The organism is Caulobacter sp. CCNWLW153 (assembly GCF_036889365.1).
Lineage (GTDB): Bacteria > Pseudomonadota > Alphaproteobacteria > Caulobacterales > Caulobacteraceae > Caulobacter > Caulobacter radicis.
Map to the genome: position 1 here is coordinate 57,136 of NZ_JBAKFV010000003.1, position 115,343 is coordinate 172,478.

Annotated in this window: 85 protein-coding genes (2 of these 85 only partly in view); 38 read left to right on the forward strand and 47 right to left on the reverse strand. The window is 69.5% G+C overall.

Translation table 11 applies throughout. The features are described 5' to 3' along the window. Positions 1 to 348 carry the 5' end (the start) of a glycoside hydrolase family 3 N-terminal domain-containing protein gene (locus tag V6S85_RS05910; protein WP_334348354.1) on the reverse strand. It extends 1,947 nt beyond the left edge of the window, so only the first 348 of its 2,295 coding nucleotides appear in the window; it begins with the start codon at positions 346 to 348; the stop codon falls past the left edge of the window. Positions 349 to 525: 177 nt separating this feature from the next. Between V6S85_RS05910 and V6S85_RS05915 the strand changes: the two genes are divergently transcribed. Then, positions 526 to 1,245 carry a cytidylyltransferase domain-containing protein gene (locus V6S85_RS05915; protein ID WP_116563827.1) on the forward strand — a complete coding sequence of 240 codons (720 nt, stop codon included), beginning with the start codon at positions 526 to 528 and terminating at the stop codon, positions 1,243 to 1,245. Here the strand turns inward: V6S85_RS05915 and pseH are convergent. From pseH to V6S85_RS05930, 3 genes are read right to left on the reverse strand one after another with little or no spacing between them, the layout of a single operon-like run. Beyond that, entirely contained in the window at positions 1,242 to 1,823 is a 582-nt protein-coding gene (pseH, locus tag V6S85_RS05920) for a UDP-4-amino-4,6-dideoxy-N-acetyl-beta-L-altrosamine N-acetyltransferase (protein ID WP_334348355.1), read from the reverse strand. The two genes, V6S85_RS05915 and pseH, sit on opposite strands and share 4 nt — an antisense overlap. A 40-nt stretch (positions 1,824 to 1,863) precedes the next feature. Next, positions 1,864 to 2,922, reverse strand: a complete 1,059-nt coding sequence (gene pseG, locus V6S85_RS05925) for a UDP-2,4-diacetamido-2,4,6-trideoxy-beta-L-altropyranose hydrolase (protein WP_334348356.1) — start codon at positions 2,920 to 2,922, stop codon at positions 1,864 to 1,866. 43 nt (positions 2,923 to 2,965) lie between these two features. Continuing rightward, entirely contained in the window at positions 2,966 to 3,190 is a 225-nt protein-coding gene (locus tag V6S85_RS05930; protein WP_116490379.1) for a hypothetical protein, read from the reverse strand. 130 nt (positions 3,191 to 3,320) lie between these two features. Here V6S85_RS05930 and V6S85_RS05935 point away from each other — a divergent pair, with 130 nt between their 5' ends. Beyond that, positions 3,321 to 5,609, forward strand: a complete 2,289-nt coding sequence (locus V6S85_RS05935) for a glycoside hydrolase family 3 N-terminal domain-containing protein (protein ID WP_116563821.1) — start codon at positions 3,321 to 3,323, stop codon at positions 5,607 to 5,609. Positions 5,610 to 5,733: 124 nt separating this feature from the next. Here the strand turns inward: V6S85_RS05935 and V6S85_RS05940 are convergent, their stop codons facing one another. Next, a complete protein-coding gene (locus V6S85_RS05940; RefSeq protein WP_116563819.1) occupies positions 5,734 to 6,354 on the reverse strand; it encodes an aspartyl/asparaginyl beta-hydroxylase domain-containing protein in 621 nt (206 codons plus the stop codon). 50 nt (positions 6,355 to 6,404) lie between these two features. On the opposite strand from V6S85_RS05940, the gene V6S85_RS05945 reads away from it, so the two are divergent. After that, positions 6,405 to 7,556 carry an aspartyl beta-hydroxylase gene (locus tag V6S85_RS05945; RefSeq protein WP_334348357.1) on the forward strand — a complete coding sequence of 384 codons (1,152 nt, stop codon included), beginning with the start codon at positions 6,405 to 6,407 and terminating at the stop codon, positions 7,554 to 7,556. Between the two features lie 235 nt (positions 7,557 to 7,791). Here the strand turns inward: V6S85_RS05945 and V6S85_RS05950 are convergent, their stop codons facing one another. The 3 genes from V6S85_RS05950 to V6S85_RS05960 are packed head-to-tail and all read right to left on the reverse strand — an operon-like array spanning position 7,792 to position 13,576. After that, the gene (locus V6S85_RS05950; RefSeq protein WP_334348358.1) at positions 7,792 to 9,213 is read right to left on the reverse strand and encodes an efflux transporter outer membrane subunit; all 1,422 of its coding nucleotides are present in this window, start codon (positions 9,211 to 9,213) and stop codon (positions 7,792 to 7,794) included. A 1-nt stretch (position 9,214) separates the two neighbouring features. Further along, the gene (locus V6S85_RS05955) at positions 9,215 to 12,409 is read right to left on the reverse strand and encodes an efflux RND transporter permease subunit (protein WP_334348359.1); all 3,195 of its coding nucleotides are present in this window, start codon (positions 12,407 to 12,409) and stop codon (positions 9,215 to 9,217) included. A gap of 12 nt (positions 12,410 to 12,421) precedes the next feature. Then, complete coding sequence (locus V6S85_RS05960; protein ID WP_334348360.1) at positions 12,422 to 13,576, reverse strand: efflux RND transporter periplasmic adaptor subunit; 1,155 nt, start codon at positions 13,574 to 13,576, stop codon at positions 12,422 to 12,424. A 191-nt stretch (positions 13,577 to 13,767) separates the two neighbouring features. Between V6S85_RS05960 and V6S85_RS05965 the strand changes: the two genes are divergently transcribed. After that, entirely contained in the window at positions 13,768 to 14,364 is a 597-nt protein-coding gene (locus tag V6S85_RS05965; protein WP_116563809.1) for a TetR/AcrR family transcriptional regulator, read from the forward strand. A gap of 19 nt (positions 14,365 to 14,383) precedes the next feature. Here the strand turns inward: V6S85_RS05965 and V6S85_RS05970 are convergent, their stop codons facing one another. From V6S85_RS05970 to V6S85_RS05980, 3 genes are all read right to left on the reverse strand, one after another. After that, positions 14,384 to 15,259, reverse strand: coding sequence for a rhamnogalacturonan acetylesterase (locus V6S85_RS05970; protein WP_334348361.1), 876 nt, complete (start codon positions 15,257 to 15,259; stop codon positions 14,384 to 14,386). A gap of 166 nt (positions 15,260 to 15,425) precedes the next feature. Continuing rightward, complete coding sequence (locus V6S85_RS05975; RefSeq protein WP_334348362.1) at positions 15,426 to 17,045, reverse strand: family 43 glycosylhydrolase; 1,620 nt, start codon at positions 17,043 to 17,045, stop codon at positions 15,426 to 15,428. Between the two features lie 220 nt (positions 17,046 to 17,265). Beyond that, positions 17,266 to 18,702, reverse strand: a complete 1,437-nt coding sequence (locus V6S85_RS05980) for a sugar porter family MFS transporter (RefSeq protein WP_334348363.1) — start codon at positions 18,700 to 18,702, stop codon at positions 17,266 to 17,268. Positions 18,703 to 19,103: 401 nt separating this feature from the next. Here V6S85_RS05980 and V6S85_RS05985 point away from each other — a divergent pair, with 401 nt between their 5' ends. After that, the gene (locus V6S85_RS05985; protein ID WP_334348364.1) at positions 19,104 to 21,281 is read left to right on the forward strand and encodes an outer membrane beta-barrel family protein; all 2,178 of its coding nucleotides are present in this window, start codon (positions 19,104 to 19,106) and stop codon (positions 21,279 to 21,281) included. A gap of 145 nt (positions 21,282 to 21,426) precedes the next feature. Here the strand turns inward: V6S85_RS05985 and V6S85_RS05990 are convergent, their stop codons facing one another. The 7 genes from V6S85_RS05990 to V6S85_RS06020 form a co-directional block, all read right to left on the reverse strand. Continuing rightward, positions 21,427 to 22,395 (reverse strand): magnesium and cobalt transport protein CorA, encoded by a 969-nt coding sequence (locus tag V6S85_RS05990; RefSeq protein WP_116563799.1) that lies wholly within the window; start codon positions 22,393 to 22,395, stop codon positions 21,427 to 21,429. A 207-nt stretch (positions 22,396 to 22,602) separates the two neighbouring features. Next, entirely contained in the window at positions 22,603 to 24,171 is a 1,569-nt protein-coding gene (locus V6S85_RS05995) for a GH39 family glycosyl hydrolase (protein WP_334348365.1), read from the reverse strand. 146 nt (positions 24,172 to 24,317) lie between these two features. After that, the gene (xylD, locus tag V6S85_RS06000) at positions 24,318 to 26,111 is read right to left on the reverse strand and encodes a xylonate dehydratase XylD (RefSeq protein ID WP_116563797.1); all 1,794 of its coding nucleotides are present in this window, start codon (positions 26,109 to 26,111) and stop codon (positions 24,318 to 24,320) included. Further along, positions 26,095 to 26,970: a D-xylonolactone lactonase gene (xylC, locus tag V6S85_RS06005; protein ID WP_334348366.1), complete on the reverse strand. Its 876-nt coding sequence runs from the start codon at positions 26,968 to 26,970 to the stop codon at positions 26,095 to 26,097. Before xylC ends, xylD begins: the two co-directional genes overlap by 17 nt. A 131-nt stretch (positions 26,971 to 27,101) precedes the next feature. Beyond that, entirely contained in the window at positions 27,102 to 27,848 is a 747-nt protein-coding gene (gene xylB, locus V6S85_RS06010; protein ID WP_334348367.1) for a D-xylose 1-dehydrogenase, read from the reverse strand. A 30-nt stretch (positions 27,849 to 27,878) separates the two neighbouring features. Beyond that, complete coding sequence (locus V6S85_RS06015) at positions 27,879 to 29,033, reverse strand: fumarylacetoacetate hydrolase family protein (protein ID WP_334348368.1); 1,155 nt, start codon at positions 29,031 to 29,033, stop codon at positions 27,879 to 27,881. 315 nt (positions 29,034 to 29,348) lie between these two features. Then, positions 29,349 to 30,404, reverse strand: coding sequence for a LacI family DNA-binding transcriptional regulator (locus tag V6S85_RS06020; protein ID WP_334348369.1), 1,056 nt, complete (start codon positions 30,402 to 30,404; stop codon positions 29,349 to 29,351). 101 nt (positions 30,405 to 30,505) lie between these two features. On the opposite strand from V6S85_RS06020, the gene mobA reads away from it, so the two are divergent. Continuing rightward, complete coding sequence (gene mobA, locus V6S85_RS06025; RefSeq protein ID WP_334348370.1) at positions 30,506 to 31,042, forward strand: molybdenum cofactor guanylyltransferase; 537 nt, start codon at positions 30,506 to 30,508, stop codon at positions 31,040 to 31,042. Positions 31,043 to 31,046: 4 nt separating this feature from the next. Here the strand turns inward: mobA and V6S85_RS06030 are convergent, their stop codons facing one another. The 5 genes from V6S85_RS06030 to V6S85_RS06050 all read right to left on the reverse strand — a co-directional run bounded on the left by V6S85_RS06030 (position 31,047) and on the right by V6S85_RS06050 (position 35,846). Next, positions 31,047 to 32,597, reverse strand: a complete 1,551-nt coding sequence (locus tag V6S85_RS06030; RefSeq protein WP_334348371.1) for a sulfite reductase flavoprotein subunit alpha — start codon at positions 32,595 to 32,597, stop codon at positions 31,047 to 31,049. Then, entirely contained in the window at positions 32,594 to 33,598 is a 1,005-nt protein-coding gene (locus V6S85_RS06035) for an FAD:protein FMN transferase (protein WP_334348372.1), read from the reverse strand. The genes V6S85_RS06030 and V6S85_RS06035 overlap by 4 nt, the downstream gene beginning before the upstream one ends. A 164-nt stretch (positions 33,599 to 33,762) precedes the next feature. Next, the gene (locus V6S85_RS06040) at positions 33,763 to 34,671 is read right to left on the reverse strand and encodes a DUF4198 domain-containing protein (RefSeq protein WP_334348373.1); all 909 of its coding nucleotides are present in this window, start codon (positions 34,669 to 34,671) and stop codon (positions 33,763 to 33,765) included. A 16-nt stretch (positions 34,672 to 34,687) separates the two neighbouring features. Continuing rightward, positions 34,688 to 35,200: a DUF2271 domain-containing protein gene (locus tag V6S85_RS06045; RefSeq protein WP_116490400.1), complete on the reverse strand. Its 513-nt coding sequence runs from the start codon at positions 35,198 to 35,200 to the stop codon at positions 34,688 to 34,690. A 16-nt stretch (positions 35,201 to 35,216) separates the two neighbouring features. Beyond that, positions 35,217 to 35,846 (reverse strand): PepSY-associated TM helix domain-containing protein, encoded by a 630-nt coding sequence (locus tag V6S85_RS06050; protein WP_334348374.1) that lies wholly within the window; start codon positions 35,844 to 35,846, stop codon positions 35,217 to 35,219. Positions 35,847 to 36,143: 297 nt separating this feature from the next. On the opposite strand from V6S85_RS06050, the gene cytX reads away from it, so the two are divergent. From cytX to V6S85_RS06080, 6 genes are all read left to right on the forward strand, one after another. After that, positions 36,144 to 37,415 carry a putative hydroxymethylpyrimidine transporter CytX gene (gene cytX, locus V6S85_RS06055; protein ID WP_334348375.1) on the forward strand — a complete coding sequence of 424 codons (1,272 nt, stop codon included), beginning with the start codon at positions 36,144 to 36,146 and terminating at the stop codon, positions 37,413 to 37,415. A 121-nt stretch (positions 37,416 to 37,536) separates the two neighbouring features. Next, entirely contained in the window at positions 37,537 to 39,459 is a 1,923-nt protein-coding gene (locus tag V6S85_RS06060; RefSeq protein ID WP_334348376.1) for a M61 family metallopeptidase, read from the forward strand. An 86-nt stretch (positions 39,460 to 39,545) separates the two neighbouring features. Then, positions 39,546 to 41,345, forward strand: a complete 1,800-nt coding sequence (locus tag V6S85_RS06065) for a DUF885 domain-containing protein (RefSeq protein WP_334348377.1) — start codon at positions 39,546 to 39,548, stop codon at positions 41,343 to 41,345. A 253-nt stretch (positions 41,346 to 41,598) separates the two neighbouring features. Next, complete coding sequence (locus V6S85_RS06070; protein WP_334348378.1) at positions 41,599 to 44,010, forward strand: glycoside hydrolase family 3 N-terminal domain-containing protein; 2,412 nt, start codon at positions 41,599 to 41,601, stop codon at positions 44,008 to 44,010. 157 nt (positions 44,011 to 44,167) lie between these two features. Then, positions 44,168 to 46,087 (forward strand): sialate O-acetylesterase, encoded by a 1,920-nt coding sequence (locus V6S85_RS06075; RefSeq protein WP_334348379.1) that lies wholly within the window; start codon positions 44,168 to 44,170, stop codon positions 46,085 to 46,087. Beyond that, positions 46,084 to 48,948 carry a glycosyl hydrolase 115 family protein gene (locus tag V6S85_RS06080; protein ID WP_334348380.1) on the forward strand — a complete coding sequence of 955 codons (2,865 nt, stop codon included), beginning with the start codon at positions 46,084 to 46,086 and terminating at the stop codon, positions 48,946 to 48,948. The genes V6S85_RS06075 and V6S85_RS06080 overlap by 4 nt, the downstream gene beginning before the upstream one ends. A gap of 137 nt (positions 48,949 to 49,085) precedes the next feature. Here V6S85_RS06080 and V6S85_RS06085 read toward each other — a convergent pair whose 3' ends face one another. Both V6S85_RS06085 and V6S85_RS06090 read right to left on the reverse strand, forming a co-directional pair. Then, on the reverse strand, positions 49,086 to 49,844 hold the full coding sequence (locus tag V6S85_RS06085) for an energy transducer TonB (RefSeq protein ID WP_334348381.1): 759 nt from the start codon (positions 49,842 to 49,844) through the stop codon (positions 49,086 to 49,088). 2 nt (positions 49,845 to 49,846) lie between these two features. Next, a complete protein-coding gene (locus V6S85_RS06090; RefSeq protein WP_334348382.1) occupies positions 49,847 to 51,898 on the reverse strand; it encodes a TonB-dependent receptor domain-containing protein in 2,052 nt (683 codons plus the stop codon). A gap of 247 nt (positions 51,899 to 52,145) precedes the next feature. Between V6S85_RS06090 and V6S85_RS06095 the strand changes: the two genes are divergently transcribed. Then, positions 52,146 to 52,676: a dihydrofolate reductase family protein gene (locus V6S85_RS06095; protein ID WP_334348383.1), complete on the forward strand. Its 531-nt coding sequence runs from the start codon at positions 52,146 to 52,148 to the stop codon at positions 52,674 to 52,676. Positions 52,677 to 52,679: 3 nt separating this feature from the next. Here V6S85_RS06095 and V6S85_RS06100 read toward each other — a convergent pair whose 3' ends face one another. After that, the gene (locus V6S85_RS06100) at positions 52,680 to 54,476 is read right to left on the reverse strand and encodes a DUF885 domain-containing protein (RefSeq protein WP_334348384.1); all 1,797 of its coding nucleotides are present in this window, start codon (positions 54,474 to 54,476) and stop codon (positions 52,680 to 52,682) included. Positions 54,477 to 54,576: 100 nt separating this feature from the next. On the opposite strand from V6S85_RS06100, the gene V6S85_RS06105 reads away from it, so the two are divergent. The 5 genes from V6S85_RS06105 to V6S85_RS06125 all read left to right on the forward strand — a co-directional run bounded on the left by V6S85_RS06105 (position 54,577) and on the right by V6S85_RS06125 (position 59,531). Then, on the forward strand, positions 54,577 to 54,996 hold the full coding sequence (locus V6S85_RS06105) for a DUF2946 family protein (protein WP_334348385.1): 420 nt from the start codon (positions 54,577 to 54,579) through the stop codon (positions 54,994 to 54,996). Between the two features lie 128 nt (positions 54,997 to 55,124). Continuing rightward, positions 55,125 to 57,170, forward strand: a complete 2,046-nt coding sequence (locus tag V6S85_RS06110) for a TonB-dependent receptor family protein (protein ID WP_334348386.1) — start codon at positions 55,125 to 55,127, stop codon at positions 57,168 to 57,170. Positions 57,171 to 57,172: 2 nt separating this feature from the next. Next, positions 57,173 to 58,498: a PepSY-associated TM helix domain-containing protein gene (locus tag V6S85_RS06115; RefSeq protein WP_334348387.1), complete on the forward strand. Its 1,326-nt coding sequence runs from the start codon at positions 57,173 to 57,175 to the stop codon at positions 58,496 to 58,498. Between the two features lie 2 nt (positions 58,499 to 58,500). Beyond that, the gene (locus V6S85_RS06120; RefSeq protein WP_116568248.1) at positions 58,501 to 58,950 is read left to right on the forward strand and encodes a copper chaperone PCu(A)C; all 450 of its coding nucleotides are present in this window, start codon (positions 58,501 to 58,503) and stop codon (positions 58,948 to 58,950) included. A gap of 2 nt (positions 58,951 to 58,952) precedes the next feature. Beyond that, positions 58,953 to 59,531: an SCO family protein gene (locus V6S85_RS06125; protein ID WP_334348388.1), complete on the forward strand. Its 579-nt coding sequence runs from the start codon at positions 58,953 to 58,955 to the stop codon at positions 59,529 to 59,531. Positions 59,532 to 59,607: 76 nt separating this feature from the next. Here V6S85_RS06125 and V6S85_RS06130 read toward each other — a convergent pair whose 3' ends face one another. Further along, positions 59,608 to 60,585, reverse strand: coding sequence for a zinc-binding dehydrogenase (locus V6S85_RS06130; protein ID WP_334348389.1), 978 nt, complete (start codon positions 60,583 to 60,585; stop codon positions 59,608 to 59,610). A 32-nt stretch (positions 60,586 to 60,617) separates the two neighbouring features. Then, a complete protein-coding gene (locus V6S85_RS06135; RefSeq protein ID WP_334348390.1) occupies positions 60,618 to 61,211 on the reverse strand; it encodes a TetR/AcrR family transcriptional regulator in 594 nt (197 codons plus the stop codon). 155 nt (positions 61,212 to 61,366) lie between these two features. Here V6S85_RS06135 and V6S85_RS06140 point away from each other — a divergent pair, with 155 nt between their 5' ends. Then, complete coding sequence (locus V6S85_RS06140) at positions 61,367 to 62,149, forward strand: EndoS/ChiA family endoglycosidase (protein ID WP_334348391.1); 783 nt, start codon at positions 61,367 to 61,369, stop codon at positions 62,147 to 62,149. A gap of 41 nt (positions 62,150 to 62,190) precedes the next feature. Next, complete coding sequence (locus V6S85_RS06145) at positions 62,191 to 63,498, forward strand: hypothetical protein (RefSeq protein ID WP_334348392.1); 1,308 nt, start codon at positions 62,191 to 62,193, stop codon at positions 63,496 to 63,498. Between the two features lie 56 nt (positions 63,499 to 63,554). On the opposite strand, the gene V6S85_RS06150 is transcribed toward V6S85_RS06145, so the two are convergent. Together V6S85_RS06150 and manD are read right to left on the reverse strand one after the other, a co-directional pair. Next, positions 63,555 to 64,307 (reverse strand): FadR/GntR family transcriptional regulator, encoded by a 753-nt coding sequence (locus V6S85_RS06150; protein ID WP_116568238.1) that lies wholly within the window; start codon positions 64,305 to 64,307, stop codon positions 63,555 to 63,557. A 102-nt stretch (positions 64,308 to 64,409) separates the two neighbouring features. Continuing rightward, complete coding sequence (gene manD / locus V6S85_RS06155; protein WP_334348393.1) at positions 64,410 to 65,621, reverse strand: D-mannonate dehydratase ManD; 1,212 nt, start codon at positions 65,619 to 65,621, stop codon at positions 64,410 to 64,412. A 220-nt stretch (positions 65,622 to 65,841) separates the two neighbouring features. Here manD and V6S85_RS06160 point away from each other — a divergent pair, with 220 nt between their 5' ends. The 3 genes from V6S85_RS06160 (at position 65,842) to V6S85_RS06170 (ending at position 71,851) form a co-directional block, all read left to right on the forward strand. Further along, a complete protein-coding gene (locus V6S85_RS06160; protein ID WP_334348394.1) occupies positions 65,842 to 67,983 on the forward strand; it encodes an alpha-glucuronidase family glycosyl hydrolase in 2,142 nt (713 codons plus the stop codon). Positions 67,984 to 68,133: 150 nt separating this feature from the next. Beyond that, on the forward strand, positions 68,134 to 70,344 hold the full coding sequence (locus tag V6S85_RS06165) for a TonB-dependent receptor (protein WP_334348395.1): 2,211 nt from the start codon (positions 68,134 to 68,136) through the stop codon (positions 70,342 to 70,344). 190 nt (positions 70,345 to 70,534) lie between these two features. Continuing rightward, the gene (locus tag V6S85_RS06170) at positions 70,535 to 71,851 is read left to right on the forward strand and encodes an amidohydrolase (RefSeq protein ID WP_334348396.1); all 1,317 of its coding nucleotides are present in this window, start codon (positions 70,535 to 70,537) and stop codon (positions 71,849 to 71,851) included. 146 nt (positions 71,852 to 71,997) lie between these two features. Here the strand turns inward: V6S85_RS06170 and V6S85_RS06175 are convergent, their stop codons facing one another. The 11 genes from V6S85_RS06175 to V6S85_RS06225 form a co-directional block, all read right to left on the reverse strand. Then, complete coding sequence (locus tag V6S85_RS06175) at positions 71,998 to 72,660, reverse strand: TetR family transcriptional regulator (RefSeq protein ID WP_334348397.1); 663 nt, start codon at positions 72,658 to 72,660, stop codon at positions 71,998 to 72,000. 20 nt (positions 72,661 to 72,680) lie between these two features. Continuing rightward, a complete protein-coding gene (locus V6S85_RS06180) occupies positions 72,681 to 73,865 on the reverse strand; it encodes a urate hydroxylase PuuD (RefSeq protein WP_334348398.1) in 1,185 nt (394 codons plus the stop codon). Further along, positions 73,866 to 74,387 carry a 2-oxo-4-hydroxy-4-carboxy-5-ureidoimidazoline decarboxylase gene (gene uraD / locus V6S85_RS06185; RefSeq protein WP_334348399.1) on the reverse strand — a complete coding sequence of 174 codons (522 nt, stop codon included), beginning with the start codon at positions 74,385 to 74,387 and terminating at the stop codon, positions 73,866 to 73,868. Next, positions 74,384 to 75,295 (reverse strand): allantoinase PuuE, encoded by a 912-nt coding sequence (puuE, locus tag V6S85_RS06190; protein WP_334348400.1) that lies wholly within the window; start codon positions 75,293 to 75,295, stop codon positions 74,384 to 74,386. Before puuE ends, uraD begins: the two co-directional genes overlap by 4 nt. 139 nt (positions 75,296 to 75,434) lie before the next feature. Beyond that, positions 75,435 to 76,667: a pyridoxal-phosphate-dependent aminotransferase family protein gene (locus tag V6S85_RS06195; protein ID WP_334348401.1), complete on the reverse strand. Its 1,233-nt coding sequence runs from the start codon at positions 76,665 to 76,667 to the stop codon at positions 75,435 to 75,437. After that, positions 76,664 to 77,956, reverse strand: a complete 1,293-nt coding sequence (locus tag V6S85_RS06200; RefSeq protein WP_334348402.1) for an allantoate amidohydrolase — start codon at positions 77,954 to 77,956, stop codon at positions 76,664 to 76,666. The genes V6S85_RS06195 and V6S85_RS06200 overlap by 4 nt, the downstream gene beginning before the upstream one ends. 292 nt (positions 77,957 to 78,248) lie before the next feature. Beyond that, positions 78,249 to 79,343 carry a mechanosensitive ion channel family protein gene (locus V6S85_RS06205; protein WP_334348403.1) on the reverse strand — a complete coding sequence of 365 codons (1,095 nt, stop codon included), beginning with the start codon at positions 79,341 to 79,343 and terminating at the stop codon, positions 78,249 to 78,251. A gap of 48 nt (positions 79,344 to 79,391) precedes the next feature. Continuing rightward, positions 79,392 to 80,120, reverse strand: coding sequence for an anti-sigma factor (locus V6S85_RS06210; protein ID WP_334348404.1), 729 nt, complete (start codon positions 80,118 to 80,120; stop codon positions 79,392 to 79,394). Beyond that, complete coding sequence (locus V6S85_RS06215; protein WP_116568215.1) at positions 80,117 to 80,671, reverse strand: sigma-70 family RNA polymerase sigma factor; 555 nt, start codon at positions 80,669 to 80,671, stop codon at positions 80,117 to 80,119. Before V6S85_RS06215 ends, V6S85_RS06210 begins: the two co-directional genes overlap by 4 nt. A gap of 66 nt (positions 80,672 to 80,737) precedes the next feature. Next, entirely contained in the window at positions 80,738 to 81,148 is a 411-nt protein-coding gene (locus tag V6S85_RS06220; RefSeq protein ID WP_334348405.1) for a DUF2177 family protein, read from the reverse strand. A 14-nt stretch (positions 81,149 to 81,162) separates the two neighbouring features. After that, entirely contained in the window at positions 81,163 to 82,248 is a 1,086-nt protein-coding gene (locus V6S85_RS06225) for an SAM-dependent methyltransferase (RefSeq protein WP_334348406.1), read from the reverse strand. Between the two features lie 146 nt (positions 82,249 to 82,394). Here V6S85_RS06225 and V6S85_RS06230 point away from each other — a divergent pair, with 146 nt between their 5' ends. Both V6S85_RS06230 and V6S85_RS06235 read left to right on the forward strand, forming a co-directional pair. Further along, positions 82,395 to 83,732 carry an NAD(P)/FAD-dependent oxidoreductase gene (locus V6S85_RS06230; RefSeq protein ID WP_334348407.1) on the forward strand — a complete coding sequence of 446 codons (1,338 nt, stop codon included), beginning with the start codon at positions 82,395 to 82,397 and terminating at the stop codon, positions 83,730 to 83,732. Beyond that, entirely contained in the window at positions 83,729 to 84,496 is a 768-nt protein-coding gene (locus V6S85_RS06235; RefSeq protein ID WP_334348408.1) for a DUF1365 domain-containing protein, read from the forward strand. The genes V6S85_RS06230 and V6S85_RS06235 overlap by 4 nt, the downstream gene beginning before the upstream one ends. Positions 84,497 to 84,584: 88 nt before the next feature. Here V6S85_RS06235 and V6S85_RS06240 read toward each other — a convergent pair whose 3' ends face one another. Next, positions 84,585 to 87,995: a TonB-dependent receptor gene (locus V6S85_RS06240; RefSeq protein ID WP_334348409.1), complete on the reverse strand. Its 3,411-nt coding sequence runs from the start codon at positions 87,993 to 87,995 to the stop codon at positions 84,585 to 84,587. 263 nt (positions 87,996 to 88,258) lie between these two features. Further along, positions 88,259 to 91,222 (reverse strand): TonB-dependent receptor, encoded by a 2,964-nt coding sequence (locus tag V6S85_RS06245; protein WP_334348410.1) that lies wholly within the window; start codon positions 91,220 to 91,222, stop codon positions 88,259 to 88,261. 209 nt (positions 91,223 to 91,431) lie between these two features. Between V6S85_RS06245 and V6S85_RS06250 the strand changes: the two genes are divergently transcribed. The 4 genes from V6S85_RS06250 to V6S85_RS06265 all read left to right on the forward strand — a co-directional run bounded on the left by V6S85_RS06250 (position 91,432) and on the right by V6S85_RS06265 (position 94,547). Next, positions 91,432 to 91,971 carry an RNA polymerase sigma factor gene (locus V6S85_RS06250; RefSeq protein ID WP_165828868.1) on the forward strand — a complete coding sequence of 180 codons (540 nt, stop codon included), beginning with the start codon at positions 91,432 to 91,434 and terminating at the stop codon, positions 91,969 to 91,971. Beyond that, the gene (locus V6S85_RS06255) at positions 91,968 to 92,993 is read left to right on the forward strand and encodes a FecR family protein (RefSeq protein ID WP_334348411.1); all 1,026 of its coding nucleotides are present in this window, start codon (positions 91,968 to 91,970) and stop codon (positions 92,991 to 92,993) included. The genes V6S85_RS06250 and V6S85_RS06255 overlap by 4 nt, the downstream gene beginning before the upstream one ends. A 90-nt stretch (positions 92,994 to 93,083) precedes the next feature. Further along, on the forward strand, positions 93,084 to 93,644 hold the full coding sequence (locus V6S85_RS06260; protein ID WP_116568203.1) for a helix-turn-helix transcriptional regulator: 561 nt from the start codon (positions 93,084 to 93,086) through the stop codon (positions 93,642 to 93,644). 39 nt (positions 93,645 to 93,683) lie between these two features. Further along, on the forward strand, positions 93,684 to 94,547 hold the full coding sequence (locus tag V6S85_RS06265) for an alpha/beta fold hydrolase (protein WP_334348412.1): 864 nt from the start codon (positions 93,684 to 93,686) through the stop codon (positions 94,545 to 94,547). 3 nt (positions 94,548 to 94,550) lie between these two features. Here V6S85_RS06265 and V6S85_RS06270 read toward each other — a convergent pair whose 3' ends face one another. The 3 genes from V6S85_RS06270 to trmFO form a co-directional block, all read right to left on the reverse strand. Further along, positions 94,551 to 94,964, reverse strand: coding sequence for a helix-turn-helix domain-containing protein (locus tag V6S85_RS06270; RefSeq protein ID WP_334348413.1), 414 nt, complete (start codon positions 94,962 to 94,964; stop codon positions 94,551 to 94,553). Positions 94,965 to 94,971: 7 nt separating this feature from the next. Next, positions 94,972 to 95,676, reverse strand: a complete 705-nt coding sequence (locus V6S85_RS06275) for a hypothetical protein (protein WP_334348414.1) — start codon at positions 95,674 to 95,676, stop codon at positions 94,972 to 94,974. Between the two features lie 113 nt (positions 95,677 to 95,789). Continuing rightward, positions 95,790 to 97,199, reverse strand: coding sequence for a methylenetetrahydrofolate--tRNA-(uracil(54)-C(5))-methyltransferase (FADH(2)-oxidizing) TrmFO (trmFO, locus tag V6S85_RS06280; protein WP_334348415.1), 1,410 nt, complete (start codon positions 97,197 to 97,199; stop codon positions 95,790 to 95,792). A gap of 86 nt (positions 97,200 to 97,285) precedes the next feature. Between trmFO and V6S85_RS06285 the strand changes: the two genes are divergently transcribed. The 4 genes from V6S85_RS06285 (at position 97,286) to V6S85_RS06300 (ending at position 100,981) form a co-directional block, all read left to right on the forward strand. Beyond that, positions 97,286 to 98,236, forward strand: a complete 951-nt coding sequence (locus V6S85_RS06285) for a hypothetical protein (protein ID WP_334348416.1) — start codon at positions 97,286 to 97,288, stop codon at positions 98,234 to 98,236. A gap of 116 nt (positions 98,237 to 98,352) precedes the next feature. Next, positions 98,353 to 99,132 carry a hypothetical protein gene (locus V6S85_RS06290; RefSeq protein WP_116568193.1) on the forward strand — a complete coding sequence of 260 codons (780 nt, stop codon included), beginning with the start codon at positions 98,353 to 98,355 and terminating at the stop codon, positions 99,130 to 99,132. A 2-nt stretch (positions 99,133 to 99,134) separates the two neighbouring features. Continuing rightward, on the forward strand, positions 99,135 to 99,992 hold the full coding sequence (locus V6S85_RS06295) for a hypothetical protein (protein WP_244286865.1): 858 nt from the start codon (positions 99,135 to 99,137) through the stop codon (positions 99,990 to 99,992). A gap of 68 nt (positions 99,993 to 100,060) precedes the next feature. Beyond that, complete coding sequence (locus V6S85_RS06300) at positions 100,061 to 100,981, forward strand: hypothetical protein (protein ID WP_334348417.1); 921 nt, start codon at positions 100,061 to 100,063, stop codon at positions 100,979 to 100,981. A gap of 76 nt (positions 100,982 to 101,057) precedes the next feature. On the opposite strand, the gene uvrA is transcribed toward V6S85_RS06300, so the two are convergent. Continuing rightward, entirely contained in the window at positions 101,058 to 103,967 is a 2,910-nt protein-coding gene (gene uvrA, locus V6S85_RS06305) for an excinuclease ABC subunit UvrA (protein WP_334348418.1), read from the reverse strand. Positions 103,968 to 104,261: 294 nt separating this feature from the next. Here uvrA and V6S85_RS06310 point away from each other — a divergent pair, with 294 nt between their 5' ends. The 5 genes from V6S85_RS06310 to V6S85_RS06335 all read left to right on the forward strand — a co-directional run. Next, positions 104,262 to 104,876, forward strand: a complete 615-nt coding sequence (locus tag V6S85_RS06310; protein WP_334348419.1) for a hypothetical protein — start codon at positions 104,262 to 104,264, stop codon at positions 104,874 to 104,876. Between the two features lie 119 nt (positions 104,877 to 104,995). Then, complete coding sequence (locus tag V6S85_RS06320) at positions 104,996 to 106,588, forward strand: ABC-F family ATP-binding cassette domain-containing protein (RefSeq protein ID WP_334348420.1); 1,593 nt, start codon at positions 104,996 to 104,998, stop codon at positions 106,586 to 106,588. Between the two features lie 738 nt (positions 106,589 to 107,326). Next, positions 107,327 to 109,891 (forward strand): Ig-like domain-containing protein, encoded by a 2,565-nt coding sequence (locus tag V6S85_RS06325; RefSeq protein ID WP_334348421.1) that lies wholly within the window; start codon positions 107,327 to 107,329, stop codon positions 109,889 to 109,891. Beyond that, on the forward strand, positions 109,888 to 113,886 hold the full coding sequence (locus V6S85_RS06330; RefSeq protein ID WP_334348422.1) for a hypothetical protein: 3,999 nt from the start codon (positions 109,888 to 109,890) through the stop codon (positions 113,884 to 113,886). Before V6S85_RS06325 ends, V6S85_RS06330 begins: the two co-directional genes overlap by 4 nt. Then, on the forward strand, positions 113,886 to 115,343 hold the 5' portion of the coding sequence (locus V6S85_RS06335; protein ID WP_334348423.1) for an RHS repeat-associated core domain-containing protein. The gene runs 1,179 nt beyond the window's last position; 1,458 of the gene's 2,637 nt are visible here — the first part of the coding sequence; its start codon is at positions 113,886 to 113,888; its stop codon lies beyond the right edge, outside the window. The genes V6S85_RS06330 and V6S85_RS06335 overlap by 1 nt, the downstream gene beginning before the upstream one ends.

The following is a 115,343-nucleotide window of genomic DNA, read 5'->3' on the forward strand; positions in this document are numbered from 1 at the left end:
CACCACGTCGATGGCGAACAGCAGCGGGATCTTCAGCCGCGACTCCTCGACGGCCGTGCGTTGCAGTTCGCGCAGGAAGGCCGCGCCGGCCACGTGCAGGTACGAGCCGACCCCGCCCTTGCGCACCAGGTCGAGGGCGGTGGCGTCGATCTTGGAATTCAGCGCCTTCTGGCGACCGCCGGCCGGCTGGTGGGTCTGGCCGATCTTCTCGTCCAGGGTCATCTGCGCAAGGAGGGCGCGGATCCGGGCGTCCTGGTCGGCGGCGAGCGCGGGCAGGGCGGGCGCCAGGCCCAGGGCGGCCCCGGCGGCAAGCAGCGCGCGGCGGTCGATCAGCGGTCCCTGGCCCATGGTCTTCTCCCTTCGATCGTCGGTCGCGGTCGTTGGGCTGGAGAGCACTATGGTTTGACAACGCTGTCAACGCCTGGTTATCCAAACCGGCCTCGCGGGTGAAAGTCCTCCTTAACCGAGCGGGCCGAGGGTGCGGACCATGAACCCGAGACAAGCAGTGTTGCAGGAGGGCGCGGGGTGATCGTCGCCGTGTTGCAGGCCCGGATGAGCTCGACCCGGCTGCCGGGCAAGGTGCTGGCCGATGTCGTCGGGGCGCCGATGGTGCTGCGTCAGGTCGAGCGCCTGCGCCGCGTGGCCTCGATCGACCGGCTGGTCGCGGCGACCTCCGACCAGGCCAGCGATGATCCCCTGGCCCAGGCGCTGGACGCGGCGGGGGTGGAGGTGTTCCGCGGTTCGCTGGACGACGTGCTGGGCCGGTTCGCCGGGGCGGTGGCGGGCCTGGACGACAATGACCTGATGCTGCGGCTGACGGCCGACTGCCCGCTCGCCGACCCCGTGCTGATCGAGGCGCTGATCGCCAGCCACCTGGCTAGCGGCGCCGACTATTCGGCCACCACCCTGCCGCATCGGACCTATCCGATCGGGCTGGACGCCGAGATCCTCGGCGTCGGCCTGCTGCGGCTGACAGCGGCGGAGGCGAGCGACCCCTATGAGCGCGAGCACGTCACGCCCTTCATCTACCGCCGGCCCGAGCGCTTCGCGCTGGGCGGGCTGACCCAGGCGGTCGACGAGAGCCAGGTGCGCTGGACGGTCGACCTGCCGTCGGACCTCGATTTCGTGCGCGCGGTCTACGAGGCGCTCTATCCGCGAAAGCCCGCCTTCACGTCCGAAGACATCCGGGCGCTGGTGCGCGGCCGCCCTGATCTGGCCAGCCTGGGCGACCTGCCGCGTCTCTAGGCCGCGGCGGGAACGTCCGACAGGTCGAAGCCCTTGGCGATCAGCCGCTCGCGGGCGGCGTCGCGGGCGGCGCCCCGCCATTCGCTTTCCAGGAGGCCCAGGCCGATCACGTCCAGCGCCTGGCCGCGCTTGACCACGTGGTTGCGCAGCACCGCCTCGCGCGTGAAGCCGAAGCCCTCGTGCAGGCGCCAGACGGCCTTGTTGCTCTCGATGACCTCGCACCACAGCTTGGCCAGGCCCAGCTCGCCGAACACGTATTCGATCACCCAGTATTCGACGAAGCTGCCGACGCCGAGGCCGCGCACCAACGGGTCGGCCAGATAGTAGGCCCAGGCGCAGCGGCTGTTGTGCCGGTCGATGTCGGCGAGATTGGCCAGGCCCACCGGATGGCCGTCCAGCTCGATGATCCAGTAGCGCACGGCGGGGTTGGTCCCCAGGCGTGCGAACCAGGCCGCGTGCTCGCCCTCGGAGATCAGGTGGTCGCTGTACATGTAGGGGGCGACGGCGTCGGAGTTGCGCCATTCCAGCAGCCGCTCCTGGTCGTGCGCCGCGACGGCGCGCAGAGTGACTTTGGGCATGACGGGGGGCTCGACGCTTTAACTGACCGCGCGGTCAGTGTCAGTTGGTCGTAGCGTGAGTGTTTCTCAAACGAGGCGAAACCAAGGCAAGGAACCGCACGGCCGTGCGCCGGGCGCCAAGGCCGTCGCAGACCTTGTCGGCGGCTGCCGACATGGCGCGCCAGGCGTCATGGTCTTCGGCCAGGGCGGCGAAGGCGCGCCGCAGGTCCTCGCCGTCGAGAGGCTCGGCGTTCAGCGACCGGTGGGCGCCGAGATCCGACAGGGCCTGGGCCGCTTCGCGCTGATTGTCGGCCAGCACCAGCGACACGGTGGGCAGGCCCAGCACGCAGCGCTCCCAGCTGCTGGAGCCGGCCGCGCCGATGGCGAGGTCGGCCCGGGCGGTCAGGCGCGGCATGTCGCGGCTGTTGACGTGCAGGGTCAGGCGCGGATCGGCGGCGGCCAGGGCGCGCAGCGCCGGCAGGCTGGACGCCTGGCCGCCGGCCACCACGTCGAGGACGCGGTCGCCCAGCACCGGAAGCAGCGCCTCGACGGTGCGGGCCGTGATCCCGCCGACGTCGGTCAGGCCCAGCGAGACCAGCACGCGCTCGATCCGCGCCGTGGCGGCGCGGCGGGTCAGGGCCTCCTCGCGCAGGGCCGCGAAGGCCGGCGACAGGGCGGCGTTGTCGGGGCCGAGCAGCAGTTCGGCGTGCGGCGAGACCAAACCCTCGTAGTCGCGGGCTTGGCGGGCGATGCCGGCGTCGAGCAGCAGGTCGGCGGCCAGCGGGCGGTCGGCCAGGTCGTCGACCACCAGGCTCGGGCGGCCGGCGGCGATGCGGCGGTGGTCTTCGGCGTCCAGGTCGTAGTGGTCGAAGACGATGGCGTCGTAGTCGGCCGCGAGCGCGGCGGCGCCGGTCACCAATGCGTCGTCGGCGAAGGTTCCGGCGCACAGAGCGGGGGAGGCGAAGGTCTCGGAAAGGCCGGTCACGGCCGGCGGGCCGGCGAAGGCGCAAACCGCGCCCGCGGCCTCGAGCGCGCGGGCCAGGTTGAGGCCGCGCATGAAATGGCCGCCGCCGACGCTGGGGCCGGCGTTGACGACGAAGAGGATGCGTTCTCCAGCCATGCACCGGGCCTAGCACAGGCCCGGGCGGCGGGCGAGCGGGCGGTCAGGGCTGGGCCTGGTGCTCCACGTGGCCATCCTGGACCTCTGTGCGCGAGAACACCTCCTCCTGGCCGTCCAGCAGCAGTTCCTCGGCGGCGACATGGTCGCGTTCGGCCTCGGCCAGCACCTGCCGCAGGGCGTCGACCTCGGTGTCGGCCTCGACGAGCACGCTGCGCAGCGGGGCGTGGCCGTCGCCCAGCCGGATCTCGATGCGCCATTGAGCGGACATGGTCGGGTCTCCCTTCAGCCAGACTGATAACGCAAGCGGCGTGTCGTGGTTCGCTTGCCCGATGCGGGGCGTTGCGCGATCGGCCGTCCTCGGCGAGGTTGCCGGCCGCGAGACAGTCGGAAGGGATTCTATGCAGCGTCGGCAAGCTCGGCTTGAAGGGATCAGCCGTCGCGGACTGGTGGCCGGGGCGGCGGGCCTCGCGGGGCTGGCGGTGGCCGGCCGGGCGGCGGCGCAAGGTCGGGGCTCCCAGCGGGTCGAGGCGCTGATCGCGCAGATGACCATCGACGAGAAGGCCGGCCAGCTGTCGTGCTACGCCGACATGATCCGTCCGCCGGTGGGCGACATGAACCCGGCGATCAACCTGCGCAACACCCAGCAGCTGCTGGCCGAGACCCGGGCGGGCAAGATCGGCACGCTGATGAACGGCGTCGGCGTCGAGGGCGCCCTGCTGGCCCAGACGGCGGCGGTGGAGCATTCGCGCCTGGGCGTTCCGCTGCTGCTGGCCGCCGACGTCATCCACGGCTTCAAGACCGTCTATCCGATCCCGCTGGCCGAGGCCGCCAGCTTCGACCCGCCGCTGGCCTATCGCACCGCCCGCGCCGCCGCGCAGGAGGCCACGGCCCACGGCCTGCACTGGACCTTCGCGCCGATGGTCGACGTGGCCCGCGACGAGCGCTGGGGCCGGGTGGCCGAGGGCTCGGGCGAGGACGTGTTCCTAGGGGAAGCGCTGGCCCAGGCCCGGGTGCGCGGCTTCCAGGGCCCGGACCTGAAGTCGCCCGACTCGATGCTGGCCTGCGCCAAGCACTTCGCCGCCTATGGCGCCGTCGCCGCGGGCATGGACTACAACACCGTCGAGCTGTCGGAAGCCACGCTGCGCGAGGTGCACCTGCCGCCGTTCCAGGCCGCCTTCGAGGCCGGGTGCCTGACCGCCATGTCGGCCTTCAACGACATCAACGGCGTGCCGGCCACGGCCAACAAGCGCCTGCTGACCGACCTGCTGCGCACCGAGTGGGGCTTCAAGGGCGTGGTCATCTCCGACTACACCGCCGACCAGGAACTGGTGGCCCACGGCTACGCCGCCGACGACCGCGACGCCGCGCGCCTGGCGATCCTGGCGGGCGTCGACATCAGCATGCAGAGCGGGCTCTACAGCCGCTACCTGCCCGAACTGGTGAAAAGCGGCGCGGTGCCGATGGCGGTGGTCGACCAGGCCGTGCGCCGGGTGCTGATGCTGAAGGAGGCCATCGGCCTGTTCGACCAGCCGTTCCGCTCGATCGACGCCAAGGCCCAGGCCGCCCGCACGGCGACGCCGGCCATGCGCGCGCTGAGCCGCGAGGCCGGCGCGGCCTCGATCGTGCTGCTGAAGAACGACGGAAACCTCTTGCCCCTGCCGCGCTCGGGCAAGCGCATCGCCCTGATCGGCCCGTTCGCCGACGACCGCGACAACATCCTGGGGCCGTGGGCCTTCTTCGGCGACAAGAGCCTGGGCGTCGACCTGGCCACGGGCTTTCGCCAGGCCATGGCCGACCCGAACCTCCTGCAGACCGTCAAGGGCAGCGATGTCGAGAGCTCGATCGCCGGCGGCATCGAGGCCGCCGTGGCCGCCGCGCGGGCCGCCGACATCGTCGTGCTGGCCATCGGCGAGGGCCAGAACATGTCGGGCGAGGCCCAGTCGCGCACCGAGATCGGCATTCCCAAGCCCCAGATGATGCTGGCCGAGGCGGTCGCCGCCGTCGGCCGTCCTACCGTCGTGCTGCTGCGCCACGGCCGGGCGCTCGTTTTGGACGGCGCGGTGAAGAACGCCCCGGCCATCCTGGCCACCTGGTTCCTGGGCACCGAGACCGGCCACGCGGTGGCCGACGTGGTGTTCGGGTCGGTGAACCCCTCGGGCCGCCTGCCGGTCAGCTTTCCCTACGAGAGCGGCCAGCAGCCCTACGCCTACAATCACCGCTCGACGGGCCGTCCGGCCCCGGCCGACAGCGAGATCCAGGAATACAAGGCCCGCTGGCGCACGGTGAAGAACGAGGCGCTGTACCCGTTCGGCCATGGCCTGGCCTACACCACCTTTTCCCTGTCGAACCTGAAGCTGTCCTCGCCGACCCTGGCCTGGAACGGCAAGCTGCAGATCAGCGCCCGGGTGACCAACACCGGCAAGCGCGAGGGCGTGCACGTGGTGCAGCTCTACACCCGCGACCGGGTGGCCAGCCGCACGCGGCCGGTGCGCGAGCTCAAGCGCTTCCTGCGGGTGGCCCTGAAGCCGGGCGAGAGCCGCGACATCGCCTTCGAGCTGGAACGCGGCAGCCTGACCTTCTTCGGCGAGGGCGACCGCTGGGTCGCCGAGCCGGGCGTGTTCGACGTCTGGGTGGCCAGCAGCGCGGTGGACGGGCTGAACGCCCAGTTCACGCTGCTGGCTGGATAGGTCGTGCGTCCTTCTCCCCTTGCGGGAGAAGGTGTCGGCAGAAGCCGACGGATGAGGGGTCTCTCAAATATCGGACGCCACGTCCGGTCTGTCCGCCTTCGCGGCGGCGCCGGTCATCGACCCCTCACCCGACCTCGCTTTGCGAGGCCACCCTCTCCCGCAAGGGGAGAGGGGAATCCCTATCGAACAACCCCCGCACCCAGTCGTTGACGTAGCCGTCGATCACCAGGTGCACCCGGTCCTCGGTCCCGTGGTTGGCGACGCTGTGGGGGTCGGTGAGCTTGAGGTACCAGGCGCTGCCGGCCTCCATCGCCACGCGGACGCCGTTGAGCCGGAAGTCGACGTCCGGGTTGGTGACCACCGGCACGTGGAAGCGCACCAGCAGCGAGCCGGCGTCGAGGTCCTCGTCGTGGTGGGTCTTGATGACCGAGCCGGGGGCCAGCTTCATCAGCCGCACGCTGGTGGCCTGGAACGGGAAGGCGGCGATCACTTCGCGGAAATAGGGGCAGGGGGCCAGGAACGGCGTGTCCTCGAACGCCGTCGCGCCGGGATCCGAATAGATCATCATCACCGGGTGGCTGGCGCCGGCCTGGCAGCGCAGGGGAATGACGCTCCAGTCGCCGTCGTAGTTCTGGGTGACGAAGTGGGCGATCCAGTCGGCGCCGGCGGTCAGGGCCTCGAGGTCGGCGCGCAGGCGGATCGGATCGAAGGCGAGCGGCAGCTTCAGGCGGTCTGGAAATCCCATCGCCCGAGCCTATTGTGCCGCCCTTCAACCGACAAGGGCCAGGGGCGGGCATGCAACTTACGGCGGACGCGACGCGGGATCTGGAAGCCTTCATGGCGCGGTTGGCCGAGGACGTCGCCGCCTGCGCGGGGCTGGCCGACCTGTTCCGTGACGAGGACTTCGCCCGCGAGGCGCAGGCGCTCGCCGCCGGCTGGGGGCTGGCCGCGCCGGGAGTGGCCGAGCGGCTGGCCAAGCGGAGCGTGGTTCCGCGCCCGCTCGCCCCGCCGGCCGGCTGGCTGCCGGTCGCCGTCTTGCCGGACGAGGACGCCGTCGACTGGGCCTTCTTCGGCGCGCGGCGGCTGGAGGAATCGTTCTTCGGCGAGAGCGTTCCCAAGGTCTGGTCGGCGCCGCTGAACCGGCTGCTGCGCCTGCGCACGCCGCTGTCGGCGCTGGAGGGGCTGGCGGGACCGACGCCCGACGGCCTTGTCTTCCACATGTCGCGCTGCGGTTCGACCCTTCTGGGGCGGATGCTGGGCGCGCCGGAGGGGGCGACCGTGCTGTCGGAGGCCGCGCCGATCGACCATGTGGTGCGCGGCGACCTGCCCTGGGGCCGCAAGGTAGCGCTGCTGCGCGGCGTGGTGGCGGCGCTGGGCCGCGCGCGCGGGGCGGGGGACGCGCGCCTGTTCCTCAAGCTCGACTGCTGGCACGCCCTGGCCTTCGACCTGTTCCGCGAAGCTTTCCCGGAAACGCCCTGGCTGCACCTCTACCGGACGCCGGCCGAGGTGATGGTCTCGCATGCCCGCTCGCCGGGGATGCAGATGGTTCCGCAGGTGGTGGCGCCGGCCGTGTTCGGCCTGGCGCAGCCGGCGACGCCGGACGCCGACTACCAGGCCGCCGTGCTGGCGGCGATCGGCGAGGCGGCGCTGGCGGCCTTCGCGGCCGACGGGGCGGGGCTGCTGGTCAATTACGAGACGCTGCCGGGCGCGGTGGCGGGTCGCGTGCTGCCGCACTTCGGCTGGACGCCCGAGGCGGCCGAGAGCGATGCGATGACGGCGGCGGCGGCGATCGACGCCAAGGCGCCCGAGCGGGCGTTCAGGCCGGACGGGGCGGCCAAGCGCGCCGAGGTCGATCCGGCCATCCGGGCGGCCTGCGCGGCCCGCCTCGACGGCCTGCACGCGCGGCTGGAGGCGGCGTCGGGCGGCCCTTCGACAAGCTCAGGGTGAGGTTGTCGAATGAGCGGCTTTGGCCTTGGCCCTCATCCTGAGCTTGTCGAAGAACGAGGACCGCGCGGGGCGCCGGACAGGTTTTCGGGAAGATAAGGGTGGAAGGGGCGCATCTGGGATTGGGGGGGTGATGCGCCCCTTCCGGTCGCGGCGTGTCCGGGGGGATGCCGCCGCGATCAGCCCCGCACCGTCGCGCGGGGATCGGTCGGGGGAGGGGCCTTCCTCCCCGATCAGTTCAGGACCCCTTGCTGGCGGGAGCGCCGCCGCCGAGGACCTTGTAGAGCGTGACCAGGTTGCTGGCCCGGGCCAGGCGCGCGTTGATCAGGCCCTGCTGGGCCGAATACTGCGTGCGCTGGGCGTCGAGCAGGATGAGCGAGCTGTCGACGCCGCGGTCGTAGCGCAGCTTGGTCAGGCGCGCGGTGTCGGCGGCGGCGGCGGCCACCCGTTCCTGGGCGGCCAGGCGATCGCCGATCGTGGCCTGGGTGGCCAGGGCGTCGGACACCTCGCGGAAGGCCGTCTGGACGGTCTTCTCGTAGGTCGCCACGGCGATCTTCTGGCCGGCCTTGGCGCTGTCGAGCCCGGCCTTGTTGGCCCCGCCGGCGAAGATCGGCACGCTGATGCTGGGGGCGAAGCTCCAGCTCTTGGTGCCGCCCTTGAACAGGCCGTCGAGGTCGGCGCTGGCGCTGCCGTACGAGCCCGTCAGGCTGATGCGCGGGAAGAAGGCCGCACGGGCCGCGCCGATGTTGGCGTTGGCGCCCATCAGGCTGTGCTCGGCCGCCAGCACGTCGGGACGACGGGTCAGCACGTCAGAGGCCACGCCCGCCGGCAGATCGGGAAGGATCTGGGCGGTGATCAGGCCGCCGGCCGGCTGCAGGTCGGCCGGAACTTCCGTACCCACCAGCAGGCGCAGGGCGTTCCTGTCGCGCTCGACCTGGGCCGTGTAGGTGGCCACGTCGGCGCGGGCGGTCTCGGCCAGGGTCTGCGAAGTGCGCAGGTCCAGCTGCGAGGCCGCGCCGACGTCGAACTGGCGCTGGGCCAGGGCGAGGCTGTCTTCACGGCTCTTCAGCGTGTCCTTGGCCAGGGCCAGCAGGTCCTGGTCGGCCGCCAGGGTCAGCCAGGCGTTGGCCGTCTCGGCGATCAGGCTGATCTGGGTCGCGCGGGCGGTCTCCTCGGTGGCCAGGTAGCTGTGCAGCGCCTGGTCCTTGAGGCTGCGCACGCGCCCGAAGATGTCGAGCTCGTACGAGGTGACGCCGACGTTGGCGTTGTAGTTTTCCACTTCCAGCGAATCGACGCCCGAGATCGGGAAGGCCGAGGCTCCGACCGGCGTGCTGCTGCGGGTGCCCGACAGCGTGCCGTTGACGGTCGGCAGCAGGGCCGCGCGCTGGATGCGGTAGGTGGCGCGGGCCTGCTCGATGTTGAGCACCGCGACCCGCAGGTCGCGGTTGTTGGCCAGGGCCAGGTCGATGGTCCCCGCCAGGCGGGGATCCTCGAACACCTGCTTCCAGGCGAGGTCGCCGGCCGAGGCCGTCTGGCCGTTGGCCGAAGCCGTGGGCCAGGTCGTGGCGACCGGCAGGGCCGGTCGCTCGTACTTCGGGGCCATGGTGCAGGCGGTCAGCGCGCTGGCCGCCAGCAGGGTGAGGGTGAGGTTACGAAGCATCTCAGTGGCTCTCGGCCGGAGTCGCGGGGGCCTCGTCGTGGTGACGCGGCTTGGGCTTGAAGATCCGTTCGACGATCACGAAGAACAGCGGGACGAAGAAGATCGCCAGGATGGTCGCCGACAGCATGCCGCCGATGACGCCCGTGCCGATCGCGTGCTGGCTGCCCGAACCGGCCCCGTTGGAGATCGCCAGCGGCAGAACGCCGAAGACGAAGGCCAGCGAGGTCATGATGATCGGACGCAGACGGATGCGGACGGCTTCCAGCGTGGCTTCCACCAGGTTGCCGGTGCGCTCGTAGATCTCCTTGGCGAACTCGACGATCAGGATGGCGTTCTTGGCCGCCAGGCCCATGGTCGTGAGCAGGCCCACCTGGAAGTAGATGTCGTTGCTCAGGCCGCGCAGGGTGGTCGCCAGCAGGGCGCCGACGATGCCGAGCGGGATGACCATGATGACCGACAGCGGGATCGACCAGCTCTCGTAGAGGGCCGCCAGCAGCAGGAACACCACCAGGATCGAGATCGCGTACAGGGCCGGAGCCTGGTTGCCCGCTTCACGTTCCTGGGCCGACAGGCCGGTCCATTCGAAGCCGATGCCGGCCGGCAGCTGGGCGGCGATCTTCTCCATGGCCGCCATCGCGTCGCCCGAGCTCTTGCCCGGGGCCGGAGCGCCCTGGATGTTCATCGACGACAGGCCGTTGTAGCGCTCCAGACGCGGCGAGCCGTAGACCCAGCGGGTCGTGGCGAAGGCCGAGAAGGGCACCATCTGGCCGCTGTTGTTGCGGACGTACCAGTTGTTCAGGTCTTCGGGCTTCATGCGGTAGGGCGCGTCGGCCTGCATGTAGACCTTCTTCACCCGGCCGCGGTCGATGAAGTCGTTGACGTACGAACCGCCCCAGGCCGCGCTGAGCGCCGCGTTGATGTCGGCCGTGGTCAGGCCCATCGAGCCGGCCTTGGCCTGGTCGATGTCGATCTTCAGCTGCGGGGTGTCTTCCTGGCCGTTGGGACGCACGCCGACCAGGTTGGGATCCTGGCCAGCCATGCCCAGGACCTGGTTGCGGGCCGCGGTGAGGGCGTCATGGCCCACGCCGCCGATGTCCTGCAGCTGGAAGTCGAAGCCCGACGAGGTGCCCAGTTCCGGCACGGCCGGCGGCACGACGGCGAACACCATCGCATCGCGGATCTGCAGGAACTTGCCCATGGCGCGGCCGGCGACGGCGGGAGCCTTGAGATTGGCGGCCTTGCGCTCGTCGAAGTCCTTCAGGCGGACGAAGGCGAGACCGGCGTTCTGGCCGGCGCCGCTGAAGCTGAAGCCCGAGACGGTGAACACCGACTGCACGGCTTCCTTCTCGTCGTCCATGAAGTGGCTGCGGACCTGGTCGAGGACGCTCAGGGTGCGTTCCTCGGTGGCGCCCGGCGGCAGCTGGACGAGGGTGATCATGATCCCCTGGTCTTCTTCCGGCAGGAAGGCGCTGGGCAGGCGGACGAACAGCAGGCCCATGACCAGGATGATGACGCCGTAGATGGCCATCCAGCGGACACTCCGGCCGAGGATCTTGCGAACCCCGCCCTGGTAGCGGCCCGATACGTCGTTGAAGCTGCGGTTGAACCAGTTGAAGAAGCGGTTGAAGAAGTTGATCACCGCACCGAGCGCGCCCGGATGATCGGTGCGCAGAGCCTCGCCGTGGGCGCGGTCATGCGGCTTCAGCATGGTGGCGCAGAGCGCCGGCGTCAGCACCAGGGCCACCACCACCGACAGCATCATCGCCGAGACGATGGTGATCGAGAACTGGCGGTAGATGACGCCTTGCGAACCGCTGAAGAAGGCCATCGGCACGAACACCGCCGACAGCACCAGCGCGATGCCGATCAGGGCGCCGGTGATCTCGCCCATCGACTTGCGCGTGGCCTCGACGGGGGAGAGACCTTCCTCGCTCATCACCCGCTCGACGTTCTCGACCACGACGATGGCGTCGTCGACGAGCAGGCCGATGGCCAGCACGAGGCCGAACATGGTGAGCGTGTTGATGGAGTAGCCGAAGGCCGCGAGGATGCCGAAGGTGCCCAGAAGGACGACCGGGACGGCGATGGTCGGGATCAGGGTGGCGCGCCAGTTCTGCAGGAACAGGAACATGACGATGAAGACCAGGATGATGGCTTCCACCAGCGTCTTGATCACTTCGTGGATCGACAGTTCCACGAACGGCGTGGAGTCGTAGGGAACGACGTACTTGTAGCCGGCCGGGAAGGTCTTCTCGAGCGTGGCCATCTGCTCCTTCACCGCCTTGGCGGTGTCGAGGGCGTTGGCGCCCGGGGCCAGGCGGATGGCCAGACCCGCGGCCGGACGGCCGTTGAACTTCGCGGTCGAGACGTAGCTTTCGGCGCCCAGCTCGACGCGGGCGACGTCGCGCAGGCGGACCAGGGCCCCCCCCGTGCTGTTCTTGACGATGATGTTCTCGAACTCTTCGGGCGTCTGCAGGCGCGACTGGGCCGTGATCGTGGCGTTCAGGCCCGTGCCCGGCAGGTTGGGCGTGCCGCCCAGCTGGCCGGCCGAGACCTGCGCGTTCTGGGCCTGGATGGCCGCCGACACGTCCGAAGGCGTCAGGCTGTAGGACGACAGCTTGTTCGGGTCGAGCCAGATGCGCATGGCGTACTGGGCGCCGAACAGCTGCACTTCGCCGACGCCGTCGACGCGGCTCAGCGGGTCCTGGATGTTGGACGCGATGTAGTCGGCCAGGTCGGTGTTGGTGGTGGCGTCGTTCTCCGAATAGAGGCCGACGACCATCATGAAGTTACGGGCCGACTTGGCGACCGTCAGGCCTTGCTGCTGCACTTCCTGCGGCAGCAGGGCGGTGGCGGTCTGCAGCTTGTTCTGGACCTGCACCTGGGCGATGTCGATGTCGGTGCCGGCCTTGAAGGTCAGGGTGACCGTGGCCGAACCCGAGCTGTCGCTGGTCGACGACATGTAATCCAGGCCGTCGAGGCCCTTCATCTTCTGTTCGATGACCTGGGTGACGCTGTCCTCGACCGTCTTGGCCGAGGCGCCCGGATAGTTGGCGGAGACCGAGACCTGCGGCAGGGCGATCTCGGGATATTGCGCGATCGGCAGCGTGCGGATGGCGAGCGCCCCCGCCAGCATGATCACGATCGCGACCACCCATGCGAAGATGGGTCTGTCGATGAAGAAACGGGACAGCATTGTGGGCCGGCCTTAGCGTTGAGCGGTGATGACGGCGGCCTTCACGGGCGCGCCAGGACGGACCTTCTGCAGGCCTTCGACGATGACCTGGTCGCCGACCTTCAGGCCGGAGGTGACCAGCCACTTGTCGCCGACGGTCTGGCCGACGGTGATCGGACGGATCTCGGCCACGCCCTTGGCGCCGACCACGGAGACCGTGGCGTTGCCCTTCGGGTCGCGGCTGACGCCGGCCTGCGGGATCAGCACGCCGTTGGAGGCCACGCCCTTGCCGAGGGTGGCGCGGACGTACATGCCCGGCAGCAGGGCGCCGTTGGGGTTGTCGAAGGTGGCGCGCAGGCCGAACGAGCCGGTCGTCTGGTCGACGGTGACGTCGGCGAACTCCAGGCGGCCCTGGACCGGGTAGGTCGAGCCGTCTTCCAGCTTCAGGCTGACCTGGGTCGAGCCCGAGCGGCCCAGCTGGCCGCCGGCCAGGTCGCGCTGCAGCTGCAGCAGCTCGGCCGACGACTGGGTCAGGTCGACATAGACCTTGTCGAGGTTCTGGATGGTGGCCAGGGCCGTGGTCTGGGTGGCCGTGACCAGGGCGCCGGGGGTCACCGAGCTCTTGCCGATGCGGCCCGAGATCGGGGCGACCACGCGGGTCCAGCCCAGGTTGATGCGGGCGGTCTCGACCGCGGCCTTCTGGGCGGCGACGTTCGCCTGGGCCTGCTGGGCGGCGGCCTGGGCGTCGTCGTTGTCCTGCTTGGAGACGGCGTTGACCGCGACCAGTTCCTTGTAGCGGTCGGCCTTCAGCTTGGCGGCGGTGTAGGTCGCCTGGGCCTGGGCCAGGCCCGCCTGGGCGCTGTTGACCTGGGCCTGGAAGGTCGCCGGCTCGATCTGGTAGAGCGGCTGGCCGGCGCGGACGTAGGAGCCTTCCTGGAACAGGCGGGCCTTGACGATGCCGCCGACCTGCGGACGCACTTCCGAGACCAGGTAGGCCGAGGTGCGGCCTTGCAGCTCGCTGGTCAGGGTCACCGGCTCGGTCTTCACGACCACTACGCCGACGGGCGTCGGCCCGCCCGCGCCCATGCCGCCAGCGGCTCCGCCCTTGCCTTGCCCGCAGGCGGCGAGGGTGAGCGAGACAGCCGCCAGAAGAACCGCCGAAGCGGCGAGCGGACGTTTGATAGCCATGGATATCCCCGGAGCGACAGGCTGCCGCAGGGGGGGAGGTCCCCTTGACGACGCGCCTATGATGAACAATTTGAGAATGAACGTTCATTCTCAATTGCGCTGGACATAGGCCCGGGGTAAGGCGAAGTCAACACCCCGTCCTGTCGGCCCAGTTGACCTGACGGAAATGTAATGGAGAACGGGACCGCTCGATGGTCGACGTGAGTTCAAACGCCAAGCCGACGCCCGAGGCGCGGCGGCAACAGATTCTGGATGCGGCCTGCGACGTGGTGCGCCAGGCCGGCTTCCATGGCGCCAGCATGGCCGAGATCGCCAAGGCCGCGGGCCTGAGCGTGGGCCAGATCTATCGCTACTTCGAGAACAAGGAAGCGATGGTCGCGGCGATCGTCGCCCAGGACCTGGCCGAGATGCGCGAGAAGTTCGCCGAGTTGGAAAGCCGGCCGGGCACGCTGCTCGACGCCATGCTCGACCACATCGATGAGGCGGTCAGCAAGTGCTACGACCCGCGCCGCGCGCCGCTGGTGCTGGAGGTGATGGCCGAGGCCTCGCGCAATCCCAAGGTCGCCGCGATCGTCCGCGCCGCCGACGACCAGGAACGCGCCCTGGCCAGCCAGATGCTGGAGCGCAGCCGCAAGCCCGAATGGAGCGAGGCCGAGTTCGCCGCCCGCACCGAACTGATCGGCGCGATGTTCGACGGCCTGGTCATCCGCAGCGTCAATCACCCCGAACAGGACCGCAAGGCCATGGCCTCGGTCATGAAGTCGGTCCTGGCCTGCCTTCTGGGGTAAGCGGTTTCCTTCGAGCGCCCTAAGGCACGAGGTACCGCCGCAGGGCCGGAACCGCGACGGCCAGCTCGTCGGTGACGATCTTCGAGAAGTAGTCGGCCCCGTCGCGGCCCAGGTGGGTGTAGTCGAACGACAGCTTGGCCTGGCCCATCGGCTCGACGGCGGCGTTGTTCTGGGCCTGCTGGGCCGGGGCGGGGCTCGCGCTCGGCGTGGCCGGGACCGCCGCCTGGGCGCTGATCGTCGTGCCGGTCTTCGCGGCGGCCAGAACCTCGGGCGGGGGCGGCATCTGGGCGAAGCGCGTGGCTTCCGCCGCGCCCATGGCCTGGACGGCGGCGTAGGACCTGGCGTGCAGGTCGACCAGCGGGGTCCTGGTCTCGGCGGCGACCTTGCGGGTCGCTTCGGCCCAGGGACCCAGGTCGTCGATCAGCTTGCCGTCCTTGAACTGGCGGCGGGTCAGCGGCGTGACCAGCACCGGCTTGCCGCCGGCGGCGCGGACCTCTTCCACATAGCGCTTGAGGTTGGCGGGATATTCGACAGCCAGGTCGGTCGAGCGGCCCGGCTTGCCCGGCTGGTCGTTGTGGCCGAACTGGATCAGCACGTAGGTATCCTGGAAGCCGCCGACGCCGATCTCCTTCATGGCCAGCCGCCACGAGCCCTCGGTGCGGTAGTTGCCGCTGGAGCGGCCGCCGCGCGCCAGGTTGATGCAGGCGGCGAACGAGGTCAGGTGCTGCCCGCAGAAGCTGGGCCCCCAGCCGCCGATCACGGCGGTGGTCGAGTCGCCGATCAGCACGACCTTCACCGCGCGGAACATCGGCGGCTCGGCTTCGGGCGCGGGCGCTTGGGCGTGGGCGGCCATGGGGGCGGCGGCCAGGGCGGCGGCGAGAAGGAGGGACTTCATGTGGTCGCGTCTCCAATCAATCAGGATGCTCCCCCTGAAGGGGGAGCTGTCGCGGAGCGACTGAGGGGGAAGTGTCTGTTGAACCTGCGGCCGCCTCGACATCAGAAGGGACTGCCCCCTCCGGCCCTACGGGCCACCTCCCCCTTCAGGGGGAGGATCTCGATGCTCAATCCAGCGCGCGGTACTTGAAGTTGCGGAACCGGGCCGAGCCCTTGCCGGCGGCGTAGATCCCCGGCTTCAGCATCAGGAAGCCGCCGCGCACATTGTGGTGGTAGCCGCTGACCTCCATGCCGCGGTCGAACCGCTTCCAGGTCTTGCCGCCGTCGCCGCTGGTGTGGAAGGCGACGATGTGGCGGTTGTTGCGCAGGCGCATGAGCATCCGCGAGCCGTGCGGGTTCGCGGGACGCCCGCGCTCGATGCCGTACTGGTGGGTGACGAAGTTCTTGGCGTCGAAGCCGAGGCCGCAATAGAGCTGGCGGTCGTAGAACAGGATCAGGCCGGCGCGGGTCTCCGGATCGATCTCGATCTCGCACTCGATCTCGTAGGCCTGGTCGCCGTTGACGAAGATCAGCGGCGAGCCCGTCGACGGGGCCTCGCCCGCGCCCTTCAGGGTCAGCACGCCGCCCGAGCGGCCGATGCGGTCCTGCTCGCCCGGCTTGGGGTCGAAGAAGTTCCACTGCACGCCGTACTTGTCGGTGCTGAAGTCGTCCGACAGCGCCATGCCGTGGGGGACGGCCGTGCCGCCTTTGGGCTTCTTGATGGGCTTGGCGAGATCGCCGCCACCGATGTCGAACCAGCCGTCCTTGGTCCAGGTCACCGGGGCCAGCAGCGTCTGGCGGCCCAGGGTCCAGAAGCCGTTCTCGTAGCCGTGATAGACGGTCCACCACTCGCCGCCCGAACCCTCGACAAGGGTGGCGTGGCCACGCGACCACCACTTCTCGGCGTTGTCGACGGTGCGCACCAGCGGGTTCTTCGGGTGGTTCTCCCACGGGCCGCCCAGCGACTTGGCGCGCGCGGCGATGACCATGTGGCCGGTCGGCGGGCCGGCCGTGCCGCCCACGGCGGTGATCATGTAGAAGTACTCGCCCTTCTTCATGACCTTGGGGCCTTCGGGCGAGAAGCCCTCGACGTCCCAGTCGTCCGGATAGCGCCAGGGATTGTAGACGTGCTCGGGCTTGCCGACCGTCGACAGGCCGTCGGGCGCCAGCTTGATGCGGTCGCCGCCGGACAGGAACAGCCAGCGCTCGCCGTTCTCGTCGACGATGTGGCCGGGGTCGATGTAGCCGGGCAGCTTCAGGTCGATCGGCTCGGACCACGGGCCCTCGATCCTGTCGGCCCAGATCACGTAGCTGGTGTTGTTCTTGGGGAACTTGGCCGGGATGTAGAGGTAGTAGCGGCCCTCGTGCTTGCACAGCTCCGGCGCCCAGACCGAGCCGATGTTGGTCTTCAGGGCCGGGCCCACCGGCGCCCAGTTCACCAGGTCCTTGCTGTGCCAGATCAACAGGCCCGGATAGGCGTCGAAGGACGAGTGGGTCATGTAGTAGTCGTCGCCGTCCTTGAGGATCGACGGGTCGGGCCGGTCGCCGGCCAGGATCGGGTTGAGGAAGGTCCCGTCGCCCAGGTCGGCCTTGCGCTGCCCCTCGACGCCCTTGGTCCAGGTCGGGCCGGACTTGGGCTTGGCGGGCAGGGATCCGACGCCTTCGGCGGTCGCGGCGGAGGGCAGGGCGGCGGCCGCCGCTCCAGTCAGAAGGGAACCCAAAGCTCCGCGTCGGCTGAGGTCGGCCATCGATATTCCTTCCCGGGTACTGTCCGCGCGAACTGGCGCCGCGTCGGCTTGTTACCGGTCACTTAAGCGACGGATCATCGCCTTGTCTACCGGTGTCATCGTCCATTTTCCGACGATAACGCTGTCAGAGGCGCGGGCAAAAGAAAACGCCCGGGAGCAGGGCCCCCGGGCGTTTGTCTGGCGAGGAACCTGCCCCCGTGGGGGGAGGTTCTTGGCGACCTCACCCCTCCATCGCTTCCAGTTCTTTGCCGCGGGTCTCGTGGATCAGCTTCTGGACCAGGAAGAACGAGACCACGGCGCTGACGGCATAGAAGCCGTAGGTCGCCGCCAGGCTCATCTTGGCCATGGCCGGGAAGCTGAACGAGATGGCGAAGTTGGCGATCCACTGAGCGAAGCCGGCGACGGCCAGGGCCGAACCGCGCATCTGGTTGGGGAACATCTCGCCCAGCATCACCCACATGACCGGGCCCCAGGAGAGGTTGAAGAAGATCACGTAGAGGTTGGCGGCGACCAGGGCGATCGGGCCGACGCTGCCATCCAGGTGCAGGGCGCCGTTGACCGTGGTGGCGGTCGAGAAGCACCAGGTCAGGACGCCCAGGGTCACGGCCATGCCGGCCGAGCCGATCAGCAGCAGCGGCTTGCGGCCGATGCGGTCGATCAGGGCGATGGCGGCCAGACAGGCCAGGATCGACAGGGCGCCCGACAGGATGTTGATCTTCAGGCTGTCGTCCTCGGTGAAGCCCACCGACTGCCACAGCACCGAGCCGTAGTAGAAGACGATGTTGATGCCGACGAACTGCTGGAAGATCGCCAGGACCAAGCCGGCCCACAGGATCGGACGGATCTTCTTCGTGACCGGGTCGAGCAGGTCGGAGAACTTCGGCTTGTGGTCGGCGCTCAGCGAGGCGCGGATCTCGGCGACCTTGGCCGCGCCCGTGCCCGGGCCGAACAGGCGCGAGAGGATGGCTTCGGCCTGGGCGTCCTTGCCCTTGGCCACCAGGTAGCGCGGGCTTTCCGGGATGGTCAGCAGGGCGAAGAAGAACACGCCGGCCGGGATCACCTGCATCCAGAACATCCAGCGCCAGGCGGGCAGGCCCAGCCAGAAGTCGGCGGTCGAGCTGCCGGCGGTGTGGGCCAGCACGTAGTTGGCCACGAACGCGCCGGTCAGGCCGGTGATGATCATGATCTGCTGCACGGACGACAGGCGGCCGCGGATGTTGGCCGGGGTCACTTCCGAGATGTAGACCGGGCACAGCACGGACGCCGCGCCGACGCCCAGGCCGCCGATCAGGCGGAAGATGACGAAGATGGTCGAGGTGTGGGCAGCGCCCGTGCCCAGGGCGCTGATCACGAACAGCAGGGCCGAGATGATCATCACGGTGCGGCGACCCCAGACGTCGGCCAGGCGGCCCGCCGCGAAAGCGCCGATGGCGCAGCCGATCAGGATGGCCGCGACGTTCAGGCCGGTGCCGAACTCGGTCAGCTTGAAGGCGCTGTTGAGGCCTTCCTGCGTGCCGTTGATGACGCCGCTGTCGTAGCCGAACATGAAGCCGCCGATGGTGGCCACGGCCACGATGGCGGCGACGAAGGCTATGTTCACCTTCGCGCCGTCGGCGCTCATGCCGGCGCTCGGCCCGGCGCTGGAAACTGATGCCACTGGAGTCCTCCCCGAACTGGCCCTTAAGGGGCCTGCTTTGATCCCTAACGCGCCCCCGCAGGGACCTTAGTTGCCGGCGACCTTAGTGTTACCGGTATCAGCACGCAAGCGGCGGTTTTTGCGGGATTCCCGCCGCGAGCGCCGTCGCTTCGTCGGGCGATAGTGTCAGGTCCGGCGGCGCTCGCAAGGGGCGATGGCAACGTTGTCATTCGCGGCGCCATGCGTGGGGCGGTGAGGTGGGTTCTACCCGTTGCGCCGGCGCCACGCCGGGCGGCGCCAATGCAACATTGCCGAAAAGAAATTTGCCCCGGAAGGCCGGCCGCGCTTTACCGCTGGAGGTCGAGACCAGCGCGGACCGTCCGCTCGCGGCGCCTCGACGAGCCTGCCTCGGGGGACGCGCCTTGCGCCTGAAGACCATCCTTTTCTCCGCCGCCGCCATCGTCGCGACGCCTTGCCTGGCCTTGGCCCAGGCGGCTGCCCAGACGGCGGCCCCGGCCGCCGTCCAGGGTGGTCCGAGTGCTGCTCCGAAGAGCGCGCCCGCCGCCGTCGAAGGCATCACGGTCACCGGCGACGGCGCGGCCATGCGCAGCTCGATCGACCGCCGCAGCTACAGCGTCTCCAACGACCTGTCGGCCCGCACCGGCTCGATCGCCGACGCCCTGCGAAACATCCCTTCGGTCGAGGTCGACGTGCAGGGCAATGTCAGCCTGCGCGGCGACAGTAACGTCACCATCCTGATCGACGGCAAGCCGTCGGGCATGTTCAACGGCGACGGCCGGGGCGACGCCCTGCAGGCCATGCCGGCCGACCAGATCGACCGCGTCGAGGTGATGACCAACCCGTCGGCCGCCTTCCGCCCCGACGGCACGGCCGGGATCATCAACCTGGTCACCAAGCAGACCCGCAAGCCGGGCGCGACCGGCACGCTGCGGGCCAACGCCAGCACCGACGGCCGCTACAACGGCGGCGTCAGCGGCAACTACGTCAACGGCAAGCTGACCCTGTCGGGCGACGCCGGCTTCCGCCATGAACAGCAGAAGGCCTGGCAGACCATCGACCGCACCACGGCGGCGGGGACCAGCAGCCAGGACGGCGTCTTCGAGAACGAGGGCGACATGGTCAACCTGCGCGGCGGGATCGACTACGACCTGACCCCGAAGGACCGCCTGAGCGGCGAGGTCCGCTACCGCCGCATGCAGTTCGACACCACCGGCGACGAGACCTACGAGACCACAGGCGCCTTCCCCGACTACACGCGCGCCACCGACGCTGCGATGAAGCGCGACAACAAGGCCGTCAGCGCCGACTGGCGTCACCAGTTCAAGGGCTCCGAGCACCAGCTGACGGCGCACCTGGAATACGAGCAGACCGACTTCTCGCGCAACTCCACGGCCTTCACCGACTACAGCGCGGGCGCCGACGTCTACGAGCTGTTCGGGTTCGGGGCCGACCAGGAGCGAACGAACTTCAAGACCGACTACGCCCGACCCAATGTCGGCGGCGGCACGCTGAAGACCGGCCTCGACTTCGAATGGGTCAAGAACGACTACGACAACCACGGCTCCACCGGGCCGTCGCTGGGCTCCCAGACGCTCGATCCGGCCCGCACCAACCGCTTCCTGTTCGACCAGGACGTCTATGCTGCTTACGTGACCTACGAGAAGGCGTTCGGCGACTTCACGGCCCAGAGCGGCCTGCGCGCCGAGCAGGTGCAGATCAACGGCGACCAGGTGACCGGCGGCCAGACCTTCGAGAACGACTACTTCAAGGTCTATCCCAGCCTGCACCTGGGCTACACCGTCAACGAGAACAACACCTTCAAGGGCAGCTACAGCCGCCGCGTCCAGCGCCCGCAGGTGCAGGACCTGAACCCCTATCGCGTCTACCAGGACCCGCAGAACTACCGGGCGGGCAACCCCTACCTGAAGCCGCAGGTCACCGACTCGTTCGAGCTGGGCTGGCAGTACCGCAAGGGGCCGGCCTACTATCTGGCGACGGCCTATTACCGCAGCAGCGAGGGCGTGGTCACCGACGTGGTCCGCGACCTGGGCGACGGCGTGCTGCTGACCACGCGCGAGAACCTCAACAAGAGCCGCAACGGCGGTCTCGAGCTGGTGGCCAACGGCCGCCTGACGCCGAAGATCACCTACAACGTCAGCGCCAACGCCTTCTGGAACGAGATCGACGCGGGCAACCTCGGCTTCTCCGGCACGCGCTCGGCCACCACGCTGTCGGGCCGCGCCAACGTCAACTGGCAGGCGACCCCGAAGGACTTCTTCCAGATCAACGCCTTCACCTCGGGCAAGCGCCTGACCCCGCAGGGCCATCGCGAGCCGTTCCAGATGGTCAATCTGGGCTACCGCCGGAAGGTCAACGACAAGCTGTCGTTCGTGGTGACCGTGCAGGACGCGCTGGACAGCTTCGAGGACAAGGCCGTCACTGACACGCCGACCCTGAAGGACGTCACCCTGCGCACGGCCAACGTGCGGGCGATCTTCTTCGGCTTCACCTGGAACTTCGGCGGCGGCAAGCCGCGGCCCGAGCAGTTCGACTTCGGTTCGGGCGCGGTCGGGGGCTGAGAATAGATCCTCCCCCTCTTGGGGGAGGTGGCCCGAAGGGCCGGAGGGGGGACGTTTTTAGCTTTCGAGGTCTTGGCCGGCTTCGCAGCGACTTCCCCCTCAGCCGGCTTGGCCGACAGCTCCCCCTTCAGGGGGAGCCTCTTCCCTACAGCCAGCCCGCCTTCTTGAAGCGCCGATAGAGCAGGGCGCAGACCACGCCGATGACGCCCAGGACCAGCGGATAGCCGAAGGCCCATTTCAGTTCGGGCATGTGCTCGAAGTTCATGCCGTAGACGCCGGCGACGGCGGTGGGCACGGCCAGCATGGCGGCCCAGGCGGCCAGCTGGCGGGTGATGACGCCCTGGCGCTGCTGCTCCAGCAGCGAACTGACCTCGAACACGGAATTCAGCACCTCGCCCAGGCCGGCGATCAGCAGGTCCACGCGCGCGACATGGTCGCGGATGTCGCGGAAATAGGGCTTCACCTCGGGATCGATGCACGGCGTCTCGTGATGCTCGAGATAGCCGGCGACCTGGGCCATGGGCCCCAGCAGCCGCAGGAACTTGGTCAGCTCGCGGCGCAGGGTGAACAGGCGGGTGATCTCGGCGCGGCTGAGGAAGGCGTCCAGCGCCCGCCGCTCCATCTCGGCCAGTTCGTCCTCGATGGCGTCGACCACCGGCAGGTAGCCGTCGACGATGAAGTCGAGCACCGCGTGCAGCACGTAGTCGCCGCCGTGAGCCAGCAGGGCGGGCATGGCCTCCAGGTGGGCGCGCAGTTCCAGGTGCGCCCGGGCCGAGCCGTGGCGCACGCTGATCAGGAAATGCGGGCCGACGAAGATGTCGGTCTCGCCGAAGACGATGCGGGCCTCGACCATCTGGGCGGTCTTGGCGACCACGAACAGCTGATTGCCGTAGATGTCGACCTTGGGCATCTGCCGCGCATGCAGGGCGTCCTCGACGGCCAGGGGGTGTAGGTCGAAACGCTCCTGCAGGATGCGCAGTTCGTCCTCGCGGGGGTCCACCAGGCCGATCCACACGAATTCGCCGTCACGCGGCGCCAGGCTCTCCGGATCGTCGAGCCGGATCTCCCGGACCCGCTTTCCGGCGACATAGGCGTAGGCGGCGACGACGCTCATGAGGGCTCCTGCGTTGCAGGTTCGCAGATGGCGTGAACGGCGAACGGGGGCAAGGGCCAGATCCTCCCCCTGAAGGGGGAGGTGGCCCGTAGGGCCGGAGGGGGAAGTGCCCGGTGAGGTTACGGCAATCACTTCCGCCGAAGTCACTTCCCCCTCAGTCGCTTCGCGACAGCTCCCCCTTCAGGGGGAGCATCCGTCCCGTCAGGCTTAAACCCGCTCCAGCGTCACCAGCACCAGGTCGTTCTGGTTCAGCGCGAAGTCGACGCTCGCCACGCCGTCCTTGCCGACGGTGACCGTGCGGTCGATCTCGGGCTTGTCGGCGGTCAGGGCCTGAAGCTTGCCGATCTGGTCCGGCGTCAAGCTCTTGGGCATGCCCAGCTCGATATAGGCCGTGTAGGCGTCGTTGGCGCGGAAGCCGGTGCGCTGGGCGCGCAGGCGGTAGCGGCCGGGCTTCAGCCCCGCGACGCTCAGCGCCGCGCCGGACGCCGGGGCGGCCGGCTGGACCTTGGTGAAGTAGGAGCGGTTGCTGGTCGGCTGCGCCGGCTGGGTGAAGTCCCACACCAGGGCGGCGACCTTGCCGCCGTCCACCGAGGCGAGAACGCTATTGTCCGTAGACGGAAGCTCCTTGCCGCGCAGCGCCGCCAGGTACTTGTAGGCGAACCACGAGGGCTTGCGGATCCCCTCCGGGTTCATCAGGCCGAACCCGCCCTGGAACGGCGCGGTCGGCGGGCCGGGCTCCTCGAAGAGGTCGCTGTAGGTCCAGTAGCTCATGCCCTGGACGATGCCTTTGACGCCCTTCAGCTTGGCCAGGATATAGGCGGCGCTGTGATAGCTGTCGTGCACCGGGTCGCGCGGCGTGTAGCTGGTGCTCCATTCGGTGAAGTAGAGCGGCAGGCCCGGATAGGCCGAGGCCTCGATCTCGGCCCGCACCTTGCGCACGTCGCCGATGACGGCGTCGGGATTGGCCGACAGCTTTGTGTCGTCCTTGCCGTTCTCGTCGAGGAAGCCGCCCTCGACGCCGTAGGTGTGGGTGGTGACGAAGTCGACCGCCGCGCCGTTGGCCTTGCAGTAGGCCAGGAACTCCGGAACCCAGGCCGCGCCCGCCGTCGACGGGCCGCCGACGCGCAAGGTCGGGTCGATCGCCTTGATGGTCTTGGCGGTCAGGGCATAGAGGTCGAAATAGACCTTCTGGTCGGCCTTTTCCCAGAAGCCGTCGAGATTGGGCTCGTTCCAGACCTCGAAGAACCAGGTGCGCACCTCGGCCTCGCCGTAGCGGCCGCGCAGGTGCTTCACGAAGGCGTCGATCAGGTGCGCCCAGGGCTCGAACTGCGGGTGGGAGGTGTTGCCCTTCCACCAGAAGATCGTCAGGTCCGAGGTCTTCATGGCCTCGGGCGTGAAGCCCAGCTCGATGAAGGGCTTCAGCCCCATGGCCAGCAGGCGGTCGTACAGCTGGTCGATCCTGGTCCAGTCGTAGACGATCTTGCCGTTGGCCCCTTTCTTCACCGTGCCCAGCACGTCGTGGAAGATGGCGTGGAAGCGGATGTAGCGGAACTTCAGCTCGTCCGACGCCGTCTTCAGCTGGGCCAGGCTGTCCTCGCGCAGCAGGGTGCCCGGATAGTCCGAGCCGATCGACAGGTCGAAGAAGCGGTCGACGGGCCGGGTGGCCTTGGCCAGGTCCAGCGCGATCGTCCGCTTGGCCGCGCCTGCGAAGGCGGGCAGGGAAGGCAGCGCTGTCAGGCTGGCGATCGTGGCCATCAGTCGGCGGCGCGAGAACATGGGAGCTTCCTCTTCCTTTCCCCTCGCGGAGGGGAGTGTGAGAACCTCGTCCTTCGACAAGCTCAGGATGAGGTTTTCAATCTGATCGGCGGTTCAGAAGGACCTCACCCTGAGCTTGTCGAAGGGCGAGGTCCGCAGCGCGGCTTCTAGTGATTGTGCCTGGGCAGCTTGGACGCCAGGTCCTGGTACTTGACGGCGAACTCCAGCACCCCGCCGGTGTCGAGCTGGCTGGCGTGGGCGCGGTAGATCTCCTGCCAGGGGGTCATGGTCGCCGGCACGGCCGGGATGCCTTCCTTGCGGCGTTCGGCGATCACGGCCTCGTCCACCAGCGCGTCGCAGCGCCCGGTGTTGATGTCGATGCGGATGACATCGCCGGTCCGCAGCCACGACAGGCCGCCACCCACCGCGCTCTCGGGCGAGGCGTTGAGGATCGAGGGGCTGTCTGCGGTGCCCGACTGACGCCCGTCGCCCAGGGTGGGCAGGCTCATGATGCCCTTCTTCAGCAGGTGGTCCGGCGGCTGCATGTTGACCACCTCGGCCGAGCCGGGCCAGCCGATCGGCCCCGCGCCGCGGATGACGAGGATGCAGCTTTCGTCGATGTTCAGGGCCGGGTCGTTGATGCGGGCGTGGTAGTCGTCCGAACCGTCGAAGACGATGGCGCGGGCCTCGAACACGCCTTCCTGGCCCGGCTTGGACAGGTAGCGCTCGCGGAAGTCGGCGCCGATGACGCTGGCCTTCATGATCGCGAAGTCGAACAGGTTGCCGCGCAGAACGAGGAAACCCGCCTTTTCGGCCAAGGGCTCGGCGTAGGGGAAGATGACCTCGCGATCGCTGGTCTCACGGCCTTGCAGGTTTTCGCCCATGGTCTTGCCGGTGACGGTCAGGACGTCGCCGTGCAGGCGGCCCTGCTGCAAGAGCTCCCACAGCACCGCCGGCGCGCCGCCGGCCCGGTGGAAGCGCTCGCCCAGATACTTGCCGGCCGGCTGCATGTTGACGATCAGCGGGATGTCGTAGGCCGCCCGCCAGTCGTCGGCGGTGATTTCGAGCCCAGCATGCCGCGCCATGGCGGCGATGTGCGGCTGGGCGTTGGTCGAGCCGCCGGCCGCCGCCACCAGGGCGATGGCGTTCTCGAAGGCCTTCCTGGTCAGGATGTCGAGCGGTTTGACGTCCTCATAGGCCAGGTCGACGATCCGCTGGCCGGTGCGATAGGCCATCTGGCCGCGCTCGCGGTACGGGGCGGGGATCGCCGCGCAGCCGGTCAGCGACAGGCCGAGAGCCTCGGCGACCGCGTTCATGGTCGAGGCCGTGCCCATGGTGTTGCAGTGGCCGGCCGAGGGGGCCGAGGAGGCCGCGCGCTCGATGAATTCGTTCTCGTCGATTTCGCCGGCCGCCAGCTTGCGGCGCGAGCGCCAGATCACCGTGCCTGACCCGACCAGCTCGCCCTCGTGCCAGCCGTCCAGCATAGGTCCGCCGGAGAGGACGATGGCGGGGATGTTGACCGTGGTGGCGGCCATGATGCCGGCCGGGGTGGTCTTGTCGCAGCCGGTGGTCAGGACCACGGCGTCGATCGGATAGCCGTGCAGGGTCTCCACGAGCCCCAGGTACGACAGGTTCCGGTCCAGGGCCGCCGTTGGGCGGCGGCAGTTCTCGAAGATCGGATGGACCGGGAACTCCATGGGGATCCCACCCGCGTCGCGGATCCCGTCACGGATCCGGGTCACCAGGTCCAGGTGGATGCGGTTGCACGGCGAGATGTCGCTGCCGGTCTGGGCGATGCCGATGATCGGCTTGCCGCTGCGCAGCTCTTCGGGCGTGATCCCGTAGTTCATGAAGCGCTCCAGATAGAGCGCGGTCATGTCGATGTGGTCGGGGTTGTCGAACCAGTCGCGCGAGCGGAAGCGGCGCGGCGTACGGCTCGAAACGTTATTGGCGGAGGTCAAGGCGCACCTCGTATTGGGGCTGCCCGGCGACGTCGACGGGCAGGGCGAACAGGCCGCCGCACAGCGGGTTGGCGGCGAACTGCTCGTCGCTCAGGCCTTTGCGGGCGGTGGTGAAGTAGAGGGTCTTCAGGTCCGGTCCGCCAAAACACGGCTTGGTGACGTTGATGGCCGGCAGTTCGACGCGCTGGACGATCTGGCCGCCCGGCGAAAGGCGGATGGCGCCGCGACCACCCCACAGGGCCGTCCAGACGAAGCCTTCGGCGTCGACCACCGAGCCGTCGGGCCAGGCGTCCTCGATCGTGAGGCGGAAGAACTCGCGCTTGTTCGACAGGCCGCCGTCCTCGCCGACGTCGAAGGCCCAGATCACCTTTCCGAGGGTGTCGGTGTGGTAGAAGGTCTTGCCGTCCGGGCTGACGGCCGGGCCGTTGGTGATGCAGATCCCGGCGTCGTGCCGGGTCAGCGAGCCATCGGCTTCCAGGCGATAGAGCGCGCCGCTGTCGGCCTCTTCCGCGTCGTGCATGGTGCCGAACCACAGGCGGCCCTGCGCGTCGACCGTCGAGTCGTTGGGGCGGTTGTCGAGTCCGGCGTCCTCGATCTCCGAGATGAAGGTGAAGCCCAGTTCCGGCGTGAAGTGGTGCAGGCCGCTCTTGAGGCCGGCGACGAAGCCGCCGCCGACGCGCGGGGCGACGAAGGTCACCTGGTCGGGCGCGTCCCAGCTGGCGGTCTCGCCGGTGGCCGGAGTGTAGCGGTGGACCCTGTGGCCCTTGATGTCGACGAACCAGACGGCGTCGCCATGCCAGATCGGCCCTTCGCCGAGCGTGGCCTTCAGGTCCCAGACGCAGGTGGGTTGGACGGTCATGTTTCCTCCTCGAGCCCTCCCCCTCGATGGGGGAGGGTTGGGTGGGGGTGACCTACGGCGTCGGCGACTGAACCGCCGCTCCACCCCCATCCCCGGCCCTTCCCCATCGAGGGGGAAGGGAGTGGTTCAAGTCAACGCCAGCCGGCGTCGATCCAGTACTCGTGGCCGGTGCACAGGCTGCCGTCGTCCGACGCCAGGAACAGCACCAGCGAGGCGACGTTGGCCGGCAGGATGCGGCCCTTCACGGCCTGGGCCTTGACGATCTCGGCCTCGCCTTCCGGCGTGTACCATTTCTCCTGGCGCTTGGTCTTGACGTTGCCCGGCACCACGCAGGTGACGCGGATGTCGTCGGGGCCCAGCTCGCGGGCCAGGGCGCGGGTCATGCCCTCGATGCCGGCCTTGGCGGTTTCGTAGAGGACGAGGTCTTCCAGGCCCAGGTGCCAGCTGATCGAGCCGAAGTTGACGATCGCGCCGCCGCCGCGCGCCTTCATGCCGGGGGCCGCGGCCTGGGCGCAGAACAGCATGTGACGCAGGTTCACGTTCATGCGGTTGTCCCAGTAGGCCGGGGTCACGTCGGCCAGGCTGTGACGGTCGTCGTTGCCGGCGTTGTTGACCAGCACGTCGATCGGGCCGGTCTCGGCGAAGAACGCCTTCACGGCTTCGAGGTCGGTCAGGTCGACCGGCTTGAACACCGGCTTGATGGCGGCGTCCGAAAGCTCGGCGACCAGGGCCTGCGAGTCCTCGACGGCGATGTCGACGAAGATCACTTCCGCCCCTTGGCGCGCGAAGGCGGTGGTGATGCCCGCGCCGATGCCGGAGCCGCCGCCGGTGACGACGACGCGCTTGCCCCGAAGGCTGGGATAGATGGCAGAGGACATGCGCTTACGCCTGGAAAGAGGAAACGAGGGTCACAGCAGGCCGCGGCCGGCCAAATTGCGGATCAGGGCCGAGATGCCGAAGGTCCAGGGCTTGGCCTGGTCGCAGGTGGTCACCTCGTTCTCGAGCACGCCGAGCTTGGGGGTCGAGACGCGGACGCGGTCGCCGATTTTATGGGTGAAGCCCTGGCCGGGTGCGTCGCGGTCCTGGATCGGGGCGAACATGGTGCCCAGGAACAGCACGAAGCCGTCCGGATACTGGTGCTGCTTGCCGTAGGCCTGGCCGGCCAGCACGGCCGGATCGCGGCTGATCAGGCTCATGTTCGACTTGCCGTCGAGCACGAAGTCGTCGCGGCCGGTGATCTTCAGCTCGACCTCGGCCGAACGCACGTCGTCCAGCGAGAACGAGGCGTCGAACAGGCGGAAGAACGGGCCGATTGCGCAGGAGGCGTTGTTGTCCTTGGCCTTGCTGAGCAGCAGGGCCGAGCGGCCTTCGAAGTCGCGCAGGTTGACGTCGTTGCCCAGCGACGCGCCGCGGATCTCGCCCGAGCCGTCGACCAGCAGCACGACTTCCGGCTCGGGGTTGTTCCAGTAGCTGTCCTTGCGGACGCCGACCTGGTCGCCCCAGCCCATCGAAGACAGCGTCGGGCCCTTGGTGAAGATCTCGGCGTCGGGGCCGATGGCGACCTCGAGGTACTGCGACCACAGGCCGTCGGCGACGAGCGCCTCCTTGAGGCGCGCGGCGCCCTCGGAGCCCGGCTCGACGCTCTTGAGGTCGCCGCCCATGCGGTCGGACAGCTGCTGGCGGATCTCAAGGGCCTTGGCGGCGTCGCCGCGGGCGCGCTCCTCGATCACCCGCTCCAGGGTCGAGACGGCGAAGGTGACGCCGGCGGCCTTCAGGCATTGCAGGTCGACGGGGGCCAGCAGCTTGGCCGGCGCATTGCCCTGCGGGTCGTCCCAGACGGGGCGCAGGTCCAGCTTCTCCAGCGGACCCTTGTCCAAGCCGCGCGGGATGGCGTCACCCGGGGCGTAGGCGTTCATCAGGTCGGCGACGGTGGGGGCGATCTTGCTGACGTCCTCGACGTGGCCGCCGCGGATCAGCACCGGGGTCGGGCCCTGGCCGAAGTCGATACGGCCCAGAAGGGTCGCTTCCCGCCAGTCCCCGGGAAGGTATTGCGTCACGCCCACCGCGTTTTCTCCCTTTCGCGCGGGCAGGGATCGTCGCCCCGCCGCCACGCTTCGTAACTCCATGACTTGTTAGCGCTAACATGTGGAGGGGCGCAAGGGAGTTGTCTGACAACTGCTCTGAGGTGTCTGGCAGAAGCGCTGGGCGCTGCTCCACTGAACTCCCGTCATTCCCGCCCTTGTGGCGGGAACCCCTCTGTCAGCCGCAAGTGCAGGAGGGGCGGCGTGCTTAGCACGCCGTTTGCGCCGGATGCGCCAGCGGAACCAGGGTTTCCCGCCACAAGGGCGGGAATGACGGGAGTTGTGGGTGAAAGGCGGCTACTGCGGCGCAAGCCCCGTCGAATCCCGCACGATCAGCGTATGCGGATGCATCAGCTGCCTGGGCTCACCCGTCCCGTCGCGGTGCCGACGGATCTCTTCCAGAACCAGGTCGACGGCGGCGCGGGCCATGGCGGCGATGGGCTGGTGGACGGTGGTCAGGGCCGGCCAGATGTTGGCGGCGATCGAGGTGTCGTCGAAGCCGACGATCGAGACGTCGCCGGGCACGTCCAGGCCCAGGCGGTGCGCTAGACCGGCGGTGGCGGCGGCCATGTCGTCGTTGGCGGCGAAGATGGCGGTCGGGCGCTCCTTGACGTTCAGCAGCCGCTCGGCCGCCTCGAGGCCCGAGCGGTAGGTGAAGTAGCCCTGCTCGACGCGGACGTCCTCCTGCGGGATGCCGGCCGCTTTCAGGGCGGTCATGAAGCCGTCCATCCGCTGCTGGCTGACCGTCTGGTTGGGGTGGCCCTTGATGAAGCCGAAGCGCTTGTGGCCGAGCGCCAGCAGGTGCTGGGTCAGCTCGAAGGCGGCCGCCTCGTTATCGATGCGGATGGTGGCCATGTCGCTGCTGGCCATGCCCGGCGCGACGGCTACGGCGGCGGCGCCGGCGGCCTTAACCTCGGCCAGAACGGTCTGGGATTCGCACAGCGGCGGCGGCAGGATCAGGCCATCGACGCCGGTCTTCAGCAGGCGGGCCAGGGTGGCGCCGGCCAGTTCCGGCTCGGCGCACTTCTCGATGACGATCTGCGAGCCGGTGCGGCTGCTCTCGTCGAGGGCGCCGACCAGGAACTCCGACAGGTAGCCGGTGGAGGGGTTGTCGTAGAGCAGCCCGATGCGGAAGGGCGCGCTGCCCGCCAGGCTGCGGGCGGCCGGGTTGGGGGCGTAGTTCAGCTCGGCGATGGCCTGCTCGACCAGCGCCCGGGTCTCTTCCTTGACGGTGGCCTCGCGGTTGATGACCCGCGAGACGGTCATCGGCGACACGCCGGCGCGGGCCGCGACGTCGCGGATCGTCGCGCTCTGGCTGCTGCGCCGCCGGGTGCGCTCGGTGCGTTCGTTCATACTGAAAAGTCCGTCCCTTTTGGGCGAGTCTAGACCGTTTCTCGCGCCAGGGGGAAGCGGGGCCTTGGTCGAGCCTCCCGGCAAGGCGTAGGGAAGGGGGCATGAACACGCGTGAAGCCCGCCTGGGGGCCATCATTCTCTGCGGCGGCGGCTCGGTTCGGATGGGGCAGGACAAGGCCCTGATCGACTGGGGCGGCGCGCGGGCCGTCGACCGCGTGGCGGCCCTGGCGCGGGCGGCCGGCGCGGAGGCGGTGCTGACCGCCGGGCGCGACTACGGGCTGGACTGGGTTCCCGATCCGCAGGATGGCGCCGGGCCGGTCGGCGGCGTGCTGGCAGGCGTGGCGGCGCTGCGGGCGCGCGGCTGCGAGCGGGCGCTGGTGCTGGCGGTCGATGCGCCGACCCTGACGCTGGAGGACCTGGCGCCGCTGCTGGCGGCGGAGACGGGCGCGGCCTTCGAGGTCTCGCCCGTGCCGATGGTGCTGTCCCTCGGAGCCGTGCCGGAAGCGGCGCTGCCCGGCTGGCCGTTGCGGCGGCTGGTGGAGCGGGCGGGACTGGCGGTGCTGCCGTGTCCGGAGGAGGCCAGGGCTAGGCTGCTGGGCGCCAACACGCCCGAGGAGCGTGATCGGCTGAGGCCGTAACGCCTCAGTAGACGTCGCGTCGATACCGTCCCTGGTCGGCCAGGTCCTCCAGCGCCTCGGCGCCCAGGATATCGGCCAGCGCCGCGTGCACCTCGCGCGACATGCCTTCCAGCGAGCCGCAGACATAGATCGCCGCGCCCCGCGCCACCCAGGCCCGGACCTCGTCGGCGGCCGCGCGCAGGCGGTGCTGGACGTAGACCTTCTCGGCCTGGTCGCGGGAGAAGGCCAGGTCCAGGCGCGCCAGGACGCCCGAGGCCGCCCAGGCCTCGATCTCCTCGCGATGGAAGTAGTCGTGGGCCGACGAGCGCTCGCCGAACACCAGCCAGTTGCGCTTGCGGCCCAGGGCCGCGCGCGCCTTCAGGTGGCTGCGCAGACCGGCGAGACCCGTGCCCGCGCCGATCAGGATCATCGGCCGGTCGTCTTGCGGCGCGTGGAAGCTGCGGTTGGAGCGCACGCGGCCGGCGATCGCGGCGCCGACTTCGGCGTGCTCGACCAGCCAGCCCGAGCCCAGGCCCGGCTTGCCGTCGGCGCGACGCATCAAACGCACCACCAGTTCGACTCCGCCGTCGGCCGGCAGCGAGGCGATGGAGTATTCGCGGTGGGGCAGGGCCGGCAGGGCGTCGACCAGCGCCTGGGCGGATGCGCCGGCCAGGGCCCTGATGGCCGCGTCCTCGTGCGGGAGGCGTCGCCATGACAGGGCCTCGCCCAGGGTGGCGGCCTCGTCGGCCTTCACCGGGGTCTCGGCGTCCAGCGACAGGCGCGCCAGCAGGCCGGCCACCTCGATGGGAGCATTGCGCGGGCCGATCTCGACGATGTCGCCGGCCTGCCAGGCCGCGCCGCCGTCCAGCGGCTCAAGGCGCACGTGGAAGGCGCCTTCGCCGGCCGAGCCGGGATTGAGCAGGCGGCGATCGGCCAGTTTCCAGCGGCCATAGGCCGGGCGGCTCCAGTCGGGGGCGTCGGTGGAGCCCGTGAGCACGGAGAGCTGCGACTGCCAGTGGCGCAGGGCGGCGGCTTCGCCGTCGTCGACCTCGACCGTGCCGAACAGGCGCGAGCCGCCGTTGCGGGCGAGCCAGGCGTCGAGGGAGCGGCCGAAGGCGCAGTATTGGGCGTAGGTGGAGTCGCCCAGGGCCAGCACGGCGTAGGACAGCTTCGCCAGGTCCGGCTCGGTGGCCATCACGTCGCGGATGAAACGGCGGGCGTTGTCGGGGGCGTCGCCCTCGCCGGTGGTGCTGACGATGAAGAGGGCGCGGCCGGAAAGGTCGGCGGGCTCGACGGCGGCCAGTTCGCGCAGGCGCACCGGCAGGTTGGCCGCCTGCAGCGCCTTGGCCGTGACCATGGCCAACTCCTCGGCGAAGCCCGTCTGGCTGGCGAAGGCCACCAGCACCGGCTCGCCGGCGCCTGACGCCAGGGCGGCCTCCTCGCGGCGGGCCTTCCTCTTGCGCAGGGCGACCTTCAGGGCGATGCCGGCGCACAGCAGCAGGTAGAGGCCGACCACGACGGCGGCCAGGGCCAGGCGGCGCGCGTCCGGCGGCAGGCTGGAGATGAGGTCGGTCATTCGTCGAGCATCGCCTGCAGGGCCGGCGACAGGCGCTCGGAAAGGCCGTTCGGGCCCCGGGTGACGACCAGGGCCGGCAGGCCGTGGGCCGTGGCGAAGGCGATGGCGGCCTCGGCGCCCATGACGGTCATGGCGGTGGCCAGGGCGTCGGCGGTCATGCACTCGGGATGGATGACGGTGACGCTGACCACGCCGGCGTCGCACGGCGCGCCCGAGGCCGGGTCCAGCGTGTGGGCGTAGCGCTTGCCCGCATGGTCGAAGAAGCGGCGGTAGTCGCCAGAGGTCGCCACCGACAGGCCGTGCAGGGCCAGCAGGGTGCGCGGCGAGGCCTCGTCATTGGCCGAGGCGACCGGCGGGCGCTCCAGCTCGACCCACCAGGGCTGGCCGTCGGGCTTGGCGCCCGTGCCGCGCAGCTCGCCGCCGACCTCGACGAGGTAGGAGCGCACGCCGGCCCGGTCGAGGGCGTGGGCGGCCTCGTCGACGCCAAAGCCCTTGGCGATGCCGTTCAGATCGATGTGGAGCCCCCCCGGCTGAAACAGCGCGTCGCCGTCCAGCGTCACGCGGCGCCAGCTCATCGGCGCGCGGGCGGCGTCCAGCGCCTCGGCGCTGGGCGGCTCGCCGGAGAACGGGCGGGGGCCGAAGCCCCAGAGATCGGTGACCGCGCCCAGGGTCGGATCGAAGGCGCCGCTGCTGCCTTCGGCGACCTCGAGGGCGCGGCGCAGAACGGTCGCGAAACCGGCCGGCAGGACGGTCCAGGTTCCGGGGGCGGAACGATTGAAGCGGGAGAGCGCCGACATCGGGTCCCAGGCGCTCATCTCGGAGACCACCTTGTCCAGCGCGCGCTGGACCATGGCGGTCATGGCCGGAAGGTCGGTGGTGACGGGCAGCACGGCCTTGACCGACCAGGTCGTGCCCATGCTTGCCCCGTCGAGCCCGCGCACGACCCCGCCCACCGGCCGGGCCGGCGGTTCGCTGAGCATGGGGACGAGGACGCGGGTCATGGGGGTCTTTCAAGCTCCTCCCCCGCTTGCGGGGGAGGGGGACCGCGAAGCGGCGGAGGGGGCGGCGGCGCGCACGGCGCTCCGTCCCTCGCCCCCTCCGTCACGGCGCTGATAGCGCCGCGCCACCTCCCCCGTTGGCACGGGGGAGGAGCTAGGTCGTCAGATCAAGGACGCTGGGCTTCCAGGGTCGCGGTGTAGCTGGCCGAGAAGCCGTTGCCGGCCAGGGCCGTCGGGGCCTGCGGCTGACCGCCGGGAGCGCCGCCGCCCGGACCACCTTGTCCGCCGGGGCTGCCCGGAGGGCCGCCCATGCCGCCGCGGCCGGTCTCGCCGGTGCGGACGCTGGCGTTCAGCCAGTACATGCCGGCTTCCGGCAGGGTGACCTTGAAGGCGCCGTCGGCGCCGGTCTTGACCTTGATCTCGCCCGGCGTGGCGCGATAGCGCGAGGCGCCCGGCACGATCGTCACTTCCAGGTCGGCGGCCGGCTTGCCGTCGATCAGGAACTTGAAGGTCGCCGCTTCGGTGGCCACCAGGTCGTTGGGGTGGGTGACCGGAACCAGCTCCAGGCCCTTGCCGGTCGGCTTCAGGACGGTGTCGGTCGGCGCGCCGCGGGTGACGAAGGTTTCGTTGCGGTTGAAGCTCTTGATCGTCTTCAGGTCGGCGGCGCCGGCCGGAACCTGCTTGGCGAAGTCGTCAGCGCTGCCGCGGAAGCGCTTGACCTCGCCGTTCTCGGTCCAGCTGGCCATCACGCTGTTGGAGGCGGTGCCGATCTTGTAGGTGCCGGGCTTGGCCAGCTCGACGTCGAACACCGAGCGGTACTGGCCGGTCGAGGCGTTCTTCAGCGGCTCGGTCGAGCCGTCCGGGGTGGTGATGACCACGCCGTCCACGCGCATGGCGCGGTGGTCGGGGTAGAACAGTTCGTTGGAGATGGCCGCGTCGACGGTCACCCACGAGCCTTCGCCCGACAGCACGGTGGCCGAGGGGACGAACCAGGCGCGGTGGGCGTGGGCCGCCAGCGGCAGGGTCAGGGCGACGGCGGCCGCCGAGAGGGCGAGAAGGCGCTTGCGAAGGGTCATGGCGTTTCTCTCTTGCTTATTTGACGGTGACCGAGACGGCGCCGAGCTCGGCCGTCCCCTTGGCGGAGGCGGTCTTGCCGGGCTTGCCCCAGGTGAACGGCACGCGCACGGCCTCGTGGCCGCCGACTTCGCGGGCGGCTTCGACCACCAGAGTGTAGGCGCCCGGCTTCAGCTTCGACAGCTGGCTCTTGGCGCCGCTGAAGGTCACCTTCTGGGGGCCCGGGGCGCGGGTGGCCGACGAGATGCCGTCGGCCGGGAAGCTCATGGTGCGGCCGGCCTTGCGCCACCACTGGCGCATGTCCTTCAGCCACTTCTCGCCCTTGTCCTCCTTGGAGTCCGGATCGTACCAGACGGCCAGGGTGGCGGCGGCCGTGGCGTCCGGGCCCTCGACCCAGATGGCGACGTAGGGCTTGTGGTACTCGGCCACCGAAAGGCGCGGGATCTCGACGGTGACGTTGAGGTCGGCGGCCATCGCCGGAGCGCCGACGGCGGCGCCGGCGAAGGTCAGCAGGGAGACGGTGCGCTTCACGGAAGGCGGCCTTTCTCTAGAGGTGGACGAACAGGATGATGATCAGGAGCGGAATGGCCAGCCCGGCGGCGGTCAGCGGCCAGGTCATCGGCCGCCCGCGGGCGTGGAACTGAAGCAGGATCAGGCCGGTGACGGTGAAGATCACGCAGGCGCCGGCGAAGATGTCGATGAACCAGCTCCAGGCCTTGCCGGTGTTGCGGCCCTTGTGCAGGTCGTTGAGCAGGCTGACCCCGCCGCGCGTGGTCTTCTCGTGCTCGACGGCGCCGGTCTCGCGGTCGATGGCGATCCACGCGTCGCCGCCGGGGCGGGCCAGGGCGAGATAGACCTCGGCGTCGGACCATTCGCCGACGCGGCGGGCGATGTCGGCGTCGACGGCCTTGTCGAGCCAGGTCTCGACCTTGATCGGCAGGGGGCGCTTGCCCTCGGTGGGGCCAGACGCCAGCTCGGCGATCAGTTCGGGCGGCAGGGTCGCCTTCTTGCTGACGACCTTGGGCTGCGCCTCGATCGAGCCGGCATGGTTCAGGGTGAAGCCGGTGATCGCGAACAGCAGCATGCCCACGAGGCTGATCGCCGCGCTGATCCAGTGCCACTGGTGCAACTGCTTCAGCCAGAAGGAGCGGCGGTTCTGTTCGGCGGCGGCTTTCACGGGATTCCGGAACGGACGAGCTTCAATGCCGCCGTCCATACTTGAGAGCGACTTGCAATTACAAGACCCGATCGCCTTACGGCCACGATTGGAAGCATTTGTCCGCGGATCGTTTCGGATCGCATGGGCCATCAGCCGCATTATTCGCCAGGCGCCCGAGGATGGAACCTCGCCAGCCTCAGAGCGGCGCATCCACACCATCCGCAAGATCCCCGTTTTCACGGGCTTTCTACGCACTGAGGGCGCCAAGCCCTCATCCATTCGCGCGGGGCCGCCAAGCTGCTATGCCTCCCCACCATGGCCAAGCTCGACGACACCTATGATCCGCTGACCCCCGTTCCGGCCGAGCGCCGGGTGTTCGGGACGCGCGACGCCTTTTCGCTGTGGTTCAGCCTGGGCATCGGCCTGCTGGTGCTGCAGGCCGGCGCGTTCCTGGTTCCGGGCCTGAGCCTCGGCATGGCGCTGGCGGCGATCGTCACCGGCTCGGTGCTGGGCGCGCTGCTGCTGGCCGCCGCCGGCGTGGTCGGGGCCGACACCGGGCTTTCGGCCATGGGCACGCTGCGGCTGGCCCTGGGTGCGCGTGGCGCGGCGGTTCCGGCGGTGCTCAACGCGGTGCAACTGGTCGGCTGGGGCGCGTTCGAGATCATCGCCATGCGCGACGCCGCCGACGCCCTGGCCAGGCAGACCTTCGGCCTCTCCAACCCGATGGCCTGGACGGTGCTGTTCGGCGCCCTGGCGACCTGGCTGGCCTTCATGGGCCCGGTGTCGTTCGTGCGGCGGTTCCTGCGCGCCTGGGGACTGTGGCTGCTGCTGGGCGGGGCCGGCTGGCTGACCTGGCGGCTGCTGGCCCAGCACGACCTGGCGGCGCTGTTCGCCAAGGCCGGCACGGGCGAAATGAGCTTCGGCGCCGGCGTCGACCTGGTGGTGGCCATGCCGCTGTCGTGGCTGCCGCTGATCGCCGACTACACGCGTTTCGGCCGCTCTCCCGGCCGGATGTTCCGTGGCAGCGCGGTGGGCTACCTGCTGGCCAACATCTGGTTCATGGGCCTGGGCGCCTGCTACGCCCTGGCCGCCGGGGGCGGAGAGGGGCTGCTGCTGACGGCGCTCGCCGCGGCGGGCGGCGGGATCGCCCTGCTGCTGATCGTCGTCGACGAGACCGACAACGCCTTCGCCGACATCCATTCGGCCGCCGTCTCGACGGCCACCCTGGCGCCGGTGCGGCCCGCGCGCCTGGCCCTGGCCTTCGGCGCGCTGTGCACCCTGATCGCCCTCTTGGCGCCGCTTGCCCGCTATGAAGGCTTCCTGCTGCTGATCGGCTCGGTGTTCGCGCCGCTGTTCGGCGTGCTGCTGACCGACCACTTCGTCGTGCGTCGCCGCCAGCCCGAGGCCGTCGCCGCCTTCGCCTGGGGCCTGAACCTGCCGGGCCTCCTGGCCTGGGCGGCCGGGATCGCGGCCTATCAGGGCTTCAGCCGCCTGGCGCCGCAGCTGGGCGCCACCCTGCCGGCGCTGGCGGTTGCGGCGGTCGCCTATCTATTGCTGGGGTTGATCCGGCGGCGGCCGAAGGGCTGAACGACCAGCGTCGCCGTAACGCCGTCCGGCCAAGTTCGTCTCGACAAGCGGCCCCTAACAAAAGAAATATCCAGGCTTCTTACCGCGAGGGGACGTTCGCGGGCTGCATTGGGGTCGTTTCTTGAAAGCGCTTTTCTTCTCGGTCTCGCTTCTGTCGCTGGTGGGCGGCGCCGCTCTCGCCCAGGACTACCTGCCGCAACCGGCCGCCCCGACGGCGCCGATCGTCGCCCCGCAGGACGTGGCCTATCCGGGCGTGCTGAAGCTCTACGTCGACGCCACCGACCTCGAGCGCAAGATCTTCGACATCAAGCTGACCCTGCCGGTCGCCAAGCCCGGTCCGATGACCCTGTACTATCCGCAGTGGGTTCCGGGCGGCCACTCGCCGCGCAACGACATCGACAAGCTGGCTGGCCTGGTGATCACGGCGGGTGGCCAGACGATCCCGTGGAAGCGCGACGTGGTCGAGGTCAACGCCTTCCACATCGACGTGCCGGCCGGCGTGACCGAGCTGAACGTCGCCTACAAGTTCCTGTCGCCGGTCGAGACCAAGGTCGGCCGCATGGTCATGACGCCGGACATGCTGAACCTGCAATGGCTGCAGATGACCATGTACCCGGCCGGCCACTTCACCCGCCGCATCACGGTCGAGCCGACCGTCAAGCTGCCGGCCGGCTTCCAGTTCGCCTCGGCCCTGGAGGTCGACAAGACCGAAGGCCAGGTCACCAGCTTCAAGCCGACCACGGTCGAGACCCTGGTGGACTCGCCGATGTTCGCCGGCCGCTACTTCAAGTCGGTCGAGCTTGATCCGGGCGCCAAGGTCCCGGTGCGCCTGAACATGATCGCCGACAAGCCCGAGCTGCTGGAGTTCAAGCCCGAGCAGATCCAGGCCCACAAGAACCTCGTGCAGCAGGCCTACAAGCTGTACGGCTCGCACCACTACGACCACTACGACTTCCTGGTGGCCCTGTCGGACCAGCTGGGCGGCATCGGCCTGGAGCACCACCGCTCGAGCGAGAACCGCGTCGCGCCCAAGTACTTCACCGAGTGGGACAAGACCTATGTCGGCCGCGACCTGCTGCCCCACGAGTTCACCCACTCGTGGAACGGCAAGTTCCGCCGCGGGGCCGACCTGTGGACCCCGACCCTCAACACCCCGATGCGCGACAGCCTGATGTGGGTCTACGAGGGCCAGACCCAGTACTGGGGCTATGTGCTGTCGTCGCGCTCGACCCTGCTCTCCAAGGAGCAGACGCTGGACGCCATCGCCATGACGGCGGCGACCTACGACAACCGTCGCGGCCGCGACTGGCGCCCGGTGCAGGACACCACCAACGACCCGATCATCGCCAACCGCAAGCCGCTGTCGTGGCTGAGCTACCAGCGTAGCGAGGATTATTACTCGGAAGGCCAACTGGTCTGGCTCGACGCCGACACGCTGATCCGCGAGAAGACCGGCGGCAAGAAGTCGCTCGACGACTTCGCTAAGGCCTTCTTCGGCGTCGCCGACGGTTCGTACGTGTCGCACACCTATACCTTCGACGACGTGGTCGCGGCGCTGAACGGCGTGGTGGCCAACGACTGGGCGACCTTCCTGAAGGACCGCATCGAGGGCGTGAACCCCAAGGCTCCGCTCGATGGCCTGGCCCGGGGCGGCTACAAGCTGGTCTATACCGACACCCCGACCGAATATTTCAAGTCGTCGGAAACCCGCGCCAAGAACACCAACCTGTCCTATTCGCTCGGCCTGACGGTGGGCTCGGACGCGGTGCTGACCGACGTCCAGTGGGACGGTCCCGCCTTCAAGGCCGGCCTGACCCAGGGCCTGACCGTGGTGGCCGTCAACGGCGACACCTATGACGCCGACAAGCTGAAGGCGGCCGTGAAGGCCACCGCCAAGGGCGTTCCGGTCGAGCTGCTGGTCAAGGAAGGCTCGCGCTACCGCACCGTGAAGCTCGATTACGCCGGCGGCCCGCGCTACCCGCGCCTGGAGCGCATCGCCGGCACGCCGGCGCGCCTGGACGACATCCTGGCGCCCCGCAAGTAAGCCTCTAGAGCCGTCCGGCGTCCGGGGCCGCGAGGCGCCGGACGGCTTTGTTCTCGACATGCGGCCAAGTCTGCCTTGGGGGCCGCATGTCCGATTCCACGAAGTTCGATCGTCGTCAGTTGCTGGTCGGCGCGACCGCCGCCGCTGTTTCCACGGCCCTGCCGGCCATGGCCGCCCCGAAAGGCGAGAGCGCCAAGCTCTACGCCCTGTTCGACGCCTTCTTCGACGAGGACCTGACCGAGAGCCCCGAACAGGCGACCAACCTGGGCCTCGACACCGGCGCCCACGCCGGCGCGCGCACGAAGCTGGGCGACCGCTCGATCGCCGCCTGGATCAAGGAACGCCGCGAGCCCGGGCAGCGCCTCAAGCGCCTGAAGGCCATCGACCGCAAGTCCCTGACCGGCGAGGACGCCGTCAACTACGACACCGCCGCCTACTATTACGGCGCGCGCGACAAGGCCTCGGGCTTCGACTACGGCGCGGTGTCGCGGCCGTTCGTGGTGACCCAGTTCTACGGCGGCTATTCGTCGGTTCCCAGCTTCCTGGACAACAAGCACGAGGTGAAGTCGGCGGCCGACGCCGACAGCTACCTCGAACGCATGGCCGGCTTCGCCGGCGTGCTCGACCAGGAGAGCGAGCGGGTGCGTGCCGACGCGGCCAAGGGCGTGATCCCGTCGGACTTCATCCTCGACAAGGCCATCGGCCAGCTGAAGCAGTTCCGGGGCTTGACTCCGGAGAAGAACGTGCTGGTCGCCTCGATGGCCCGCCGCGCCAAGGCCTATGGCGACTACGACGCCAAGGCCGCCGCCCTGCTGACCAGCGCGATCCACCCGGCGCTGGACCGCCAGATCGAGACCCTGACCGCAGTCCGCGCCAAGGCCGTGCACGAAGCGGGGATGAACCGCTTCAAGGACGGCGAGGCGTTCTACGCGGCCCTGCTGCGCATCTACACCACCACCGAGAAGACCCCCGACGAGGTTCACCGCCTGGGCCTGGAGGAGGGCGCGCAGATCCAGGCGCGGATGGACGAGATCCTGAAGAAGCGCGGCTTCACGCAAGGGTCGGTCGGCCAGCGCATGGCGGCGCTGAAGGACCTGCCGGGCGAGAGCTATCCCAACACCGACGAGGGCCGGGCCCAGATCCTGGCGTACTGCAACCGCCTGATCGCGGAGATGCAGCCCAAGCTTCCGCAGTGGTTCGGCGTCACGCCGAAGATCCCGGTCGAGGTGCGCCGCATCCCGCCCTACACCGAGGCCGGCTCGTCGGGCGGCTATTACGAGCGGCCGCCGCTGGACGGCTCGCGCCCGGGCGCCTTCTACATCAACCTGCGCGACACGGCCGAACGCCCGCGTTACGCCCTGCCGACCCTGACCTATCACGAGGCCGCGCCGGGCCACCATTTCCAGCTGGCCCTGACCGCCGAGGGCAGCCTGCCGCGCTTGCGCCAGAACATGTTCTTCTCGGCCAACACCGAGGGCTGGGCGCTCTATGCCGAGCAGGTGGCCATGGAGATGGGCCTCTACGAGACCGACGACCTGGGCCTCCTGGGCATGTACCAGGCGCGCCTGTTCCGCGCCTCGCGCTGCGTGGTCGACACCGGCCTCCACGCCAAGGGCTGGAGCCGCGAGAAGGCCATCGCCTACATGGTCGAGACCGGCGGCGACGACGAGGGGCGCATCACCCGCGAGGTCGAGCGCTATTGCGCCAACCCGGCCCAGGCCTGCTCGTACAAGGTGGGCCACACCGTCTGGGCGGCGCTGCGCGAGCGGACCAAGCAGCGCCTCGGCGCCAAGTTCGACATCCGCAAGTACCATGACACCGCCCTGCTGGTCGGCCCGACCCCGCTGACCGTCCTGGAGAGCGTGGTCGACGCCTGGTCGGGGTGACCTGAACTTTCCTCTCCCATGGGGAGAGGAGGGGACCCATTGCGTAGCAGCGGGGAGGTGAGGGGGTAAGCCGTCGGCCGTTTAACCCCTCACCCTCCCACGCCTGGCGGCGCGGGCCCCTCCCTCTCCCTCAAGGAGAGGGAGAAACAAAAGTGACCGGTAACATTTGGACTTGAGTGGTCAGACAAGCTCTCCCATAGTGTCAGGCAAGACGGCGCGAAGCCGCCGTGACAGACGCTGGGGAAACGCAAGGATGACCACCACCCTTACTCGCCGCACGCTGGGCGTCAGCCTGGCCGCTCTTGGCGCGGCCATGGCGCCCGTGGTCCGGGCGGCTCCGAAAGCGACGGGCGACAAGCCGCTCTACAAGGATCCCGCCCAGCTGGTCGACGCGCGGGTCAAGGACCTGCTCTCGCGGATGACGCTGGAGGAGAAGGCCGCCCAGCTGATCGGCATCTGGCTGACCAAGGCGGCGATCCAGACGCCCACGGGCGACTTTTCGCCCGAGACCGCGACCAGGAACTTCCCCAACGGCCTGGGCCAGATCTCGCGCCCGACCGACCGCCGGGGCCTCAAGCCGACGACCGAGGTCAACGCCGCCGCCGGGGCCGAGGACGGCTCGGTGGGCCGCAACGCCCCGCAGACCGCCAAATACGTCAACGCCGCCCAGAAGTGGGCGATGGAAAACACCCGCCTGGGCATCCCGATGCTGATGCACGACGAGGCCCTGCACGGCTATGTCGCGCGTGATGCGACGAGCTTCCCGCAATCGATCGCCCTGGCCTCGACCTTCGATCCGGAGCTCGTCGAGCAGGTGTTCTCGGTCGCCGCCAAGGAAATGCGCGCCCGGGGCTCCAACATCGCGCTCGCCCCGGTCGTCGACGTCGCCCGCGACCCGCGCTGGGGCCGCATCGAGGAGACCTACGGCGAGGATCCGCACGTCTGCGCCGAGATGGGCCTGGCCGCCATCCGCGGCTTCCAGGGCAAGACCCTGCCGCTGGCGCCCGACAAGGTGTTCGTCACCCTCAAGCACATGACCGGCCACGGCCAGCCCGAGAACGGCACCAATGTCGGCCCGGCCCAGATCGCCGAGCGGACCCTGCGCGAGAACTTCTTCCCGCCGTTCGAGCGGGCGGTGAAGGAGCTGCCCGTGCGCTCGGTCATGCCCAGCTACAACGAGATCGACGGGGTGCCCTCGCACGCCAACCGCTGGCTGCTGACCGACATCCTGCGCGGCGAGTGGGGCTTCGAGGGCGCGACGATGAGCGACTACTTCGCCATCAAGGAGATCATCACCCGCCACAAGCTGACCGACCAGCTGGCCGACACGGCGGTGATGGCCATGAACGCCGGGGTCGACGTCGAGCTGCCCGACGGCGAGGCCTATGTGCTGCTGCCGCAGCTGGTGCGCGCCGGGCGCATCCCCGAGGCCGCCGTCGACGCGGCCGTGGCGCGGGTGCTGAGGATCAAGTTCGAAGGCGGTCTGTTCGAAAATCCGTATGCGGACGAAAAGGCCGCCGACGCCAAGACCGCGACGCCGCAGGCTGTCGCCCTGGCCCGCGAAGCCGCTCGCAAGGCGGTGGTGCTGCTGAAGAACGACAAGGGCCTGCTGCCGCTGGACGGCAAGAAGATCAAGCGCCTGGCGCTGCTGGGCACGCACGCCAAGGACACCCCGATCGGCGGCTATTCCGACGAGCCGCGCCACGTGGTCTCGGTGCTGGAGGGGCTGACGGCCGAGGCCAAGGCGCAAGGGTTCGCCCTCGACTATGCCGAGGCCGTGCGGATCACCGAAAAGCGCGTCTGGGCCGCCGACGAGGTCAAGCTGGTCGACCCGGCCGTGAACGCGAAACTGATCGCCGAGGCCGTCGAGGCGGCGAAGAAGGCCGACGTCGTGGTCATGGTGCTGGGCGACAACGAGCAGACCAGCCGAGAGGCCTGGGCCGACAACCACCTGGGCGACCGCGACAGCCTCGACCTGGTGGGCCAGCAGAACGATCTGGCCCGCGCCATCTTCGCCCTGGGCAAGCCGACCGTGGTGCTGCTGCTGAACGGCCGTCCGCTGTCGGTGAACCTGCTGGCCGAGAAGGCCGACGCCATCGTCGAGGGCTGGTACCTGGGCCAGGAGACGGGCCACGCCGCGGCCGACGTGTTGTTCGGCCGGGCCAATCCGGGCGGCAAGCTGCCCGTCAGCATCGCCCGCGACGTCGGCCAACTGCCGATCTACTACAACCGCAAGCCCACGGCCCGTCGCGGCTATCTGTTCGATCGCGCCACCAGCCCGCTCTATCCGTTCGGTTTCGGGCTGTCCTACACCAGCTTCGACATCTCGGCTCCGCGGCTTTCGAAGGCCCGCATCGGCCAGGGCGAAAGCACGACGGTGTCGGTCGAGGTGACCAACACGGGCAAGGTCGCCGGCGACGAGGTGGTGCAGCTCTACGTCCATGACGAGGCGGCCTCGGTCACCCGTCCGGTGCTGGAGCTGAAGCACTTCAAGCGCGTCACCCTGGCCCCGGGGGAGAAGAAGACGGTGAGCTTCGAGGTGAAGCCGTCGGATCTGTGGATGTGGAACCTGGCGATGAAGCGGGTTGTCGAACCGGGCGATTTCTCGATCCTGGTCGGGCCGAACTCGGTTGACCTGAAGTCGGCGAAGCTGACGGTGGTTTGAAGATGCTCCCCCTGAAGGGGGAGCTGTCGGCGAAGCCGACTGAGGGGGAAGTCGTTGCCGAAGCGGCCAAGGTCGCGGAGGCTGAAAACGGCCCCCCTCCGGCCCTCTGGGCCACCTCCCCCAGGAGGGGGAGGATTTGGAGCTAGGGAGCACACACATGCGTCGCGTCGCGCCGATCCTGCTGGCCGCCTTGATGGCTACGCCCGCCGCCGCCCAGGGGCCGTTGCTGAACGGCCTGTTCGCCGACCATGCGGTGGTGCAGCGCGGCCGGCCTTTGCCGGTGTTCGGCGAGGCCAGGCCTGGCGAGGCGGTGACCGTCACCCTCGGCGACAAGCGCGCCACCGCCACGGCCGGCGCGAACGGCGCCTGGCGGGTCGACCTGCCGGCGATGACGGCCGGTGGTCCCTACACGCTGGAGGCCAAGGCCGCCTCGGGCGCGGCGCAGACGGTCAGCGACGTGCTGGTCGGCGATGTCTGGCTTTGCTCGGGCCAGTCGAACATGGAGCTGCCGGTCGAGCGCGGCAACAACTCGTGGTCCGAGATCCGCTCGGCCAACGACGACGGCCTGCGCATGGCCTATGTCGACCACGCCGACAGCCGCTCTCCGCGCACGACCTTCGTCAAGCCGCCGGCCTGGAAGGCGGCCAGGCCCGAGGCTGTCGGGTCGTTCTCGGCCGCCTGCTACTACATGGCCCGCGAACTGCGGAAGACCGACAAGACGCCGCTGGGCCTGGTCCATGCCTCCTGGGGCGGGTCGGCCATCGAGGCCTGGCTGAGCCCGGCCGCCCTGCGCAAGGCGGGCGACTACGGCAACGACATCGCCACCCTGGAGCTGTCGCTGAAGGACCGCCCGGCCGCCGACCGCCGCTGGGGCGAGACGATCAAGGCCTGGTGGAGCCTGCGCCACAACGGCGCCGCCGGCGGCCCGTGGGCCGGCGACGGGGCCTGGACGCCCGCGCCGCAGGGCCTGGGCGTGTGGGAAAGCTGGGGCGTGCCGGCCCTGGCCGACTTCAACGGCATGGTCTGGTTCGACACGACGGCGACGCTGACGGCGGCGCAGGCGAAAGGCGCGGCCAGCCTCGAGATCGGCATGGTCGACGAGGTCGACACCACCTACGTCAATGGCGTCGGGGTGGGCTCGACGTCCGGGGCGGGCACGGTGCGGACCTATCCGGTGAGCGCTGGAACGCTGAAGGCCGGCGTCAACCGTATCGTCGTCTCGGCGCTGGACACCTACGCCAACGGCGGCCTGTACGGCGACGCGCCCCGGGCCCTGGTGCTGGCCGACGGCACGCGGATCCCGCTGACCGCATGGCGCTACCAGATCGAGCCCAAGGCGACCGGCGAGCCGCCGCGCGCGCCGTGGGACACGCTGTCGGGCGTCTCGACCCTCTACAACGGCATGCTGGCCCCGATGGGCGCCTACGCCTTCAAGGGCTTCGCCTGGTACCAGGGCGAGAGCAACGCCGGCCGGCCGCAGACCTACGAGGCGTTGCTGCGCGAACTGCTGGCCGAGCGCCGCGTCGGCCAGGCCGCCGACATGCCGGCCCTGGTGGTGCAACTGGCCAACTACGGCAAGCCGCAGCTTGCGCCCGAGGATTCATGGTGGGCCTGGGTGCGCGAGAGTCAGCGCCTGGCCGTGGCCAAGGACGGCCACGCGGCGCTCGCCGTCATCACCGACATCGGCGATCCGTCCGACATCCACCCGACCAACAAGCAGGACGTCGGCAAGCGCCTGGCCCGGGGCGCCCAGCGCCTGGCGGGACAGGCCGTCACGACCGGGCCTTCGCCGGTCTCTGCGCGACGGGTTGGCGACACGGTCGAGGTGCGCTTCGAGCAGGTCGCCGAGCGCCTGGCGACGCGGGGCTCTGACAGGGCCATCGGCTTCGAGCTGTGCGACGCGGCCGGCTGTCGGTTCGCCGACGCCCGGGTCGAGGGCGACAGGGCGGTGGTCGTCATTCCCGCCGGCCTGACCCCGGCGAAGGTGCGCTTCGCCTGGGCCGACGCGCCGACCTTCAACGTCTTCGACATGGCAGGCCTGCCGTTGGGGCCGTTCGAGGTCGCGGTCGCCCCGTGAGCAAGGGCGCGACGGGATTTCGCACGGCCGTCTCGGCGCTGGCCCTGGCCGCCGTCGTTGCGGCCGCGGCGGCGCTGGCGGCCCCGACCGCCGCGCGTTCGGCTGAAGCCGGCGCGGTGTCGGAGCGCCCCGTCGCCGGCGGCTTTGCGCTGATCCAAGGCGGCAAGCCCGCCCGGGTCGAGGCCGACGTCACCGACTGGCCTGGCGCGCTGCGCGCGGTGCAGGGTCTGCACGGCGATCTCTCGAAGCTGTCGGGCGGCGCTCAGCCGGCCAAGGACGCGCCGGTCGTCATCGTCGGCACGCTGGGGCGGAGCGCACAGATCGACGCCCTGGTCGCGGCCGGCAAGCTCGACGTCTCGGCCCTGAAGGGACGCTGGGAGGGCTTCGTCCAGCAGGTGGTCGAGAACCCGCGTCCGGGCGTCGCCCGCGCCCTGGTGATCGCCGGCGCCGACAAGCGCGGGACGATCTTCGGCGCCTATGACCTGTCTGAACGAGCCGGCGTCTCGCCCTGGACCTGGTGGGCCGACGTGCCGGTTCCGGTGCGTCGCGACCTGACGGTGGCGCCGGGCGCCCGGTTGCAGGCGCCGAAGGTGAAGTACCGGGGCATCTTCCTCAACGACGAGAACCCGGCCCTCTACGGCTGGGCCAACGCCACGTTCGGCGGCTTCAACCATGCCTTCTACGAGCGGGTCTACGAGCTCGTCCTGCGGCTGAAGGGCGACTATCTGTGGCCGGCCATGTGGGGCAAGGCGCTGTATGACGACGACCCGCTGAACGCGGTGCTGGCCGACGAGATGGGCGTGGTGATCGGAACCTCGCACCACGAGCCGATGATGCGGGCGCATGTGGAATGGGAGCGCTACGGCCAGGGGCCGTGGGACTATTCGAAGAACCCGCAGGCCTTGCGCCGCTTCTGGCGCGAGGGCGTCGAGCGGATGGGCGCCAACGAGAGCCTGGTCACGGTCGGCATGCGCGGCGACGGCGATGAACCGATGACCCAGGGCACCGCCACCAGGCTGCTGGAGACGATCGTCGCCGACCAGCGCGCGATCATCGGCGAGGTCACCGGCAAGGACCCGTCGGTCACGCCCCAGGTCTGGGCGCTCTACAAGGAGGTGCAGGACTATTACGACGCCGGGATGCGGGTTCCGGGCGACGTGACCCTGCTGTTCGCCGACGACAACTGGGGCAACATTCGAAGGCTGCCGAAGCCCGGGGAGACGCGGCCGGGCGGCTACGGCGTCTACTACCATTTCGACTATGTGGGCGGGCCGCGGAACTACAAGTGGCTCAACACCAACCAGATCGAGCGCACCTGGGAGCAGATGAAGCGCGCCGACGACCACGGCGCCGACCGCCTGTGGATCGTCAATGTCGGCGACCTGAAGCCCATGGAGCTGCCGACCGAGTTCTTCCTCGACCTGGCCTGGGACCCGGACGCCATGCCGGTCGGCAAGCTTGCGACCTACAGCCGCGACTGGGCGGCGGCGCAGTTCGGCCCCGAGCACGCGGCTGAGATCGCGGGGCTGCTGGACGGCTACACCAAGCTCAACGCACGGCGAAAGCCCGAGCTGATCGACGCGGCGACCTTCAGCCTGGTCAATGATCGCGAGGCCGAGCGGGTCGAAGCCGAGTGGGCCGCGCTGGAGGCCCGCGCGGAGGCGGTGCGCGCGCTGCTGCCCAAGGCCCAGGACGACGCCTTCTTCCAGCTGGTCTGGTTCCCGATCATGGCCAGCGCCAATCACACCCGGCTCTACATCGCGGTCGGCCGCAACCGACTGTACGACCAGCAGGGCCGGGCCGCTTCGCAGGGGCAGGCCGATCTGGCCGAGAGGCTGTTCGCCCGGGACGCCGAGCTGACCGGCGAGTACCACGCGATCGGCGGCGGCAAGTGGGTCCACATGATGGACCAGACCCATATCGGCTACACCAGCTGGCAGCAGCCTGAACGCAACACCTTGCCCGCCCTGGCCCGCAACGTCCTCTATCGCGGCGCGCTGATGGGCGTCGCCGTCGAGGGGCGCGAGGCGCGGGTCGACGCCGAGCAGGGCGCCGACCTGCCGCCGCTGACCCGCTGGGGCCCCGCCTCGCGTTGGATCGACGTGTTCAATCGCGGTCCCTCGCAGATGGCGTTCGAGGCGAGGTCGGGCGCGCCGTGGCTGAAGCTGTCGCGCGGTCCCGCCGTCGATTGGGGCGATACGCGGCTGGAGGTCTCGGTCGATTGGGCCCGGGCGCCCAGGGGCGTCCACCGCGCGCCGATCACGCTCAAGGGACCAGGCGGGCAGCAGGTCGTGGTGACGGCGGTGGTCGACAACGTAGCCCGCAAGCCGGCCAGGGGCGCCTTCGTCGAGGCCGGCGGGCCGCTGGCCATCGAGGCCGAGCATCACGCCAGGGCGACCACCGCGGATAGCGTTTCGTGGACGACCATCCCCAACCTTGGTCGCACGCTGTCGGGCGTCGCCGGCTATCCGACCACGGCCGCGCCCAGCACGCCGGGGAAGGGGCCCATGCTCGAATACCTGGTCGACTTCGAGAAGGCCGGGCCGGTCGACCTGACCGTGCTGGTCTCGCCGGGCCTGGACGTCGCCGGCGGCACGGGCCCGCGCTTCGCCGTGTCGATCGACGACGCGCCGCCGGTGGTGGTCAACACCATTCCCGATCCGTCCGAGAAGGCCTGGGACAAGGCGGTGGCGGATAATGTCCGTTCACTGACGACGCCGCTGGCGGTTCCGTCGGCGGGCGCGCACCGGGTCCGGCTGTGGCGGGTGGATCCGGGCGTGGTGTTCCAGCGCTTGGTGATCTCGCGCGGCGTGGTGGCTGGGAGCTATCTCGGGCCGGTGGAAGGGATGCGGGCGAAGTAGAAGATCCTCCCCTGAAGGGGGAGGTGGCCCGGAGGGCCGGAGGGGGAAGTTCCTTCTGATGTCGGGGGCGGCTACTGGCTCACAGGCTGAATCCCCCTCCGTCGGCTTCGCCGACACCTCCCCCAGAGGGGGAGGATCTAGCGTTGCAAAGAAAACTCCACCGGCGCGTCCATCTCGATCCGCTCGCCCTTGATCGTGTGCGGCGGCGCGGGGAACGGATCGGCGCGGGCGACCATGGCGCGGACCTCGGCGTCGAGCAGGGCATGGCCGGTGGGGCCGGTGAGGCGGCAGTCCAGCACGTGGCCGGCGCGGTCGAGGACGAAGGTCACCTGGGCCGTGCCCTGCTGTTTCCGCATGCGGGCGGCCTTGGGATAGGTCTTGTGGGCTTCCAGCCAGGCGCGGACCCTCGCTGCATAAGCGGTGCTGGTTCCGGCGTGGGCCTGCACGTTGTCGGCGTCGCGCCGGCCGGCGGGCGGCTTGGCGGCCGAGGCGTCCATGGCCCGGGCGGCGGCCGGCACAGCGGCCTGGGCCGCGGCGGGCGGCGTCGGGCGCGGCTGCGCTTCCGACGGCGGAGCGGGAGAGGGCGGCGCCGGCGCGGCCTGGGTCAGCCAGCCGTCGGGACGCGGCGGCAGCGGCTTGGGAACCGGCTTATCGGGCTGCGAGGGCTGCGGCGGCGTAGGTTCGCTTTCCGGCGTCGGGGCCGGATCGGCGTCCGGCGAGGTGGCGTTGTCGACCGTGTCGAGGGCCGGATCGCCCAGCGAAATCAGCATGGCCGCGTCGTCCATGGGCGCGAGGATGGGCCTCTGATCCCACTGGACGACGGCGAGCCCGAGGGCGCCGTTGATGATCAACGACGCCCCCGTCGCCCAGGCTCGAACGTGCCAGGGCGTCTTCATCACTAGAACGTCTTGCCGAGCGTGAGCTTGACCGTCCGGCCCTCGGCGTCGAGCGACGAGAGGTGGCGGCGGAAGTTCTTGTCGAACAGGTTGTCGACCCCCGCCTGCACCTCCAGGCCCTTCAGCGCGCCGTCCTGCGGCTTCCAGGTCAGGAACAGGTTGTGCACCGAGTAGCCCGGCGTGCGCAGCGAGGCGGTGGTGGTCTCGTTCTGGTCGTCGGCGAACTCGCCGCGCCAGCCGGCCGTCAAGTTGTGGCTCGGGAAGACGTAGCCGACCGTCAGGTTCAGGGTGTCGGCCGGGATGGTGTTCAACGGAGCGCCGCTCGTGCGGTTCTCGCCGTCGATCACCGACACCGCGCCGCGCACGAACAGCTGCTTGGCGCCGTACTCGGCCTCGACCTCGACGCCCGAATAGCGGGCCTCGCCGATGTTGACGAAGTAGCTGGAGGTGGCCGTGCCGCGGGCGATCAGGTTGCTGACGTCGTTGCGGAAGAGGGTGGTCTTGATCCGCGCCTGGTCGCCCTGGCCGAACAGGTTGCGGAATTGCAGCGTGCCGCCGACCTCGTAGTTGTCCGACTCCTCGGGCTTGAGGTTGAGGCTGTAGTTGCTCGCCGTCGCCGAGGTGCGGCTGTAGATCTCGTCCAGCACCGGCATGCGCACGGTGTGGGCGATCGAGCCGAACACCGAGGCCCATTCGGTCAGGCTGTAGAGGGCGGCGATCTTGGGCGAGACGCCGTTGTCCTTGATCTCGCGGCTGGTGGTCACGCCCAGGCCCGGCTGCAGCTTGGTCCAGTCGACGCGGACGCCGGGGATGACGGTCAGCTTGCCGTAGGTGACCTCGCCCTGGGCGAACAGGCCGTACTTCTCCATGTCGCCTTCGGGATGGGTGGCCGCCCCGTGGTTGACGCCCGTCGCGGTGCGGCGCGGGTTGCGGCGCTCCTGCTTGTAGGCCTGGGCGCCGACGGTCAGGAAGGCGACGCCGTCGCCGCCGAACTGGAACTCCGAGGTGTTCTGGGCGCGGCCCTGCAGGGTCTTGTACGAGAACTCCGACTCCAGCACCCCCGACAGGAAGGTGGTGTCGGTCTGGTTAACCTTGCTGTTGGCGTAGGAGACCTGGGCCTCGAAATCGAGCAGGTCGTTGCCTTCGAAGGCGTTCTGGTAGCCGATCACGGCCGTGTCGTCGGTGGTCTTGCGGCGCACCGGCGTCGTGGCCATGGCCTCGGACTGGTCGTAGATCTGGACGCTGTCGTTCTTCCAGTTCTGGTACGAGGCCCAGACGCTGTGGTCCTTGCCGAAGGTGTAGCGGCCCTTCAGCAGGTAGCTGTCGGAGGTGGCGTCGGAGGCCGGCACGACCTGGCCATTGCCGTTCTCGTACTCGTCGCTGCGACGGTTGGTGTACATGCCCAGCACTTCGAGCTTCTCGGTCGGCTTGAAAGCCAGGATGCCCGAGCCGAAGCGGGCCTCGGCGTTGCTCTCGACGCCGCCGCGCAGGCGCACGGCGAAGCGGTCGTCGCCTTGCAGGAAGTCGGAGGCGTCCTTGCTGGTGAAGCTGACCACGCCGGCCAGGGCGCCCGCGCCGTAGAGGGTGGACGAGGCCGGGCCGCGCAGCACCTCGACGCGCTTGTAGAGCTCGGGGTCGCTGAAGAACGCGCCCATCCGGTACTGCTCGAAGAACTTCGTGACGCCGTCGATCTGCATCAGGATGCGGCTGTCGCTGTCGGCTAGGCCCGTGCCCATGCCGCGGATGTTGAAGCCCTGGCCCAGGGCGCCGACGCCGCCCATGGTGTTGACGCCGGGAATGCCGGCCAGGAGGTCGCCGATGGTCGAGGCCTGGGCCTGGTCGATGGCGTCCTGGTCGAGGGTGGTCACGGCCTGGGGCGTATCGATCGCCACCTTCTCCTGGCCGGCCGAGACGACGACCTTGCCCAGCGACAGCTTGCTGGTGGTGACGGCCTCTTCGGGCGCGTCGGCGGCCTGGGCGTGGGCGAAGCCCGCCAGAACGAGATTGGCGACGCCGGCCAGCAACAGGCCGCGCGTCCGGTTGGAAATGCGCATACGACTATCCCCGTATATTAGCAAATAAGAATCATTCGCATTATATGGGCGAGCGACTCCCGACAGAGCGCCTCGCCGAACGGCGACGCTTTTGGTCGCCTTTCCGCCTTAATGCAAGTGACTCTTAATAGCGGATTGATGCGAGGGTGCAAAAGTGGGCGGGCAGGGGCGGCGGCCTTTGTGTCCGATCGCGTTTGCGCGCACCTTGCGCCGGGGTCGTTCGAGAGGCCCGGGTGGAGATCGCGGCATGGCCAAGCTCGTCTTCGGCATGAACCAGTCCCTCGACGGCTATGTCGACCACATGGGCTTCGGGCCCGACCCGACGCTGTTCCGCTACTTCGTCGACCAGGCGCGGAGCCTGACGGGCAGCCTGTATGGCCGCCGCCTCTACGAGATCATGAGCTACTGGGACGACGAGCATCCCGAGTGGGACGAGGCCAGGCGCGACTTCGCGACGGCCTGGCGCGGTTGCCCCAAATGGGTGGTGTCGCGCTCGCTGAAGTCGGTCGGGCCGAACGCGTCGCTGGTCGAGGGCGATCTCGCGACGGCCGTCCGGGCGCTGAAGGATCGCCACGACGGGGTGATCGAGGTCGGCGGGCCCGACCTGGCTCGCAGCCTGACCGCGCTCGGCTTGATCGACGAATACCGGATCTACCTGCACCCCGTGGTGCTGGGCGAGGGGGCCCCGTTCTTCGCGGGGTCAAAGCCCAGGCTGCGGCTGGTGGACAGCACGCGGATCGGCGACGAGGTCGTCAGGCTGACATACGTCCCGGCCTGACCCTCAACTTCCCTTCCACTCGTCGATCACCGAGGCCAGCACGTCGAGCGGCATGGTGCCTGCGGTCAGGCCCGTGTCGTGGAACCCCTTGAGGCTGAACCTGTCGCCGAGGCGCTTTTCGGCGCGGGCGCGGCTGTCCGTCCAGGTGCGCCAGCCCAGCATGTAGCTGGACGCCTGGCCCGGCTGGACGCAGTAGCGCTCGACCTCGCGGGTGACCGAGCTTTCGGCGTCGCCCAGGGTTTCCGACATGTAGGCGATGGCCTTCTCGCGGCTCCAGCGCTTGGCGTGGATGCCGGAGTCGAGCACCAGCCGCGAAGCGCGGAACAGCATCGAGGCGATGTAGCCGAGCTGGCCAAGGGGATCGTCCTTGTAGGCCCCCATCTCGTCGGCCAGTTGCTCGGCATAGAGCGCCCAGCCTTCCGAATAGCCCGAGAAGATCGGCAGGCGCCGCAGCGTCGGGATGCCCGGCGCCTCCATCATCAGGGCGTTCTGCAGGTGGTGGCCGGGGATGGCCTCGTGGAACACCAGGGTCGGCAGGTCGAAGCGGGGCTGCTCGGCCGTGTCGCGCAGGTTGATCGAGAACAGGCCGGGGCGCGAGCCGTCCAGGCTGGGCGGGGTGTAGTAGGCGCCGGGCGCGCCGCTCTCGATCGACGGCGGGATGCGCTGGATCTTCACCCCGGCCTTGGGCAGGCGGCCGAAATAGCCGGGCAGGCGCTCGCGCATGGCCTGCGTCTTGGCTTCCAGGTCGGCCAGCAGGGCGGCGCGGCCGGCGTCGTCATTGGGATAGAGGTTGGCCGGGTCGCGGCGCAGGGCGGCGATGCGGGCGCCGACAGGGCCCTGCGTCAGGCCGCGGGCCTTGAGGATGGCGTCGGCGCGGGCGGTGAACCGAGCCACCAGCTCCAGGCCCAGGCGGTGGATCTCCTCGCCGGCCAGGTCGGTGGTCGTGGCCGAGCGTACGGCGTAGCGGTAGTAGGCCTCGCCGTCCGGCAGGCGCCAGACGCCGGCGTCATGCGTGGCGGTGGGCAGGGCGGCGGTCAGCAGGTCGGCCTGGCGGCGCAGGGCCGGATAGACATCGGCCTCGACGATCCTCGATGCGCGGGCTTCCCAATCGCCGGGGATGGCGCCGGTGCGGCGGGTGAGGCCCGTGACCAGCTCGGACCTGGCCGGGGCGGGCGCCAGCAGGGCCGAGAACTGGGCCAGGGTGGTGCGCAGCACGAAGTCGGGCGGGGTCGCCCCCTTGGCGAAGTCGGCGCGGGCGCGGGCCGTCTCCTGGTCGAGCAGCCCGGCGAAGGCCGACAGCCGCGACAGATAGGCTTCCGCATCCTCCTTGGTCTTCACCGGATGGGTGTCGGCCAGGAAGCTGGGCACGGCGCGATAGGCGCCCGACAGCTGCGAGACGATGTAGGGCACGGCGACGCCGACGTTCGGATCGCCGAACGGCATGGCGTAGCTCTGCAGGGTGGTGTCGGCCAGATAGGCGGCCGAGCGGTGGTTGACCCGGTCCATGCCGGTCAGGGCCTTGGCGTCGAAGGTCGCAAGCTGGGCTTGCAGGTCGACGAACAGCTGGCGGGTGCGGGCGATCCCGGCCGGCGAGCGGTCGTCCAGCTTGCCGCGCGCGGCGGCGTTGGGGCCGGCGTCCATCCCCGTCAGGGTCATCAGCTGCGGCGAGTCGAGCATCGCCTTCTGGATCAGGCCCTCCAGAACGGCGGTCAGGCGTTCGCCCTCGGTCTCGCGGGCCAGGGCGGGGACGGGCGCGACCAGGGCGGCGGCGGACGCGAGGAAGGAACGACGGTCGATCATGGGCTTGGTTGTACTCCGTGACGCGTTTCGCGCCAGGGATGATGTGGCTGGGACGGAATGACCAAGGACAAGCCGCGCCGCTTGAGCTAAAGCCTGAAGCGTGACCCGGCCGACCTTCCATCGCTGGACCAACGCCCGCGCCGTCTTCATGACGCTCGCGGCGCTGGCGGTCGCCTTGAAGGTGCTGATCCCGGCCGGCTTCATGACCGCCCCGGAACCGCGCAACGGCCTGCCCTTCGCCCTGGTGCTCTGCACCGGCCAGGGGGCCAAGGTGGTCGCGCCCGGCGAGCGCCTAGATCACAAGAAGGGCTCCGACGAGAAGCCCGCCAACGCCCCCTGCGCCTTCGCGGCCCTGGGCGTGGCGATGGGCGCGCCGCCGGCCGACCTGGCCGTCGCGCCGGTCGAGTTCGTCGCCTATGCCGCCCAGCCGCAGCCGACCCGCGTCGTCCACCTGGCTCCCGGCCGAGGCCTGGCCGCGCCGCCGCTTCCGGCCAGAGGTCCTCCCAGCCTGCTGATCTGACCGTCGGTCGCATGACCGGCGGAGCGCCCGGCCGCGCGCCGGGTTCGCAGCGCCGCGTGCGAGACCGCGCCTGGCCAAGATCCGCCTGCTGATGGTCGCGCAAGGCGCGGCCCTGGGACTTAAAGACAATGAAATCCGTTCTCCTGGCCGCCTGCGCTCTTTCCGCGCTCGCGCCCGCCGCCGCCCTGGCCGCCCCCGACGACAGCGAAGGCGCCGTCTCGTCGGTGATCGTCACCGCGCGCCGCAACGCCGAAGATCCCTCCGTCGTCGCCGACGCCCGCAAGCGCCTTTCCGAAACCCCCGGCGCGGTGTCGGTGATCTCGCAGGAGGCCTATGCCTCCCGCCAGGCCCTGGCGCTGGACGACATGCTGCGCGACGCTCCCGGCGTCTACGCCCAGCGCAAGTGGGGCGGCGACGTGCGCATCTCGATCCGCGGCTCGGGGATCGGCAACGCCAGCCACAATCGCGGCCTCTTGCTGGCCCAGGACGGCGTGCCTCTGAACGAGGCCGACGGCTACGGCGACAGCCAGATCGCCGACCCGCTGAACACCCGCTACGCCGAGGTCTATCGCGGCGGCAACGCCCTGCGCTTCGGCGGCGCCCTGCTGGGCGGAGCGATCAACATGGTGACGCCCACGGGCAAGGACGCCGGCTTCAACGCTCGCCTGCGCGTCGACGGCGGCTCGTTCGGGCTGATCCGCGAGCACGCGGCGATCGCGGGCCAATCGGGCGACTGGGACCTCTATGCCGCCGCCACCAACCAGACCAGCCAGGGCTGGCGCTCGCAGAGCCAGCAGAACATCCAGTTCGCCACCCTGAACCTGGGGCGCGGCTTCGGGCAGGACCGCGAGGTGCGCTTCATCCTCAACGGCTCCAACATCGCCCAGGAGATCCCCGGCGCCCTGACCCTGGCGCAGTTCCAGGCCAATCCCCGCCAGAGCGCCGCCGCCAGCCTCGCCAACGACCAGGGCCGCAACCAGCGCGGCCTGCGCGGCTCGCTGCGCACCACCTGGCGCCTCGACGAGCACACGGTGTTCCAGGGCGCGGTCTATGCGGTGTGGAAGGATCTGGACCACCCGATCTTCCAGGTCATCGACCAGCAGAGCCGCAACTACGGCGCCTTCGGGCGGCTGGACTGGGACGGCGAGGTCGGCGGGCTGAAGGCCGACGCCTATCTCGGCGCCTGGTATCGCCAGGGCGACCTGGACTCGGCCTTCTACACCAACGTCCGAGGCGGGCGCGGCGCGCTGCAGTCGCTGTCGCTGCAGAACGCCAAGGCCGCCGACGTGTTCGGGGAAGGGCGCCTGTTCGTCACCGACCACCTGATCCTGGTCGGCGGCCTGACCTGGGGCCGGGCAGAGCGCGACTACCAGAGCTTCAAGGTCCCGGCCGTCGCCTCGACCTTCAACCTGACCGCCGACAAGGACTACGAGTGGGTGTCGCCGCGCGTGGGCGTGCTGTGGCAGGGCGACGACGGCTCGCAGCTGTTCGCCAACGTCACCCGCTCGGTCGAGCCGCCGAACTTCAGCTCGCTGTCGCCGAGCAATGTCGGCTTCGCGCCGATCCAGGCGCAGGAGGCCTGGACCGCCGAGGCGGGCGCGCGCGGCCATCGCGGGGCGTTCACCTACGACCTGACGGCCTATCGCGCCAAGCTGAAGCACGAGCTCCTGCAGTTCGCCGTCGACAGCCAGCACCCGGCCGCCACCTTCAACGCCGACGACACCCTTCACCAGGGGATCGAGGCGGCGCTGGACTGGGCCTTCGCCCCGCGCTGGCGGCTGCGCCAGACCTACACCCTGTCGGACTTCCGCTTCGACGGCGACGTCCAGTACGGCGACAACCGCCTGCCCATCGTGCCCAAGCATTTCTACCGGGCCGAGCTGCGCTACGACGCGGCGGGCGGATGGTTCATGGCGCCGTCGGTGGAGTGGTCGGCCGCCGACCAGTGGATCGACTACAAGAATACGAAGACCGCGCCGTCCTACGCGATCCTCAACCTCAACGCCGGCTGGAAGGCGACCGACAAGGTCTCGCTGTTCCTCGACGCCCGCAACCTGACCGACGAGGCCTATGTCTCCAACGTCCAGGCGGCGACGGCCTGGACCGCCGCCACCGCCGCCGTCTGGCCGGGCGACGGCCGCTCGGTGTTCGGCGGCGTGACGGTGTCGTTCTGACGATGGCGGGAACCGAAACCCCGGCCGGCGAGATCTATCGCGCCTTCTGGCGCTGGCACTTCTATGCCGGCCTCCTTGTGCTGCCGGTCCTGATGCTGCTGGCGCTGACCGGCGGGCTCTATCTGTTCAAGGACGAGCTGACGGCCCTGGTGCAGCGGCCGCTGGCGGTGGTCGCCGATGGCCCAGGCGAGACCCGGCCCTCGGCCTGGATCGCCGCGGCCGAGGTGGCGGCGGGCGGCAAGGTCCGCCAGCTGGTCGTTCCGGCGCGGGGCGACCGCGCCGTGCAGCTGGCGCTCGATACCGACGACGGCGCGCGGACGGCCTATGTCGATCCGCATGCCGGCCAGGTGCTGGGCGTCGGCGCGCCGGGCGGGGTCATGGGCGTGGTCAAGCGGTTGCACAGCCTCGACATCGCCGGTCCGGTCGCCAACCTGCTGGTCGAGATCGTCGCCGGCTGGGCCATCGTGCTGGTCGCCACGGGTGTCTTCCTGTGGTGGCCGCGCGGGCGGGGCGGCGGCGTGGTGACCGTGCGCGGCGCGCCGGCCAGGCGCGTCTTCTGGCGCGACCTGCACGCGGTGACCGGGATCTTCGCGGGACTGGTGATCGTGTTCCTAGCCGCGACCGGCATGCCGTGGTCGGCGTTCTGGGGCAAGGAGGTCCGCCAGCTGACCACCCAGGCCGGCTGGGGGCGTCCGCGTCCGCCGGTCGTCCAGCCGCACCATGCCGGCGAAGCCCCGAGCGAAGGCGTGCCGTGGGCGTTGCAAACCCATGCCGCGCCTGCTTCGGGCCATGGCCACATGAGCCTGGGCGTAGACGCCGTGGTGGAGCGGGTGAAGGCCGCCGGCCTGACCAACGGCTTCACCCTGACCCTGCCCAAGACCCACGGCGGGACCTGGACGGCGACCTACATGCCCGACCAGGTCGAGCGCACCCGCACCCTCTATCTCGACGGCGGCGACGGCCGCGTGATCGCCGACCTCGGCTATCGCGACTTTGGTCCGGCGGCCAAGGCCATCGAGTGGGGCATCGCCGTCCACCAGGGCCAGCAGTTCGGCCTCTTCAACAAGCTGCTGATGCTGGCCGGCTGCATCGCCGTCTGGCTGCTGGGCGTCTCGGCCGTGGTCATGTGGTGGAAGCGCCGGCCGAAGGGCCGGCTGGCCGCGCCTGTCCCGCCGGCCGACCGCCGCGCCTATCTGGGGCTGCTGGCCGTTGTCCTGCCCCTGGCCGTTTTCTACCCGCTCGTCGGCGCCTCGCTGGCGGCGGTCCTGTCGCTTGATCTCATCCTGCGCCGCCTGTCCCCCCGGCTGCGCCTCGAGGCTGGAGCCTGACCATGAAGACACTCTATCTCCCGATCCTGGCCGTCGCCGCGTTGGCGAGCGCCGCCCAGGCCGCGCCGCCGGCCCGGGTGGCGCCCAAGGTCGCCGTCGAGGGCGCCTGGTGCCGCGCCGCGCCGAAGGGCGCGCCGGCTGGAGGTTGCTACCTGACCCTAAAGGCCGTCGTCGCCGACCGTCTGGTGTCGGTCGAGACCCCGGCCGCGGCCCGGGCCGAGATCCACACCATGTCGATGGACGGCGGGGTGATGCGCATGCGCAAGCTTTCCGACGGCCTGGCCCTGCCGGCGGGGCAGCCGGTGGCGCTGAAGCCGGGCGCCGAGCACCTGATGGTGATCGGGCCGAAGATCGATCTGGTGGTCGGCGCCAGCGTGCCGCTGACGCTGCGCTTCGAGACGGCGCCGCCGGTGGCCATCAATGCGCCGGTCAAGGCCGTGGGAGGCAAGTAGACGTGCGTATCCTGTCCAAACTCGCCCTGGCGGCGCTGATCTGCGCCGCGCCCCTGGCCGCCTGTGACCGCACGGCCGAGCACGCCAAGGCCAACGCCTCGGCCAAGGTCGGCGGACCGTTCCAGTTGGTCGACCAGGATGGCCGGGCGGTCACTGAGAAGGATCTCCTGGGCAAGCCCACGGCGATCTTCTTCGGCTTCACCTTCTGCCCGGAAGTGTGCCCCACGACCCTGACCGAGATGACCGGCTGGCTGAAGGACCTGGGTCCCGACGCCGACAAGCTGAACGTGGTGTTCGTCTCGGTCGATCCCGAGCGCGATACGCCGGCCCAGCTGAAGCTCTACCTGTCAAACTTCGACCACCGCATCCGAGGGCTGACCGGCACGACGGCCCAGACCGACGCGGCGGCCAAGGCCTACCGCGTCTACCATCGCAAGGTGGCGATCGAGGGCGGGGAATACACGGTCGACCACTCGTCGGCGGTCTATCTGTTCGACGCCAAGGGTAATTTCGTCGAGCCGATCGGTTACGGCAGCCCGCCCGAGCGCGGGCTGGGGCAGCTGAAGGCGCTGCTGAAGTAGAGGCTCAAGCCAGTTCGTCATCCCGGGCGAAGGCGCATAGCGCCGTAGACCCAGGATGACGAAGAGTGGGAAGGCCTTACGGCCGCAGCAGCACCTTGCCGGTCTTGCCGGGGGTCAGCGAGGCCTTCACGGCGTCGGACACCTGGTCGAGGCCGTAGACGCCGTCCGCAGGCAGCTTCAGCTTGCCGGTGGCGACCTGGGTCAGGAGCTCGCCGATCAGCTTGCGGCGCAGGTCCGGGGCCATGTTGGCCGAGACGGTCGAGCCCCAGAAGCCCTTCACGGTCAGCTGCTTGAAGATCACCGCGCCCGACGAGATCTGCATCGGCTCGCCGGTCATCGAGCCGAACGAGACCAGGAGGCCGTTCTCGCCCAGCAGGTCGGCCATGTCGCCCGAGGCGGTTCCGCCGATGGAGTCGACGGCGGCCTTGATCGGCGCGCCGCCGGTCAGTTCGGCGACCGTCTTCTTCCAGTCGGCGTCGGCGGTGGAGACGGCGTTGTCGATGCCGAGTTCGGCCAGTTCAGCCACGCCCGCGTCGCGGCGCACCAGGTTGATCACGTTGACGCCGCGCGCCTTGGCCAGCATGGCCAGGGTCTTGCCGACCGCGCCGTTGGCGGTGTTCTGGGCGACCCAGTCGCCGGCCTCCACGCCGAGAGTCTCGAGCAGGGTGATGGCGCTGAACGGCATGGCGATCAGCTGGGCGGCGGCCTCGTCGGGGATGGCGTCGGGCACGGGCACGAGGCCGGCGGCCGAGGCGATGAAGAACTCGGCCCAGCTGCCGTGCACGCCTGCCACGGCGAAGCGCTGGCCGACCAGGGCCGCGTCGACGCCTTCACCCACGGCGTCGACGATCCCGACAGCTTCGCTGCCGCCGATGGCGGGCAGGGCGGGCTTGTAGCCGTAGTTGCCGCGCACGGTCCAAAGGTCGTGGTTGTGGATCGGCGACAGCAGGGTGCGCACGCGCACCTTGCCGGGGCCGGGCTCGGGGATCGGGCTGTCGGCCAGGGCCAGAACCTCGGCCGGGTCGCCGAACACGTCGTGGATCGCGCTGCGCATGGGTCTTCTCCTTGTTGTTGTCGGGGTGCGGCTCAGGCGGCCGCGAGCAGGGTTTCGGTGGTGGCAAGCGCCTCGCGCAGGGGCGCCTGGTCCTTGGAAAGCTTGGCCAGGATGGCCGCTCCCAGCCACAGGGCGTACATCGCCCGGGCGGTGGCGACCGGATCGCCCGAGCCGGGCAAGGAGCCGTCGTCACGGCCCTCGACGATGACGGCGGCGATGCGGCGCACCAGGCGCTCGACGCCGGTGCCGAGGATCAGCCGCATCTCCTCCGACAGGTCGGAGACCTCGGCGCCCAGCTTCACCACCAGGCAGCGATCGGCCATGCCGCAGGCGGTGTCGCCGTCCAGCCAGACCTTCCAGTAGGCCATCAGGCGCTGGCGGCCGCTGCCGGGAGCGTCGAACAGGGCGGCCAGCTTGGCCCCGTATTCGGCGCAGTAGTCCTCCAGCAGGGCGCAGCCGAAGGCCTCCTTGGAGGCGAAGTAGTAATAGAACGACCCCTTGGGCACGCCGCTGGCGTCCAGAAGCTCCTTCAGGCCCATGCCGCCGAAGCCCTGGCGAAGCACCAGCTCGCGGCCGACAGCCAGGATGTGTTCGCGGGTGATCTCGGATTTCTTGCGGGGGGTCATGATCAGTTATGTAGGAAATAATAGACCGGTCGTCTAGTTCGCGGGATTCCGAATTTTCGCGCCCTGAGGTTGGGTGTGCGGAATCGCACATCTTAAAGGAGTCATTTCTTCACTAACTGCCTCAGGTTGTATTTCTGCGATCGAGGGGGTGTCACGTGACCAGTCAGACCTTCATGGCCTATTGGCTCGGCTACAACGAGGGCGGGCCGTCGCTGGAGGAGACGCCGGACTCGGTTGGGGTCGTGGCCCTGGCCTTCGCGGTGAACGCGCCCAGCGACCAGGGCGACACCATCACGCTCGATTTCCTGACCAGCAAGCACAGCGAGCAGGAGATCCGGGCCGGCGCCAAGGCCCTGCAGGCGCGGGGCGTCAAGGTGCTGATGTCGATCAACGGCAAGCCGAACTGGGACGGCCATCCCGGCGGCTGGGGCAATCTCGATCCGCAGGTCTACGCGGCCAACGTCAAGGCGATCGTCGTCGACGACTGGGGCCTGGACGGGGTGGACCTGGACAACGAGGACGTCTCCTACACGCCGGACGACAATTTCGTGCAGGTCATCGCCGCCTTGCGCGCGGCGCTGGGGCCCGACGCCCTGCTGACCCTGCCTGTCTATCTGGGTCCCGTGCGCGACGCCTACCTGGCCCAGGCCAAGGACCAGATCTCGTTTGTCGCCACCATGGCCTACTGGAACGGCGTCGCCGGCCAGCAGGCCCTGTTCGAGCAGTACGCCGACCTGGTCGGCCCCGGGAAGGTGGCCATCGGCGTCGCCGACGCCGCCAACGCCGGCCAGAACACCGCCTTCGCCGACCTGGCGCCCCTGGCCAGCTGGAACCCGTCCGGGGCGTCCAAGGCCGGGATCATGCTCTGGAATCTCAACGCGGCGCCGCTGGCCGAGACAGCCCAGTGGTGCCAGGAGATCGCCGCCAACTTGTCCTGAGTGCGAGTTCGAAACCGAGTTTAGATCAAGGAGGAAACATCATGAACGCCATCGTCTCGACCGACACCGCCGCCATCGGCCTCGTGCTCGGCGCCGCCGTCTTCAACACCTCGCCGCCGACCACGCAGGGCCTGTCGATCACGGCCCTGGGCGGCACGCCCGCCGGCGATCACCAGCGCCTGGGCAACAACCAGGCCGTCACCGTGCAGTTCAACCTGGACGCCGACGCCTTCACCAAGACCCTGGCGGTCCGGGTGACGGGCCTGGTGTCGCGCAACGGCAACCAGGACGGCTTCTCGCCGATCTCGGTGCAGGTCAACGGCGGCCAGATCGTCTCGGGCTTCACCATTCCGGGCGGCGGCTTCGGCCCGCAGGACGCGATCTTCCCGATCCCCGCGGCCCTGCTGAAGGCCGGCGCCAACGCCCTGCAGCTGCAGGTGGACGGCAACGCCCAGACCTTCTTCTGGCTCTACGGCCTGGAGATCGACTTCGTCTCCGGTCCCTATGTCGGCAAGGCCCTGGCCGCCAACCTGCGGGTCTCGCCGGTCGCCCTGAGCCCCGGCCTATCGATCACCACCAACGGCGGGACCTTCGCGGGCGATCACTACAAGTACGCCCAGAACGCAAGCTTCGGCCTGCAGTTCTCGCTGACCGACCTTGGTCCCGGCGCCCAGGTCAGCGTCGCCCTCTACGGCCTGGTGTCGCGCAACGGCAACCAGGACGGCTATTCGCCGATCTCGCTGATCTTCAACGGCAAGCCGATCCTGGCCGACTACACCGTGCCGGGCGGCGGCTTCGGGCCGCAGTGGGTGGAAGTGGCCGTGCCCGCCGAGCTCTGCGTGGCCGGCGCCAACACCATCGCCCTGACGGTGTCGCCCAAGGCGACCACCTTCTTCTGGCTCTATGACTTCGCCGTCTCGAAAGGCCAGTTCTACACGCCGGTCGCCACGGCCGACTTCTCGGTCTCGCCGCCGAAGACCAATCAGCTGACGGTCTCGCAGAACGACGGCAGCTTCGCCGGCGACCACGTGAAGATCGCCCAGAACGGCGTGGTGGCGGTGACCTACCAGGCGGCCTCGGCCTCGGCGGCGCTGATGTTCGAGTTCGACGGGCTGGTGTCGCGCAACGGCAACCAGGAAGGCAACGCCCCGGTCAGCCTCAGCGTCAACGGCACGCAGATCATCGCCAACTACGTCGTGCCCGGCGGCGGCTTCGGCTACCAGGCCAACTACTTCGTGGTGCCGCCGCAGCTGGTGAAGGCCGGCGCCAACACCTTCAGTCTGCAGGTGGCCAGCACCGGCACGACCTATTTCTGGCTCCGCGGCATGTCCGTGCGCACGCCGACCTAGGGCTGAAGCGCTGATGCAATGGCGCCCCGGCGATCTTCGCCGGGGCGTTTTGCGTTCTAGATGGCCACGCGCTTGGCGATGGCGTCGCGGCGGGCGTTGGTTTCCTGCTGGGCGCGCTCGACGGCCTCGGTCTCGGTGGCGTGCAGCAGGTGCTCGATGACCCGTTCGAGGTGGTCGCGCATGGCCTGGCGGGCGGCGGCGGGGTCGCGGGCCTTGAGGGCCTCGACCACCCGGCGGTGCTCGGCGATGCGGGGCTCCAGCCCCATGCCGCGGGCGCGGGTCAGGATGTTGCGCGCGAGCGCCGAGCGGTTGCGCCAGTCCCACAGGTTCTCGATCGTGGCGATGATCGCGCCGTTGCCGGTGGCCGCGGCGATGACGAGATGGAACTCGCGGTCGGCGTCCTCGCCCCGGATCTCCTCCTCCTCGTGCATGCGCTCGAGCAGGCTTTCCAGCTGGGCGATCTGGTCCTCGGTGATCGAGGTGGCGGCCAGGGCGGCGGCCTCGCCCTCGAACAGGCGGCGGGCCTCGATCAGCTCGAAGGCGCCGATCTCGGTCTCGCGCTCGGCGGCTTGCGGGGCCACGGGGCGTACGTCGCCAGTGACGTAGATGCCCAGGCCGTGGCGGGCCTCGATCATGCCCAGCATTTCCAGGGCGATCATCGCCTCGCGCAGGGTGGGGCGGGAAACGCCGAACTGCTCGGCCAGTTCGCGCTCGGTCGGCAGGCGGTCGCCCAGCTTGTACTGGCCCGCCTCGATGGCGTCGGCGACGGTGTCCGCGATCTTGCGGTAGAGCTTGACGTTGTCCGACATGGCTTCCTGGAATCGACGCTCGGAACCGATGGTCCCTCACCGATAGCATAACCCTTGTCGGACGCCGCCGCTATTTGGTCTGACAAGATCCCGGGCGGGATCTCACCAGTCGTGCATGGATCCATCTTCCCGGCGGGCCACCGGCAGATAGGCGCGGCTGTAGGGATACTTGGCGGCCAGGTCCTCGTCGATATCGACCCCAAGGCCCGGCGCCTCGCCCGGATGCAGCATGCCGTCCTCGAAGGTGTAGGCATGCGGGAAGACGGCGTCGGTCTCGGCCGTGTGGCGCATGTATTCCTGGATGCCGAAATTGGGGATCGACAGGTCGAAGTGCAGGGCCGCGGCCATGCAGACCGGCGACAGGTCCGTCGCGCCATGGCAGCCGGTGCGCACGCCGTGCATGTCGGCGAAGGCGGCCACCCGGCGCAGGTGGGTGATGCCGCCGGCATGGACGACGGTGGCGCGGATGTAGTCGATCAGCTGTTCCTCGATCAGCTGCTTGCAGTCCCAGATCGAGTTGAACACCTCGCCCACGGCCAGGGGCGTGGTGGTGTGCTGGCGGATCAGGCGGAAGTTGGCCTGGTTCTCGGCGGGGGTGGCGTCCTCCATCCAGAACGGGCGGTAAGGCTCGATGTCCTTGCCCAGGCGCCCGGCCTCGATGGGCGTGAGGCGATGGTGCACGTCGTGCAGCAGGTGGATGTCCCAGCCCAGCTTCTCGCGCGCCGCCTCGAACAGCGGCGGCACGCTGCGCAGGTACTTCTCGGTCGACCACAGGCTTTCGCTGGGCAGGGCCGCGTCGGCGGGCTCGTAGAAGAAGCGGTCCTTGGAGACGCCGTAGACGGTCTTCAGCCCCGGCACGCCCGACTGCAAGCGGATGGCCTTGTAGCCCTGCTCGGCATAGACGGCGGCGTTGTCGAGGGTCTCCTCGATGCTGGCGCCGTTGGCGTGGCCGTAGACCATGACGCCGGTGCGGCAGGCGCCGCCCAGCAGCTGGTAGAGCGGCAGGTTCGCGACCTTGGCCTTGATGTCCCACAGCGCCATGTCGACGGCGGCGATGGCCGACATGGTCACCGGCCCGCGCCGCCAGTAGGCGCCCTTGTAGAGGTACTGCCAGATGTCCTCGATCTGGTGGGCGTCGCGGCCGACCAGGCAGGGAATGACGTGGTCGTTCAGATAGCTGGCCACGGCCAGTTCGCGCCCGTTCAGGGTGGCGTCGCCGATCCCGTACACGCCGTCGCTGGTCTCGATCTTCAGGGTGACGAAGTTGCGGCCCGGACAGGTGACGATGACCCTGGCGGCGGTGATCTTGAGCATCGGCGTCTTTCTGCGGCGGCGCCGGTTTGGCCGGCGACGAGGTCTTGGCGGGCGCCTGGCCCGCGAGCGATCTTCGTCCTTTCGTTTAAACGCGGCGGGGAGGTTGTCAATCCATTGGTCAGACCAATAAGGTGTCGGAGACTCGACCACCGCGCCGGACATGCGGCGACAGCTTCAGGCCGCGAAGACGGCCGACCCAGATGATTGACGGGGAGAACCGATGCGACCCAGCCGACTGCTTCGAGGGCTCTGCCTGGCCGCCGGCCTGCTGCTGGCGCCGCTGACCGCCCGGGCCGAGGACGGCCACGACCTGTGGCTCCGCTACCGACCAGTGGAAGCGAGCGCCGCGAGGGCCTATCGCGCTTCGGCGGGGGACGTCGCGCCGGTCGCCGACACGCCGGCGCTGAAGGTCGCCCACGCGGAACTCGAACGGGGCCTGGCGGGCTTGCTGGGCGAGCGTCGTAACGGGGGCGGGGAGATCCTGCTGGGAACGCCGAAGTCCTCGCCCCGGATCGCCGCCCTGAAGTTGCCGCTCGAAGCGGCCGGCGACGAGGGCTACCGCATCCGGACCCTGAGCGAGGGCGGCAGGCCCGTCACCGTGATCGCCGCCAACGCCGACCTCGGCGTGCTGCACGGCGTCTATCGCTATCTGGCGCTGATCCAGACCCGGCAGGCGGTCGACCGCCTGGATCTGGTCGATGCTCCCAAGGTCCGCTACCGGCTGCTGAACCACTGGGACAACCTGGATCGCAGCGTCGAGCGCGGCTACTCGGGCCAGTCGATCTGGGACTGGTGGCGACTGCCGGACGTCAAGGATCCTCGCTATGTCGACTACGCTCGCGCCAACGCCTCGATCGGGATCAACGGCGTGGTGCTCAACAACGTCAACGCCAAGTCCGACAGCCTGACCGCGCCCTATATCGCCAAGGCCGCGGCCCTGGCCGACACGTTCCGACCCTACGGGATCAAGGTCTATCTGTCGGCCCGGTTCTCCTCGCCGATCGAGATCGGCGGGCTGAAGACCGCCGACCCGCTGGATCCGGCCGTGCGCGCCTTCTGGAAGGCCAAGGCCGACGAGATCTACAAGGCCATTCCCGATTTCGGCGGCTTCCTGGTGAAGGCCAATTCCGAGGGCCAGCCGGGCCCGCAGGACTATGGCCGCACCCACGCCGACGGCGCCAACATGCTGGCCGACGCGGTGGGGCCGCACGGCGGCATCGTGATGTGGCGGGCCTTCGTCTATTCACACGAGCAGCCCGACGACCGCGCCAAGCAGGGCTATTCGGAGTTCAAGCCGTTCGACGGCCAGTTCGCCGAAAACGTCATCGTCCAGGTCAAGAACGGGGCCATCGACTTCCAGCCGCGCGAGCCGTTCCACCCGCTGTTCGGGGCCATGCCGAAGACCAACCTCGGCATGGAGTTCCAGATCACCAAGGAATATCTCGGCTTCTCCACCCACCTGGCCTACCTCGGAACCATGTGGGAGGAGGTGCTGAAGGCCGACACCTTCGCGGCCGGTAGGCAGTCGACCGTGGCCAAGGTGGTCGACGGCAAGCTGCACGGCTATTCGCGCACCCTGATGGCGGGCGTCGCCAATATCGGGACCGACCGCAACTGGAGCGGCTCGCAGTTCGACCAGGCCAACTGGTACGCCTTCGGGCGCCTGGCCTGGGATCCGGAAGCCTCCTCGGAGACGATCGCCCGCGACTGGGCGGCCATGACCTTCACGCCCGACAGGCGCTTCACCGGACCTGCCGTGAAGATGATGATGGGCTCGCGCGAGGCGGTGGTCGACTACATGACCCCCATGGGCCTGCACCACCTGATGGGCCGCAGCCACCACTACGGGCCGGGGCCGTGGGTGGCCGGCGGAGAGCGCGCCGACTGGACCAGCGTCTACTACCACAAGGCCGACAAGGCCGGGATCGGCTTCGACCGCACGGCCAAGGGCAGCGACGCCGTCGCCCAATACGCCCCGCCGGTGGCGGCCGCGTTCTCGGATCTCGCCAGGATCGACGAGAAGGACCTGCTGTGGTTCCACCACCTGCCGTGGGACTACCGCACGAAGTCTGGCCGCCCGCTGTGGGACGAGCTGGTGACCCGATATTCGCGCGGGGTGAAGGCGGTCGACGGCATGCAGGCGACCTGGGCGGACCTGGCGCCCTATGTCGACGCCGAACGCCACGGCGAGGTGGCGACGTACCTGGCCGTCCAGCGGCGCGAGGCCCAGTGGTGGCGCGACGCCTCTGTCGCCTACTTCCAGTCGATCAACGGCCTGCCCCTGCCCAAGGGCGAGGCGCCGCCGCCGCTGAGCCTGGAGGCCTATGAGGCGATGGCGTTCCCGTACGCGCCGGGGATCTGAGGGGGGCGAAGGTTTGCTTGTGTGGCAGGCAATCATATCGATCCAAATAATATCGATACAAAAGCGTTGACATATTTTCGTCGCGTACCCCAGCCTGGGGATCGACCCGCCTTCAGAGCGGGCGCTCTCATGCATGCACTGGGGAATGTGATGCGTACCGATCTTCGGATCCTGCTTTCCACGGCGGCTCTTGCCGCCTTCGCGGCGCCGCTGGGGGCGGCCGCCCAATCCGCTACTCAGGCCGCCAAGCCCGCGCCGGACGAGACCGTCGAGGAGATCGTCGTCACCGCGCTCAAGCGCTCGACCACCCTCCAGACCACGCCGATGAGCATCAGCGCGGTGACCGGCGACAGCCTGCAGAAGATCGGGGCCACCGGCCTGCAGGACTATTTCCGCTCGGTGCCGGGCGTGAACCTGACCCAGGGCCAGCTTGGCCAAAGCCGCGTGACCATCCGCGGCGTGCAGGGCTCGGGCGAGGCCACCACAGGCCTCTATTACGACGAGACCTCGGTGACCGGCCCTTCGGGCACCACCCAGGATCCGGCCAACAACGCCGCCGACCTCAACCTGTTCGACGTCGAGCGGGTGGAAGTGCTGCGCGGCCCTCAGGGCACGCTGTACGGCGGCGGCTCGATGGGCGGCACCATCCGGGTGATCTACGCCAAGCCCGACAGCAGCCAGTTCGGGGCTTCGGTCGAAGGCCAGGCGAGCACCACCAAGGGCGGCTCGCGCGGCTCGTACCTGAAGGCCATGGGCAACATCCCGCTGATCGAGGGCAAGCTGGCCGCCCGCATCGTGGCCTATACCGAGGATCGCCCGGGCTTCGTCGACAACGTCCGCACCGGCGCCAAGAACGTCAACGACAGCCACGCCGACGGCTATCGCGCCATGCTGGGCTTCACGCCCACCGACGACATCTCGCTGGTCGTCACCAAGGTTCACCAGAACTCGTCGGCCGACGACCTGGAAGGCTGGTACGATCGCCTGGGCGACTACAAGACCGACAGCGCCGTGAAGTTGCCGCTCGACACCGAGATGGACATGACCAGCGTCACGGGCAAATGGTCGAGCCCGATCGGCGAGGTCACCGCCTCCAGCGCCTACTACAAGTACGACATGCTGCGGACGATCGACTTCACCCCGCAGTACCGGCCCTACATCGGCAGCGCCAACGGCGTGATCGGCTACCAGCCGGCCTATCTGGGCGCCTGGAACCACGAACTGCGGCTGTCGTCGAAGGGCGAGGGCCAGCTGCAGTGGACGGTCGGCGGCTACATGGAGCTGCGCAAGGACCACATCGACAGCAACACGGTGCTGACCAGCCTGACCACGGGCCAGCCCTACAGCCCGATGCAGTACCTGCAGGGCCGCTACGTCAATACCGGCGTCAAGCAGACCGCCCAGTTCGGCGAGGCGACCTGGACGCCGCCGCAGGTCGAGGGCCTGTCGCTGACGGTGGGGGCGCGCCACTACGACTACACCAAGACCACGGGCAGCGCCGGCACCCAGAGGAACCTGCTGACCGGCGCCGCGCTGGCCCCCTATTCCGAGCAGACCGCCGAGGCCTCGGGCTGGGTCTACAAGTTCAACGCCAGCTACAAGATCACCTCCGACGTCATGGTCTACGCCACGGCGGCCGAGGGCTTCCGGCCGGGCGGGGCCAACAACGTGCCCGGCCTGAACGGCGCCCTGGTGGTCTACAATCCCGACAGCCTGTGGAACTACGAGGCCGGCGTGAAGACCACCTGGCTGGGCGGCAAGCTGACGGCCAACGCCGCCGCCTACCGCATCGACTGGAAGGACCGCCAGACCAGCGCCATCACGGCCGACGGCCTCTATTCCTTCATCACCAACGCCGGGGCGGCGCGGATCGAGGGCCTGGAGCTGGAGATCGCCGCCCGGCCGATCGCCGGCCTCTCGCTCAATGGCTCGATCGGCTACACCAAGGCCGAGCTGACCGAGGACCAGGCCAACGCCAACATCCTGGTCGACGGCTCGACCGGCAAGAAGGGCGACCGCATCGCCAACGTGCCCGATTGGACGGCCTCGGCCTCGGCCCAGTACGTCTGGCCGCTGCCGGTCGCCGGCCTCAATGGCCTGCTGCGCGCCGACTACGCCTATACCGGCGAGATGGTCTCCACCTTCCGGCCGACCTACGTCTATTTCGACAAGTTCGGCAGCTTCAGCACCGTGAACCTGCGGGCCGGCGTCGAGGGCGAGGACTGGGGCGTCTACGCCTTCGTGACCAACCTCACCGACGCCGAGGGGATCATGAACAAGAACAGCAACGTCGGGTACCAGGACCTGCTTTATGGATTGACCCCGCGCACCGTCGGGGTGAACGCCCGTAGGAAGTTCTGATCTCCATTGCTCCCTTCCCCCTCTCTATGGGGGAAGGGCCGGGGATGGGGGTGACAGCGGTTCAGGATCTGGCGCCGTCCGCGTGACGTCCACCGCCGCTTCCACCCCCAACCCCGCTCTTCCCCCATCAAGGGGAGGGGAGAGTTTGCGTAACGACAGAAGGAAGGGCGCGGTCCGCCGCGCGAGCAGCATGACCTCCAAGACCTTCACCCTCGCCGCCGCCATGGCCCTGCTGGCCGCGCCCGCGATGGCCGCCCCGTTGAACGTTCCGGCGACCAAGGCCGCCATCAAGGCCCAGCTCGATCGCGACTACCCGCAACTCGACGCGCTCTACAAGGACCTGCACGCCCATCCGGAACTGGGCTTCCAGGAGGTCGAGACCGCCAAGAAGCTGGCCGAGCAGATGCGCGCGCTGGGCTTCACGGTCACCGAAGGCGTCGGCAAGACCGGCGTGGTGGCGGTGCTGAAGAACGGGGAGGGGCCCAGCGTGCTGATCCGCACCGAGCTCGACGCCCTGCCGATGGAAGAGAAGACCGGCCTGCCCTACGCCAGCCGGGCCAAGACCACCTGGAACGGCGCCGACGTATTCGTCGCCCATTCCTGCGGTCACGACATTCACATGGCCGCCTGGATCGGCGCGGCCCGCCAGCTCGTGGCGCAGAAGGCCAAGTGGAAGGGTACGCTGGTCTTTGTCGCCCAGCCCTCGGAAGAGACGGTCAGCGGCGCCAAGGCGATGATCGACGACGGCTTCTTCCAGAAGTTCGGCAAGCCCGACTACGGCTTTGCTTTGCACGTCGGTCCCGGCCCGGCGGGGCAGGTCTATTACAAGTCCGGCGTCCTGACCTCGACCTCTGACGCCCTGGAGCTGACCTTCAACGGCCGTGGCGCGCACGGCTCGATGCCGGCCGCCTCGATCGACCCGGTGATGATGGCCGCCCGCTTCACCGTCGACGTGCAGAGCGTGATCAGCCGTGAGAAGGATCCGGCCGCGTTCGGCGTGGTGACCGTCGGCTCGATCCAGGCCGGCAGCGCCGGCAACATCATCCCCGACAAGGCCAAGGTGCGCGGCACCATCCGCACCCAGGACGACGGCGTACGCACCCGGATCCTGGACGGTGTCACCCGCACCGCCAAGGCCGTGGCCGAGATGTCGGGCGCGCCGGCGCCGGATCTTGAGATCGTTCCGGGCGGCAAGGCGGTGGTCAACGACGCGGCCCTGACCGAGAAGACCGCCGCCGTCTTCAAGACCGCCTTCGGCAAGGACGCGATCGCGGTGACCTCGCCCGGCTCGGCCAGCGAGGACTATTCGGAGTTCATCATCGCCGGCGTGCCGTCGGTCTATTTCTCGATCGGGGGCCTGGATCCCAAGGCGATGGCCGATGCGAAAGCGGCCGGCAAACCCATGCCGGTCAACCACTCGCCGTTCTTCGCTCCGGTCCCCGAGCCCAGCATCCGCACGGGCGTGGAAGCGATGACCCTGGCGGTGATGAACGTGCTGGCGAAGTAGGCCCCTAAGATCCTTGCCCTCTGGGGGAGGTGGCCCGAAGGGCCGGAGGGGGACGTTTTCAGCTATTGCGGCGCTTGCCGTTTCGGCAGCGACTTCCCCCTCCGTCGCCTTTGGCGACACCTCCCCCTTCAGGGGGAGGATCCTGATCAAGCCGCCGTCAGGTATCCCTCCAGCACGTCCAGGGCGTGCTGGAGCCTGGCGCGGCGCCATTCGGCGGTGCTCATGTCGGTGTCGAGCGTGACCGACAGCGACCAGCCGTTGGCCAGGTGGAAGCGGCTCATGGCCGCGATGGTGACGTAGATCTGGATCGGGTCGAGATTGTCGCGGAACAGGCCCTGTTCCTGGCCGCTCTCGATCAGCCGCTCGATGGTGCGGCGCAGGGGGAAGGCCGTCTCGGTGACCTTGCGGCTTTGCGCGACGAACTTGCCCTGCATCAGGTTCTCGTTGCGCAGCAGGCCCTCGAAGCGCGGGTTCTTCTCGAAATACTCGAAGGTGAAGCGTTGCAGTTCGAGGAAGCCGTCGAGCGGCTTGTCGAAGTCGATCTTCAGCTCGGCCTCGCGGTTGCGCAGGTCCTCGTAGGCGGCCTCCAGCACGGCGACGTAGAGGCCCTTCTTGTCGCCGAAGTAGTGGTAGAGCATGCGGATGTTGCACTTGGCGGCCTTGACGATCCGCTCGATGCGCGCGCCCGCGAAGCCGGCCTGGGAGAACTCCTTCAGCGCCGCCGACATGATCGCCTTGCGCGTCCGCTCGGCGTTGCGCTTGCGCGGCGCCGGGGCGTCGGGGGCGGCCTCGTGATCGGCGTCGGACAAGGGGGCGGCCTCCAGCGTGCTCAGGGCAGTTTGGCCCCGGATTCGATCCAGGCGCCAAGCTTGGCGCGCTCCTCATCGGTCATATGGGTCTCGTTGCCAAGCGGCATGCTCGTGCTGACCACCGCGCGTTCCTTGATCTTGGGCGCATAGCGGGCGATGTGCTCGGGACTGTCGAAGGCGACGCCGTTGGGCGGGGCGCCGAAGCCGCGGTGCGTGGGCTTGGCGGCGTGGCAGGTCACGCAGTGCTTCTGCACGATCGCCTGCGCCTCGAAGAAGCTGACCGGGCCCAGAACGGCGGGCGCCTTGGGCTTCTGGCTGGCGATGACGCTGACGGCGAACATCAGCATGGCCCCGTAGAACAGGAAGTCGTGCCGGATGATCCCGTGGTGGCGCAGGTTGAAGAAGTGGCGGATCGAGATCCCCGCCGCGCCCACCAGGGCCAGCAGCAGCCAGGCCAGCGGATGGCCGGTGATCGCCGGATAGTGGTTGCTGATCATGATGAACAGGATCGGCAGGGTCATGTAGTTGTTGTGCACCGACCGCTGCTTGCCCGCCGCGCCCAGGCGCGGGTCGACCTCGCGGCCGGCCAGCATGTCGGCGACGATCTTGCGCTGGTTGGGGATGATGGTCAGGAAGACGTTGGCGGCCATGGCCGTGCCGATGATGGCGCCGACGTGGATGAAGGCCCCGCGGTCGGTGAAGAGGTGTTGCAGCGCCCAGGCCGCGCCGATCAGGGCGCAGAACCAGACGATCCCGAACAGGCGAGGACGCTCCACCAGCGGCGAGCGGCACAGGCCTTCGTAGACGAGGAGGCCGCCGAAGATGAAGACGAGGCCGACGCCCACCGCCTGCCAATGGCTGAAGGCGTGCTTGGCCGGGTCGATCAGATAAACGGGCGCGCCCCAGTAGTAGAGCACGAACAGCAGGGCGAAGCCCGACAGCCAGGTGGTGTAGGCCTCCCACTTGAACCAGTGCAGGTGGCCGGGCATGTGCGCCGGGGCGGTCAGGTACTTCTGCGAGTGGTAGAAGCCGCCGCCGTGCACGGCCCATAGCTCGCCCTTGACTCCGTCCTTGGCAGGCTCGGGCGCCCGCAGGTTGTTGTCGAGCCAGACGAAGTAGAACGAGGCGCCGATCCAGGCGACGCCCGCGATCACGTGCAGCCAGCGGAGCGCCAGGTTCAGCCAGGCGGCGAGATCATAGTCCATCTACTGCGTCACCGCGTCCTGGATGCGGAGCTTGGAGATCAGGCCGATCTGGGCGATCGCCTCGGCGACCTCGGCCTCGCGGTCGTTGGCCAGGCGCGCCTGCATGGCCCGCAGGATCGAGGCCTTGTCGTTCAGCCGCACGGCGATGATGAACGGAAAGCCGAAGCGCTCGCCGTAGGCGGCGTTGAGGTCGTGGAAGCGCGCGAACTCCTCGGGCGTCAGCCGGTCGAGGCCCGCGCCGGCCTGCTCGGCCGTGCTCTCGGCGGTAAGCTGCCTGGCGATCGCCGCCTTGCCGGCCAGTTCGGGGTGGGCGCGGATCAGGGCCAGCCGGTCGTCGAGGGGGGCGGCGTTCAGCACCTGCATCATCGCGCCGTGCATGGCCTCGATGCTGTCGAAGGGGCGGGCGCTCCAGGCGCGCTCGACCACCCAGGGCGACAGCTCGAAGGCGAAGCCCAGGGCGGTGACGAAGCCCGTCTGGTTCATGCTGTTGAGGAGGGCCAGGGTCAGGGGCGGGGCGCTCATCCCTTGGCTCCATACGGATGGGTCGCGATCCAGTGGCGGGCGATGTCGATGCGCCTGGCCACCCAGACCTTGTCGTGGCGGGTCACGTGTTCGAGGAACCGGCGCAGGGCCATGATCCGGGCCGGCTTGCCGACGATGCGGCAGTGCAGGCCGATGCTCATCATCTTCGGCGCCGTCTCGCCCTCCAGCCAGAGCGCGTCGAAGGCGTCGCGCAGGTAGGCGAAGAACTGGTCGCCGCTGTTGAAGCCCTGGGGCGCGGAAAAGCGCATGTCGTTGGTGTCGAGCGTGTAGGGCACGATCAGCTGGGGCCGGCCATGCTGGTCGTCCCAGTAGGGCAGGTCGTCGCTGTAGCTGTCGGCGTCGTAGACGAAGCCGCCTTCCTCGGCGACCAGGCGGGCGGTGTTGGGGCTGGTGCGGCCCTGGTACCAGCCGAGTGGGCGCTCGCCGGTCAGCCGCTTGTGGACCTCGATGGCCTTTTCGATGTGCTCGCGTTCGAGATCCTCGGGAAAGTGCTGGTAGTCGATCCAGCGATAGCCGTGGCTGGCGATCTCCCAGCCGGACTTCATCATCGCCTCGACGACGTCAGGCGCGCGCTCCATGGCCTGGGCGACGCCGTAGACGGTCAGCGGCAGGTCGAATTCCTCGAACAGGCGCCGGATGCGCCAGAAGCCGGCGCGCGAGCCGTATTCGTAGAGGCTCTCCATCGACATGTGGCGCATGCCCTCGATGGGCTGGGCGCCGACCATCTCCGACAGGAAGTATTCGCTGACCTTGTCGCCGTGCAGCACGCTGCGCTCGGCGCCTTCCTCGTAGTTCAGCACGAACTGCACGGCCACGCGCGCGCCGTCCGGCCATTGGGCGTGCGGCGGGTGCTCGCCGTAGCCGACGAGGTCGCGGGGGTAGGTCATCAGATCCTCCCCCTGAAGGGGGAGGTGTCGCCAAAGGCGACGGAGGGGGAAGTCGGACGGGCGTGGAAAATCGCTTCCCCCTCCGACCGCTTCGCGGCCACCTCCCCCTTCAGGGGGAGGATCTTGAGCGCCGTCACCATTATGCGAACACCCCCAGCGCCGCATCCACCCCGGCCCCAGCCGGCGCATTGAACCCCTCCCAGCGCAGCACCGCCTCAAGCGCCGCCAGGGTTTGCAGCACCGCGTGCTTGCGGGCGTTCACGCCCATGGTCCCGATGCGCCAGATCTTGCCGGCCAGCGGCCCGAAGGCCGCGCCGATCTCGATCTCGAACTCGGTGCGCATCCGCGCCTTTACGCGGTCGTAGTCGACGCCAGCGGGCGTGATCACGCCGGTGACGTTGGTCATCTTGTGGGCCTGGTCGCCATAGACGGTCAGGCCCATGGCCTCGATGCCGGCGGTCATCGCCGCGCCGGCCTGGGCGTGGCGGGCGAAGCGGGCCTCGAGCCCTTCCTCCAGCACGATGCGGGCGCATTCGCGGGCGGCGAACAGCATGCTGGCCGCCTCGGTGTGGTGGTTCAGCCGCTTGTCCGACCAGTAGTCCATGATCATGGCCAGGTCGAAGTAGTTGGAGGCGATGCGCCGGCCGTTCCCCGCGCTGCCGGGCGTGGCCAGGCCTTTCTCCACATGGCGGCGGGAGAAGATGTGGTCGGCGGCCTTGTCGCTGATGGTGATCGGGGCCGAGCCCGACGGGCCGCCCATGCACTTCTGCAGGCCGGCGGTGACGATGTCGGCCTTCCAGGCGTCGACCGGAACGCTCATGCCGCCCAGGGTGGCGGTGGCGTCGACATAAAGCAGCGCCCCGTGCCGCTCGCAGATCTCGCTGATGGCCTCGATCGGCTGGGCGATGGTGGTCGAGGTGTCGCCGTGCACGCAGGCCACCAGGCGCGGCTTCACGCGCGCGACCGCGTCCTCCACCGCCTGCGGATCGACGACCTGGCCCCACTCGCCCTCGACGAAGGTGACCCGTGCGTCGCAGCGCTCGGCGATCTCGGCCAGCAGCAGGCCGAAGCGCCCGGCGTTGACCACCACGACGTCGTCGCCCGGCTGCAGCGTCGAGACCAGCGCCGCCTCGATGCCGGCCCGCGAGGTGCCGTCGACCACGAAGGTCCAGTGGTTCTGCGTCTGGAAGACGCCGCGATACAGCGCCATGACCTCGTTCATGTAGCCGGTGAACTCGGGGTCGAACTGGCCCAGCAACTGCACCGACATCGCCCGCAGCACGCGTGGGTGCACGTTGATGGGGCCAGGGCCCATCAGCAGGCGGGCGGGGTGGTCCAGGTCCCCAAAGGTCTTGAATGCGGTGTCGGTCATTGCGGCGTCTTCGAGAAATCGTTGCGCATCGCCAGCTTTTCCACGAACCCGACCATGGCCTGGGCGGCCAGGGCGCAGTCGGCGTCGGTGACGGCTTCGGCGGGGTTGTGGCTGATCCCGCCCTCGCAGCGGATGAACAGCATGGCGGTGGGGCATAGGTCGGCGATGACCATGGCGTCGTGGCCAGCGCCGCTGGGCAGGCGGCGGGCGGGCTGCCCCCCCAAATCATTCAAGTCGCCGACGGCGGCGGCCAGCAGGTCGGCCAGGCCCGCGTCGCACGGGCTCTCGGCCAGTTCCTGCATCAGGGTGACGCTGACCTTCAGGCCGCGCCGTTCGGCGATGGCCTCGATCCGCGCCGTCACGGCGGCGACGGCCGCGTCGCGGGTGGCCGAGGTCTCGGCGCGGATGTCCATCGAGAACTCGACCGCGCCGGGAATGACGTTGAAGGCGCCGGGCAGGGCGGTCATGCGACCGACCGTGCCGACCAGGCCGTCGGTTCCGGCCAGCGGACCTTCGCGGCAGATGTGTTCGAGCGCCAGCACCGCCTCGGCGGCGGCGGGCCCGGGGTCCTTGCGCAGGCCCATGGGCGTGGTGCCGGCGTGGCCGGCCTGGCCCTTGAAACGGACGAGAAGCCGCTTCTGGGCGGCGATGGCGGTGACGACGCCCAGGGCCAGGCCCTCGGCCTCCAGCACCGGACCCTGTTCGATATGGGCCTCGAGGAAGGCGAAGATCTCGCCCGGCCGGCGGGCGGCTTCGGTCAGGCGCGTGGGGTCCAGACCGAAGGCGGCGAAGGCCTCGGCAAGGCTCGTACCCTCCGCGTCGGTCATCTCCATCACTTGGGGATCGACCGTGCCGGCGACCGCGCGGCTGCAGGCCATCGAGGCGGGAAAGCGCGAGCCCTCTTCGTCGCCGAAGGCGATGGCCTCGAGCGCGAAGGGCAGGCGGCGGCCCTGGCGGTGGAAGGTCTCGATCAGGTCGACGGCCAGCATCACGCCCAGCGCGCCGTCATAGCGCCCGCCGTTGCGCACGCTGTCGATGTGCGAGCCGATCAGCAGGGCCGGGGCGCCGGGCGCCTGCCCTTCGTAGCGGCCGACCAGATTGCCGGCCGGATCGAGGCGGACGGCCATGCCGGCCTCCTCCATCCAGAACTTCAGAGTGTCGAGGGCGGCCTTGTGAGCGGGGGTCAGGAACCGCCGCACCAGCATGTCGTCGGCCTCGCTGAACGGCGCCGCGCCCATCAGGTCGCAGCGGGCCTTGGCCCTGACGCCGATCTCGAACGCTTGAGTCACTCCGCTCCCCGCCGTTTCGTCGCCCCACCCGATAGCAGGCTGCGCCCGCCGGTCTGCCCCGGCAAGCGCTGAGACGGCCAAGTCTCCGCCGATTGCCCGCGCAAGCGCCAGCCGCACGCGCGGGCGCCTGCTTGTAAGTCATAAATCACTTACTTTGGTGACTGTCTTCCCCCTTCCCCCTTTGATGGGGGAAGGGGCGGGGATGGGGGTGACAGCGGTTCAGGACATGGCGGGGCCAAACCGCCGCGACCACCCCCACCCCAGCCCTCCCCCATCAAGGGGGAGGGAGAGCTTACGCCTCCGCCGCCAGCGCCAGGCGCTTCTTGGGGAAGGCGTCGGGCAGTTCCTCGCGCAGGAAGGCCATCATCTTCTCGCGCACCTCGCAGCGCAGGTCGAAGGTGGTGGGGGCGTTGCGGGCGCTGACCAGGCAGCGCACCTCCATGACCTCGGGCGTGATGTCGGTGACCGCCAGGTTCACGACCTTGCCGTCCCAGCGGGGCGAGGCCTTGGCGATCTCCTCCAGCTTCTCGCGCAGGCGGTCGACGGGCGCGGACGGGTCGACATAGAGCATGGCCGTGCCGATCAGGGCCGCGCTCTCGCGCGTCCAGTTCTGGAACGGGGTCTGGATGAAGTAGCTGAGCGGCAGCACCATCCGCCGCCAGTCCCACAGGCGCACCACCACGTAGGTGGCGTTGATCTCCTCGATATTGCCCCACTCCTTCTCGACGATGACGGCGTCGTCGATGCGGATCGGCTGGGTGACGGCGATCTGGATGCCGGCGATCAGGTTGGTCAGCAGCGGCTGCAGGGCCAGGCCCACGATCAGCGAGGCCGCGCCGCCGGCGGCCAGCAGGCTGACGCCCCATTGGCGCACGCCGGGAATGGTCATCAGCGCCAGGGCCAGGGTGAAGATGCCGATCAGTATGGCCATCGCCCGGCGCAGGATGCGGATCTGGGTGATGTGCTTGCGGGCCAGCAGGTTGTCTTCGACGTCGACCTTGAAGCCGCGCATGTAGAGCGCCGCGCCGATGTCGAGCGCGGTCATGGCCATCCAGCCCAGCAGGATGATGAACATCACCAGCAGCAGGTGCTTGGCGGTGGCGGCCTGGGCGACGTCGAGCGGTGCGATCGAGACGGCCGCGCCAAGGGCGGCGACGATGAAGGCCATGCGGGTGGGGCGGCGCGTGCGGGCGATCATCGCCTGCCAGAAGGCGTCGCGCTTGGCGAAGCCGTGGCGGACGATCCGCACGGCGACGGCGTGGACGGCCAGGGCCAGGGCGACGGCGGCCGCGATCAGCGCCAGGCTGATGATCCAGGGCGGGGCCCAGGCGATCAGCCACACGGAGTCGTTCAGCCAGTCAGGCAGCCAGGCGGGAAGATCCTTCATGACCGGGGCGAACGCGCCCAGGCCCTGATGGCTCCCCGAAAAACGCGGTTAGGCCTTGGCGAACTTGCCCGCCGCACGCACCGAACCGGTGGCCACGCCCGTGGGCGAGCCGCCGATCGGCTCGTCGGTGACGGCCAGCAGGGCGGTGTAGGTTCCTTCGCCGCGCAGGTCTCGCGGCATCGGAATGCGCATCGGCTTGTCCATCGGGATCACGCCCAGCGAGATCGCCTTCTGGCCCTCGGGGATGATCCAGAGTTCGGCGTCGCGGCCTTCCGGCATCTTCATGCCCATCGGCGTCAGCATAACCTGGTTCATGCCGTGGTCGAGGGTGGCGACGATCATCGGCTTGTTGGTGGCCGGATCGGCGATCAGCGCCACCTCGGCCGCCTGCGGCCTGGCCGGAGCGGGCGTCACGGTCGGCGGCAGGGCCGGGCGCGGCAGGATGGCGATGACGACGCAGGCGGCCGCCAGCGCCATCGCGCCGGCGGTGAGGCCGCGCCACAGGGCGATGTTGCTCCAGGCCGAAGGCTTCAGCGGCTCGGCGACCAGGGCCTGGATGCGCGGCCACAGGCCCTCGGACGGCTGCGCGGCGGCGATGTCGGCGGCCAGCGGCGTCAGGCGCTCCTCCCACCAGGCCACGGAGCGGGCGAAGGCCGGGTCGGCGGCCAGACGACGCTCGGCTTCCGCGCGCTCGGCCGCGTCCAGCACGCCCAGCACGTACTCGCCGGCCAGGGGGCGTTCTTCACCTTCCGGCGGAATGTCGGTCGCGTCGGTCATGCTTCGAGACAGGCCCGCAGGCTGATCAGGCTGCGCCGGATCCAGCTTTTCATGGTGCCCAGCGGCACGCCCACCGCCTGGGCCAGGGCGTCGTAGGTCAGGCCCTCGAAGAAGGCCCTGCGCACGGCGCCGGAATGTTTGGGATCGAGCTGATCGAGGCAGCCGTCGAGGCGCTGGCGATCCTCGTCGGCCTCGATCCGTGCCGGGGCCAGCGGCGCGGCGTCGGGAAGGCTTTCGGCCTCCTCGACGCCGGTCATGACACGGGTCCCGCGCGAGCGCAGCCGGTCGATGGCGCGGTTGCGGGCCAGGCTGACCAGCCAGGTGATCGGGCTGGCCTTCTCCGGGTCGAACCGGTCGGCCTTGTTCCACACCGTCAGATAGACGTCCTGCAACACGTCCTCGGCCTCCTCGCGATCATTCAAGATACGCAAGGCGACGCCCAATAGCTTCGCGGAGGTGTGTCGATAGACGTATTTGAGGGCGTCCTGGTCGCGGTTGGCGACGCGGGCGATGGCCCGCGAAAGCAAGGCGCGGCTGCTGTCAGCGTCCAAGCGACGTCCCCTCCGGCATGATGCCTGGCGGGGACGCTCGCATGCTCCTCCAAGGCTGGCAACGGCCTACCGCGCGCCGAACCGACTGGCGACGAAATAGCCGGCGCTGGCCGCCGCGGTGGTGACGAACGCGCCCCAGGCCATGTCGGCCAGGGTGACGGCGGTCGACCAGGTCTTCAGCGTCGCCTGGTTGGTCAGGTCGTATGTGGCGTAGGCGGCCAGGCCGAACAGGGCGGCGTTGGCCAGCAGGCGCGGCCAGCCGCCGTCGGGGCGCAGGGCGGGCGCGAGCGCGAACCAGGTCACCGCGCCGATATAGATCAGGTAGAAGGCCACGGCCGGCGGCAGGCTGGGCGTGTCGGCCATCAGGGCGCCGATGCGCGGGCGATAGAGGCGGTCGGCCATCTGGGTCAGCCAGACGGCGTCCAGCGCCAGGAAGACGACGGCGGTCGCCAGGTAACCCAAGACGTAACGCAGCATTTCCGGGGTCTCCTTCAGGCGACGGGCCGCAGGCGGTAGTGGCTGACGCCCCACTCCGATCCGCCGCGATGGCCGAACAGTCCGGCGGTGGCCAGGAAGAACAGCCGCCAGCGCCGCCGCCAGATCCGCGCGTGGGCGCCGTAGACCTCTGCCAGCAGCGGATCGATCACCTCGCGCGCGGCGTCGAACCGCTCCAGCCATTGCAGGGCGGTGCGGGCGTAGTGCGCGCCGCTCCAGCGCCAGTCCATGGCCACCTCGAACAGGTCCGGGAACTGCCAGGCCAGGTCATGGCTGGGCATGATCCCGCCGCTGAAGAAATGGCGGGCGATCCAGTCGTCCGGGTCTTCGGTCTCGAAGCGATAGGGCGTCGTGGCGTGGGAGAAGACGTGCAGGAACAGCAGGCCGTCGGGCTTCAGCCAGGTGCGCACCCTGGCCAGCAGGGCCCGCCAGTTGCTCATGTGCTCGAACATCTCGACCGAGACCACGCGGTCGAAGCGCCGGTCGGTGTCGAAGACGTTCATGTCGGCGGTGACGACGGTCAGGTTGGCCAGGCCGCGCTCGGCGGCGCGCGCCTGGATGAAGGCCCTCTGCGAGGTCGAGTTCGACACCGCCGTGATCGTCGAGGCGGGAAAGCGTTCGGCCATCCACAGCGACAGCGACCCCCAGCCGCAGCCGAGCTCCAGCACGGCCTGACCGTCGCGCAGGTCGGCATGGCTTTCGGTCTCGCGCAGGGCGGCGGCCTCGCCCTCGGCCAGGCTGAGCGCGCCCGGCGGATAGAGACCGCTGGAATACTTCAGTCGGGGACCCAGCACGGCCTCGAAGAAGGCGGCCGGCAATTCGTAGTGCTGGGCGTTGGCGTCGGCGGTGTGGGTGGCGATCGGGCGGTCGGCCATGGCCTGGGCGAACTGGACCGCGGCGTCCGGCGGCGCGTGCTCCAGCGAGCGACGGGCCCCGGCCACCAGTTGGTCGATGGCGAACCGAGAGACGAAATCCGGAACCGGCGCGTCCTGGGCCAGCCGCACCAGGGCCTTGATCGGCCCGCCGCCGCGGCCGCGATCCTCATCGAGCGCCGCATCGGGCAGCTTCGTCACGTCGGTCATCGGTCCTCCGTCCTTGGCGGCCGCCCGTGCGTCGGGCCGGCGACCTTCGAGGGGAGCTACGCTGAACATTGTCGTTCGGATGCATGCGTCCAAACGCGGCCGCGCTCCGTAGCTCCAGGCGAAGCCTCGCCGACAGGAGCCCAGCCTTGCCGACCTCCAGCCCAAGCCCGCGCCAGCGCATCGCCGTGGTCGGTTCCGGAATCTCCGGCCTGTCGGCGGCCTGGCTGCTGTCCCGGCGCCATGAGGTCGCGCTGTACGAGGCCGACGATCGCCTGGGCGGCCACGCCCATACGGTGCAGGCGGGCGGCATGGCGGTGGACACCGGCTTCATCGTCTACAACGAGCCGAACTATCCCAACCTGACGGCGCTGTTCCGCCATCTGGGCGTCGAGACCGCCGCCAGCGACATGTCGTTCGGGGTGTCGCTCGACGACGGGGCGCTGGAATACTCCAGCACCCGGCTGCTGGCCCAGAAGCGCAACCTGGTGAACCCGCGGTTCCTCGGGATGCTGCTGGATGTCATGCGCTTCTATCGGGCCGGAACGCGCGACGCCCGGACCCTGGAGGCCGACGGCGGCTTTTGCCGGCTGGCCGATTATCTGGATGCGCAGGGCTTCGGCCGGGCCTTCCAGGAGGATCACCTGCTGCCGCAGGCGGCGGCGATCTGGTCGGCCTCGATGCGAGACATCCGCGAGTTTCCGGCCGGGGCCTTCCTGCGCTTCTTCGACAATCACGGCCTGATGCTGCCGATCGACAAGCGGCCGATCTGGCGGACGGTGGCTGGCGGCAGCGCCCGCTACGTCGCCGCCCTGGCGGCCGATCTCGACGGCGAGATCCTGCTGTCGCGACCGGTGCGGCGGATCACGCGCCACGCCGACCACGTGGTGATCGAGGACGGGAGCGGGCAGGCGCGCAGCTTCGACCAGGTGGTGATCGCCGCCCATGCCGACCAGGCCCTGGCCATGCTGGCCCAGCCCACCCCGGAAGAGGCGGCGCTTCTGGGCGCCTTCCGCTACAGCCGCAACCGCGCGGTGCTGCATCGCGACGCCGGCCTGATGCCGCGCCGACCCGCCGCCTGGGCCAGCTGGAACCATGTCGGCCGCCGGGGCGTGCGGGGCGAGGGCGGGGTGACCTACTGGATGAACCGGCTGCAGCCGTTGGGCGAGGCGGCGCCTTGCTTCCTGTCGCTCAATCCCGACCGCGCGCCGGGCGCGGTTCTGCACGACCAGGTCTACGAGCATCCGCTGTTCGACGGCCCGGCCATGGCGGCGCAGGCGCGGCTGTGGTCGCTGCAGGGCGTGCGCCGCACCTGGTTCGCCGGCGCCTATTTCGGCTCGGGCTTCCACGAGGACGGCCTGCAGGCGGGCCTGGCGGTGGCCGAGCAGCTGGGCGGGGTGCGCCGGCCGTGGCTGACGCCCGACCCGTCGGGCCGGATCTTCATCGACGCGCCGAGGCCTGAGCGCGAGGCCGAGCTGGTCGCATGAGCCCGCGCTCGGCCCTCTATTCCGGCGTCGTGGTCCACGAGCGCGGTCGGCCCCGGCGGCATCGCCTGCGCTATCGCGTGTTCATGCTGCTGCTCGATCTCGACGAACTGGACGCGTCGGGACGGCGCTTGCGCCTCTTCTCGCACAACGCCCTGAACCTGCTCAGCTATCACGACCGCGACCATGCCGGCCGCCTGGCCGCGCCGGTCAAGCCGCAGGTCGAGGCGCTGCTGGCGACGCGCGGGCTGGGCTCGCCGGGCGGTCGCATCCTGGCCCTGTGCATGCCGCGCGTGCTGGGCCACGGCTTCAACCCGCTGACGGTCTATTTCTGCCACGACCGCGACGAGCGCCTGGCCGCGGTGGTCTATGGGGTCAGCAACACCTTCGGCGAGCGGCACGACTACGTGCTGCCGGCGACGGCGCGCGACGACGGGCTGGTGGTGCAAGGCTGCGACAAGAGCTTCTACGTCTCGCCGTTCCTGCCGATGGACCTGCGCTACGCGTTCACGATCGCGCCGCCGGGTGAGGGCGTGCGGGTTGGCGTCGACGTGCACGACGACGCCGGGCGGGTGCTGTCGGCCAGCTTTTCGGGACGGCGCGAGGCCTTGAGCGACGGGGCGCTGCTTCGCGCGGCGCTCGGCCATCCCTGGCAGGTCGCCAGCGTGCTGGCGGCGATCCATTGGGAGGCGGTGAAGATCCTGCTCAAGGGCTTCCGGTTCTTCGCCAACCCGCGCTTGGGCAAGGAAAAAGCGGCGCGGACCTAGGTCCGCCCCTCTTCGCTGAACAAAGAAAAAGCGGCGCGGACGAAAGTCCGCGCCGCCAGTCGTTCCGGGGAGGAAGACGCTATGCGCGTCAGTAGACGAAGCGCGCGCCCATGAAGACCGAGCGGCCGGTGGCGGCGTAGCGCGACACGACCGGATCGTCCTGGTAGGCCCAGCGCTCTTCCTTCTGGTCGGTCAGGTTCAGGGCTTCGAGCGACAGGGTGATGTTCTTGGTCAGCTTGTAGGTGGCCGAACCGTCGAGGTTGAAGGTCTTCTTGCTGCCGGCGAAGTCGTTGACCAGCGGGCTGTCGCAGTAGCCCGGGTCGCAGGTGCCCGCGGCGACCGGATAGGTCTGGCTGTAGCCCTTGCGGTAGGACGACGACAGGCGGGCCGAGAACTTCTCGACTTCATAGAAGACCGTGAAGTTGAAGGCGTCCGGCGAGGCGCCGGTGAACGGGGCCTTGGCGGTGATCGGGGCCGCGCCCGTGCGGGCGTTGGCCGGGGTGACGATGTACTCCAGTTCCGACTCCAGGTGAGTGGCGTTGAACTGGACGCCCAGGTTCTTGAAGTACCAGGGCAGGAAGGTCAGGTTCTGCTGGTAGTTGACCTCGATGCCGCGGATGTAGCCGCCCGGCGCATTGTCGAACTGGCGGATGTCGAAGGTGTTGTCGGCGTCGATATAGGCGATCGCGTTGACGTTGGTCTGGGCGGCCCGCAGGGCGGCGATGCCTGCGGCGTCCAGGACCTGGCTCAGCGGGGCGTTGTTGATCAGCGTCTGCGGGAAGTTGTTGATCTGCTTGTCGAAGACCGCGACCGACACCAGGGCGCCCGAGGTGAAGTACCACTCGAAGCTCAGGTCGTAGTTGACCGCCCGGAACGGGTCGAGCTTCGGGTTGCCGACGGTCATCGTGCCGCCGACCACGGCGCCGGCGCCGGTGGGCACGCTGATCGCCGTCACCGAGGGCGACAGGTTGCCAAGCATCGGGCGGGCCATGACCTTGGCAGCGCCGAAGCGGATGTACATGTTGTCGGCCACCTCGTAGGCGGCGTTCAGCGACGGCAGGACGTCGGTGTACTTGTTCTCGCCCGAGATCGGACGCGAGCCGTTGGTCAGGCCCGAGGAGTCCAGCTCGGTGATGGCGTAGCGGGTGCCGACGTTGCCGCGCAGTTCGCGACCGAACAGTTCGGTGTTGTAGTCGAACTGGACGAAGGCGCCGGTGTCCTTCTCCTCGACCGAGTAGCGGTTGGCCGCGCTGCTCAGGTACGACAGGCGCCAGTCGCCCCACTTGTTGACGCAGTTGCAGTCGAAGTCGAACAGGCTGACCATCTTCTGCAGGTCGGGCGCCAGGAACGCGGTGGTGCCGCCCGAGGGGACATCCAGGCCGGTGCCCCAGTTGATGACCTTGCTGACCGAAGCGATGTTGGAGCCGGCTTCCTTCAGGCTGGGGTTCAGGGTCTCGCCGCTCAGGCGGCGATACTCGGCGGTGTCGAAGCCGTACTTGCGCTGGCTGACGCCGAACCGGATCGCGTAGTTGTCGTCCAGGTCGTACTTGAAGTCGACGCGCAGGGTCTCGTAGTCGTTGTTGGTGAAGCGCTGGAAGTGGCGCAGGGCCGAGTAGCCCTTCACGAAGTCCCAGGCCGAGGCCTGGGTCGCGTCGAAGCCCAGGTTCAGCAGCGGCATGTCGCCGCCGCCGCGCGCGTCGTAGACGAGGTAGTCGTCGCCCGCCACGCCCTGGCCCGAGTCCAGGCGGATGAAGTCGGCCAGCAGGCCTTGCGTCTTGTTCTTCGACGAAGACTTGCCCCAGACGGCGCTCATCGTGAAGTTGTCGCTGAACTCATGGTCCAGCTTCAGCGACGACTGGCGGAAGTAGGTCGTGAAGAACGCCGCGTCGGCCGCCGAGCGCAGGTCGACATTGCCGAGCTTCAGATAGTCGGCGTTGGCCCCGGTCGGCGACAGCGCCGCATCGATCAGGCGCACGCTGGGACGGCCGATGAACCTGTCGACCATCGCGGTGCCGTTCGCGCTCGGCACGTAACCCACCGACGAGACGGAGTTGTAGTAGTCGTACGGATCGAGGTTGAACGGGTTGTAGCTGTTGGTCGTGCCGGCGACCAGGCCGCCGCCGTTCAGCTGCTGGCCGCAGTCGATGGCGTCGCGGACTTCATTGGCGGCCTGCGCGGCGCACGACGCGTAGAACGCCCGCTTCTGGGCGGCCGTGGTGGCCGGGTTCAGCGTGTAGAACGGGTTGTTGGTGCTGTTGTTGGTGTTGTTGCGGTTCAGGCCGACGGTCTGGACCTGGTAGTTGATCGACGACTGCTGCAGCTCCGAATAGACCCAGTCGTACGAGATCGTGGTGCGGCTGGTCGGGCGCCATTGCAGGGCCCCGGTCAGGCCCAGGCGCTCCTGCTCCAGATCCTGCTGGTTCAGCGTGGCCAGGGCGGGGATGCGGGTCAGCGGACCGGGCGCGGTGATCGTGCCGGTGCCGGTCAGGCTGGTGGCGTTGGTCGTCGCGCTCGACGGGTTGTTGATCAGGTTGTAGGCGGCCGCGTTCGAGCCGACCAGCATCGAGCAGATCGCCGTGTTGGTGATGTTGATGCCGGGGATCACGCCGCCGTTGCACGAGGTGCCGATCGGGGTCGCGAAGCCCTGCCGGCGCGGCGAGGTGGCGGTCGAGTTGGTCGCCAGGAAGGTCGACTGGCGATAGGTATAGTCCGACTGGCCGGCCTGGCGCTGGTAGCTGTCGATGATCTGGTTGCGCTTGTTGTAGGCGACCGAGAACAGCGCGCCGAAGTCGCCCCAGTTGGTTTCCCAGCGGTCGGAGACGAGGCCGGCGAAGCGCGGCGAGTGGGTGCCGCCGTTCTTGTAGTAGGCGTCCTGAACCGACAGGGCCAGGCGACGATCCTTGAAGTTCAGCGGCTTGCCGGTCTCCAGGTCGACCGTGGCGCCCAGCGAGCCTTCGTCGGTCTCGGCCGAGGCGGTCTTCTGCACCTTGAGGGCGCTGAACAGTTCCGAGGCGAAGGTGTTGAAGTCGAAGCCGCGCGAGCGATTGGCGGCGTCGCCGGCGATCGACGGGCCGGCCGTCGACAGGGCTTCCAGGCCGTTCAGGCGGACGCGGGTGAAGTCGCTGCCGAGGCCCCGGACGGTGATGGTGCGGCCTTCGCCGTTCTCGCGGTCGACCGACACGCCCGGCAGGCGCTGCAACGACTCGGCGAGGTTGGCGTCGGGGAAGTCGGCGATGTCCTCGGCGTTGATGGCGTCGACCATCACGTTCGAGCTGCGCTTGAGGCTGAGGGCGCTCTGCAGGGCGGCGCGGTAGCCGGTGACGACCACTTCCTCGACCGCGGTCTCCTCGGTCTGGCCCGAAGCCTGGGCGGCGGGGGCGGCGTCTTGGGCGAAGGCGGTTCCGGCGAGCAGCAGGCTGCCGGCGACGGTCAGGGCGCCGAGCGACGCACGATCGCACAGCACGCGGGCGCGGCTCCGCCGCGAAGTGACTTGCAACATATTCCCTCCCAGTTCTTCCCGACGGGCAGGCTCTTGAGTGGCCGACCCGTGATCTCTGTTCTTGTTGGTAGCGGTATCCGCCACCGGTGTCATTAAAATAGCTACCGGTGTCATTAAGCCGAAATGGCGGCTCGGGAGCAAACCGAAAAATGGCCGCTCGGTGGCGCGGACGGCAAATATGCGGCGGAGCGTAGCGGCAGAGCAACAAAACGCCGGTTTGCGAGACTGGGGCCAAACGCCGCACGAGGGCCTTTCGGCGTCCTTCAGAAGCGGCGGGAGAGCGCCAACTCGAACCGACGGCGTCGCGGGTCGGCGTAGGTGTTGTAGTCGCCGACGCCGTTCTCGAAGATGCTGGGGCTCTTGTCGAACAGGTTGCGCACGCCCAGGCGGACCTCGCTGGCGCCGGTTCGCCAGGCTCCGGCGAGATCGAAATAGACCTGGGCCGGCACGGTGCGGATCTCGCCATAGCCCGTCGGGGTGCGGAAGGCGCCGTCGAACTGGGCGCTGGCCGCCAGGGTCCAGGCCCTCCGCCGCCAGGTCGCGCCGCCGTAGCCCCGCCATTCCAGCGGCGCCTGGTAGTCGCCTGTCAGCGCTGTCCAGGCCTCGCCGGGCAGCAGCTTGCGGCGGAAGCTGGGCTGCCAGACCACCGAGCCGCGCAGGTCGAGGCGACCGCCGGCCGCCGCGAACCCGTGGCGCAGCTCGCCGCTGACCAGTTCGGTCTCCAGCTTGGCGCTGTTCATCGCCCGGCCGTCGATCTCCAGCACCCGCCCGACCGTGTAGCCGCGAGCGATGTCGGCGGCGGTCAACGGGGCGCGCGACACCCGGCCCAACTGCGGATTGGCCAGCAGGTAGCCCATCGACAGCTCGCCGTGCAGGCCGTGGAAGCCGTCGCGCTTGAGCACGCGGGTGTAGTCGAGCGACGCCCGCAGGTTCGATCCGGGCGGCTGGACGACCATGCCCACCGAGGCGCTTTCGGCGCGTTCGGGCTTGAGGGCGGGCGAGCTGCCGAACATGTAGACGAAGGGGCGGCCGCTGCCGACGGTGTCGCCCGGCCGGCCGGGGTCGGCGTAGAAGATGCCGGGAATGGTCAGGCGCGAGGTGATCAGCTCGCTGGCCGTCGGCGCCAGGGCTCCGGTGGCCGCGCTGAGGCGCAGCATGACGGCCTTGACCGGGAACACCCGCGCGCCGGCGGTCCAGGTCCAGACCTCGTGGCGCGAGCGGACCAGCGGCGGATCGCTGGTCATGGCCAGGGCCGGCGCCCAGGCCTTGCTGTCGTCGAGCCTTACCGAGGCCTGTAGTTCGAGGCCCGCCAGGCCGGGAGGCGCGCGGTCGCGGCCAAAGACCGGCGCGTTGGCCTCGGCGTACAGCGAGGCGACCTTCTGGCGGGCCCCGATCAGGGTGTGGGTCGAGCTGGTCTGGTCGCCCTGGGTCGTGGTCTCGACCACGTCGCCGATACGCTCGTCGCGCAGGTCGGCCGCGACGGTCAGGTTGGCCGGTCCCGCCGGCAGTTGGATCAAGGGGCCCGCGGCGCGCAGGGCGAGGTTCGTCAAGCGGTTGGACTGCCGGATGCGCTTGAGGGAGTCGTTGCGATAGAGGTCCAGCACCGACTGCAGGGCGTCATAGTCGCCGAACGGGTCGATCGCCGGCCGGTTCAGACCCTCCTCGCCCCACACGAAGCTGTAGTTCAGGTCCGGCTGGGGCTGGCGCTGATACTGCTTTACGCGGACCCGGCCGACGCCGGTCGAGGCGTCGAGGTTCACCCGCCAGCCGCGCGGCGCCTCGATGATCGCGCCGGCGGTCAGGCGCTGGGCGAGGGTGCGTTCCTGGTTCTTCTGGTCGTAGGACGCGAACGGCACCGAAACCAGGATGTCCTGCTGGAACGGGTTGGTCGGCGCGGCGGCGCTGACGAAATAGGCGCGGGAATTGGGGCTGGTCAGGCCCTCGCCCTCGTTCTCCAGGTGCAGGACGTCGAGATAGGTTTCCACGCCGAACAGCGCGCGGCGGACGCTGGCGGTGATCGCGGTCGCGCGCGCGCCGTTCAGCAGGCTGGCGTCGCCGCTGCTGGCGTCGGGGCCCAGGCCGCGCGACAGGGCGCCGGCCCCCCGCAGCGCCAGGGGCTGGAAGTCGCCGGCCGCGTAGCGCAGGGGCAGGGTGGTGACGTTCGCGCCCAGGTTCACGCCGGCGTCGGTGACCAGCGGCTGGCCGGTGTAGCTCATGACGTTGCGGCCGTCCGAGGCGGCCGACAGCACTTCATAGGTCGTGCGGGCGTCCGACTTGGCGCGATAGCGGATGGTGAAGTCGCGCTGGATGATCCGCAGCGGTTCGCGCGTCGAGGTCGAGAACCCGGCGGAGACCTGGGTGCGGCCGCTGTCGGGCGAGAAGCCGAGACGCGCCTCCAGTCGGCCCTGGCCGGCGTCGCCGCGCGAGGACAAGCCGCCGATCGCGGTGACCTCGCCGCCGTCATGGTCGCGCCGCAGCACGATGTTGACCACGCCGCCCAGCGCGCCGAGGCCGTAGATGCCGCCGGCCGAGGCGGGGATGGTCTCGATGCGCTCGATGGCGCCCAGCGGCAGGGCGTTGATGTCGGGCTGCCGGAAGAACGAGCCGTCCAGCCCCGGCAGGCGCGGCAGCCGGCGGCCGTCGACCAGCACCAGGGTCTGGCTGGGGCCAAGGCCCAGCAGGTCGAGTTCGGAGCGGGCCGCGCCCGGCCGGGCCTGGGCGGGCGAGACGGCCGCGACGTCGGCCAGCACGCGGTCGCGCAGGAAGCTTCCGATCTCGCCGGCCTGGGACAGGGCGATCTCGTCGGCCGTATGCACGACGTAGGGCTGGACGCCGTTCTCCAGCCGTCGCAGGTCGCCGTTGAGGGCGCGCGCGCCCAGCACCAGGATCTCGGGGACGGTGGTGACCGCATCGGAGGCCGGCGGGGCGGTTGCGGCAGGGGCGGGGGCCAGGACGTAGACGCCGTCGGCCGTGCGGCGGGCGACCAGGTCCGTACCCTCGAGCAGCCGGTCGAGCGCCGCCTCGACCGACATTCGGCCGCGCGCCTGGCCCGAGCGCTTGCCGGCGGTCAGGCTGGAGGCGAACAGCAGTTCGACGCCCGATTGCCGGGCCAGCAGGCGCAGGGCCGACGACAGGTCCTGGCGGTCGACGTCGATCGCGGGCGCGGCGACGGCGGGCGTGGCGATCACCGCGGCCAGCATACCCGCCAGTCCGAGCCGTCCCCGCATTCGCGCCCGCCTCCATCAGGTCCCCGGATCGACACGACCCGTATTGCGAAGCTAGGTAACGCTGTTATCTGGCGGCGCAAGCCGAGATCCGGGTCTCGGTGAAATTTCGATGGAAGCGATGAGGATTTCGCCCGCGGCTACGTATTCTAGGAAAGACCCGCTGCTTGGCCGCCCGGCCGAGGGGCGGCGTGGGGTGCGTGGAGCGTAAGGTGGCGGCTGTCCATCCTCAGTCGGCGGACGGTTCGAAGGCGGCGCAGGCCGATCCTGCGCGCGCGCTCGCCCTGCAGACCGATGTTACCGCCTTCTTCCGCCGCCGCCTGGGCGCCGACGCCGAGGTCGAGGACCTTGTCCAGGAGGTGTTCGTGCGCGCCGCCGACCAGGTGGGGCTCGCCGACGAGGCGTACGCCCGAGCCTATGTCTTCCGCACCGCCGCCAGCGTCTGGGCCGACCGGCACAGGCGGAGGCTGGCGCGGCGGGCCGACCAGCACGTGCCCTTCGATCCCGAGCGCCACGGCGAGACCGACAACGATCCGGCCGGCCGCCTGGACGCCCGCGAGACCCTGCGCGCGGCGACCGCCGTCCTGCTCAGCCTGCCAGAGCGGACGCGGACGATCTTCGTGCTGCGGCGGATCGAGGGGATGACCGTGCGGGAGATCGCCGGCCGCCTGGGCATTTCCGGCAGCGCCGTGGAGAAACACGTGGCCAAGGCGCTGGAGCGCCTGCTGGCCCAGACGGGGGACCTGCGATGAGCGCCTATCCCCTCGAGTTCGCCGAGATGGCGCAGTTGCCGCGCGAAGAGGCGGCGGCGCTGCTCTGGCTGAACATCGACGAGTCCGACCCGGCCCAGGCCGCCGTGCTCGATACCTGGCTGGACAAGGATCCGGAGAACCGCGCGGCCTGGCTGCGGGCCCAGGCGATCTGGAGCGGCTTCGACCAGGCCGGCGACGAGGCGACGCTGCGGGTCCTGCGACGTCGGGCGGCGAAGGCCTCGCGACCGTCGCCGTCGTCGCGCTGGATGGCGGCGGCGGCCGTGTTCGTCGCCGCTATCGGCCTTGGCCTGTGGCTGGTCGAGCGGCCGGCGCCGGCCTTGCCGCCGCCCGTCGTGCAGGCCACGGCGGTGTTCGGCGAGCCCGACCTCGTCACGGCGGCGGAGGCGAAGACCTTCGACCTGCCGGACGGCAGCAAGGCCAGCCTGGCTCCCGGCAGCGCCCTGGACCTGGCCTACGACCACGGCGGCCGCGCCATGCGGCTGGTCAGGGGCCGGGCGTTCTTCGACGTGGTTCCCGACCGGGCGCGGCCGTTCACGGTCGAGGCCGGCGGTCGGCGGATCACGGCGCTGGGCACGCGCTTCGACGTCCGCCTCGACGAGGGCCCGCTGCGGGTGACGCTGGTCGAGGGCCAGGTCTCGGTCGCCCGCACGATCGATGCGACCGACGGCCCGGGCCGCCCGGTGGTGCTGGCGGCGGGAGAGCAGTTGACCGCCGCCCCCGGCCGGGACGTCGTCGCGCCGGCGGAGGCGGCGAGCGCGGCGGCCTGGCGCGAGAGCTCGATCACCTTCGAGGACAGGCCGCTGTCGGAGGTGGTGGCCGAACTGAACCGCCACAGCGCCACCAAGCTGGTCATCGACGATCCGAAGGTGGCGGCCTTGCGGGTGACGGGCCGGTTCCGCACCGGCGATCCGCAGCGCTTCCTGCGCACCCTGGCCCAGGTGCTGCCGGTGCGCGGCGAGGCGGCGGGGCCGGGCCGCTATCGGATCGTGCGCGCCGACTGAGCGAATTGGAATAACGCCGGTGTGGGTTTTGCCCGGCGCTGCGTGTTCTCCCCAGGGAGCCGGTCGTGCTCCCGCCCAGGGGACGAGGCGATGGAACAGCAGATCTGCAGCGAGCGGGCGTCGGCCAGGGTGGGCGCCCTGCTGGAGGAGATCCAGCAGAGGCTGTTCGACGACGTCGAAGGCGCGCGACGGCTGATCGACCAGGCGATCCAGGTGCTGCAGGCGCCGTCCGTGGCCAGCCCGGCGCGCACCGGCGGCCTGGCGCCCTGGCAGGCCCGGCGGGTCGCCCGCTACATCGACGAGAACCTCGAACGGGCCCTGACCGTGGCCGAGCTGGCGGCGGTGGGCGGCGTGCGCCCCGGCTATTTCGGCAAGGCCTTCAAGAGCAGCTTCGGCGTCAGCCCGCACGCCATGGTCCTGCAGCGGCGCGTGGCGCGGGCCAAGATCCTGATCGCCCAGGGCGAGGACCCGCTGAAGGACATCGCCCTGGCCTGCGGCTTCTCCGACCAGTCGCACCTGACCAACCGTTTCCACAGGCTGGCGGGCATGACGCCAGCGGCCTGGCGGCGGCTGCACGCGGCGCCGGTGTTTCATGCGCCGGGCGACGATCGCGGCGGCTCCGTCCAACTCGACCGGCGCGCCCAGGCCTAGGCTTCCGACCCGTTCCTCTTGCTGCCTTCGAGGTCTTTCATGAACGCCGTCGCTTCCATCCATAACGCCGTCTCGGCGCCCAACCAGTTCGTCGAGGTCGGCGGCCGCACGCTGGCCTATCGCTCGATCGGCGAGGGTCGGCCGCTCGTGCTGTGCACCCGCTTCCGGGGCAACATGGACGTCTGGGACCCCGCCTTTCTCGACGGCCTGGCCGACGAGGGCTTCCGGGTCATCACCTTCGACTATTCGGGCCTTGGCCTGTCGACCGGCGAGGCGACCTACAACCCGGCCGAGATGGCCCGCGATCCGATCGACCTGATGACGGCCCTGGACCTCAGCGACGTCGTGCTAGGCGGCTGGTCGCTGGGCGGGATGGCGGCCCAGGTGGCCTTCGCCGTGGCCGGCGCGCGGATCAGCCACCTGCTGCTGATCGGCACGACCCCGCCCGGGCCTCTGGTCAAGCCGGCCGAGCAGCTGTTCTTCGACACCGCGGTGATCGAGGACTACGCGCTGAAGGAAGAGGAGATCCTGTTCTTCGAACCGAAGTCGCAGGCCAGCCGCAAGGCCGCCGCCGAGTCCTCGGCCCGGATCGCCGGCCGCACCGAGGGGCGCTCGCCGGCGGTGCCGATCGCCTTCGCCCGCGCCAACATCGGGGCCGGGCCCAAGAACCCGATCTTTCCCGCCGACGCGGTGCTCGAGGTGCTGAAGACCACGAGCAAGCCGATCCTGCACCTGGGCGGCGACCACGACATCATCTTCCCGGTCGAGAACTGGTACGCCCTGAACCAGATGCTGCCGACGCTCCAGCTGATCACCTACCCCTCGGCCGGACACGGGCCCCAGCACCAGTACCCGCGCGCCTCGGCCGAGCACATCGCAAGCTTCGTGCGCTCGACCAACTGAGGATCAGAGAGCGGCCGACGCCTGGCGCCGTTCGCGGCGCCAGGCGTTGGGCGGCGCGCCTTCCCGCCGCCGGAACAGGCGCGACAGGTGGGCCTGGTCGCTGAAGCCGCAGGTGACGGCGATGCCGCACAGCGGCTCGTCGGTGGTCAGCATGATCCGCTTGGCGCGGGTCAGGCGGCGCTCGACGACGTACTTCTGCGGCGACAGGCCGAAGGTGGTCTTGAAGGCGCGCGAGAAATAGGACGGGCTGAGCCGCGCGGCGCGAGCCAGGTCGACGACGCGGATCGTCGTCTCCAGCCGGTGTTCGACATAGGCGGCCGCGCGGCTGGCCTGCCATGGCGCCAAGCCCGCCGGCTTTCCGCCCACGAAGGCGCCGGGCGGCGCGAGGCCGCCCGGTTCGGGATCGTAGACGCACATCCGCCGGTCAGCGGGTGATCTTGCCGGGCAGGCTGAGGTCGCCCGAGGCCACGTCGAAGATGTCGGAGATGCACAGCAGCGGCGCGTGCAGGTTGGCGTTGACCTTGAGCGCCGAGGTGACGCCGTCGAACTTCACACCCTCGACCGCGCCGATCACGCCGGCCGGCACGCTGACCTCGACGGTGTCGGTCGCCAGGGTGGTGGGATAGGTCGGGCTGTCGATCAGCAGCGGCACGCCGGGCCAGGTGGCCGGCACCTTGGGCTTGGCCCCTTCTGGGATGTCGCGGACCTTCAGCGCGCCCTTGCCGCAGGCGTCGTCGGGAACCAGCACAACCCAGTGCGGATGCCAGACGTGGCGGTTGACCCCGCCGTAGGCCGCGTCGTCGAAATCGGGATGGAAGGTCACCGCCAGGGCCAGGATGCCCTGGTCGCCCTCGAAGCCGACGCTGCTGCTGTTGAGCGAGGTGGGCCACACATAGCTCCACACCGCGCTGCCGGCGAACTGGCCGACCGCCTTGGGTTTCAGTTCGCCGGCCTTGCCGCGCACCTGCACGCGGAAGACCACGTCCGGCCCGACGCTTTTGACCTGGGTGCGGACGATGTCGAAGGACGCCATGATCGCGTCCTTGGTCGGCGAGACCACGTCCTGGGCGAAGGCGGGGGCGGCGAGGAGGGCCGTCGCGGCGACGGCGAGGCTGAGCTTGCGGAGCATGGGCGATCTCGATCGAGACGCCGCGACGAGGCGCGGCCGGGAACGTCAAGGTTCCACGGCCGCGTTTCTCCGCCTTGGATCGGGCGGAGGCCTATTTCTTCAAATCGGAAGGGTCAGTTCGCCAGCCAGGCGTCCAGGTCCTTCAGCGCCCGGATGCTCATCAGCCGCTTCTTGGCGCGGCCGCGTTCCTTCAGCGGAATCTTCTTGCCGTCCTCGTCGACCTTGGGGGTCTCGAGCGGCGGGAGCAGGCCGTAGTTGATGTTCATCGGCTGGAACGAGCCGCCCCGGGAGCCTTCTTGCGCGCCTTCCAGGTGGCCGCCCGTGATGTGCTCGACGAGGGCGCCCAGGGCGGTGCTCGGGGGCGGAGCCTCGAGCGAGCCGCCCTTGCGCTCGGCGGCGGCGAAGCGGCCGGCCAGGAGACCGATGGCGGCGCTTTCCACATAGCCCTCGACGCCGGTCACCTGGCCGGCGAAGCGCATGCGCGGCGACGCCTTCAGGCGCAGGCCCTTGTCGAGCAGCTTGGGCGAATTGATGAAGGTGTTGCGGTGCAGGCCGCCCAGGCGCGCGAACTGGGCGTTCTCCAGGCCCGGGATCATGCGGAAGGTCTCGGCCTGGACGCCGTGCTTCAGCTTGGTCTGGAAGCCGACCATGTTCCACAGCGTGCCCAGAGCGTTGTCCTGGCGCAGCTGGACGATGGCGTAGGACTTCACGGTCGGGTCGCGCGGGTTGGTCAGGCCGACGGGCTTCATCGGCCCATGGCGCAGGGTCTCGCGGCCGCGTTCGGCCATCACCTCGATCGGCAGGCAGCCGTCGAAATAGGGGACGTGCTCCCATTCCTTGAACTCGGCCTTGGGGCCTTCGAGCAGGGCGTCGATGAAGGCCTCGTACTGCTCCTTGTTCATGGGGCAGTTGATGTAGGCGGCCGCGTCGCCGCCGGGGCCTTCCTTGTCGTAGCGCGACTGGCGCCAGGCCTTGTCCATGTCGATGGACTCGAGGTGGATGATCGGCGCGATGGCGTCGAAGAACGACAGCTGGCCTTCGCCCGACAGGTCGAGCACCGCCTGGGCCAGGGCCGGCGAGGTCAGCGGGCCGGTGGCGACGATGACGTTGTCCCATTCTTCCGGCGGCAGGCCGGCGATCTCCTCGCGGACGATGGTGACCAGCGGGTGGGCTTCCAGGCGGCGGGTGACCTCCTCGGAGAAGCCGTCGCGGTCGACCGCCAGGGCGCCGCCCGCCGGCACCTGGTGCTGGTCGGCCGCCGACATGATGATCGAGTCGCAGCGGCGCATCTCGGCATGCAGCAAGCCAACGGCGTTGAACTGCCAGTCGTCCGAGCGGAACGAGTTGGAGCACACCATCTCGGCCAGGCCGTCGGTCTGGTGGGCGTCGGTGGTGACTTTGCCGCTGGAGTCGTCCTTGCGCATCTCGTGCAGGATGACGGGAACGCCGGCCTGGGCGATCTGCCAGGCGGCCTCGGAACCGGCGAGGCCGCCGCCGATCACGTGAATGGGGGAGGTGGTCATGGCGTCCTCATACCTCCGCCCTCGCCAAGACGGAACCGCCGTGTAAGCTCATCTTGGGCGAGTATCAGGTTCTGGGGGTCTTCAGGGTGGCGAAGAGGTTTTCGGCGGCGTCGGCCGCGGTGTCAGGCTGGGCGCTGATCGGCCGGCGGCCGCTGTCGGTCGTCGTGTGGAGCGCGGTGATCCTGCTGGGCCTGTTCCTGCCGGCGTTGCTGCTCTTCCTACCGATCATCGATCCGTTCGTCGAGATGGTCCGGGCCATGCCGCAGACGCCCAACGCGCAGGATCCGGAGATGACGGCGCGGATCATGGCCATGCAGGGACAGCTCAGCCTGATGAACATCGGCATGATGGCCGTGCAGGTGGTCGCGCCCACCATCGTCACGGCCGCGGCCTTCCGTGTCGTGCTGCGCCCACAGGAGCAGCGAGGCTTCTTCCTGCGCGTCGGCGCGACCGAGGGCTGGATGATGCTGGTCACCCTTGTGCTCACCTTCGGCGGCAACATCGCCATCTTCGCGGCCATGGTCCCAGGGGCGCTGCTGGGGCTGATCGGTTTCGTGGTCATGGCGATCGGCGGCGACACTGAGGCCGGCGCCGTCGTCGGGGTGGTGGTCGGCGTGATCGGCGTGATCGTCGGCGAGCTTGCGCTGCTATGGGCGTTCCTGCGGCTGTCGATGGCCCTGCCGATGACCTTCGCCGAGCGGCGCTTCATGCTGTTCGAATCCTGGGCCCTGACCAAGGGCCAGAGCCTGCGCCTGCTGGGCATGCTGCTGCTGGTCGGGCTGAGCCTGCTGGTGGTGCAGATCGTCGTGGGCGGGGTGGTCATCGCCGCCGCCGCGCTGGTCGCCCCGGGCCTGACCAAGACCCTGCCGGCGGCGCGCTCGGTGGCCGACGTGCTGCGCCTGATCTGGCCGGTCCTGGCCGTGGCGCTTCCCCTGGCGGCGATCCTTCAGGCGGTGGTCCAGGTGGTCTGCGTGACGCCGCTGGCCAGCGTCTACCGGTCGCTGAAGCCCGCCGACGAGGCGCAGGAGGCCGCCTGACAGCGGCCTTCCCGCCACGGCCGGGCAAAATCCGCGCGAACCGGCCCGCGACTCGTCGTTTCATGACGCCGCGCGCGCTAGGGTGGCGTCGGCTGTTCTGAAGGACCTGGAACCACATGGGCGAGGCATCGATCGCGATCGGCGCGACGGCGCGAGCCGGCATCGCCGGCGTGACCCACCTTGCGCCGCGCACCTGGGCGGCGCTGGCCGCCGCCTGCCTCGTGGGCCTGCTCGGCCGCTACCTGGGCGGGGCCTTCGTCCTGCTGGCCGACTTCGTCGCCGCCGCCCTGGCCTACGGCGCCCTCTATCGCGCCGCCTTCGACGGCCCGGCGGGCCTGGCCGGCCTGCGCTGCGGCCGCGAGGAGGCGCTGATCGCCGCCGTCCAGCTGCTGCTGGGCGTGGTGTTCCTGGTGGTCATCGCCGTGCTGCTGGTCGTGGTCGGGGCCGTCGCCCTGGGCGTCGCCCGCGCCGCCGCCCCCGGCTTCGACGCCACCTCGTCGGAGGCCTGGCGGGCGGCGCTGTCGGGACCGCTGGCCGCCTTCGCCGCCAGCCTCGCGCCGCTGGCCAGCCTGGCGGTCCTGGCCTGGCTGGCCGCGCGCCTGGCCCTGGCGCCGGCCGCCTCGATCGCCGCCGGCCGCCTGCGGGTGCTCAGCGCCTTCGACCTGACCAAGGGCCGGGCCGGCCTGCTGGTGGCCCTGGGCCTCGTCTTCTACCTGCCCAGCGTGCTGATCGCCGCCAGCGGCAAGGCGGCCTTCGACGGCGCCGGCGCGTTCCTGGTGCAGGCGGCCGCGGTCGGTCTCTACTATTTCTGTGTCGCTCCCGCCTGGACGGCGGCCTGCGTCCACGTCTACAGACACGCTCCGAGCTTGGCCGTCGCCGAGCCGTCAGAAGCCTGATCATGATCGTCTTGTCGCCCGTCGCCGCCGCCCTCGAAGGGCCGCGCACCATGCGCCGCCACCCCGTCTCCCTGCTGATCTGGGGCGGGCTGTATCTCGGCTCGCTGATCCTGCTGTCGGTGCTGCTGGTCGCCGTGTTCGGCGACGAGGTGCGGCGCGACCTGGCCCAGACCCGGTTCACCGCCGACCCGCGCGAGGTGCTGCAGCTGATCTCGCACCTGGGCGGAGCGATGGCGCTGATCATCCTGCTGGCCGCCGCCATGAGCGCGGTGCTGGCCGGGGCGATCCTGCGCTCGGTCATGCATCCCGAGCAGAGCCAGGGGGCCTATCTGCGCCTGGGCGCCGACGAGGTCCGGCTGTTCGTCGTCGCCCTGATCGCCTGGGCCACGGCGCTGTTCGTCACCGCCATTCCCAGCGGCGCCGTGACTCTGCTGACCGCCACGGTCGCGGGCGCCGGCGCGCGCGGCCTTTCGGCCTGGATCGCCTTCCTCGGCGGCCTGGCGGTGATCGGCCTGTCGATGTGGGTGGGCGTGCGCCTGTCGCTGCTGTCGCCCCAGACCTTCGCCGAGGGCCGCATCAACGTCCGCGAGTCGTGGGTGCTGACCCACGGCCACTTCTGGGGCCTGCTGGGCATGTTCGTGCTGAACCTGCTGATGGCGCTGGGCGCGACCATGGCTATGTCGCTGGTCGGCGGCCTGTTGACGGGCGTGATCGCCCTGATCGGCGGCGGGACCAAGCTGTTCGTGATCCTGGGCCTGCTGGTGAACCTGCTGATCGCGCCGCTGATCGTCACCGTCCAGACGGTGATCCTGACGGCCGGCCCGGCCCGCGCCTACCGGCAGCTGCATCCCGATATTTGAACCCGGGTCTGTCGTTCTCGCCCGAAGCTTGTTACCCCTGGCGTCACTAGGGTTTGCAAGGGGCTAAGATGAAGACCTTCTCGGCGACGGACGCGGCCATTTCCGGCTTCGGTATCGTGCGCGAGCACCCCAAGGCCGTGGGGGCCTGGGTGCTGATCTCGACCATCGTGTCGGCCGTGGTGGCGGTGATCACCGTGGGCCTGTTCGGCCCGCAGCTGGAAGCCTTCGCCAATCTCAGCCAGACCAACGCCCAGCCCGACCCGGCCGAGACCCTGCGGATGATGGGCGGACTGGTCCCGGCCATGCTGTGCTCGATGGTCTACAGCATCGCCTTCTATTCGGTGCTGATGGCGGCCATCTATCGCGCGACGCTGCGCCCGGCCGACAACGACAAGGCCTATCTGCGCTTCGGCGCCGACGAACTGCGCCAGGCCGGCGTGTCGATCCTGATGGTCCTGCTGTTCTTCGCCGGCTACATCGGCATCGTCCTGGGCGTGGCGGTGGTCATTGGCATCCTGGCGGCGGTGTCCAAGCCCGTCGGCGGCCTGGCGGCCATCGTGCTCGTTCCCGTCGGCCTGGGCGCGCTGATCTATTTCGCCGTCCGCCTGTCGCTGGCCAACGTGCTGACCTTCGCCAAGGGCAAGATCGACATCTTCGGCTCCATGGCCCTGACCAAGGGCCGCTTCTGGCCGATGTTCGGCGCCTATGTCGTGGCGACCATCCTGGCCGTCGTGGTCTACCTGCTGCTGTTCCTGATCGTGACCCTGCTGGGCGGGGCGCTCAGCGGCTTCAACATGGAGACCCTGGGCACGCTGATGCAGTCGCAGACCACGTCGCTGGAAAGCCTGATGACGCCCACGGGCATCCTCAGCCTGGCCGTCGGCGGCCTGATCGCGGTGCTGACCAGCGTGACGATCTACACGCCTTCGGCCTTCATCTACCGCCAGATCGTCGTCGACGTGGAAAGCGCCAGCGACACCTTCGCCTGAGCCATCCGGGACGGCGGAACGAAAAAGGCCGGCGGAGCGATCCGCCGGCCTTTCTTGTTTGGAAGCCGCCGGCGCGTCAGGCGCGCTTGGACGTCTTGAGGTCGGCGATCCGCGCCTGACGGCGCTCCTCGTGCTTGGCCAGCAGTTCCTTGAGGTACTTGCCGGTCCAGCTGGCCTCGACCTTGGCCACGTCCTGGGGCGAGCCCACGGCGACGATCTGGCCACCGCCGTCGCCGCCCTCGGGGCCAAAGTCCAGCAGCCAGTCGGCGGTCTTGATGACGTCGAGATTGTGCTCGATGACCACCACCGTGTTGCCCTGGTCGGCCAGCTCGTGCAGCACCTCCAGCAGCTTCTTGGTGTCCTCGAAGTGCAGGCCGGTGGTCGGCTCGTCGAGGATGTAGAGCGTGCGGCCGGTGGCCCGGCGCGACAGTTCCTTGGACAGCTTCACCCGCTGGGCCTCGCCGCCCGACAGCGTCGTCGCCTGCTGGCCCACCTTGATGTAGCTGAGACCCACGCGCTTGAGGGTCTCCATCTTGTCGCGGATCGGCGGCACCGCCTTGAAGAAGTCGGCGGCCTCCTCGACCGTCATGTCCAGCACGTCGGCGATGGTCTTGCCCTTGAACAGCACGTCCAGGGTTTCGCGGTTGTAGCGCTTGCCCTTGCAGATATCGCAGGTGACGTAGACGTCGGGCAGGAAGTGCATCTCGATCTTGATGACGCCGTCGCCCTGGCAGGCCTCGCAGCGGCCGCCCTTGACGTTGAACGAGAACCGCCCCGGGCCGTAGCCGCGAGCCTTGCTCTCCGGCAGCTGGGCGAACCAGTCGCGGATCGGGCCGAAGGCGCCGGTATAGGTCGCCGGGTTCGAGCGCGGGGTGCGGCCGATCGGGCTCTGGTCTATGTCGATGACCTTGTCGAAGTTCTCCAGGCCCTCGATGCGCTCGTGCGCCGCCGGGGCGTCCGAAGCGTTGTTCAGGCGGCGCGCGGCGGCCTTGTAGAGGGTCTCGATCGTGAAGGTCGACTTGCCGCCCCCCGAGACGCCGGTAATGCAGGTGAAGGTGCCGACGGGGATCTCGCCCGTGACGTCCTTCAGGTTGTTGCCCTTGGCGCCGATGACCTTGAGCGTCTTCTTCTTGTTGATCGGACGGCGCTCTTCGGGGACGGCGATCTCGCGCTCGCCGGTCAGGTACTGGCCGGTGACGCTGGCCGGGTTGGACATGATCTGGTCAGGCGTGCCCTGGGCGACGATCTCGCCCCCGTGGACGCCGGCGGCCGGGCCCATGTCGATCACGTAGTCGGCGGTGAGGATCGCCTCTTCGTCGTGCTCGACGACGAGCACCGAGTTGCCCAGGTCGCGCAGGCCTTGCAGCGATTGCAGCAGGCGGGTGTTGTCGCGCTGGTGCAGGCCGATCGACGGCTCGTCGAGCACGTACAGCACGCCCGTCAGGCCGCTGCCGATCTGGCTGGCCAGGCGGATGCGCTGGCTCTCGCCGCCCGACAGCGTGCCCGAGCCGCGCGACAGGTTCAGATAGTCGAGGCCGACATCGACCAGGAACCGCAGGCGGTCGTTGATCTCCTTCAGGATCCGGCGGGCGATCTCCAGCTGCTTGTCGGAGAGGTGGCCTTCCAGGGCGCTGAACCAGTCGCGGGCCGGGCGGATGGCCAGGTTCGAGACGGCGGCGATGTCGAGGCCATGCACCTTCACGGCCAGGGCCTCGGGCTTCAGGCGCTTGCCGCCGCAGGCCTCGCAGGGGGTGTCGGACTGGTAGCGGCCGAGTTCTTCGCGGACCCACGAGGAGTCCGTCTCGCGCCAGCGGCGCTCCAGGTTCGGCAGCACGCCCTCGAAGGGCTTGTCGACCTCGTACTTGCGGGCGTTGTCGTCGTAGGTGAACTTGATCTTCTCGCCCTTGGAGCCGTTCAGCACCACGGTCCGGGCCTTTTCCGGCAGCTTGTACCAGGGCTCGTCCATCGAGAAGCCGTAGTGGCGCGCCAGGGCCTGCAGGGTCTGGGTGTAGAGCGGCGAGGGCCCTTTCGCCCAAGGGGCGACGGCGCCCTTGTGCAGGGTCTTGTCCTTGTCCGGAATGATCAGGTCGGCGTCGAAGGCCAGCTTCGCGCCCAGGCCGTCGCAGGTGGGGCAGGCGCCCGCCGGGTTGTTGAACGAGAACAGGCGCGGTTCGATCTCGGCGATGGTGAAGCCGCTGACCGGGCAGGCGAAGCGTTCGGAGAACAGCAGGCGCCTCGGCTCCTTCTCGCCCTCCTCGATGGTCGCCCATTCGGCCACCGCGAGACCATCAGCCAAGCGCAGCGCCTGTTCCAGGCTGTCGGCCAGGCGCTGTTCCATGCCGGCCTTGGTCACCACGCGGTCCACGACCACGTCGATGTCGTGCTTGAACTTCTTGTCGAGGGCCGGGGCGTCTTCGATCGGATAGTATTCGCCGTCGATCTTCAGCCGCTGGAAGCCGGCCTTCTGCCACTCGGCGATCTCCTTCCTGTATTCGCCCTTGCGGTCGCGGACGACGGGAGCGAGCAGATAGAGGCGCGTGCCTTCGGGCAGGACGGTGATCTTGTCGACCATCTGGCTGATGGTCTGGCTTTCGATCGGCAGGCCGGTGGCGGGCGAGTAGGGGACCCCGACCCGCGCCCACAGCAGGCGCATGTAGTCGTGGATCTCGGTCACCGTGCCGACGGTCGAGCGCGGGTTGCGCGACGTGGTCTTCTGCTCGATCGAGATGGCCGGCGACAGGCCCTCGATCAGGTCCACGTCAGGCTTGCTCATCAGCTCCAGGAACTGGCGGGCGTAGGCCGACAGGCTCTCGACATAGCGTCGCTGGCCCTCGGCGTAGATCGTGTCGAAGGCCAGCGAGCTCTTGCCCGAGCCCGACAGGCCGGTCAGCACGACCAGCTCGCCGCGCGGAATGTCGACGCTGACGTCCTTGAGATTGTGCTCGCGGGCGCCGCGGACGCGGATGAAGTTCAGTTGCTCGGCCATGGTGTCCGGAACGCTCGAAGGTCGGATTGGGAGCCGCGTGGGGAGCGCGGCGCAGCGGCTATATGTAGGGTTCTGGCGCGGCATTAACACAAGAACAAGATGCGAACAAATGCCGCAGCCATCCTGCTGCCAATCCTGCTGACACCAGATGTCAGCAGACAAGGCCGCGAAGGGCGCAAAGCGGGCGCCGCGCGGTCGAATTTCGGACGCCATCGAAGCGTGAGCATTCGCCATCGAGCAATCTTCGGTGGCGGGGCGATGATGCGGGGGCGGACGGGCGCTGGACGATGGGCGGTGGCGGTGCCCGCGGGCGTGGCGGCCAACCTGGTGCTGATCGGCTTGCTGGCGTTGGTGGAGCGCGCCTCGCCGCCGGCCGAGGCGCCGCCGATGCTGTTCGAGATCGACAGGCTGGAGGACGAGCCGCGCCCGACGCCCAGGCGCGCGCCGGCCAGGACGCCGTCTTCCGCCCGGTCGCGCGAGGCGTCATCGCAAGCCCCGTCCGATGCTGGCGCGAACGCTCCATCCGGCGAAGGCGAGGCCGCTCCAGCCGCCGGTCCCGCCGCCCAGGCGATCGATCCGGCGTGGACGCTTGACCCCAAGGCCGTCGATCGCTGGAAGCTGACGGAGGGCAATCCGGACTTCCGATGGGGTCGCTATCACCGCGCCTGCAAGGGGCTGTCGAGCGAACACCTGACCGACGAGGAGAAGGACAGGTGCTGGGGCGGTTTCGCCGCCAGGATTCCGAAGGAGAATGCGCAGCCTGGCCCTCGCAAGCCGCCGAAGTTCGTGCCGCGCGGTCTTCCGCCGCCGCCCCCGCCCCATGCCGAGGAGGCCCGCAAGCAGGCGCGCTGCCGGGCCTATCGCGATGGGCGCGCCAGCCAGCCGCGCCTGCGCGACGGCCTGTGCTGACGCTTGCCCAGCGGCGTCTCAGCCTCTACACCCGCCGCTCCACCCCCTGATGGAGGCCGCCATGATCAGCCAGACGGAAGACCGCTTCGTCCTTCCCGTTTCCCTGCTCGTGGTTTCCCATGCCTGCCTCCAATTCGTCCTACGTCACCCTGGACTGCGTTTCCGCCGCCGCGCCTGACGGCCGCGTCCTCTTCGAAAACCTGAACCTGTCGGTCGGCGCCGAGCGCGTCGGCCTGGTCGGTCGTAACGGCGCGGGCAAGTCGACCCTGCTGGCGCTGGTCGCCGGCATGCGTGCGCCCCTGGCCGGAACCGTCGCCCGGTCCGGAACGATCGGCGTGCTCGACCAGACGCCCGATCTGCCGGAGGGCGCGATCCTCGCCGACCGCCTGGGCGTCGGTGCAGCCTGGCGGCGCCTGGCGCGCATCGAGGCCGGGCAGGGCGACGATATCGATTTCGCCGAGGCCGACTGGACCTTGCCGTCGCGACTGGACGAGGCGCTGGCTGAGGTGGGCCTCGACGGCCTGGATCCCGACCGGCCGGCCGCGGCGCTCAGCGGCGGCCAGCAGACCCGCGCCGGCCTGGCCGCCCTGTTGCTGGCCGCGCCCGACCTGATCCTGCTGGACGAGCCGACCAATCACCTCGACGCTGGGGCGCGTGGCCTGGTGGGCGAGGTGCTGGCGCGCTGGAAGGGCGGGGCGATCGTCGCCAGCCACGACCGCGCCTTGCTGCGCGGCATGGACCGCATCGTCGAGATCTCCAGCCTGGGCGCCGCCAGCTACGGCGGCGGCTACGACCTCTATGCCGAGCGCAAGGCCGCCGAGATGGAGGCCGCCGGTCGCGCTCTCGAGACCGCCGAGCGCGACGAGCGCCGCGCCGCCCGCGAGGCCCAGGCCGCCGTCGAGCGCAAGGCCCGCCGCGACGCCGCCGGCAAGCGCTTCGCCGCCAAGGGCAGCGAGCCGAAGATCCTGCTCGGCGCCCGGGCCGAGCGGGCCGAGAACACCGGCGGCAAGGAGCGGCGCCTGGCCGAGCGTCTCCAGACCAACGCCCGCGAGGCGGTGGAGACGGCGCAGGCTCGGGTCGAACGGGCGCGGACCCTCGGGTTCGACCTGCCGCCGACCGGCCTGCCGGCGGGCAGGCTGGTGCTGAGCATGGAGGATGTCGCCTTCGCCTGGCCCGGCCGGCCGCCGGTGCTGGCGGGCGTCACCCTGCGTATCGCCGGACCCGAGCGCGTGGCCGTGCGCGGCCCCAACGGCGCGGGCAAGTCGACCCTGCTGAACCTGGCCGCCGGCGTGCTGGCGCCGACGTCGGGCATGGTGACGCGCGGCGTCCCGGCGGTGATGCTCGACCAGTCGCTGGCGATCCTGCGCGACGACGAGACGCTGCTGCAGGCCTTCCTGCGCCTGCACCCGAGCGCCGATCGCAACCTGGCCCAGGCGGCCCTTGCCCGCTTCCTGTTCCGCAACAGCGCCGCCGACCGGCTGGCGGGGACCTTGAGCGGCGGCGAGCGCCTGCGCGCGGCCCTGGCCTGCGTGCTGGCCGGCCCGACCCCGCCGCAACTGCTGATCCTGGACGAACCGACCAACCACCTCGATCTCGACTCGGTGGCGGCTGTCGAGGCGGCGCTGGCCGGCTACGACGGCGCGCTGCTGGTGGTCAGCCACGACGAGGATTTCCTGGATGGGATTGGGGTGGAGCGGGAGGTGGGGCTGTAGAGCGATTGCCTGAAGCCGTCCTTCTCCGCCGCGATGTCGACATTGCCCTCGCGCCAGAAGCCTTCGGGGCACAGCGCGACCAGCTTTCCGACACGCAAGCGCTTCGAGAGGATTGAAGGGGTGGGCGACATGGCCAAGAGCGCGCAGCGCGATCCACAGGTGGAGTCGTTGCTGCGCGGCCGGCGGGCGGAGCTTGGCCTGCCGTCGGAGATGGGGCGCCGATGGATCCGGCGGCGGCGTTCGAGGCGCTGAGGCGGGATCTGTGGTCGGCGGGGGAGCGGATGCTGCAGACCGCGGATGTTCGTAGGTGGCAGGACGGCCGGGATGGTGGGGCGATGATTGCTCACAACCGCGACATGCTTGCCGGGTGCGCGCGGGAGGCGAGGCCGGCGCATCGCCAAAGGCCAGACGCTGTCGCAGGACGTCTGCGCGAGACAGCTCGATGATCGGAATGGCGAACGTCTTGGCGCCTAAGGTTGGGGCGGGCCGATGTGGCCCTCGCCCCCTTTTTGGTCTCGGCCGAAGAAGCAGAACCGTCCAGCAGACCTTTGAGATGCCGCTTTGGAGTTCTCCACAGCTTTAGCGGGTGTGAAGCTTAGCCGTGGGTTGTTTTTGTCGTGCCGCTTTGCGAGGCCCGGTTGTGTCGCGCGTCGTGCGACTGGGGGCGGTTGCATGTTGGGTGTTGGAAGCCGGCTGGGGCTGGCGGCTTTGATGGCCTCGTGCGTGTGCGCGGAGGCTTTGGCCCAGACGCAATCGGTCAAGTATCGCTACGATAGTCTGGGCCGGGTGGTTCAGGTCACCTATTCCAATGGCGCGTCGGTGACCTATGCCTACGATGCGGCTGGAAACAGGACCCAGCAGGCGTCCTCTCCCAAGACGCCGGCTCCAACCGTAGGCAACGTGGCGGCGAACGTGGCCTACAATACGGCGACCGCTGTCGCCCTGACGCCGTCGGGCGCCTACACCAGCCTTGCAGTCGTCGCCTCCCCGACCAAGGGCTCGGTGTCGATCAGCGGGACGACGGCGACCTACACGCCCACCAACGGGACCTACGGCGCCGACAGCTTCACCTACAAGGCCGTCGGCCCGGGCGGCGAAAGCGCCCCGGGCAGCGTCAGCATCACCGTGGCCACGCCGGCCGCGCCGACCGTTGCGGCGGTGTCGGCATCGACCGCCTACAACACGCCTGCGACGTTCAACCTGGCGCCGAGCGGCGTCTACGCCAGCCTGTCGAAGGCGTCCAACCCGGCCCACGGCTCGGTCGTCGTCTCGGGCGCGACGGCGACCTATACGCCGGCGAACGGCTACTACGGCGCCGACAGCTTCACCTACACGGCCACCGGGCCAGGCGGGACCAGCGCGCCGGCCACGGCCAGCCTGACGGTCGGGCTGCCCGTCGCGCCTGGCGCGGCGGCGGTGTCGACCAGCACTGGATACAACACCGCCAAGAGCATCGCCCTGTCGCCTTCGGGCGTCTATTCGAGCCTTGCGGTCGTGGCTTCGCCGACCAAGGGCTCGGTGTCGATCAGCGGAACGACGGCGACCTATACGCCCAACACCAGCGCCTATGGCGCCGACAGCTTCACCTACAAGGCCGTGGGGCCCGGCGGGGAAAGCGCGCCGGCCAGCGTGGGGGTGACGATCGCCAATCCGCCCGCGCCTTCGGCGTCGGACATCGGCGTGTCGGTGGGCTACAACAGCGCGGCCAACGTCTTCTTCCCTGGCGGCGGCGACTGGGTTTCGCTGAACCTGGTGAGCCAGCCCTCGCGTGGCAGCCTGGGCGCCTGGACCTGGTCCAACGGTGGCTGGAACATCCCCTACACGCCGAACGCGGGCGTCTACGGCGCCGACAGCTTCGTCTACAACATCACCAATCCCGGCGGTTCGTCGGGCAACCGCACCGTTACCCTCAACGTCGCCGCTCCGCCCGCGCCCGGCGCGAGCGACGCCACGCTCAGCGTCGGCTACAACAGCAGCGCCAGCCTGAACCTGCCGGTCTCGGGCGTGGCGACGGGCGTCGCCCTGGACGCCGCGCCAGCCAAGGGCGCGGTCTCGTTCTCCGGAACCACGGCGACCTACAAGGTGACCTGGCCCAACTACGGCGCCGACAGCTTCACCTATCACGCGACCGGTCCTGGCGGCTCTTCGGCGGTGCGCACCGTCAACGTCTCGATCGGCAATCCCCCGATCCCGTCGTCCGACAACGGATCGGCCTCGACGGCCTACAACAGCGCCGTCGCGGTCACCTATCCGGTCACTGGCGACTATGCCGAGGTGGCGCTGGCTTCAAATCCGGCCCATGGCAGCGTTTCCACTCCCGCCCATGTCGCCGGCGTGGGCCACCAGTCGACCTATACGCCGCACGCCGGCTACTACGGGCCCGACAGCTGGACCTTCCGCGCCTACACCGCCGGCGGCTCGGGTCCGGTCAGGACGTTCAGCATCAATGTCGGCCTGCCGCCCGCGCCGAGCGCCGCCGCGACCAGCCTGTCCATTCTCTCGCTGACCAGCGGTTCGGTCCAACTGCAGCCGGGCGGGGTGTATTCGGGCGTGGCGATCAGCGCCCAGCCGGCCCATGGCTCGGTGTCGCTGAACGGCGCGACCGCCACCTACACGCCGAGCGGGGCCTATGTCGGCAGCGACAGCTTCAGCTACGTGGCCTCCGGGCCTGGAGGCAACAGCGCGCCGGCCACGGTCAGCGTCACGGTGCAGAACCGGGCGCCGACTCCGCAGAACGACGCGGTGAGCACGTTCCAGAACCAGGCGGTGACCTTCGACCCGCGCGGCAACGATTCCGATCCCGAAGGGCATGGGCTCGCCGTCTCGAACGCCTGGGGCGCGCCCAACGGCACGGCCCAAGCCAACGGCGCGTCGGTGACCTATACGCCGGCGGCCGGCTTCGTCGGCGCCGACAGCTTCTACTACAATGTCATCGACGGATACGGCGGCACGGGCACGGCCACGGTCACTGTCAACGTGCAGCCGACGCCCGTCTTCTCGGCTGGGGTCAGCACGCCCAGCTGGTTCGCTCAACGGTACGGAACCGCGCCGATCACCAGCGATCCGGCGGTCACCGTGACGACGGCCAATGGTGTTGGGCCCTACACCTACGCCTGGGAGCGCGTCTCCGGCGACACCGCCACCACCGTCAATCCCTCGGGGGCGACGGCGACCTGGTCGCGCACGCTTTCGACCTACGGCCAATGGACTTCGGTTTGGCGCTGCAAGGTCACCGACGGGGCCGGGCGTGTGGCCTACACCTCCACCGTCAGCGTCACCTTCCAACGTGAGACCGCCTCGTGAGCCGAACAATCCCGCTGGCCCATTACGTGAAAGCTTCGGTTTCGATGATCCCTTCCGGTTCTTCGCTGCGTTGTCGCGCACTGGGCGCGGCGAGCGCCGGCGTTCTGGTCCTGGCGCTCGGAGCGGGCGCTGTATCGGCTCAGGAAGGCACGGTTCCCGGCGTTCGCTTCGGCGCGGCGGATCTGATGGCGCCGAGCGCCGCGGAGGCCTATTACGCCTCGCAGCCCGCCACGGTCACCTATCCGTGGGCCAGCGCCAGGCCGCCGGAGATCACCGAGGCGGCGGCGGCGCTGGGGAATGATCCGGGGCGGATCTTCACTTTCGTCCGCAACAACATCCGCATCGTGCCGATCTACGGCCTGCAGAAAGGCGCCGTCGGCGCGCTGGTCGATCGCTCGGGGACGTCCTTCGATCAGGCCCAGCTGCTGGTCGAGCTGCTCCGCGCCGCTGGACACCCTTCGGCCCGCTACGTGGTGGGCGACCTGACCCTTACGGGCGCCCAGCTGGACGAGTGGCTAGGCGTCAGGACGGTCAGCGCGGCCACGGCCCTGCTGGCCAACGGCGCGATTCCGGCTTCCATCAGCGGATCGGGCGATGTCGCCAGCGTCACGCTCGGCCATGTCCTGGTCCAGGTCGAGGTCGGCGGCGTGACGCGAACCTACGATCCCTCCTACAAGCCCAGCGACGTGGGTCAGGCGATCGACGCCAAGGCGGTCGCGGGTCTTTCGCGAGCCGGGTTCGTGTCTACCGCGCTGAGCGGGGCGACGGCGCAGAGCGAGAGCGGCGCGCCCTACGTCGCCGGCGTCAACGTCGCCGGCATCGAGCAGGCCCTGTCGACCTCGGCGACGACCCTGCTGACCCAGCTGCGCACGACCTACAAGGAGCGCGGCGGCGACGACCTCACCGGTGCGCGCACCATCCGGTTCTCCGAAGCGCCCGAAGCCAGCCCGACGACAGGGTCTTTCAGCGTCCGGCAGAGTTTCACGGGCGGCATGCCCGATCGCTATCGCACGGTCCTGTCGATGACTGCCGGATCGTGCGGCCGCAGCTTCTTCGTCGACGAGATCTATGGTCGCCGCCTGACGCTGCACCGCAATATCAGCTACGGCACGGCGATCGGCGGCGTCTATGTGGACGGCGTCATCGTCGGCGCGGGCTGCGGCGACACCGACAGCGTGCAGTCCTACGCCATCAACCTGTCGGTCAATCACCCCTACGCCGCCGCCAACGGCGCGTACATGGACGCCAACGCGATCAAGTACGTCGACCGCTACGACGACGTCGTCATCGTTCATGGCTGGGGCGACACCGGAAACGAGCTGCAGGGCAAGCTCGGGCAGGAGGTCAATCAGGAACGCGACGAGAAGATCCCCGACCCCGTCGAGGAGTCGAACGTTCCCGACGGCACGATCTTCGTGCAGTCGGACGCTGGCACCACCCAGGTCTCGGTCAAGTCCAAGCTGGGCGCCAGCTGGCTGGCCCAGGCCTCGCGGACGTCCGAACTGCTGGAAACGGTTTCCGGGGTCGGGCTGCAGCACCATCACACCCTCGGCGTCTCGTACTCGCAGGCGCACTTCTTCGTCTATGACAGCAACAAGAACCGGATCGCCGATCCCGGCGAAATGCTGGGCGACGCCCCAAAAGACAGCGGGATGCGGCTCGACCTGGATTCGGCCTACAGCACCTCGCGCGTGACCGGTGACGCCGCTGACGAACTGGCGACCCGGCACACGCTGGCGGCGGCCCTGGCCATGCTCGAAGGCAGCGTGATGGAGCAGCAGCTCGATGCGGTGGACACCGCCTCGACCGCCCAGCGCCTGCCCTGGGGGCAGCAGAACCTGGCAAGCACGATCCGCTATCACCTGTTCCCGGCCGGGATCGCGGCGCCCGCGGTGGCGACCTACAGCGCCGGCGCGGCCGCCAGCGGTAGGATCTGCGCGGGCTCCAGCCTGACCACCCAGGGCTTTTCCGTGCTGCAGGCCAACGACCGCATGCTGGGTCCGGGCCAGGCCAATCCGGTGCCGAGCGTTTGGAGCAGTCCCAATCCTTGGGTGCCTCAAACGGACGCCACTATGCACCGGGGTTGCGCCTGGATCGCCTTCAAGGCCGACGGCAGCCACATCGCCCACATGGTCACCTCGCTCGACCGCGGCCTGAAGGGGGGCGGCACGGGCGATGACGCCGAGAAGAAGGAGGGCTTCAAGCCCGAAAAACAGGCCGATCTGCTGAAGGACCAGTACAAGGATCGTTCGTCGATCAACGGCGCTGACCTGCGTACGGGCGCGTTCACCTTCACGCCGCCTGCCGATCTGAAAATCGGGGGCGGTGAGTTCCCCTACAGCCTGTCGTTCCAGCGGACGTTTCAAGCTGGGGGAACGAAATGCGCGGGCTGCAGCTTTGGCTGGACCCACAACTTTGATATCCGGGCCGCAGCTTCCGGCGGTGGGCTGGAGGGCATGGGGTCGACAAGCCCGCTGGCTCTGGCTGGCCCCCTAACTGCGCTGGAAGGTGCGTTCGCGCTCTACCGCGACAATCCCAACGCCGCCGGCAACCAACTGGCGGGTGCGGCGGTGATGCGCTGGATGTCGCGCCAACTGAACAACAACGTGGTTACGGTCACGCAAGGGCCGTCGAACGAGACCTTCGTGCGTCTTGTTGACGGCAGTTACGCCGCGCCGCGCGGCTCGGCCGCCCAACTAACCCAGGCCGGTGAGCGAAGGACGACGCTGGAGCCAGGCGCGCGCAGCCTGACCTGGCTCTACGATCAGGTTTCCTATTCTCGGCGCGCCAAGAGCGGCGACGTGCTGCAGTTCAACTGGCGGGAATGGAATCCCGGCTGGATGGGCTCGACCACCGTGCGCTATCCGAAGGCCAAAGCCTTCGGCTTCCCGGCCAGCACCTGGACCTTCCCCAAGGGCGTCTCGGTCACCTTCAGCTACTGCGAATCCCAGCCGCTCCTCTACCTGCAGCGGGTCTCGGCCTGCCGCGACCGGCTGACCAGGGTCTCCAACAGCCTGGGCTACTACATCGACATCGACCGGCTGACGGCGACGGGTTCGGACGGGCGCGTCTCGTCGATGCCGATCCCGTCCACGCTTGCCAACATCCAGGACTGGGAAGTGCTCGAGCCGGAAACCCTGACGGAAGCCGGCGGTGGTGTCTGGAAGTTCGAATGGCGCCGGGCTGGCGCGGGCGACCGGCCCTCGCCCTATCCATACCTGGCCAAGATTTACGCGCCTGACAACGCCACCGTCGCGCAACAGCGCATCGTCTATGACCGCATGAACCGTGTACGGGAAATATACGATCGGCTCGGCGATCTCGGTGATCGACCGTCTTTGAAGATCCATGCGCCGGGTCTTGGCTTGGGCGGGTCCATCGATCCATCCGGGGGCGCCGTGAGCATTCTGTACGACACGAAGGACCGTGTCGTTCGCCAGATCGACGAGTTGGGCCGCAAAAGCATAAGCGGTTACGACAGCCTGGGCCGTGTTGTCTCGCGAACGGCGCCGGAAGGAGATCGCACCGAGTTCAAGTATGATGAGCGAGACAACGTCATCGAGCTGCGCAGGGTCCCCAAAACCGGTTCCTTGGCTGCGCCTCTCGTGGTGACGGCTGAGTATGATCCGACGTGGAACAAGCCGCGCTGGATCCGCGACGCGCGCAACAACACGCTAGCGGATGCGACCTATGGCCAGCAAACCGACTACACCTATAAGGCGAACGGGGGCGGCGCGGGCGAGATCGAGACCGTAACCCAACCTGCCGTCGACGGCGGCAGACCCGTTTGGCGCTACGAGTATGGCGCGCTGGGCCTCGTTACCAAAGTCACCGACCCGACGGGCCTTGTGGCCACCACGCTCTACGACGCTAAAGGAAATCCGACCGCATCAACCGTTGATCCTGCAGGCGTTTCATCCACTACCTGCAAGACCTTCGATGGTCGGGGTAATCTGATCAGCGAGACCGAGGCGCGTGGCGGAGCGTGCTCGTGATGGGCGGCCAGGTCGGGCCGCGTTCGGGCCGGGCTGGATGGCTGGGCGCGGGCAGCGTTCTGGTGCTTGTGGTTTGCCTGGCCGGTGGCGCGGCCCGGGCCCAGGGCTATAGCGCGAGCGACTACACCAGCTACTTCAAGTACGACGAGAAGCGGCGGCCGACGATGAAGATCGGGCCGGATCCGGACGGAGCCGCCGGTCCGCTCAAGCGTGGCGCCACCCAGACGACCTACGATGCGGTGGGGCGGGTGGTGCGGCTGGACGTGGGCACGGTCGATAGCGTTTCGGTCAGCGGCGGGGTGGTCAGCTACAGCAACTTCGTCGCCAACCAGACGACGCTGACGCGCTATGACGCGGTGGGCAACAAGACCCAGGTCTATCGTTCGCCGGGTACGACGGCCGCGAAGCTGACCCAGACGAACTATGACGCGTCCAATCGCGCCGTCTGTACGGCGGTGCGGATGAACCCGGGGGTCTTCGCCGCCCTCTACGAGGCGTCCGACCGCCCGAACGCCTGCGCCCTGCAGGCCGAGGGCAGCCAGGGTCCAGATCGGGTCGCTCAGACCGAATATGACGCCGCGGGTCAGGTGCTGCGGGTGTTCCAGGCCGTCGGCACGGCCGATGCGCGTCGCTATCAGTTCAATGTTTGGCGTCTGAACGGAACCTTGGGCCTGGTCTACGACGCCAACGGCAATGTCACGAGCTACAGCTACGACGACTTCGACCGCCTTACCTACACCCACTATTCCAGTCCCAACCGCGCCGCTCCCGGACAACTGACCGTGGCCAATGGCGCCGACTACGACCTGTACGGCTACGACGCCAACGGCAACCGAACCAGCTGGCGACGGCGCGACGGAACGGTGATCGGCTACGGATATGACGCCCTCAACCGCGTGGTTTCCAAGGGCGGCGCCTCGATTGCCGACGTCACCTACGTCTATGACCTGTCCGGCCGGGCGACCTCGACGCATTTTACGGGCAGCGGACAGGGGGTGACCTACACCTATGACACCGCCGGCCGGCAAAGAACCGAGGCCAGCCTCGGTCGGACCTTGATCTACGAATACGACAAGAGCGGCAATCGGACCCGACTGACGTGGCCCGATGGAAACTATGTGGTCAACACCGTCGACGCGGCCAATCGGCTGAAGGCGGTCGCCTTGACCACCAATGCGCCGTTCCTGACCTATGGTTTCGACATCTGGGGGCGACGGACCTCGGCCAGCTACGGGACGGGGGCGACGACCACCTGGGGCTTCGACGTGGGCAACCAGATGACCAGCCTGGCCCACGACCTGCCCGGTGCAACTCAGGACGTCGCCTTCGGCTTCGACTACAACGCCGCGGGGCAGACGGTTGGCCAGACGGTGTCCAACGGCGCCTATGTCTGGAATGGGGAAACCGTCAGTCGCAACGTCACGGCCGACGCTCTCAATCGCGATGCGGCGATCGCT

Bases quoted from the DNA above. Each gene is read 5' to 3' on its own strand.
- pseH (WP_334348355.1), bottom strand. From the start codon at position 1,823: ATGCCCAAAGTCACTCTGCGCGCCGTCGCGGCGCACGACCAGGAGCGG.
- pseG (WP_334348356.1), bottom strand. From the start codon at position 2,922: ATGGCTGGAGAACGCATCCTCTTCGTCGTCAACGCCGGCCCCAGCGTC.
- V6S85_RS05930 (WP_116490379.1), bottom strand. From the start codon at position 3,190: ATGTCCGCTCAATGGCGCATCGAGATCCGGCTGGGCGACGGCCACGCC.
- V6S85_RS05935 (WP_116563821.1), top strand. From the start codon at position 3,321: ATGCAGCGTCGGCAAGCTCGGCTTGAAGGGATCAGCCGTCGCGGACTG.
- V6S85_RS05940 (WP_116563819.1), bottom strand. From the start codon at position 6,354: ATGGGATTTCCAGACCGCCTGAAGCTGCCGCTCGCCTTCGATCCGATC.
- V6S85_RS05945 (WP_334348357.1), top strand. From the start codon at position 6,405: ATGCAACTTACGGCGGACGCGACGCGGGATCTGGAAGCCTTCATGGCG.
- V6S85_RS05950 (WP_334348358.1), bottom strand. From the start codon at position 9,213: ATGCTTCGTAACCTCACCCTCACCCTGCTGGCGGCCAGCGCGCTGACC.
- V6S85_RS05955 (WP_334348359.1), bottom strand. From the start codon at position 12,409: ATGCTGTCCCGTTTCTTCATCGACAGACCCATCTTCGCATGGGTGGTC.
- V6S85_RS05960 (WP_334348360.1), bottom strand. From the start codon at position 13,576: ATGGCTATCAAACGTCCGCTCGCCGCTTCGGCGGTTCTTCTGGCGGCT.
- V6S85_RS05965 (WP_116563809.1), top strand. From the start codon at position 13,768: ATGGTCGACGTGAGTTCAAACGCCAAGCCGACGCCCGAGGCGCGGCGG.
- V6S85_RS05970 (WP_334348361.1), bottom strand. From the start codon at position 15,259: ATGAAGTCCCTCCTTCTCGCCGCCGCCCTGGCCGCCGCCCCCATGGCC.
- V6S85_RS05975 (WP_334348362.1), bottom strand. From the start codon at position 17,045: ATGGCCGACCTCAGCCGACGCGGAGCTTTGGGTTCCCTTCTGACTGGA.
- V6S85_RS05990 (WP_116563799.1), bottom strand. From the start codon at position 22,395: ATGAGCGTCGTCGCCGCCTACGCCTATGTCGCCGGAAAGCGGGTCCGG.
- V6S85_RS05995 (WP_334348365.1), bottom strand. From the start codon at position 24,171: ATGTTCTCGCGCCGCCGACTGATGGCCACGATCGCCAGCCTGACAGCG.
- xylC (WP_334348366.1), bottom strand. From the start codon at position 26,970: ATGACCGTCCAACCCACCTGCGTCTGGGACCTGAAGGCCACGCTCGGC.
- xylB (WP_334348367.1), bottom strand. From the start codon at position 27,848: ATGTCCTCTGCCATCTATCCCAGCCTTCGGGGCAAGCGCGTCGTCGTC.
- V6S85_RS06020 (WP_334348369.1), bottom strand. From the start codon at position 30,404: ATGAACGAACGCACCGAGCGCACCCGGCGGCGCAGCAGCCAGAGCGCG.
- mobA (WP_334348370.1), top strand. From the start codon at position 30,506: ATGAACACGCGTGAAGCCCGCCTGGGGGCCATCATTCTCTGCGGCGGC.
- V6S85_RS06030 (WP_334348371.1), bottom strand. From the start codon at position 32,597: ATGACCGACCTCATCTCCAGCCTGCCGCCGGACGCGCGCCGCCTGGCC.
- V6S85_RS06035 (WP_334348372.1), bottom strand. From the start codon at position 33,598: ATGACCCGCGTCCTCGTCCCCATGCTCAGCGAACCGCCGGCCCGGCCG.
- V6S85_RS06040 (WP_334348373.1), bottom strand. From the start codon at position 34,671: ATGACCCTTCGCAAGCGCCTTCTCGCCCTCTCGGCGGCCGCCGTCGCC.
- cytX (WP_334348375.1), top strand. From the start codon at position 36,144: ATGGCCAAGCTCGACGACACCTATGATCCGCTGACCCCCGTTCCGGCC.
- V6S85_RS06065 (WP_334348377.1), top strand. From the start codon at position 39,546: ATGTCCGATTCCACGAAGTTCGATCGTCGTCAGTTGCTGGTCGGCGCG.
- V6S85_RS06070 (WP_334348378.1), top strand. From the start codon at position 41,599: ATGACCACCACCCTTACTCGCCGCACGCTGGGCGTCAGCCTGGCCGCT.
- V6S85_RS06075 (WP_334348379.1), top strand. From the start codon at position 44,168: ATGCGTCGCGTCGCGCCGATCCTGCTGGCCGCCTTGATGGCTACGCCC.
- V6S85_RS06085 (WP_334348381.1), bottom strand. From the start codon at position 49,844: ATGAAGACGCCCTGGCACGTTCGAGCCTGGGCGACGGGGGCGTCGTTG.
- V6S85_RS06090 (WP_334348382.1), bottom strand. From the start codon at position 51,898: ATGCGCATTTCCAACCGGACGCGCGGCCTGTTGCTGGCCGGCGTCGCC.
- V6S85_RS06095 (WP_334348383.1), top strand. From the start codon at position 52,146: ATGGCCAAGCTCGTCTTCGGCATGAACCAGTCCCTCGACGGCTATGTC.
- V6S85_RS06100 (WP_334348384.1), bottom strand. From the start codon at position 54,476: ATGATCGACCGTCGTTCCTTCCTCGCGTCCGCCGCCGCCCTGGTCGCG.
- V6S85_RS06110 (WP_334348386.1), top strand. From the start codon at position 55,125: ATGAAATCCGTTCTCCTGGCCGCCTGCGCTCTTTCCGCGCTCGCGCCC.
- V6S85_RS06115 (WP_334348387.1), top strand. From the start codon at position 57,173: ATGGCGGGAACCGAAACCCCGGCCGGCGAGATCTATCGCGCCTTCTGG.
- V6S85_RS06120 (WP_116568248.1), top strand. From the start codon at position 58,501: ATGAAGACACTCTATCTCCCGATCCTGGCCGTCGCCGCGTTGGCGAGC.
- V6S85_RS06130 (WP_334348389.1), bottom strand. From the start codon at position 60,585: ATGCGCAGCGCGATCCACGACGTGTTCGGCGACCCGGCCGAGGTTCTG.
- V6S85_RS06135 (WP_334348390.1), bottom strand. From the start codon at position 61,211: ATGACCCCCCGCAAGAAATCCGAGATCACCCGCGAACACATCCTGGCT.
- V6S85_RS06145 (WP_334348392.1), top strand. From the start codon at position 62,191: ATGAACGCCATCGTCTCGACCGACACCGCCGCCATCGGCCTCGTGCTC.
- V6S85_RS06150 (WP_116568238.1), bottom strand. From the start codon at position 64,307: ATGTCGGACAACGTCAAGCTCTACCGCAAGATCGCGGACACCGTCGCC.
- manD (WP_334348393.1), bottom strand. From the start codon at position 65,621: ATGCTCAAGATCACCGCCGCCAGGGTCATCGTCACCTGTCCGGGCCGC.
- V6S85_RS06160 (WP_334348394.1), top strand. From the start codon at position 65,842: ATGCGACCCAGCCGACTGCTTCGAGGGCTCTGCCTGGCCGCCGGCCTG.
- V6S85_RS06165 (WP_334348395.1), top strand. From the start codon at position 68,134: ATGCGTACCGATCTTCGGATCCTGCTTTCCACGGCGGCTCTTGCCGCC.
- V6S85_RS06170 (WP_334348396.1), top strand. From the start codon at position 70,535: ATGACCTCCAAGACCTTCACCCTCGCCGCCGCCATGGCCCTGCTGGCC.
- V6S85_RS06180 (WP_334348398.1), bottom strand. From the start codon at position 73,865: ATGGACTATGATCTCGCCGCCTGGCTGAACCTGGCGCTCCGCTGGCTG.
- uraD (WP_334348399.1), bottom strand. From the start codon at position 74,387: ATGAGCGCCCCGCCCCTGACCCTGGCCCTCCTCAACAGCATGAACCAG.
- puuE (WP_334348400.1), bottom strand. From the start codon at position 75,295: ATGACCTACCCCCGCGACCTCGTCGGCTACGGCGAGCACCCGCCGCAC.
- V6S85_RS06195 (WP_334348401.1), bottom strand. From the start codon at position 76,667: ATGACCGACACCGCATTCAAGACCTTTGGGGACCTGGACCACCCCGCC.
- V6S85_RS06205 (WP_334348403.1), bottom strand. From the start codon at position 79,343: ATGAAGGATCTTCCCGCCTGGCTGCCTGACTGGCTGAACGACTCCGTG.
- V6S85_RS06210 (WP_334348404.1), bottom strand. From the start codon at position 80,120: ATGACCGACGCGACCGACATTCCGCCGGAAGGTGAAGAACGCCCCCTG.
- V6S85_RS06220 (WP_334348405.1), bottom strand. From the start codon at position 81,148: ATGCTGCGTTACGTCTTGGGTTACCTGGCGACCGCCGTCGTCTTCCTG.
- V6S85_RS06225 (WP_334348406.1), bottom strand. From the start codon at position 82,248: ATGACCGACGTGACGAAGCTGCCCGATGCGGCGCTCGATGAGGATCGC.
- V6S85_RS06235 (WP_334348408.1), top strand. From the start codon at position 83,729: ATGAGCCCGCGCTCGGCCCTCTATTCCGGCGTCGTGGTCCACGAGCGC.
- V6S85_RS06240 (WP_334348409.1), bottom strand. From the start codon at position 87,995: ATGTTGCAAGTCACTTCGCGGCGGAGCCGCGCCCGCGTGCTGTGCGAT.
- V6S85_RS06245 (WP_334348410.1), bottom strand. From the start codon at position 91,222: ATGCGGGGACGGCTCGGACTGGCGGGTATGCTGGCCGCGGTGATCGCC.
- V6S85_RS06255 (WP_334348411.1), top strand. From the start codon at position 91,968: ATGAGCGCCTATCCCCTCGAGTTCGCCGAGATGGCGCAGTTGCCGCGC.
- V6S85_RS06260 (WP_116568203.1), top strand. From the start codon at position 93,084: ATGGAACAGCAGATCTGCAGCGAGCGGGCGTCGGCCAGGGTGGGCGCC.
- V6S85_RS06265 (WP_334348412.1), top strand. From the start codon at position 93,684: ATGAACGCCGTCGCTTCCATCCATAACGCCGTCTCGGCGCCCAACCAG.
- V6S85_RS06270 (WP_334348413.1), bottom strand. From the start codon at position 94,964: ATGTGCGTCTACGATCCCGAACCGGGCGGCCTCGCGCCGCCCGGCGCC.
- V6S85_RS06275 (WP_334348414.1), bottom strand. From the start codon at position 95,676: ATGCTCCGCAAGCTCAGCCTCGCCGTCGCCGCGACGGCCCTCCTCGCC.
- trmFO (WP_334348415.1), bottom strand. From the start codon at position 97,199: ATGACCACCTCCCCCATTCACGTGATCGGCGGCGGCCTCGCCGGTTCC.
- V6S85_RS06290 (WP_116568193.1), top strand. From the start codon at position 98,353: ATGGGCGAGGCATCGATCGCGATCGGCGCGACGGCGCGAGCCGGCATC.
- V6S85_RS06295 (WP_244286865.1), top strand. From the start codon at position 99,135: ATGATCGTCTTGTCGCCCGTCGCCGCCGCCCTCGAAGGGCCGCGCACC.
- V6S85_RS06300 (WP_334348417.1), top strand. From the start codon at position 100,061: ATGAAGACCTTCTCGGCGACGGACGCGGCCATTTCCGGCTTCGGTATC.
- uvrA (WP_334348418.1), bottom strand. From the start codon at position 103,967: ATGGCCGAGCAACTGAACTTCATCCGCGTCCGCGGCGCCCGCGAGCAC.
- V6S85_RS06320 (WP_334348420.1), top strand. From the start codon at position 104,996: ATGCCTGCCTCCAATTCGTCCTACGTCACCCTGGACTGCGTTTCCGCC.